The 114,461-nt window shown below is 61.2% G+C and carries 111 protein-coding genes and 5 tRNA genes (2 of these 116 running past the window's edge); 34 read left to right on the top strand and 82 right to left on the bottom strand.

The window, feature by feature from the left end; genetic code table 11:
* The 4 genes in view from zwf to SPISAL_RS03655 are tightly spaced (each overlapping or abutting the next) and all read left to right on the top strand, a layout consistent with a single transcriptional unit that may run on beyond the window.
* Positions 1-950, top strand: partial view of a glucose-6-phosphate dehydrogenase gene (gene zwf, locus SPISAL_RS03670; RefSeq protein ID WP_016353121.1) — the 3' portion only. Its footprint begins 514 nt before the window's first position; the window shows 950 of its 1,464 coding nt (coding positions 515-1,464); its start codon lies off the left edge, out of view; it ends in the stop codon at positions 948-950.
* Complete coding sequence (gene pgl / locus SPISAL_RS03665) at positions 950-1,663, top strand: 6-phosphogluconolactonase (RefSeq protein ID WP_016353120.1); 714 nt, start codon at positions 950-952, stop codon at positions 1,661-1,663. Before zwf ends, pgl begins: the two co-directional genes overlap by 1 nt.
* Complete coding sequence (gene glk / locus SPISAL_RS03660) at positions 1,644-2,612, top strand: glucokinase (protein ID WP_016353119.1); 969 nt, start codon at positions 1,644-1,646, stop codon at positions 2,610-2,612. Before pgl ends, glk begins: the two co-directional genes overlap by 20 nt.
* Positions 2,609-3,457, top strand: coding sequence for a MurR/RpiR family transcriptional regulator (locus tag SPISAL_RS03655; protein WP_016353118.1), 849 nt, complete (start codon positions 2,609-2,611; stop codon positions 3,455-3,457). The genes glk and SPISAL_RS03655 overlap by 4 nt, the downstream gene beginning before the upstream one ends.
* On the opposite strand, the gene SPISAL_RS03650 is transcribed toward SPISAL_RS03655, so the two are convergent.
* The 3 genes from SPISAL_RS03650 to SPISAL_RS03640 form a co-directional block, all read right to left on the bottom strand.
* Positions 3,441-4,184: a type 1 glutamine amidotransferase gene (locus tag SPISAL_RS03650; RefSeq protein WP_016353117.1), complete on the bottom strand. Its 744-nt coding sequence runs from the start codon at positions 4,182-4,184 to the stop codon at positions 3,441-3,443. The genes SPISAL_RS03655 and SPISAL_RS03650 overlap by 17 nt on opposite strands.
* A 5-nt stretch (positions 4,185-4,189) precedes the next feature.
* On the bottom strand, positions 4,190-4,567 hold the full coding sequence (locus SPISAL_RS03645) for a hypothetical protein (RefSeq protein ID WP_016353116.1): 378 nt from the start codon (positions 4,565-4,567) through the stop codon (positions 4,190-4,192).
* A 112-nt stretch (positions 4,568-4,679) separates the two neighbouring features.
* Positions 4,680-6,065 (bottom strand): SLC13 family permease, encoded by a 1,386-nt coding sequence (locus SPISAL_RS03640; RefSeq protein WP_016353115.1) that lies wholly within the window; start codon positions 6,063-6,065, stop codon positions 4,680-4,682.
* A 101-nt stretch (positions 6,066-6,166) separates the two neighbouring features.
* On the opposite strand from SPISAL_RS03640, the gene SPISAL_RS03635 reads away from it, so the two are divergent.
* Positions 6,167-7,111: an AEC family transporter gene (locus tag SPISAL_RS03635; protein WP_016353114.1), complete on the top strand. Its 945-nt coding sequence runs from the start codon at positions 6,167-6,169 to the stop codon at positions 7,109-7,111.
* On the opposite strand, the gene SPISAL_RS03630 is transcribed toward SPISAL_RS03635, so the two are convergent.
* From SPISAL_RS03630 to SPISAL_RS03570, 13 genes are all read right to left on the bottom strand, one after another.
* A complete protein-coding gene (locus SPISAL_RS03630) occupies positions 7,108-7,647 on the bottom strand; it encodes an acyloxyacyl hydrolase (protein WP_016353113.1) in 540 nt (179 codons plus the stop codon). The genes SPISAL_RS03635 and SPISAL_RS03630 overlap by 4 nt on opposite strands.
* A 6-nt stretch (positions 7,648-7,653) precedes the next feature.
* The gene (locus SPISAL_RS03625) at positions 7,654-8,592 is read right to left on the bottom strand and encodes a histone deacetylase family protein (protein ID WP_051111883.1); all 939 of its coding nucleotides are present in this window, start codon (positions 8,590-8,592) and stop codon (positions 7,654-7,656) included.
* A 5-nt stretch (positions 8,593-8,597) separates the two neighbouring features.
* Complete coding sequence (locus SPISAL_RS03620; protein ID WP_016353111.1) at positions 8,598-8,966, bottom strand: diacylglycerol kinase; 369 nt, start codon at positions 8,964-8,966, stop codon at positions 8,598-8,600.
* A gap of 38 nt (positions 8,967-9,004) precedes the next feature.
* Positions 9,005-9,081: transfer RNA gene (locus tag SPISAL_RS03615), tRNA-Pro, on the bottom strand.
* Between the two features lie 56 nt (positions 9,082-9,137).
* A complete protein-coding gene (locus SPISAL_RS03610; protein ID WP_016353110.1) occupies positions 9,138-9,494 on the bottom strand; it encodes a MerR family transcriptional regulator in 357 nt (118 codons plus the stop codon).
* Positions 9,475-9,774 carry an integration host factor subunit alpha gene (ihfA, locus tag SPISAL_RS03605; protein ID WP_016353109.1) on the bottom strand — a complete coding sequence of 100 codons (300 nt, stop codon included), beginning with the start codon at positions 9,772-9,774 and terminating at the stop codon, positions 9,475-9,477. Before ihfA ends, SPISAL_RS03610 begins: the two co-directional genes overlap by 20 nt.
* A gap of 7 nt (positions 9,775-9,781) precedes the next feature.
* Entirely contained in the window at positions 9,782-12,160 is a 2,379-nt protein-coding gene (gene pheT / locus SPISAL_RS03600; RefSeq protein ID WP_016353108.1) for a phenylalanine--tRNA ligase subunit beta, read from the bottom strand.
* A 9-nt stretch (positions 12,161-12,169) separates the two neighbouring features.
* Positions 12,170-13,189: a phenylalanine--tRNA ligase subunit alpha gene (gene pheS, locus SPISAL_RS03595; RefSeq protein WP_016353107.1), complete on the bottom strand. Its 1,020-nt coding sequence runs from the start codon at positions 13,187-13,189 to the stop codon at positions 12,170-12,172.
* 76 nt (positions 13,190-13,265) lie between these two features.
* Complete coding sequence (gene rplT, locus SPISAL_RS03590) at positions 13,266-13,622, bottom strand: 50S ribosomal protein L20 (protein WP_016353106.1); 357 nt, start codon at positions 13,620-13,622, stop codon at positions 13,266-13,268.
* A 26-nt stretch (positions 13,623-13,648) separates the two neighbouring features.
* Positions 13,649-13,846 (bottom strand): 50S ribosomal protein L35, encoded by a 198-nt coding sequence (gene rpmI, locus SPISAL_RS03585; RefSeq protein WP_016353105.1) that lies wholly within the window; start codon positions 13,844-13,846, stop codon positions 13,649-13,651.
* A gap of 75 nt (positions 13,847-13,921) precedes the next feature.
* On the bottom strand, positions 13,922-14,419 hold the full coding sequence (infC, locus tag SPISAL_RS03580; protein ID WP_245539911.1) for a translation initiation factor IF-3: 498 nt from the start codon (positions 14,417-14,419) through the stop codon (positions 13,922-13,924).
* A 66-nt stretch (positions 14,420-14,485) separates the two neighbouring features.
* Positions 14,486-16,411: a threonine--tRNA ligase gene (gene thrS, locus SPISAL_RS03575; RefSeq protein WP_016353103.1), complete on the bottom strand. Its 1,926-nt coding sequence runs from the start codon at positions 16,409-16,411 to the stop codon at positions 14,486-14,488.
* A 57-nt stretch (positions 16,412-16,468) separates the two neighbouring features.
* Positions 16,469-16,545, bottom strand: a tRNA-Val gene (locus SPISAL_RS03570).
* A gap of 73 nt (positions 16,546-16,618) precedes the next feature.
* On the opposite strand from SPISAL_RS03570, the gene SPISAL_RS03565 reads away from it, so the two are divergent.
* Positions 16,619-17,269: a DsbA family oxidoreductase gene (locus SPISAL_RS03565; protein WP_016353102.1), complete on the top strand. Its 651-nt coding sequence runs from the start codon at positions 16,619-16,621 to the stop codon at positions 17,267-17,269.
* A 26-nt stretch (positions 17,270-17,295) separates the two neighbouring features.
* On the opposite strand, the gene SPISAL_RS03560 is transcribed toward SPISAL_RS03565, so the two are convergent.
* Complete coding sequence (locus SPISAL_RS03560; RefSeq protein WP_016353101.1) at positions 17,296-18,288, bottom strand: patatin-like phospholipase family protein; 993 nt, start codon at positions 18,286-18,288, stop codon at positions 17,296-17,298.
* Between the two features lie 154 nt (positions 18,289-18,442).
* Between SPISAL_RS03560 and SPISAL_RS03555 the strand changes: the two genes are divergently transcribed.
* Positions 18,443-19,618: an alpha-hydroxy acid oxidase gene (locus SPISAL_RS03555; protein WP_016353100.1), complete on the top strand. Its 1,176-nt coding sequence runs from the start codon at positions 18,443-18,445 to the stop codon at positions 19,616-19,618.
* 60 nt (positions 19,619-19,678) lie between these two features.
* Here the strand turns inward: SPISAL_RS03555 and SPISAL_RS03550 are convergent, their stop codons facing one another.
* Positions 19,679-20,644 (bottom strand): ABC transporter substrate-binding protein, encoded by a 966-nt coding sequence (locus SPISAL_RS03550; protein ID WP_016353099.1) that lies wholly within the window; start codon positions 20,642-20,644, stop codon positions 19,679-19,681.
* Between the two features lie 189 nt (positions 20,645-20,833).
* Between SPISAL_RS03550 and SPISAL_RS03545 the strand changes: the two genes are divergently transcribed.
* From SPISAL_RS03545 to SPISAL_RS03535, 3 genes are all read left to right on the top strand, one after another.
* Positions 20,834-21,814, top strand: coding sequence for a sodium-dependent bicarbonate transport family permease (locus tag SPISAL_RS03545; protein WP_016353098.1), 981 nt, complete (start codon positions 20,834-20,836; stop codon positions 21,812-21,814).
* A gap of 4 nt (positions 21,815-21,818) precedes the next feature.
* Positions 21,819-22,130, top strand: a complete 312-nt coding sequence (locus tag SPISAL_RS03540) for a P-II family nitrogen regulator (protein ID WP_016353097.1) — start codon at positions 21,819-21,821, stop codon at positions 22,128-22,130.
* Positions 22,131-22,226: 96 nt separating this feature from the next.
* Entirely contained in the window at positions 22,227-22,997 is a 771-nt protein-coding gene (locus SPISAL_RS03535) for an SDR family NAD(P)-dependent oxidoreductase (RefSeq protein ID WP_016353096.1), read from the top strand.
* Positions 22,998-23,012: 15 nt separating this feature from the next.
* On the opposite strand, the gene uvrB is transcribed toward SPISAL_RS03535, so the two are convergent.
* On the bottom strand, positions 23,013-25,046 hold the full coding sequence (uvrB, locus tag SPISAL_RS03530) for an excinuclease ABC subunit UvrB (RefSeq protein ID WP_016353095.1): 2,034 nt from the start codon (positions 25,044-25,046) through the stop codon (positions 23,013-23,015).
* Positions 25,047-25,111: 65 nt separating this feature from the next.
* Between uvrB and SPISAL_RS03525 the strand changes: the two genes are divergently transcribed.
* The 3 genes from SPISAL_RS03525 (at position 25,112) to SPISAL_RS03515 (ending at position 27,359) form a co-directional block, all read left to right on the top strand.
* The gene (locus SPISAL_RS03525; RefSeq protein ID WP_016353094.1) at positions 25,112-26,302 is read left to right on the top strand and encodes a pyridoxal phosphate-dependent aminotransferase; all 1,191 of its coding nucleotides are present in this window, start codon (positions 25,112-25,114) and stop codon (positions 26,300-26,302) included.
* A 77-nt stretch (positions 26,303-26,379) separates the two neighbouring features.
* Positions 26,380-26,454: transfer RNA gene (locus tag SPISAL_RS03520), tRNA-Asn, on the top strand.
* A 92-nt stretch (positions 26,455-26,546) separates the two neighbouring features.
* The gene (locus tag SPISAL_RS03515; protein ID WP_016353093.1) at positions 26,547-27,359 is read left to right on the top strand and encodes a prepilin peptidase; all 813 of its coding nucleotides are present in this window, start codon (positions 26,547-26,549) and stop codon (positions 27,357-27,359) included.
* Here the strand turns inward: SPISAL_RS03515 and SPISAL_RS03510 are convergent.
* The 5 genes from SPISAL_RS03510 to SPISAL_RS03490 all read right to left on the bottom strand — a co-directional run bounded on the left by SPISAL_RS03510 (position 27,356) and on the right by SPISAL_RS03490 (position 31,654).
* On the bottom strand, positions 27,356-28,426 hold the full coding sequence (locus SPISAL_RS03510) for an ABC transporter substrate-binding protein (RefSeq protein ID WP_016353092.1): 1,071 nt from the start codon (positions 28,424-28,426) through the stop codon (positions 27,356-27,358). The genes SPISAL_RS03515 and SPISAL_RS03510 overlap by 4 nt on opposite strands.
* 14 nt (positions 28,427-28,440) lie before the next feature.
* Positions 28,441-29,247, bottom strand: a complete 807-nt coding sequence (locus SPISAL_RS03505) for an ABC transporter permease (RefSeq protein WP_016353091.1) — start codon at positions 29,245-29,247, stop codon at positions 28,441-28,443.
* The gene (locus tag SPISAL_RS03500) at positions 29,244-30,134 is read right to left on the bottom strand and encodes an ABC transporter permease (protein WP_016353090.1); all 891 of its coding nucleotides are present in this window, start codon (positions 30,132-30,134) and stop codon (positions 29,244-29,246) included. Before SPISAL_RS03500 ends, SPISAL_RS03505 begins: the two co-directional genes overlap by 4 nt.
* Before the next feature lie 12 nt (positions 30,135-30,146).
* Entirely contained in the window at positions 30,147-31,253 is a 1,107-nt protein-coding gene (locus tag SPISAL_RS03495; protein WP_016353089.1) for an ABC transporter ATP-binding protein, read from the bottom strand.
* A gap of 77 nt (positions 31,254-31,330) precedes the next feature.
* Positions 31,331-31,654 (bottom strand): ArsR/SmtB family transcription factor, encoded by a 324-nt coding sequence (locus SPISAL_RS03490; RefSeq protein ID WP_016353088.1) that lies wholly within the window; start codon positions 31,652-31,654, stop codon positions 31,331-31,333.
* Positions 31,655-31,737: 83 nt separating this feature from the next.
* On the opposite strand from SPISAL_RS03490, the gene SPISAL_RS03485 reads away from it, so the two are divergent.
* The 3 genes from SPISAL_RS03485 to SPISAL_RS03475 are packed head-to-tail and all read left to right on the top strand — an operon-like array spanning position 31,738 to position 36,430.
* Entirely contained in the window at positions 31,738-34,338 is a 2,601-nt protein-coding gene (locus SPISAL_RS03485) for an efflux RND transporter permease subunit (protein ID WP_016353087.1), read from the top strand.
* Complete coding sequence (locus SPISAL_RS03480; RefSeq protein WP_016353086.1) at positions 34,335-35,138, top strand: outer membrane lipoprotein-sorting protein; 804 nt, start codon at positions 34,335-34,337, stop codon at positions 35,136-35,138. The genes SPISAL_RS03485 and SPISAL_RS03480 overlap by 4 nt, the downstream gene beginning before the upstream one ends.
* A gap of 14 nt (positions 35,139-35,152) precedes the next feature.
* Positions 35,153-36,430 (top strand): hypothetical protein, encoded by a 1,278-nt coding sequence (locus SPISAL_RS03475; protein ID WP_016353085.1) that lies wholly within the window; start codon positions 35,153-35,155, stop codon positions 36,428-36,430.
* On the opposite strand, the gene galU is transcribed toward SPISAL_RS03475, so the two are convergent.
* From galU to SPISAL_RS03400, 15 genes are all read right to left on the bottom strand, one after another.
* A complete protein-coding gene (gene galU, locus SPISAL_RS03470; protein WP_016353084.1) occupies positions 36,431-37,306 on the bottom strand; it encodes a UTP--glucose-1-phosphate uridylyltransferase GalU in 876 nt (291 codons plus the stop codon).
* Positions 37,307-37,398: 92 nt separating this feature from the next.
* Positions 37,399-37,665 (bottom strand): ComEA family DNA-binding protein, encoded by a 267-nt coding sequence (locus tag SPISAL_RS03465; RefSeq protein WP_016353083.1) that lies wholly within the window; start codon positions 37,663-37,665, stop codon positions 37,399-37,401.
* 39 nt (positions 37,666-37,704) lie between these two features.
* Positions 37,705-38,424 carry an orotidine-5'-phosphate decarboxylase gene (pyrF, locus tag SPISAL_RS03460; protein WP_016353082.1) on the bottom strand — a complete coding sequence of 240 codons (720 nt, stop codon included), beginning with the start codon at positions 38,422-38,424 and terminating at the stop codon, positions 37,705-37,707.
* 2 nt (positions 38,425-38,426) lie between these two features.
* On the bottom strand, positions 38,427-39,596 hold the full coding sequence (gene lapB, locus SPISAL_RS03455) for a lipopolysaccharide assembly protein LapB (RefSeq protein ID WP_016353081.1): 1,170 nt from the start codon (positions 39,594-39,596) through the stop codon (positions 38,427-38,429).
* 2 nt (positions 39,597-39,598) lie between these two features.
* Entirely contained in the window at positions 39,599-39,892 is a 294-nt protein-coding gene (locus SPISAL_RS03450; protein WP_016353080.1) for a LapA family protein, read from the bottom strand.
* Positions 39,889-40,194 carry an integration host factor subunit beta gene (locus tag SPISAL_RS03445; protein WP_016353079.1) on the bottom strand — a complete coding sequence of 102 codons (306 nt, stop codon included), beginning with the start codon at positions 40,192-40,194 and terminating at the stop codon, positions 39,889-39,891. The genes SPISAL_RS03450 and SPISAL_RS03445 overlap by 4 nt, the downstream gene beginning before the upstream one ends.
* A gap of 87 nt (positions 40,195-40,281) precedes the next feature.
* On the bottom strand, positions 40,282-41,964 hold the full coding sequence (gene rpsA / locus SPISAL_RS03440) for a 30S ribosomal protein S1 (RefSeq protein WP_016353078.1): 1,683 nt from the start codon (positions 41,962-41,964) through the stop codon (positions 40,282-40,284).
* A 59-nt stretch (positions 41,965-42,023) separates the two neighbouring features.
* Positions 42,024-42,722: a (d)CMP kinase gene (gene cmk, locus SPISAL_RS03435; protein WP_016353077.1), complete on the bottom strand. Its 699-nt coding sequence runs from the start codon at positions 42,720-42,722 to the stop codon at positions 42,024-42,026.
* Entirely contained in the window at positions 42,719-44,047 is a 1,329-nt protein-coding gene (gene aroA, locus SPISAL_RS03430; protein ID WP_016353076.1) for a 3-phosphoshikimate 1-carboxyvinyltransferase, read from the bottom strand. The genes cmk and aroA overlap by 4 nt, the downstream gene beginning before the upstream one ends.
* 3 nt (positions 44,048-44,050) lie before the next feature.
* Positions 44,051-44,947 (bottom strand): prephenate dehydrogenase, encoded by an 897-nt coding sequence (locus tag SPISAL_RS03425; protein ID WP_016353075.1) that lies wholly within the window; start codon positions 44,945-44,947, stop codon positions 44,051-44,053.
* Positions 44,948-44,957: 10 nt separating this feature from the next.
* Positions 44,958-46,040, bottom strand: a complete 1,083-nt coding sequence (pheA, locus tag SPISAL_RS03420) for a prephenate dehydratase (protein ID WP_016353074.1) — start codon at positions 46,038-46,040, stop codon at positions 44,958-44,960.
* Positions 46,041-46,056: 16 nt separating this feature from the next.
* Positions 46,057-47,226 carry a phosphoglycerate dehydrogenase gene (locus SPISAL_RS03415; RefSeq protein WP_041389178.1) on the bottom strand — a complete coding sequence of 390 codons (1,170 nt, stop codon included), beginning with the start codon at positions 47,224-47,226 and terminating at the stop codon, positions 46,057-46,059.
* Positions 47,227-47,231: 5 nt separating this feature from the next.
* Positions 47,232-48,314 carry a 3-phosphoserine/phosphohydroxythreonine transaminase gene (serC, locus tag SPISAL_RS03410; RefSeq protein ID WP_016353072.1) on the bottom strand — a complete coding sequence of 361 codons (1,083 nt, stop codon included), beginning with the start codon at positions 48,312-48,314 and terminating at the stop codon, positions 47,232-47,234.
* 41 nt (positions 48,315-48,355) lie between these two features.
* The gene (gene gyrA, locus SPISAL_RS03405; protein WP_016353071.1) at positions 48,356-50,920 is read right to left on the bottom strand and encodes a DNA gyrase subunit A; all 2,565 of its coding nucleotides are present in this window, start codon (positions 50,918-50,920) and stop codon (positions 48,356-48,358) included.
* Between the two features lie 79 nt (positions 50,921-50,999).
* The gene (locus SPISAL_RS03400; protein ID WP_016353070.1) at positions 51,000-51,563 is read right to left on the bottom strand and encodes a peptidylprolyl isomerase; all 564 of its coding nucleotides are present in this window, start codon (positions 51,561-51,563) and stop codon (positions 51,000-51,002) included.
* A 103-nt stretch (positions 51,564-51,666) separates the two neighbouring features.
* On the opposite strand from SPISAL_RS03400, the gene SPISAL_RS03395 reads away from it, so the two are divergent.
* The 6 genes from SPISAL_RS03395 to SPISAL_RS03370 are packed head-to-tail and all read left to right on the top strand — an operon-like array spanning position 51,667 to position 56,544.
* A complete protein-coding gene (locus SPISAL_RS03395) occupies positions 51,667-52,980 on the top strand; it encodes a TRZ/ATZ family hydrolase (protein ID WP_016353069.1) in 1,314 nt (437 codons plus the stop codon).
* A complete protein-coding gene (gene ubiG / locus SPISAL_RS03390) occupies positions 52,980-53,690 on the top strand; it encodes a bifunctional 2-polyprenyl-6-hydroxyphenol methylase/3-demethylubiquinol 3-O-methyltransferase UbiG (protein ID WP_016353068.1) in 711 nt (236 codons plus the stop codon). Before SPISAL_RS03395 ends, ubiG begins: the two co-directional genes overlap by 1 nt.
* The gene (locus SPISAL_RS03385; protein WP_016353067.1) at positions 53,687-54,388 is read left to right on the top strand and encodes an HAD family hydrolase; all 702 of its coding nucleotides are present in this window, start codon (positions 53,687-53,689) and stop codon (positions 54,386-54,388) included. The genes ubiG and SPISAL_RS03385 overlap by 4 nt, the downstream gene beginning before the upstream one ends.
* 4 nt (positions 54,389-54,392) lie before the next feature.
* Positions 54,393-55,262, top strand: a complete 870-nt coding sequence (locus tag SPISAL_RS03380; protein WP_016353066.1) for a squalene/phytoene synthase family protein — start codon at positions 54,393-54,395, stop codon at positions 55,260-55,262.
* Complete coding sequence (locus tag SPISAL_RS03375; protein ID WP_016353065.1) at positions 55,259-56,020, top strand: SDR family NAD(P)-dependent oxidoreductase; 762 nt, start codon at positions 55,259-55,261, stop codon at positions 56,018-56,020. The genes SPISAL_RS03380 and SPISAL_RS03375 overlap by 4 nt, the downstream gene beginning before the upstream one ends.
* 50 nt (positions 56,021-56,070) lie before the next feature.
* Positions 56,071-56,544, top strand: a complete 474-nt coding sequence (locus SPISAL_RS03370; protein ID WP_016353064.1) for a YbhB/YbcL family Raf kinase inhibitor-like protein — start codon at positions 56,071-56,073, stop codon at positions 56,542-56,544.
* Here the strand turns inward: SPISAL_RS03370 and SPISAL_RS03365 are convergent.
* From SPISAL_RS03365 to SPISAL_RS03340, 6 genes are read right to left on the bottom strand one after another with little or no spacing between them, the layout of a single operon-like run.
* The gene (locus SPISAL_RS03365) at positions 56,532-57,197 is read right to left on the bottom strand and encodes an endonuclease III domain-containing protein (protein WP_016353063.1); all 666 of its coding nucleotides are present in this window, start codon (positions 57,195-57,197) and stop codon (positions 56,532-56,534) included. The two genes, SPISAL_RS03370 and SPISAL_RS03365, sit on opposite strands and share 13 nt — an antisense overlap.
* Before the next feature lie 6 nt (positions 57,198-57,203).
* Positions 57,204-57,992, bottom strand: a complete 789-nt coding sequence (gene rluB, locus SPISAL_RS03360; protein WP_016353062.1) for a 23S rRNA pseudouridine(2605) synthase RluB — start codon at positions 57,990-57,992, stop codon at positions 57,204-57,206.
* Positions 57,989-58,555 (bottom strand): SMC-Scp complex subunit ScpB, encoded by a 567-nt coding sequence (gene scpB / locus SPISAL_RS03355; RefSeq protein WP_016353061.1) that lies wholly within the window; start codon positions 58,553-58,555, stop codon positions 57,989-57,991. The genes rluB and scpB overlap by 4 nt, the downstream gene beginning before the upstream one ends.
* Positions 58,552-59,385, bottom strand: coding sequence for a segregation and condensation protein A (locus tag SPISAL_RS03350; protein WP_016353060.1), 834 nt, complete (start codon positions 59,383-59,385; stop codon positions 58,552-58,554). Before SPISAL_RS03350 ends, scpB begins: the two co-directional genes overlap by 4 nt.
* Positions 59,382-60,638 carry a tryptophan--tRNA ligase gene (locus SPISAL_RS03345; RefSeq protein WP_081633210.1) on the bottom strand — a complete coding sequence of 419 codons (1,257 nt, stop codon included), beginning with the start codon at positions 60,636-60,638 and terminating at the stop codon, positions 59,382-59,384. Before SPISAL_RS03345 ends, SPISAL_RS03350 begins: the two co-directional genes overlap by 4 nt.
* 13 nt (positions 60,639-60,651) lie before the next feature.
* Complete coding sequence (locus SPISAL_RS03340) at positions 60,652-61,275, bottom strand: L-threonylcarbamoyladenylate synthase (RefSeq protein ID WP_016353058.1); 624 nt, start codon at positions 61,273-61,275, stop codon at positions 60,652-60,654.
* A 79-nt stretch (positions 61,276-61,354) separates the two neighbouring features.
* Here SPISAL_RS03340 and SPISAL_RS03335 point away from each other — a divergent pair, with 79 nt between their 5' ends.
* The 3 genes from SPISAL_RS03335 to SPISAL_RS03325 are packed head-to-tail and all read left to right on the top strand — an operon-like array spanning position 61,355 to position 62,804.
* Entirely contained in the window at positions 61,355-61,654 is a 300-nt protein-coding gene (locus SPISAL_RS03335; RefSeq protein ID WP_016353057.1) for a YciI family protein, read from the top strand.
* Entirely contained in the window at positions 61,651-61,962 is a 312-nt protein-coding gene (locus tag SPISAL_RS03330; protein ID WP_016353056.1) for a BolA family protein, read from the top strand. The genes SPISAL_RS03335 and SPISAL_RS03330 overlap by 4 nt, the downstream gene beginning before the upstream one ends.
* 5 nt (positions 61,963-61,967) lie before the next feature.
* The gene (locus tag SPISAL_RS03325) at positions 61,968-62,804 is read left to right on the top strand and encodes a peptidylprolyl isomerase (RefSeq protein WP_051111882.1); all 837 of its coding nucleotides are present in this window, start codon (positions 61,968-61,970) and stop codon (positions 62,802-62,804) included.
* Positions 62,805-62,838: 34 nt separating this feature from the next.
* Here SPISAL_RS03325 and ligA read toward each other — a convergent pair whose 3' ends face one another.
* From ligA to smc, 3 genes are read right to left on the bottom strand one after another with little or no spacing between them, the layout of a single operon-like run.
* Positions 62,839-64,857 carry an NAD-dependent DNA ligase LigA gene (gene ligA / locus SPISAL_RS03320; protein ID WP_016353054.1) on the bottom strand — a complete coding sequence of 673 codons (2,019 nt, stop codon included), beginning with the start codon at positions 64,855-64,857 and terminating at the stop codon, positions 62,839-62,841.
* Between the two features lie 5 nt (positions 64,858-64,862).
* Positions 64,863-65,540 (bottom strand): cell division protein ZipA, encoded by a 678-nt coding sequence (locus tag SPISAL_RS03315; protein WP_016353053.1) that lies wholly within the window; start codon positions 65,538-65,540, stop codon positions 64,863-64,865.
* Between the two features lie 53 nt (positions 65,541-65,593).
* Positions 65,594-69,115, bottom strand: a complete 3,522-nt coding sequence (smc, locus tag SPISAL_RS03310) for a chromosome segregation protein SMC (protein WP_016353052.1) — start codon at positions 69,113-69,115, stop codon at positions 65,594-65,596.
* Between the two features lie 107 nt (positions 69,116-69,222).
* On the opposite strand from smc, the gene gluQRS reads away from it, so the two are divergent.
* From gluQRS to SPISAL_RS03275, 7 genes are all read left to right on the top strand, one after another.
* Positions 69,223-70,110 carry a tRNA glutamyl-Q(34) synthetase GluQRS gene (gluQRS, locus tag SPISAL_RS03305; protein WP_016353051.1) on the top strand — a complete coding sequence of 296 codons (888 nt, stop codon included), beginning with the start codon at positions 69,223-69,225 and terminating at the stop codon, positions 70,108-70,110.
* 61 nt (positions 70,111-70,171) lie between these two features.
* On the top strand, positions 70,172-70,366 hold the full coding sequence (locus SPISAL_RS03300) for a hypothetical protein (protein WP_016353050.1): 195 nt from the start codon (positions 70,172-70,174) through the stop codon (positions 70,364-70,366).
* On the top strand, positions 70,356-73,295 hold the full coding sequence (locus SPISAL_RS03295; RefSeq protein WP_016353049.1) for an ATP-binding protein: 2,940 nt from the start codon (positions 70,356-70,358) through the stop codon (positions 73,293-73,295). The genes SPISAL_RS03300 and SPISAL_RS03295 overlap by 11 nt, the downstream gene beginning before the upstream one ends.
* Entirely contained in the window at positions 73,288-74,622 is a 1,335-nt protein-coding gene (locus tag SPISAL_RS03290) for a sigma-54-dependent transcriptional regulator (protein WP_016353048.1), read from the top strand. Before SPISAL_RS03295 ends, SPISAL_RS03290 begins: the two co-directional genes overlap by 8 nt.
* Positions 74,623-74,674: 52 nt before the next feature.
* Entirely contained in the window at positions 74,675-76,612 is a 1,938-nt protein-coding gene (gene acs / locus SPISAL_RS03285; protein ID WP_016353047.1) for an acetate--CoA ligase, read from the top strand.
* A gap of 202 nt (positions 76,613-76,814) precedes the next feature.
* Positions 76,815-77,081 carry a DUF4212 domain-containing protein gene (locus SPISAL_RS03280; RefSeq protein WP_016353046.1) on the top strand — a complete coding sequence of 89 codons (267 nt, stop codon included), beginning with the start codon at positions 76,815-76,817 and terminating at the stop codon, positions 77,079-77,081.
* A gap of 18 nt (positions 77,082-77,099) precedes the next feature.
* On the top strand, positions 77,100-78,854 hold the full coding sequence (locus SPISAL_RS03275) for a sodium:solute symporter family protein (RefSeq protein ID WP_016353045.1): 1,755 nt from the start codon (positions 77,100-77,102) through the stop codon (positions 78,852-78,854).
* An 81-nt stretch (positions 78,855-78,935) separates the two neighbouring features.
* Here SPISAL_RS03275 and SPISAL_RS03270 read toward each other — a convergent pair whose 3' ends face one another.
* Entirely contained in the window at positions 78,936-80,840 is a 1,905-nt protein-coding gene (locus tag SPISAL_RS03270; protein ID WP_016353044.1) for a putative nucleotidyltransferase substrate binding domain-containing protein, read from the bottom strand.
* A gap of 123 nt (positions 80,841-80,963) precedes the next feature.
* Between SPISAL_RS03270 and SPISAL_RS03265 the strand changes: the two genes are divergently transcribed.
* The gene (locus SPISAL_RS03265) at positions 80,964-81,338 is read left to right on the top strand and encodes a response regulator transcription factor (protein ID WP_016353043.1); all 375 of its coding nucleotides are present in this window, start codon (positions 80,964-80,966) and stop codon (positions 81,336-81,338) included.
* Between the two features lie 2 nt (positions 81,339-81,340).
* Positions 81,341-83,434 (top strand): 3'-5' exonuclease, encoded by a 2,094-nt coding sequence (locus tag SPISAL_RS03260; RefSeq protein ID WP_051111881.1) that lies wholly within the window; start codon positions 81,341-81,343, stop codon positions 83,432-83,434.
* Here the strand turns inward: SPISAL_RS03260 and pnp are convergent.
* The 33 genes from pnp to carB all read right to left on the bottom strand — a co-directional run.
* Positions 83,431-85,545, bottom strand: a complete 2,115-nt coding sequence (pnp, locus tag SPISAL_RS03255) for a polyribonucleotide nucleotidyltransferase (protein ID WP_016353041.1) — start codon at positions 85,543-85,545, stop codon at positions 83,431-83,433. The two genes, SPISAL_RS03260 and pnp, sit on opposite strands and share 4 nt — an antisense overlap.
* A 33-nt stretch (positions 85,546-85,578) precedes the next feature.
* Positions 85,579-85,848, bottom strand: coding sequence for a 30S ribosomal protein S15 (gene rpsO / locus SPISAL_RS03250; RefSeq protein WP_016353040.1), 270 nt, complete (start codon positions 85,846-85,848; stop codon positions 85,579-85,581).
* 44 nt (positions 85,849-85,892) lie between these two features.
* Positions 85,893-86,819 carry a tRNA pseudouridine(55) synthase TruB gene (truB, locus tag SPISAL_RS03245; RefSeq protein WP_016353039.1) on the bottom strand — a complete coding sequence of 309 codons (927 nt, stop codon included), beginning with the start codon at positions 86,817-86,819 and terminating at the stop codon, positions 85,893-85,895.
* The gene (gene rbfA, locus SPISAL_RS03240) at positions 86,797-87,171 is read right to left on the bottom strand and encodes a 30S ribosome-binding factor RbfA (RefSeq protein WP_016353038.1); all 375 of its coding nucleotides are present in this window, start codon (positions 87,169-87,171) and stop codon (positions 86,797-86,799) included. Before rbfA ends, truB begins: the two co-directional genes overlap by 23 nt.
* A gap of 15 nt (positions 87,172-87,186) precedes the next feature.
* The gene (gene infB / locus SPISAL_RS03235; protein ID WP_016353037.1) at positions 87,187-89,802 is read right to left on the bottom strand and encodes a translation initiation factor IF-2; all 2,616 of its coding nucleotides are present in this window, start codon (positions 89,800-89,802) and stop codon (positions 87,187-87,189) included.
* A 31-nt stretch (positions 89,803-89,833) separates the two neighbouring features.
* Complete coding sequence (gene nusA, locus SPISAL_RS03230; RefSeq protein WP_016353036.1) at positions 89,834-91,330, bottom strand: transcription termination factor NusA; 1,497 nt, start codon at positions 91,328-91,330, stop codon at positions 89,834-89,836.
* Positions 91,331-91,364: 34 nt separating this feature from the next.
* Positions 91,365-91,823, bottom strand: coding sequence for a ribosome maturation factor RimP (rimP, locus tag SPISAL_RS03225; RefSeq protein ID WP_016353035.1), 459 nt, complete (start codon positions 91,821-91,823; stop codon positions 91,365-91,367).
* A gap of 120 nt (positions 91,824-91,943) precedes the next feature.
* Positions 91,944-92,020, bottom strand: a tRNA-Met gene (locus SPISAL_RS03220).
* 38 nt (positions 92,021-92,058) lie between these two features.
* Entirely contained in the window at positions 92,059-92,394 is a 336-nt protein-coding gene (locus SPISAL_RS03215) for a DUF2818 family protein (RefSeq protein ID WP_016353034.1), read from the bottom strand.
* Positions 92,395-92,401: 7 nt separating this feature from the next.
* Positions 92,402-93,841: an NADH-quinone oxidoreductase subunit NuoN gene (nuoN, locus tag SPISAL_RS03210; RefSeq protein ID WP_016353033.1), complete on the bottom strand. Its 1,440-nt coding sequence runs from the start codon at positions 93,839-93,841 to the stop codon at positions 92,402-92,404.
* A gap of 17 nt (positions 93,842-93,858) precedes the next feature.
* Positions 93,859-95,370: an NADH-quinone oxidoreductase subunit M gene (locus tag SPISAL_RS03205; protein WP_016353032.1), complete on the bottom strand. Its 1,512-nt coding sequence runs from the start codon at positions 95,368-95,370 to the stop codon at positions 93,859-93,861.
* A 2-nt stretch (positions 95,371-95,372) separates the two neighbouring features.
* On the bottom strand, positions 95,373-97,349 hold the full coding sequence (nuoL, locus tag SPISAL_RS03200; protein WP_016353031.1) for an NADH-quinone oxidoreductase subunit L: 1,977 nt from the start codon (positions 97,347-97,349) through the stop codon (positions 95,373-95,375).
* A gap of 2 nt (positions 97,350-97,351) precedes the next feature.
* Positions 97,352-97,657 (bottom strand): NADH-quinone oxidoreductase subunit NuoK, encoded by a 306-nt coding sequence (gene nuoK / locus SPISAL_RS03195; protein WP_016353030.1) that lies wholly within the window; start codon positions 97,655-97,657, stop codon positions 97,352-97,354.
* A gap of 14 nt (positions 97,658-97,671) precedes the next feature.
* Entirely contained in the window at positions 97,672-98,283 is a 612-nt protein-coding gene (locus tag SPISAL_RS03190) for an NADH-quinone oxidoreductase subunit J (protein ID WP_016353029.1), read from the bottom strand.
* A gap of 23 nt (positions 98,284-98,306) precedes the next feature.
* On the bottom strand, positions 98,307-98,795 hold the full coding sequence (gene nuoI, locus SPISAL_RS03185; RefSeq protein ID WP_016353028.1) for an NADH-quinone oxidoreductase subunit NuoI: 489 nt from the start codon (positions 98,793-98,795) through the stop codon (positions 98,307-98,309).
* Between the two features lie 19 nt (positions 98,796-98,814).
* The gene (nuoH, locus tag SPISAL_RS03180) at positions 98,815-99,834 is read right to left on the bottom strand and encodes an NADH-quinone oxidoreductase subunit NuoH (RefSeq protein ID WP_016353027.1); all 1,020 of its coding nucleotides are present in this window, start codon (positions 99,832-99,834) and stop codon (positions 98,815-98,817) included.
* On the bottom strand, positions 99,831-102,245 hold the full coding sequence (nuoG, locus tag SPISAL_RS03175) for an NADH-quinone oxidoreductase subunit NuoG (protein ID WP_016353026.1): 2,415 nt from the start codon (positions 102,243-102,245) through the stop codon (positions 99,831-99,833). The genes nuoH and nuoG overlap by 4 nt, the downstream gene beginning before the upstream one ends.
* Positions 102,242-103,519 carry an NADH-quinone oxidoreductase subunit NuoF gene (gene nuoF / locus SPISAL_RS03170; protein ID WP_016353025.1) on the bottom strand — a complete coding sequence of 426 codons (1,278 nt, stop codon included), beginning with the start codon at positions 103,517-103,519 and terminating at the stop codon, positions 102,242-102,244. Before nuoF ends, nuoG begins: the two co-directional genes overlap by 4 nt.
* Positions 103,520-103,521: 2 nt before the next feature.
* Positions 103,522-104,034, bottom strand: a complete 513-nt coding sequence (locus tag SPISAL_RS03165) for an NADH-quinone oxidoreductase subunit NuoE family protein (RefSeq protein ID WP_016353024.1) — start codon at positions 104,032-104,034, stop codon at positions 103,522-103,524.
* On the bottom strand, positions 104,031-105,284 hold the full coding sequence (locus SPISAL_RS03160) for an NADH-quinone oxidoreductase subunit D (protein ID WP_016353023.1): 1,254 nt from the start codon (positions 105,282-105,284) through the stop codon (positions 104,031-104,033). Before SPISAL_RS03160 ends, SPISAL_RS03165 begins: the two co-directional genes overlap by 4 nt.
* A complete protein-coding gene (locus tag SPISAL_RS03155) occupies positions 105,277-106,008 on the bottom strand; it encodes an NADH-quinone oxidoreductase subunit C (protein ID WP_016353022.1) in 732 nt (243 codons plus the stop codon). Before SPISAL_RS03155 ends, SPISAL_RS03160 begins: the two co-directional genes overlap by 8 nt.
* 9 nt (positions 106,009-106,017) lie before the next feature.
* Positions 106,018-106,494 (bottom strand): NuoB/complex I 20 kDa subunit family protein, encoded by a 477-nt coding sequence (locus SPISAL_RS03150; protein WP_016353021.1) that lies wholly within the window; start codon positions 106,492-106,494, stop codon positions 106,018-106,020.
* On the bottom strand, positions 106,485-106,841 hold the full coding sequence (locus SPISAL_RS03145) for an NADH-quinone oxidoreductase subunit A (RefSeq protein ID WP_016353020.1): 357 nt from the start codon (positions 106,839-106,841) through the stop codon (positions 106,485-106,487). Before SPISAL_RS03145 ends, SPISAL_RS03150 begins: the two co-directional genes overlap by 10 nt.
* 42 nt (positions 106,842-106,883) lie before the next feature.
* Positions 106,884-106,968, bottom strand: a tRNA-Leu gene (locus tag SPISAL_RS03140).
* Between the two features lie 108 nt (positions 106,969-107,076).
* Positions 107,077-107,445 carry a preprotein translocase subunit SecG gene (gene secG / locus SPISAL_RS03135; RefSeq protein ID WP_016353019.1) on the bottom strand — a complete coding sequence of 123 codons (369 nt, stop codon included), beginning with the start codon at positions 107,443-107,445 and terminating at the stop codon, positions 107,077-107,079.
* Between the two features lie 27 nt (positions 107,446-107,472).
* Positions 107,473-108,234 carry a triose-phosphate isomerase gene (gene tpiA, locus SPISAL_RS03130; RefSeq protein WP_016353018.1) on the bottom strand — a complete coding sequence of 254 codons (762 nt, stop codon included), beginning with the start codon at positions 108,232-108,234 and terminating at the stop codon, positions 107,473-107,475.
* Positions 108,235-108,290: 56 nt separating this feature from the next.
* Positions 108,291-109,661, bottom strand: a complete 1,371-nt coding sequence (gene glmM / locus SPISAL_RS03125) for a phosphoglucosamine mutase (RefSeq protein WP_016353017.1) — start codon at positions 109,659-109,661, stop codon at positions 108,291-108,293.
* Positions 109,662-109,667: 6 nt separating this feature from the next.
* Positions 109,668-110,510 (bottom strand): dihydropteroate synthase, encoded by an 843-nt coding sequence (folP, locus tag SPISAL_RS03120; RefSeq protein ID WP_041389171.1) that lies wholly within the window; start codon positions 110,508-110,510, stop codon positions 109,668-109,670.
* A gap of 6 nt (positions 110,511-110,516) precedes the next feature.
* Positions 110,517-112,445 carry an ATP-dependent zinc metalloprotease FtsH gene (gene ftsH / locus SPISAL_RS03115; RefSeq protein WP_041389169.1) on the bottom strand — a complete coding sequence of 643 codons (1,929 nt, stop codon included), beginning with the start codon at positions 112,443-112,445 and terminating at the stop codon, positions 110,517-110,519.
* 49 nt (positions 112,446-112,494) lie between these two features.
* Complete coding sequence (gene rlmE / locus SPISAL_RS03110; protein ID WP_016353014.1) at positions 112,495-113,115, bottom strand: 23S rRNA (uridine(2552)-2'-O)-methyltransferase RlmE; 621 nt, start codon at positions 113,113-113,115, stop codon at positions 112,495-112,497.
* 3 nt (positions 113,116-113,118) lie between these two features.
* Positions 113,119-113,358 (bottom strand): hypothetical protein, encoded by a 240-nt coding sequence (locus tag SPISAL_RS08925; protein ID WP_187287976.1) that lies wholly within the window; start codon positions 113,356-113,358, stop codon positions 113,119-113,121.
* Positions 113,330-113,806, bottom strand: a complete 477-nt coding sequence (gene greA, locus SPISAL_RS03105; RefSeq protein ID WP_016353013.1) for a transcription elongation factor GreA — start codon at positions 113,804-113,806, stop codon at positions 113,330-113,332. Before greA ends, SPISAL_RS08925 begins: the two co-directional genes overlap by 29 nt.
* Positions 113,803-114,461, bottom strand: partial view of a carbamoyl-phosphate synthase large subunit gene (gene carB / locus SPISAL_RS03100; protein ID WP_016353012.1) — the end only. Its footprint extends 2,563 nt past the window's final position; the window shows 659 of its 3,222 coding nt (coding positions 2,564-3,222); the start codon falls outside the window, past its right edge; its stop codon occupies positions 113,803-113,805. The genes greA and carB overlap by 4 nt, the downstream gene beginning before the upstream one ends.

Here is a 114,461-nt window from a genome sequence, read left to right as displayed (position 1 = left end):
ATCGAATTGATCACTACTTGGGCAAGGAGACGGTACAGAACCTTATGGCACTGCGCTTTGGCAACATGCTCTTTGAACCGCTATGGCGCCGCGACTGGGTGCGCGATGTGCAGATCAGTGTTGCCGAGCAGGTCGGCGTAAGTGGCCGGGCGGGGTTCTATGATCGCACGGGCGCGCTCCGCGACATGGTTCAGAATCATCTGCTGCAGCTGCTCTGCATCATCGCCATGGAACCGCCGACCAGCATCGAAGCCGACGCGGTGCGGGATGAAAAACTGAAAGTCCTGCGTGCCCTCACCCGCCTCGAGGGCAAGGACGCGTTGCGCAATACGGTCCGTGGCCAGTACCGGGCGGGGGCGATTAATGGCCAGCCCGTCAGCGGCTATCTTGACGAGGAAGGTGTGCCTGGCGACAGCCGCACCGAGACATTTGTTGCGCTGCGCACCGAGCTTGCGAACTGGCGCTGGGCCGGCGTGCCGTTTTATCTGCGCACGGGCAAGCGCCTGCAGGAGCGTACTGCCGAGATTGTCGTCAACTTCCGCGATGTCCCCCATTCTATCTTTCATGTGACCTATGGCGCCGGACAGCCGAACCGGCTCGTTATTCGGCTACAGCCCGACGAGGGCGTGCGCATGCACATGATGGCGAAGAGCCCGGGCGATCAGATGGAGCTCCGTCCGGTGGCCCTGAACCTCGATTTCGCTGAGGCGTTTCAAGGGCGCCAGGCCGATGCCTATGAGCGATTGCTCATGGACGTTCTGCGCGGCCGGCTCACGCTGTTCATGCGCCGTGACGAGCTTTATTCCGCCTGGGACTGGATCGAACCCATCCTGCAGGCCTGGGACACCGCCGGTGATGCGCCCAAACCCTATACCGCAGGTACCTGGGGGCCTGCCGCCTCCAGCGCCCTGTTGGGGCGCGAAGACGCGAGCTGGCACGAGGAGAGCTGATGTCTGCCACACAGACACTGGAATCCGCCCAGCGCTTCCCCAGCGCCAGCCGCGCGGCTGAGGCGCTCGCATCCCGGGTGGCGGATATTATCGGCTTTGCCGTGCGGGCCCGCGGTCGTGCCAGCCTGCTCGTCCCGGGCGGGCGCACGCCTATCCCCCTGTTTGAGGCACTGCGATCTCTCGAGCTGCCCTGGGCGTCCGTCTACGTCAGCCTCACCGACGAGCGCCGGGTCCCGCAAACAGACCCAAACAGCAATGCGCGACTGGTTCAGGAGGTCCTCCTGAAAGACAAAGCGGCCGACGCCCACTTCCAGCCACTGCATCGTGATGGCGTGGATGATCGAGCCGATGAGGCGGCTTGCGGCGCAGCACTTGGCATGCTGCCCAGACCCTTCGACGCCGTGATTCTCGGCATGGGCGATGACGCCCATTTCGCCTCACTCTTCCCAGGTGATGCGGCCAGCACGCGCGCCCTCTCACAGGACACGGAAGCCCATTGCGCGACGACTCGTGCGCCCAGCGAACCCCATGCGCGCCTGAGCCTCACACTCGCCACATTGCTGGAAAGCCGGTGGATCGCATTGCACCTCAGCGGCGCTGCCAAGTGGGATGCGATTCAAAACGCCGCGGCCGCGGATGATGCCCGTCAGCACCCCGTCCAGGCCCTATTAGCCCAACGCCGAGTGCCGGTTCATGTCTACTGGTCGCCCTGATCAACCCTGGCTGGTTGCCGACATTGGTGGGACCAATGTGCGCGTCGCTGTGGTCAAAGGCCCGCAGCAACGCCCTCAGACGCTATGCCAGCTCGCGACGGCCGACTATGGCAATCTCGCCGAGATGCTATCGGACGCATTCACCCGCGTTGACGGCCCACCGCCCCGGCAAGTGGCCTGCGCGCTGGCTAGCCCAGCAGCAGGCGATGACGTCCGCTTAACCAACGCCGGCTGGCACTTTTCGGTATTGAAGACGCAAGCGCAGCTCGGCCTGGAGCGCCTGGAAGTCATCAACGACTGGGTCGCCCAAGGCTGGGCCGTGCCCACACTCAATGACAACGACCTGCGGACCATACAGCCCGGCACACCAGACCCCGATGCCCCGCGCATCGCCCTTGGACCAGGAACTGGCCTGGGGACCACGCTTATGACGCCCCACAACGGACAATGGCAAGTTTTTGCAGCCGAAGGCGGCCATATCAGCGTCGCGCCAACCAACGCCCGGGAGGCTGAACTCATCCTCGAGCTTCACCGCCGCTTCGGTCACTGCAGCGCCGAGCGAATCGCTTCGGGGACAGGCCTTGAGTCCGTTTACTCAGCGCTATGCCACATGGATCAGTGCACGGCGCAAGCCCAGGATGCCGAGGCCATCGGCCAGGCTGCCACAGCCGGCGATGCCATCGCCTTGGAGGCCATCGATCTGCTCACCCGCATCCTTGGCAGTGCCACGGGGGATCTCATGCTCGCGACCGGTGCGAGAGGCGGTGTTTACATCGGCGGTGGACTGATTCCTGCGCTTGGCAAGCACTTTGACTGGCAGGCATTTCGCACACGTTTGCAGCAGAAAGGCCGCTTTGATGAGTATCTACGCCAGATTCCGGTATGGCTGATCACCCATGAGGCGCCCGCCCTGCTCGGCCTTGCCCATTATCTGGAAGAGACGGCATGACGGCGCACTCATCACCGCTACTCGCCCGAATCAGCACGGAGCGGGATCGCCTGCCGCCATCAGAGGGCAAAGTCGCCGATCGAATCCTCGCCCAGCCCCACACGGTCATCAATCAGCCGATCGCCCGTATCGCCGCTCAGGCCGGCGTGAGCGAGCCAAGCGTGGTGCGTTTCTGCCAACGCCTCGGTTACCGCGGCATACAGTCGTTCAAACTGGCGCTGACACGGAGCCTGGCGACGACACAACCCGCCGGCGTGATGGATGTGGCGAGCAATGAGCCGCTTGAGGGCCTCGCCGCCAAGGTGATGGACCGACAGATCGCGACGTTGATCCAAACGCGCAACAACCTGGACCATCAGGCGCTCGAGCGCGCCATTGGGTTACTTGCTAACGCCAGCCGTATCGAGCTCTATGGCCACGGCGCATCTGGGCTCGTCGCTGAAGATGCCCAGCACAAGTTCTTCCGCCTCGGGTCGCCGGTCGCTGCCTATACTGATCCCCATAATCACGCGATTTCCGCGGCCGTTATTCCTCCGGATGCGGTGATCATAGCCATCTCGCATACCGGGCGCAGCCGGGACTTGCTCGATAGCCTCGCCATCGCTCAGCAACGCGAGATCCCTATCATCGGCCTGACCCGGCCCGGCACGCCTCTGGCAAAGCTGGCAACGGTTCGCCTGCATGTCGAAGTTGACGAAGATACCGACGTCTACACCCCGATGCTCTCGCGGCTGACTCATCTTGCGCTACTGGATGTCCTCGCGGTGGGGGTTGCGCTGCGGGCAGGCGCTGCGGGCCGCGAGCGTCTGGGGCAGATCAAGACCGTGCTTAACGCGCGTCGCTAAGCGCTGCCCGCCCGCGTAGCCAGTCACGCATGAAACGGCGTATGGCGAGCGTGTCATCGTCGGGCGGTAAGGCACCGAGCGCCGCGTCAACCGCCTGATTCCCCGCCTTCTGACGTACCCGCTGCATCAGCGCGGAGAAGAACTCCCGATCGAATTCCGGATGACCCTGAATCGTGAACACCTGCTCGTGGTAACTCGCATACCAGTGACAATCGGGACTGCTGGCCAACCGCTGAAAGCCAGGTGCTGGCTCAACCACTTGATCCTGGTGAACCGCTAATAGCCGCAATGGTCCACCCGCCGGTAAGCCGGCAAAGCCGGTATGGCATTCAACCGGGTAGCTGCCAAGATGCCACCCGCGCGCCGAGCGCTCAGTACGACCACCCAATGCAGAGTGAACCAGCTGATGCCCAAAGCACACACCGACCAACGGCTGACCGGCTGCATGAATCTGTCGCACGAATGCCTGCAACGGCGCCACCCACTCTGGTGGCTCATGAACGCTCGCCCGGCTGCCAGTCACCAACCATGCGTCTGCCGCATCCGGGCCTGCTGGCCACTCCCCGGCATGAACGCGATAGCCAACGGCCGTGAGGTCATCGACTTCATCCGCCACCAGCGTTTCAAACAGCGATAGATAGGACGACCAGCGCGTCCGCAACTCCTCGTGCAGGTCGTCGCAGAGCAGGATACCGATCGTTCGTAGTGCAGACTCGCTCAATGCCATCAACGTCAGGATGCCACTGCCTGCCGGCCAGCACGAGCCTCACGGCTGGGAAGCCACCGCCGCACGAGAGCGCTCAAGACACCAGACGAGTGTTCAGGCACAGGACTGGGCGCCGCATTCGCCTCCGCCGTCATGCGCTGTAGCTGGCGGTGGAGAAAATGCGAAAACGCACCGGCTGCCCCCAGGCGCTCGATAAAGCTGAGCATGGCGCGGCAGAGGGCTTCGCGATGAAAAGACTGGCCGACCGAGAGTCCGATTTCGGAGAGTTCTGCATCCATTCGACCAGCCGCACCGTAGGCGCGCACGAACTCATCGAGGCGGTCGATCTGCGTCTCGAGATCCCAGGAAAGGGTCTCTGCGGTCTGAAGAAACTGCTCCTGCACCGAAAACTCCGCTTGTAGTGGTTAATAACTGATACTGGGGTAATTTTCGCGCCGCAGCATAACCCTGACAAGCGATCATTTGGCAACGACCCCGATCCACAGCGGCACAGATCTACCCGAGCACGCCAATCAATAAGAGCCAGAGGTAGTGAAACGGGAAAATGACCACGATGCTGAGTAGTGCAAACACAAACGTAAACCAGACCAGAGAACGCCACGGAATCCCGCCAAGCTGAGCGCCAATAAGAATTGGCGGCGCCTGATAAGGTAGCAAGTAAGTCGAGTAGGAGGCGGCAAGGACGATCATCACGGACTCGATGGACCAGCCGGTGGATTCGGCCAGCGTCTCACCCAAAGGCACACCGATGGCGGGCACACCCGGCATTGTCGTCAAAACGGCCAAGCCGACGCCACCAAGACTCACAAACGCGTAATTGAGCGCATCAGCGCCTGCTGCGAGTGGCAGGTAAGGGAGCAACTGGTTAAAAGCGGCCTCCCCCATACCGAGCTCTGCAACGACCGCCCCCAACCCGAGGACACCAGCGACGAGCACTAGCGGGCCCATATCCAATGCCGCAAGTGGCTTTGCAGGTACGAGCCGTTGCCCGGCTAGCAGGCAACCAACCGCAGCCCCAAGGGCAACCCATGCCGGGCCAACACCGTGAATAAAATCCGTTGCCCACAGGCCAAGCGCTACCACGAGCACCCAACGCAATAACCGCTGATCATCCGTCAGGGCATCAGCTGCGCTACCGGGTGCTTCATCTCGCTTGCGTAACTGATCCGGGAAAATGACGACCAGCAATGCCACGAGCAATATCGAGCGCAATAACCCAAGTACGGGAAAATGCCACCATAAATAGTCTAGATACCCGATCTCGAGGCCATGGACCGACTCCATCGCGCCGGACCACACGACATTTGGTGTATTGGAGGGCAGGATGGAAAACGAACCGGTGTGCGTCCCGAATATAGCGCCAAGCACGATCGCCACACGGCCATTGTCGGCCTCGCCAAAGCCAAGACGCTCAGCCACGGCGATTGCGATCGGCACCAGAAGCACCATCCGCCCCATCGCACCCGGCATCACAAAGGCAAGGAGCAATCCCACCAAAACCGTCCCCGCAATGACGAGTGGATACCATCCGGGCAGGCGTTGCAAAAGTGCACTGGCAAGGGCCTGACCCAGGCCGGTATGACGAATCGCCATGCCAAGGATCAAGCCGCCAAAAATGATCCAGAACGCACTGGACGCAAAGCCGGAAAACACCACGGATGCGGGCGCGATGGCGAAAAGCATTGCCGCCAGAAAAAACAGCAAGATCGTGACGGCTTCAGCCACCACCCCGGTCGCGAGCAGCGCAATCGTGACAAGGACGACACTGGTAGCCGCTCCCGTCCCCGCTGGAAGCCAAGCTGGCGGCATCCACACAACCCACAGTGCACCGAGAAGCGCACTACCCACCAACACGCTGGAGGCATCAACTCGTAATCGCATGGGGGCAAATCATACCCACCCCCGGGCTGACCTGACAGATCGCCTCGCCGGGGTCACCACAAACCGATAGACTCTCGGTTTTACGGGTTCCGGGGATTCCCATGCAGGCCGTCGTCAATCTTGCGCTGCCCTTCTTTGCGCTGATTTTTACCGGCTATTTGGCTGCGCGCGGGGGCATGCTAGGCGAGACCACAGTGGCCGGGCTCAACACGTTCGTCTTCTACTTCGCCTTGCCTGCGCTGCTGTTGATCGAAACCTTCCAGGCACCCGCGGCAACCGGCGCGGTCGCCGGCCTTCTTGCGAGTTATTATCTGCCGGGCATTGCCCTGTTCGGTCTGCTCCTATTCCTCGGGCGGCGACTGTTTCGCCTTCGGCCTGCGGATGCCGCCATTCAGTCATTAGGGGGGGTTTTCTCCAATGTCGGGTTCATTGGCCTGCCCTTGATCATTCTGCTTTACGGCAGCGAAGCCGCGCTGCCTGCGGTATTGATTGTGATGGGCGACACGATCGTCATGCTCGGACTGGCCACCGCGGTCGTCGAGGGCGATCTGGGCGGCGGCCGCCGCGGTCTGGCTTTCCTCGGGCAAATCGGCGCCGGTGTGATCCGCAATCCCATCGTCACCGCGGGTTTGGTTGGCGTGACGCTCAATCTGCTCTCCGCACCGGTGCCCGAGCCGATCCTTCGCTATGGTGGCCTTTTGGCGGGCGCGGCTGGTCCATGTGCCCTGTTTGCACTCGGCGCAACGCTAGCCGGTCGACCGATGCGAGAAGGTGCCACTGAGACCGCCTATCTCGTCAGCATGAAGCTTTTCATGCACCCGGCGCTTGTCGCGCTGATGGCCATCTGGGTATTCAAGCTGCCCGCCGTATGGGCATCGGTTGCCATACTGCAGGCCGCCTTGCCGATCGCAGCGAACGTGTATGTGCTCGCGCAGCGCTACGAGCGCCGACCGGAGCAAATCTCGACGGCAATCTTTATCTCCACCGCCGCCTCGGTTGTGACGATCTCGGTGCTCATTGGTTGGCTTTACACCGCACCCGGTTAAAAGGCGTAACCCGCCTCAAGCGATAAGGTATCGACCCCTGGGTTGGAGCTGTAAAGGCGGGCATTGGAGGTGTGCTGTACGCGAACGCCGAGCACAAGCGCACCTGGCGGTGCCCAGGCCAAACCAAGGTGACTGGTGAACTGGAAAGGACCGCCCAGATCGCGTCCTGCATCCTCATGACTGGAAATCAGCGTTGGCTGAACACCAAGACGCCAGTACCACGTCTTTGCCGCCTGAATCTCAAAAACCGGACCAATAGTGAAGAAGCCCGAGTCGTTCTCGCGTCCTTCCCAGTAGCCGAGGCTCACATCCCACTGCGCACTGACCCGCTTGGGCAACACGCCACGCAATAGGTCGTCCTCGACCCAGTCGGCAGACTGCCGCCCATACACCTCAATCATGTCGTAATGATCGCCTGTCCCGCTGCGGAGCCCCATCTCTCGCGTTTCAACAGGGGACTGCCCCCACGCACTCGACCCAACTGCCAGCAGAAGCAGCCCAATTGCCGTGCGCCATCGCCCAGTGGTGAACATCATTGCCCCCTATGCCCCCGGTTCATGGTCCTCATTATAGGGGGTTCGCTCACGCGCGCGCACCGCTTCCTCAAAAACCATGGCATGCCGGGCGACGAGCGCTGGGGTGTCACGGTCATAGCCGCCACCGATGACGGCAAGCAGCGGCAACCCAGCGCCTCGTACCGTCTCGATCACAGCAGCATCTCGCGCTCTGAGCCCTGTGTCCGTTAGCGCCAAGTGACCCAGTCGATCGGCCTTGTGAACGTCAGCACCCGCGTCATAAATCACCAAACCCGGGCGAACGGATTGTATGAGCCGAGGAATTGCCTGCTGGAGAACCGCAAGGTAGGCATCATCCGCCGTTGCGCTCTCCAGCGCGATATCTTCATCGCTACTGGCCTTTCGCGCCGGGAAATTGCGGCCAGCATGCATCGAGAACGTAAAGGCCCTCGGCTCATTAGCGAGAAGCCGGGCCGTTCCATCCCCCTGATGGACGTCAAGATCAATGATCAGCAGCCGCTCCACCTCGCCGCGTCGCAAAAGCTCCATAGCGACAACGGCCAGGTCATTAATCAAACAATACCCACTCGCAAAGTCGGCGTGCGCGTGGTGCGTCCCGCCGGCTGCGTTCAAGGCGAGCCCGTCGGTGAGCGCAAGCCGTGCGCCGAGCAGCGTCCCACCCGTTTCAAGGCGCACCCGACGTACAAGCGCCTCTGACCAGGGAAAACCGCTGCGACGCTGCGCGCGCTCATCCAACTGCCCTTTCACGAGCGCTTCGATGTAGTCCGCATCGTGCACTTGCTTAAGTGCCGCCAATGAAATCGGCGTCGGCTGATGCCATTCGAGTGAATCCCCCAAGGCGTCCAGATGTTGGCGCAGCAGGCGGAACTTCTCCATGGGAAAGGGATGCCGAGCTGGCAGAGGAAACGTGTAGTCGGGATGGTGGACTGCCGGGATGGGCTGCATTCGGTCTAGCCTGACCCGTCCGTCAGCACCAAAAGCCAGACAAGACCCGCGACAACGCTCGCCACAAACACCGCGGCGGAGCCGATATCTTTTGCTTTTCCGGATAGCAAATGCGACTCGGGACCGATCCGGTCCACCGCCGTTTCGATCGCGGTATTGAGCAGCTCGGTGATCCAGACTAGGGCCAGTGCGATGAGCAAGATCGCCAGCTCCAGCGCGTTATCAGCGACGACGATCGCAACAATGATCAGTGGGAGGCTGACCAAAACCTCGAGGCGGAAAGCGGCCTCGCTGGAAAAAGCAGACCGCAATCCTGCCATGGAGCAGCGCGCCGCCTGGACGAGGCGCTGAATCTCGGCGCCGATGCCTTTCATGATGCTCGACTCACCGCAAAAGGAAGGGAAAGAAAAACTGGTCGGGGTGAGAGGATTCGAACCTCCGACCACCTGCACCCCATGCAGGTGCGCTACCAGGCTGCGCTACACCCCGAAGGAAACCATTACCATACAATACGCACACGGACAGGCCAATCGCCCGGCCCGCAATCAGCGCTTGAGCTCGGCCAGCAGCGCCTCAAGCTCACTGCGCATTTGCCGGATCACCTGTTGGCGCTGGGTCGCGTCGTCCTTGGCGGACTCACCGGAGAGTTGCTGGCGTGCGCCACCAATCGTAAACCCCTGCTGGTAGAGCAAGCCGCGGATCTGGCGAATCAGCAGCACATCCTGTCGCTGATAGTAGCGGCGATTGCCACGGCGCTTGACCGGGTTGAGTTGTGGAAACTCCTGTTCCCAGTAGCGAAGGACATGCGGCTTGACGCCACACAGCTCGCTGACTTCACCAATGGTGAAATACCGCTTTGCCGGGATGGGCGGCAGCTCGTCGTTACTGCTCGCGTCCAGCATAAGCCTCAACCCTCGACTTCAGTTTTTGCCCTGGCCGGAAGGTCACCACTCGGCGCGCGGAGATCGGAATTTCCTCGCCGGTTTTCGGGTTTCTGCCCGGCCGTTCGTTTTTGTCTCGCAGATCGAAATTGCCGAAGCCCGAGAGCTTAACCGGCGTGCCTGCCTCGAGCGCACCCCGGATCTCTTCGAAAAACCGCTCGACCAGCTCCTTGGCCTCGCGCTTGTTCAGCCCCACTTCCTCGAACAGGCGCTCGGCCATGTCCGCTTTGGTCAATGCCATCCGATCGCTACTCCCGCAGTTCCGCGCCCAGTGTTGTTTTGAGTTGAGCCACAATGCGCTGCTGTGTTGCTTCAACTTCTTCGTCGGTAAGAGTGCGGGAATAATCCTGCAGGATCAATCCCATGGCGAGACTTTTGAACCCGTCACTCACACCCTTGCCTTGGTAAACATCAAAGATATCGAGTGAACGTAACGCTTCACCCGCAGCGGATCGAATGCAATCTTCCACCGACTGTGCGCTGACTGACTCTTTCACCACAATGGCCAGATCCCGTCGGATCGCCGGATAGCGAGAAATTGATTCAAAGGCTGGTACGGGCCTTTTAGTGAATACCGACTGTTGGATCTCCGTCACAAAAGCCGGACCACTCAGGTCATGCGCTGTCGTAACCCGCGGGTGCAACGCCCCGATCCACCCAATCGCCTCGTCATCCATCTCAATGCGGGCGCACTGTCCAGGATGGAGAGCTGGGTGCTCTGCGGCGATAAAACGGAGCTTCCGATTCGGGCCCGCAAGATCAAGAAGCGCCTCGACATCCGCCTTGAAGTCAAAGAAATCAACCGGACGCTCGCGCGCACTCCAGTCCGCCTCGTGCACTGGGCCAGCCGCAATGGCGGCGAGCACCGGCGTTTGATCGAGCGAATCCAGACTTCCCCGAAACCTTAAGCCCGTCTCGAACAATCGCACCCGAGCCATCTGGCGGTTCTGGTTGTGCACCAAGGCCCGGACAAGCCCCGGCCACAATGAAGTTCGCATCACCCCCAGATCGCTGGAGAGTGGATTGGCAAGCGCGAGCGGGGTTTCATCCGGATCCAGACTCGCTTGTAGCGCCTCATCGACAAAACTGTACGTGATGGCCTCCTGGTAACCCCGGTCCACCATCACCATCCGTTGCCGCGCGATGCTGACCTGGGCCTCGGATTCTGCCGGGATGTCAGCCGGTGCCGCCGCTCGCCGCGGTGGCAACGCGTTATAGCCATGCACACGAGCGATTTCCTCAATGAGATCAACCTCACGCGCAATATCAAAGCGCCAGCTCGGTGCCTGCACCTGCCACGTGTCTCCATTAGTCTGAGGCGGCATACCAAGGCGGGTGAGCGTATCCCGCATCTCCGCCTCTTCAATATTTGTACCCAGTAGCGCGTTCACACGGGCAGGTCGCAGCGCAACGACCCCTGGCTGAGGCATCGCCTGGTCTGCCTGAACATCGGTGACCGGGCCGGGCTGACCGCCCGCAAGTTCCAGCAACAGGGCGGTCGCGCGCTCAATGGCCTGGAGGCAGAGCATCGGATCCACGCCCCGCTCAAAACGATGGGATGCATCGGTGTGCAGACCGTACTGACGGGCCCGGCCACTCAGGGCCGCCGGCGCGAAGAATGCGGACTCAAGAAACACCTGGGTGGTGGTTTCACTGACCGCCGTCGCATCGCCCCCCATGACCCCAGCGAGCGCGACCGGCTGGATCTCATCCGCGATCACCAAGGTATCAGCACTCAGCGTGATGGGTTCGCCGCTCAGCAGTGTGAGCGTCTCACCCGCCTCGGCGCGCCGAACCCGAATACCCCCTGAGAGGCGTTCAAGGTCAAAGGCATGCATGGGTTGGCCGAGCTCCAGCATGACGTAGTTGGTCACATCAACCACGATGCCCAATGGCCGCACGCCAGCCCGCCGCAGCCGCTCCTGAAGCCACATTGGCGTGGGCGCGGCTGCGTCGACGCCCTCAATCACCCGGCCGCAGTATCGCGGGCAATCGGCTTCTGCCACCAGGTCGATCGGCAAGGCTCGGTCACTGGCTGCCGGTACAGTGGGCAACGCCGGCGAGCTGACCTTTTCACCATTGAGCACACCCACTTCACGCGCCACCCCGCTCACGCTCAGGCAGTCGCTGCGGTTGGGTGTTAGCTCGATTTCGATGACATCATCATCCAGATTAAGCCAATCGCGGAAGGCTTCGCCGACTGGCGCGTCTGCTGGCAACGGCATGAGACCTTCACTGTCTTCGGACAGGCCCAATTCCCGGGCGGCGCAGAGCATCCCGTGGGATTTCACACCCCGAAGTTTGGCCGCCTTGATCTTCAGATCGCCCGGCAACCGCGCGCCGACTTGCGCAAACGGGGCTTTCAGCCCCATCGCCGCGTTCGGCGCGCCACAGACCACGTCTTTCAGCTCGCCAGTTCCATCATCGACCTGACAGACTTTCAGCCGCTCGGCATCCGGGTGCGGTTCACACGCGACAATCTCGCCCACAACAACCGAATTGAACAGCGGCGCCGCCGGTTCGACCGAGTCGACCTCAAGCCCTGCCATGGTCAACTGCTCAGCCAGCGCCGCCGTGTCTGCGGGCACCGCCACCCATTCACTCAACCAGTGCTTGCTGATTCTCATGCCTGGCTCCTAGCGAAACTGGCGCAGAAAGCGCAGATCGTTTTCAAAGAAAATCCGCAGGTCATTCACGCCATAACGCAACATAGCGAGACGTTCGACGCCCATGCCAAAGGCGTAGCCCGTGTAGCGCTCTGCGTCGATGCCGACGGCCTCAAAGACCGCCGGGTGGACCATGCCGCAACCCAGAATCTCGAGCCAGCCGCTACCACTGCAGACGCGACAGCCATCGCCGTGGCAGAACATGCACTCAACATCGACCTCAGCCGAGGGCTCCGTGAACGGGAAATAAGAGGGCCGAAAGCGAACCGCGAGGTCGGCTTCAAAGAATTGCTTAACAAAGTCGTCCAGCAACGCCTTGAGATCGCCGAAAGTCACCCCCTCATCAACGAGCAGGCCCTCAACCTGGTGAAACATGGGCGTATGCGTCAGATCGGAGTCGCAGCGATAGACCCGGCCGGGGGCAATGACGCGCACCGGGGCCCCATCAGACTCCATCACCCGAATCTGGACCGGTGAGGTATGCGTGCGCAGCAGATGGCGGGCGTCAAAGTAGAAGGTATCGTGCATAGCCCGAGCCGGGTGGTCGGCCGGGATATTGAGCGCTTCGAAGTTATGGTGATCGTCTTCGATCTCAGGGCCTTCAGCGGTTGCAAAGCCAATACCCCGAAACATCCCCTCGATGCGCTCAAGCGTGCGCGTGATCGGGTGCAGCCCGCCGGCCGCATCACCCCGCCCGGGTAAGGTGACATCGACACGCTCGCTCTCCAGCGCCGCATCCAGCTCTGCATGCGCCAGCGCCGCTCGCCGTGCATCCAGGCGCTCGGTCACACGCTGCTTCGCGGCATTAATGGCCTGGCCCACCGCGGGGCGCTCTTCAGCCGGAAGCTGACCCAGCGCTTTGAGCTGCTCGGTTAACCGCCCCTTTTTGCCCAGGTACGCTACCCGGATCTCTTCGAGTTCGGCGACGCTCGCTGCAGTATCCACAGCGGCCTCGGCCTGCCCGGTCAAAGCCTGCAGATCCTCGCTCATCATCCATCCCGTTCAGAGACAAAAAGGGGGAAGGCCACCGCCTTCCCCCGCCTGCCCGACAGCCGTCAGCAGCTGTCTAGGCGAGGGCCGCCTTCGCCCGCTCGGCCACCGCCGCAAAGCCAGTGCTGTCGTGCACCGCCATGTCGGCAAGTACCTTGCGATCGATGTCAATCTCAGCCTGCTTGAGGCCATTGATCAACCGGCTGTAGGAAAGCCCATTCTGCCGCGCTGCGGCGTTGATCCGCTGGATCCACAGGGCGCGAAACTCGCGCTTGCGTACCCGTCGATCCCGGTAGGCGTATTGGCCGGCCTTAATGACCGCCTGGTTGGCTATCTTGAACGTCTTCCGACGCGCACCATAGTAGCCTTTCGCCTTGCCGAGGACCTTATTGTGGCGGCGACGTGAGATCACGCCACGCTTTACTCTTGCCATCGTCAGAATCCTCTAGTCAGTCGTGTTCAGACGTAGGGCAGCAGCCGCCGAATGGCCGGCGTATCCTGCTCCGATACGAGTGTAGTGGCACGCAGCCCGAGTTTCCGCTTCGCATCCTTTTTGGTGAGGATGTGATTATGGAACGCGTGCGCCCGCTTATAACGGCCACTGGCCGTCTTGCGGAAGCGCTTGGCGGCGCCACGGTTCGTCTTGATCTTGGGCATGAACCGTTTCTCCGTTGCCACAAACAAGAAATCCCGGCATCGCCGGGATATCATCCCAAGGGGATTAACCCCTGCTTACTTCCCCTTCCGGGGAGACATCGTCATCACCATCAACCGGCCTTCCATTTTTGGGCGCTGGTCCACGGTGGCGAATTCTTCCAGGTCTTTTTCGACGCGCTCGAGCAATTCCAGCCCGAGCTCCTGGTGCGCCATCTCACGACCACGAAACCGCAGTGTGATCTTAATCTTATCGCCTTCCTCGAGGAAGCGTTTGAGGTTTTTCAGCTTGACTTCATAGTCGCCGGAATCGGTACCAGGCCGAAATTTTACCTCTTTCACCTGAATTTGTTTTTGTTTTTTCTTGGCCGCCTGCTGCTTTTTCGACTGCTCGAACTTCCATTTGCCGAAATCCATCACCCGGCAAACTGGCGGGTCGGCGTTGGGATCAAGCTCTACAACATCTAAGCTAACGCCTTCAGCGCGCTGGATGGCCTCTGCGGTCGGGACAATGCCGACCTGCTCTCCGTTCTCGTCGATCAGGCGAACGTTCGGTACCTGAATGTCCTCATTGATGCGCCGGTTTTCACCGGCCCCGGGCTGCTGGCGGCGCGCCCCAGGCTTTCTGCGTATAGCGATGCTTCATTCCTCCAAAAGCGTTCGGCCCAGTCGGGCAACATCGGTTTGGAGACGTTCAATAAACGCCTCGAGCGACATCACCCCGAGATCGTCTCCCGTGCGGGTTCGCACGGCCACTTGCCCCGATTCCCGCTCCTGATCACCGACCACGACCATATAGGGCACGCGACGAATCGTATGTTCCCGAATCTTAAAGCCGATCTTCTCGTTCCTCAAGTCGCAATGCGCGCGAAACCCGCGATCCGACAGCATTTTCTGCACATCGGCGGCATAATCAGCGTGGCGGTCGGTGATGTTCATGACCTCAACTTGCCCGGGCGCGAGCCAGACGGGCCAATCACCCCCATAGTGCTCAGTGAGTACACCAATAAAGCGCTCGAACGAACCGAAAATGGCCCGATGAAGCATGACGGGCACCGCGCGATCACCACCTTCGGTCACAAACTCTGCATCCAAGCGCCCAGGCATCGAGAAGTCGACCTGCATGGTGCCGCACTGCCAGACCCGATTCAGGCAGTCGCGCATCGACAGCTCGATCTTGGGGCCATAGAAGGCGCCCTCGCCCGGGTTGACCGTCCAGTTCATGCCCTTGCCATCGAGGGCCTGCTCGAGGGCCGCCTCGGCCTTGTCCCACAGCGCATCCTCACCAACCCGCTTCGCAGGACGAGTCGACAACGCTACCTGCACATCATCGAAACCGAAATCGCGGTAGACGCTGAAGGCAAGGTCCAGGAATGCCGCCACCTCCGCCTGCAGCTGATCCTCGGTACAGAAGATGTGGGCATCGTCCTGAACAAAGTTACGCACCCGCATGAGGCCGTGGAGCGTGCCCGAAGGCTCATTGCGGTGGCAGTTCCCGAATTCCGAAAAGCGCAGCGGTAAATCGCGGTAACTCTTCAGCCCCTGGTTGTACACCTGTACGTGACACGGGCAATTCATCGGCTTGACTGCATAGTCCCGATGCTCGGAGTGCGTGGTGAACATGTCCTCGCGGAATTTCTCCCAGTGCCCCGAGCGCTCCCAGAGGCTACGGTCCACCAGCTCCGGCGTGCGGATCTCCTGGTAGCCATGGTCCTCAAGCCGTACGCGCAGATAATCCTGTAGCACGGTGTAAATCCGCCAGCCATTGGGGTGCCAAAACACCATGCCCGGCGCTTCATCCTGCAGATGGAAAAGATCCTGACTGCGCGCGATGCGGCGATGATCGCGCTTCTGCGCCTCTTCCAGGAACTTGAGATAGCCCTTGAGCGCCTTACGGTCAGCGAATGCGGTGCCATAGATGCGCTGGAGCATCTCGTTGCTGGCATCCCCGCGCCAGTAAGCGCCGGCGAGCTTGGTCAGCTTGAACGCCTTGAGAAACCGGGTGTTCGGCACATGTGGGCCAAGGCACATGTCGATGTAGTCCTGATGATAGTAGAGCGCCATCGCGTCTACATCGGTCAGGTTCTCGACGAGCTCCACCTTGTAGTTCTCGCCCCGCTCCCGAAAAATCTGCTGCACTTCGTAGCGCGGCGTGACCTGCTTGACCACGTCATATTCCTGGTCAATCAGCTCCGCCATCCGCCGCTCGATCCGCTCAAGGTCCTCGGGGTGAAAGCCCGCGTCGTAGCGAATGTCGTAGTAGAAGCCATCCTCAATCACCGGGCCAATGGCCATTTGGGCTTCCGGGTACAGCTGCTTGACCGCTTGGCCCAGCAGGTGACAGCAGGAATGCCGGATGATCTCGAGCCCTTCGGGATCTTTCGGCGTGATGATCTGGAGTTCGGCATCGGTGTCGATGACATCGGTCGCATCGACGAGCTGGCCGTTCACTCGCCCGGCGACAGTCGCCTTGGCAAGGCCCGGACCAATGTCCTGGGCGACATCAAGCACAGAGAGGGGTTCGGCATAGTCACGCTGACTGCCGTCGGGAAGGGTAATCTGGGGCATCGAAGAGGCTCCACAGTGGTGACCGCTACCAAAGGCCACATGTTCTTATACATGTCTTGGTAGGCGCGAGTGGACTCGAACCACCGACCCCCACCATGTCAAGGTGGTGCTCTAACCAGCTGAGCTACGCGCCTGTCGTCGGAGGCGAGAGTATAGCGAGGTTGGTTGACGTTGCCAAACGCCCTCCCGCGGTTAAGGACATACGCTATGCAAACCCTTCGAATCGATCTGGTTTCTGATATCGCCTGTCCATGGTGCGCGATCGGCTATCGACGCCTGGAGCAGGCATTGGAGATGCTCAACGACGAGATCGATGTCGAGCTCGTCTGGCAGCCTTTCGAGCTGAACCCAGACATGCCGCCCGAGGGCGAGCCCATACTCGATCACCTATGCCGGAAATACGGCCAAGACGCCGACAGCATCGAGCAGATGCAGGGCGAAATGATCAATCTAGCCAGTGACCTGGGCCTGAACTTCGATGGTGCGAGGGCGCGTCGCGCACACAATACGTTCGATGCCCATCGCGTGCTCGCCTGGGCCGCGGAACAGGGCCAGGAAACGGCACTGCAGCTAGCGCTGTTTGATGCCTATTTTGGAGACGCGAAGGCCCCGTCAGACCCGGTGGTTCTGCGCGAGGCGGCACAACAGGTCGGCCTCGACGGTGACGCCGCCGAGGCCGTTGCCCGCTCCGAACGCTACGCCGAGACCGTGCGAGCGGCCGAGCAGCGATTCATTCAGGCGGGTGTCAGCGCCGTGCCGGGTTTCGTGATCGACGGCCGCTATCTGATTTCCGGCGCGCAGCCAGCCACTCAGCTCGCCGATGCGATCCGCCAGATAGCGAACGATACCCATGATTAAAATCGTATGCCGGTTGTGTCATGCGCCTACTCAGCATTGAAATCACTCAGTGCCCGGGAACTGCGGCGCCCAATAGCACCTGCATGACGCGCCAACCAATCCCGTGCCGTCGCTTGGCCTGCGTCATGAAGCACGTCAAGCGACAGGCTATCCGTATTCAGCGGGCTTGCGGCTGATTGACCGGTTAATGCAGCGCCACCATCCAGGTGATGAAAACGAAGGCGAGCGACTCGTCGGCGCAGTCGCGAAGGGGACCAGCGGCCAAGCCAACCTGCGTCCGATTGCATGAGGGCAAGCCACTGCAACTCATTGAGGAGATGAGCGCTAAACCCCAGTTCCCGGCTGCGTTGCAGAATGCCTTCAACACGCCGGGGCGGCATGCCTGGGCTGTATTCCGGCAGTAACTGGACCAGCATTAAGTCGCTTGAAGGCGCTGTCTTAATCAGGGGAAGCAACGCCGGATTAGCCGCAAAGCCCCCGTCCCAGTAAAAGCGCCCATCAATCTCAATCGCCTGGAAGAGCGTGGGAATGCAGGTGGAGGCCAAAAGCGCGTCCACGCTCAATTCATGGCGCTGAAACAACCGCAGCCGGCCGGTTGCCACTTCCGTCGCGGCAATAAACACCGGCGGTTGGCCCTTTGCACGCAGCGCTTCCCAATCCAGGCACTGCCCGAGCAACTGGCGTAGGGGATTAAACCCCGCCGGATTGAACTGATAGGGCGAAACCATCTGTGTGACCGCCTTCAGCGCTTGGCCTTGGAGAGATCCATCGGAGCGCCAGGGCGGCTGCAAAGGGGCATTGATCTGGCCAATGCCCTCCCAAAGCGCCCGCAATGCGCCTCGCGCGCCCTTTTCACCGTCCGCCGCCCAGCCCGCGGCCAGGGCGACGGCGTTTAAGGCGCCAGCGCTCGTCCCGCTTAACCCGGCGGGCTGCAGACCCGCTTTCAGCAAGCAGTCAAGGACACCCCAGGTAAAAGCCCCGTGGGATCCACCGCCCTGCAGCGCGAGGGCGAGCGGCACGTCAAGTCTCAATTGCCGAGAGAACATCCGCTAATACATCACTTTCCGTATTTCAGTAGTCCCGAAAGCCTAATACTCTATAATTAATTTCGATGCGCTTATCACTCTGATGCTGAGCTCGCATCCATGCGCACCAACCGCGGAGGAAAATAACGTGGCAGTGATTACCTGCATTGATGATCTGAAGCGCATCTACAAGCGCCGTGTACCAAAGATGTTCTACGACTACTGCGAGACCGGCAGTTGGACTGAGCAGACCTTTGAAGAGAACACGAGCGACTTCCGCGATCTCTACTTCCGCCAGCGGGTGGCGATCGACATGACCAACCGCACCACGGCAACCCGCATGCTTGGCCACGACGTCAGCATGCCGGTGGCGCTGGCCCCAGTTGGTCTGACGGGCATGCAGCATGCCGATGGCGAGATCCTGGCGGCGAAGGCTGCAGAGCAGTTCGGCGTCCCCTTCACGCTGTCGACGCTCTCCATTTGCTCCATCGAGGATGTCGCCGAGGCAACAACCAAGCCATTTTGGTTTCAGGTCTACACGCTCTCTGATGACGACTTCATGAAACGCCTGATGGAGCGCGCTCGGGCCGCCAACTGTTCGGCCATCGTCATCACGCTCGATCTTCAAGTGCAGGGTCAGCGTCATAAGGATTTGAAAAACGGCCTGAGTGCGCCACCCAAGCTCACGATCAAATCCATCGCCAACCTGGCGACGAAAGTGTCCTGGGGCATCGAGATGCTGGGCGCCAAGCGCCGGACCTTCGGGAATGTTGTCGGCCACGCCCAAGGCGTCACCGATTCAAGCTCTCTGTCGTCCTGGACCGCCGAGGCCTTTGACCACTCCCTCGACTGGAATCGCGTCAAGGAACTTATGGATCTCTGGGGCGGCAAGGTCGTGCTCAAGGGCATCATGAACCGCGAGGATGCCGAGCGCGCTGCAGAGCTCGGCGCAGACGCCATCGTGGTCTCGAATCATGGTGGGCGTCAGCTCGATGGTGCGCTGAGCAGTATCCGCGTATTACCAGAGATCATCGAAGCAGTAGGTGATCGCATGGAAGTGTATTTCGACAGCGGCATCCGCACGGGACAAGACATCCTGAAGGCGTTGGCGCTGGGGGCCGATGGCGTCATGATCGGCCGGTCCTGGGTCTATGGCCTGGGCGCGATGGGCGAAGAAGGCGTCACAAAAGCCCTCGAGGTGCTGCATAAAGAGCTGGATACGACGATGGCACTCTGCGGGCATCGCGATATCAATGAGGTCGACCGCAATATCCTGCATGTGCCCGAGGACTTCTCAGGCCGCTGGGTAACCGAGTCAAGTTGATTCAATCAGGCTGCAGGCGGCTTGAAACCGCCGCCTGCAGATTGGTCTAACGTCTTCGGCTTACTCGAACATACCCTCAAGGTTGGCTCGTGCCGAGTCACTTACCCAACTCATCCACTCGTCTTCGTTGTTTTGAAGATAGTGGACAACGGCCTCATCAGCACTCGCGTCGTTGTCTGAATGCCACGCCAGCAGGCTGTTCATCTCCGCATTCTTGAAGGTGACGTTCTTCATGAGCTCGAAGACTTCCGGCTCGCGCTCAGCCAGATCGGTTGTGACAACATTAAACACGGGCGAGGCCGGGAAGCTCGTCTTGCCCACCTCGTTGCAATCGACATCCTGATTGCATTCGTGAACGTCTCGATCGACCGGACCAAGATCAACACTGACCATGTCGTATTGACCCAACGGCGCCGTCGGCCCCCAGTAATAGCCGAAATAGGGTTCGCGGCCCTCATAAGCAGAGACAAGCGCTGTCTGCAGCGTCTCACCCGAGCCATGGTTAAAGACTTCGATGCCGTGACCTTCCAGATCAAAGGCCTCTTTCAGAGAATCATTCGCGATTCGGCAACCCCATCCGTCCGGGCAGTTGTGGAAGCGCCCGCCAACGAGCTCCGGGTTATCCAGGACGCCCTCGATGGTCGCGAGCTCGGGATGTTCATCGACAAGATAGGACGGAACCAACCAGTGCTCGGTACCGCCCTCGCTGAACGCATCCGAGGCCTTGACGAGCTTGCCCTCCTCAGCCAGGTCGTAGTACGCCGGCGCACCGTTGGGCCAGAGCTCCGGCACAATATCCGGCTCATTGTTTTCGGCCAGTGAGGTGATCGCTGTGGTTGTTGCGGATGGCACAACGGTAACGTCACAACCGTAACCCTGCTCCAGCAGAAACTCGGTCACACCGGTAATGATTCGGCCCGATGTCCAGTTCATCTCCGCAACGGAAATCTCACCGCATTCGGCATGCGCGGCCATGGGCACCATGGCACCCGTCAGCGCGAGCGCGTACAGGGAACGCTTGATCATATTCATCTCCTTTTTGCTCTTTCCAGAAGGCGGACTGTCCAGAATGGCATCCACCTTTGTTTAACTGTAGATCAATAAAATTGATCCGTATAGCGCAGAACACGAGCACCCGCCTGGGGGCAGGCCTTTACCCGCGGCGGCAACCCGGTAACATGACGTCGAATAAAACAAACCGGTACCGAGGCAGGAATGGACGGCACTCTGGCGATTGCGGCCAACAATCTCACTTCACCCATCATTCTGTTTTTCATGCTCGGTGTCGCAGCGGCCTTCGCCCGCTCCGATCTCTCGATTCCCGAAGCCGTTGCCAAGGGCTTGTCGATCTATTTACTGCTGGCCATTGGGTTCAAAGGTGGGGTCAGCGTAGCCGGGCATGGTGTTGACACCACACTCGTTCTGTCACTGCTGGCTGGCGCCGCTCTCTCGTTTGCGCTGCCCGTCATCGCCTTCGCTCTGCTCCGCGGCATCACCCGTTTGTCGGTCACTGACGCGGCAGCCGTGGCCGGACATTACGGCTCCATTTCCATCGTGACGTTCGTGGCCGCCTCGTCGGTCGCCACTTCGGCGGGGCTTTCGCCTGAGGGCTACATGGTGGCGGTAGCCGCCGTGATGGAAGCGCCCGCCATCCTGTCAGCGCTCTGGATCATCGCCCGTTTTGGTACAACATCCGCGGACATGGAAGAGGGGCTGATTCGGGAAATTCTCCTCAACGGCTCAATCGTGTTGCTGGTCGGTTCATTTTTCATTGGCTGGGCGACAGGCGATGAGGGCATGCAACTGATCGCGCCGTTTATCGAAGAACCCTTCCAAGGAGTGCTGTGCCTTTTCCTTCTGGACATGGGGCTCGTTGCTGGGCGGGGCCTTCGGGAGGCACGCTCAGTGCTTACCGCAGGGCTGTTCGCATTTGGCGTCCTCATGCCGATAATCGGTGCCGGTGTCGGTGCCGGCACCGGGCTGCTCCTCGGCCTGAGCCCGGGTGGTGTCATGCTCTTCATGACCTTGGCGGCGTCGGCCTCCTACATCGCGGTCCCCGCCGCCATGCGCGTTGCCTTGCCCGAGGCCAACCCCTCGATTTATTTGACGCTGTCCCTTGGCGTCACCTTCCCATTCAACCTGACACTCGGCATCCCCATTTACCTGGCCATATCCCGGGCCCTGACCGGAGGTTGAAGTCATGCAAACGCATACCGCCAAACGGGTGGAAATCATTATCGAAGCCGTGATGGAAGAGCGACTGACCGCGGCCTTGCGAAAAGCCGGCGTAACGGGCTTTACGGTGATGCCCGTGCTGGGTGGCTCCGGCCGATCAGGCCAATGGACGCAGGAGGGCGAAATCGGTCGCGCCCGCGGCATGGTCAACGTGGCCTGCATCATCCGCCCTGATCGGTTGGATACCCTTCTGGACGCCGCTTTCGAGGTGGTCGATCGCCATATCGGCGTGGTGAGCGTGGTCGACTGCGAGGTGCTACGCGCCGAACGATTTTAGGCACACAATCCTCCAACACATAGAAAACTGGCGGAGTGGGAATAGCCCCGACCAACGGGGTACATTGCCGCCACACAACAAAAAAGGAGAGATCGAGTGACCGACCATCAGCAGACCGTTTTCATTACCGGGGCCACCTCGGGATTCGGCCGGGCCACGGCCGAGCGTTTTGCCGCCGCAGGCTGGCGAGTCGTTGCGACAGGCCGCCGCACCGAGCGCCTGGAGGCGTTGGCAACCCGTTTGCGCAACGACGGCGCCGACATCCATATCGCCACCCTGGACGTGCGCGATAGCGACGCGGTCCAAAAGGTGGTGGCCGATCTGCCCGCCGCGTTTGCCAATATCACCTGTCTGGTGAATAACGCCGGCCTCGCCCTCGCGCCAGAACCTTCGCAGAGTGTTGATCTGGCGGACTGGCACACGATGATCGACACCAACATCACGGGCCTGGTCAACGTCACCCACGCCCTGCTCCCGGCGCTGATTCGCACCGGCAAGGGCGCCAGCATCGTTAACCTGGGGTCCGTGGCCGGGCAATGGCCGTATCCCGGCGGCCATGTCTACGGCGCATCGAAGGCCTTTGTCGAGCAGTTCAGCTACAACCTGCGTTGCGACCTGCTGGGAACCGGCGTTCGCGTGACCGATGTGGCGCCCGGCCTGTCACAGACCGAGTTCACGCTGGTGCGCACCAAGGGGGATCAAAGCGCCTCAGACCGCCTTTATTCGGGCACGGATCCGTTGCAGCCGGAAGACGTTGCCGCGCAGATCTTCCATGTGGCGACACTGCCGGAACACGTCAACATCAACCGCATGGAGATTATGGCCACACGCCAAGCATGGTCCCCGTTCGCGATTGATCGCGACTGAGCTTAGCCTCTGGGGCTAGGCTGTATTCCGCGCGGGCTCGCCCAAGGCATGCCGCTGTAGGCGCTTGATCTCATCACGCAGCTTGCCTGCCTCCTCGAACTCGAGGTTGCGGGCATGCTGGTGCATTTTCTGCTCGAGTTCCTTGATCCGCTTGACCGCTTGAGCCGTGGTCAGATCGGCGTAGGCCTTTGCCTCCTCGGCGACCTCGGCATAGTGCTCGGCGGTATCTGGCGCACTCGCGCCGCCCCGCTCCATGACATCGGCAATGGCCTTGCGAATACCCTGAGGCGTGATGCCATGTTCGGTATTGTGCGCGACCTGCTTTTCCCGACGCCGCTCGGTTTCATCCATCGCCCGGCGCATGGAGTCGGTGATCACGTCGGCATAGAGGATTGCCCGGCCATTGACGTTGCGCGCCGCACGCCCGATGGTCTGGATAAGCGAGCGCTCCGCGCGCAGGAAGCCCTCCTTGTCGGCATCCAGTATCGCGACCAGTGAGACTTCGGGGATATCGAGCCCCTCGCGCAACAGGTTAATCCCCACCAGCACGTCAAATTCGCCCAGGCGCAGGTCACGAATGATCTCCGTGCGCTCGACGGTATCGATATCCGAGTGGAGGTAGCGCACCCGCACCCCATTCTCGGAAAGATACTCCGTCAAATCCTCCGACATCCGCTTGGTGAGCGTGGTGACCAGAACCCGCTCGCCGGCATCGCTGCGCTCGCGGATCTCACCGAGCACGTCATCCACCTGCGTGCCCGCCGGGCGCACCTCGACAGCGGGGTCCACGAGCCCGGTCGGCCGCACCACCTGCTCAGCGACGACAGTGGAGTGTTTCTGTTCGTAAGGCCCCGGGGTGGCGGACACGTAAATCCGCTGCGGCGCGATGTCATCAAATTCCTCGAACTTGAGCGGCCGATTGTCGAGCGCTGAGGGCAGGCGAAAGCCGTATTCGACCAGGGTCTCCTTTCGCGCGCGGTCACCGCGATACATCCCGCCCACCTGACTGACGGTGACGTGGGATTCGTCGATAAAAAGAATGGCATCCTCAGGCACGTAGTCGAACAGGCACGGTGGCGGCTCTCCCGGGCCACGCCCGGACAGATACCGCGAGTAGTTCTCGATGCCGTTGCAGTAGCCAAGCTCCTTCATCATCTCGAGATCGAACTGGGTGCGCTGCTCCAAGCGCTGTGCTTCGAGGAGTCGGCCGGCCTTCTGCAGCTCGTCGAGCCGCTCCTTGAGCTCAACCTTGATCTTCTCCACGGCCTCCAGGACCGTCTCCCGCGGGGTTACGTAATGGGATTTCGGGTAGATCGTAAGCCGTGGCACCCGCCGCAGCACCTCGCCGGTGAGCGGGTCGAACCAGGCGAGGCTCTCCACCTCGTCATCGAAGAGCTCGACGCGCACCGCCTCGTCCTCGGACTCCGCCGGGAAGATGTCGATCACATCGCCCCGGGCGCGGTAAGTGCCGCGGGAGAAGTCATGGTCGTTACGGGCGTACTGGAGTTGGGCGAGGCGGCGCAGGATGCGGCGCTGATCCACCTGCTCGCCCTGGGTAAGATGCAGGACCATCTTGAGGTAAGCGCTCGGGTCACCGAGACCGTAAATCGAGGACACCGAGGCCACGATGATGGTGTCACGGCGCTCCAGGATGGCCTTGGTGGCCGACAGGCGCATCTGCTCGATGTGCTCGTTCACCGAGGCGTCTTTTTCAATGAAGGTGTCCGAGGACGGCACATAGGCCTCGGGCTGATAGTAATCGTAATAGGAGACGAAATACTCCACGGCATTGTCCGGGAAGAACGCCTTCATCTCGCCATACAGCTGCGCGGCCAGCGTCTTGTTCGGCGCCAGAATGACGGCGGGGCGCTGCTCCTGGGCGATCAGGCTCGCCATCGTGAAAGTCTTGCCCGAGCCGGTGACACCGAGCAACGTCTGATGATCGCCGCGAGCGCGCAAACTGTCAGCCAGCGAGGCAATGGCGGTCGGCTGATCTCCAGCCGGTTCGAACTCGCTTTCGAGCCTGAAATGGCGTGTTTCGTCGGTCATGGCAATGCAGGCCTGTTCCGGTTTGGCGTATCATCTACGCAGAGATCAAGAAATGGAGGCGATCCTTGGATATTCAACTTGCCGAGCGCGTTCAGCGCGTCAAGCCCTCGCCCACCATGGCCGTCACGGCCCGGGCCGCGGAAATGCGCGCCGCCGGTCACGACATCATCGGCCTGGGCGCCGGCGAACCCGACTTCGACACCCCGGAGCATATCAGCGCCGCGGCCATTGAGGCGATTCGTGCGGGCCAGACCCGCTACACCGCCGTTGACGGCACCCCGGCCCTGAAAAAAGCCATTCAGGCCAAGTTCGAGCGGGACAACGGGCTGCACTATGAGGCGAACCAGATCCTTGTCTCCTCCGGGGCCAAGCAGAGTCTCTACAACCTGTTCATGGCCCTGCTCGATGAGGGCGATGAGGTGGTGATCCCCGCGCCGTACTGGGTGTCATATCCGGATATGGCCCTGCTCGCCGGCGCCACACCGGTGGTGGTGGAAGCGGACCAGTCCCAGCGCTTCAAGATCACGCCAGATCAGCTCGATGCAGCGATCACCGATCGCACCCGCATCGTCGTGCTGAACAGCCCCTCGAACCCGACGGGCAGCGCCTACTCCCGCGCCGAGTTCGAGGCCCTCGGCGAGGTGCTTCGACGGTACCCCGATGTTGTGATCGCCAGCGATGACATCTACGAGGAAATCCTCTGGACCGACGAGGGCTTCGCCAACATCGTCATGGCCTGTCCCGATCTCACTGAGCGCACGGTGGTGGTGAATGGCGTCTCCAAGGGCTATGCCATGACGGGCTGGCGTATCGGGTACGCGGCGGGTCCCGCGCCAGTCATCGGCGCCATGAAAAAGATCCAGTCGCAGAGCACATCCAATGCCAGCTCCATCTCGCAGGCGGCATCCGTGGCTGCCCTCGATGGCGATCAGTCGGTCATCGGGCCCATGGTCAAGGCCTTTCGTGAGCGCCACGACTATGTGGTCGAGCGTTTGAATGCCATGCAGGGCGTGAGCTGCATTGTGGGCGATGGCACGTTCTACGCCTATCCGAACGTCAGCGGTGCCATCGCCGCACTGGATGGGGTAGAGAATGACACGGCGCTTGCCGAGTACCTGATTGGTGAGGCGAACGTCGCGTTGGTGCCTGGCACCGCCTTTGGCCTGCCTGGCCACATGCGGATCTCCTATGCCACGAGCATGGAGAACCTTGAAAAGGCCATGGACCGCCTCGAGGGCGTGTTTGGCCGCGTGTAGGAGCGGTGCTTGCAGGCCGCGTCGGTTGACGGCGCGGCCCGAGGCGCTACACTACGCGCTTCGATGACAGCGTCATTTCCCCGGTAGCTCAGCGGTAGAGCGAGTGACTGTTAATCACTGGGTCGGCGGTTCGAATCCGTCCCGGGGAGCCAATCTTTCGACTGATAACGTCATCACACCACGCTCGCTCGAGATCCGATACGCTCTGCAAATCAGAGCCGGTGTCGCGAGTAAAGAACCCGCAATGACGTTAATTCTAAGCGCATGCCTTTTTGGTGCCATCGTTGGCAGTTTTCTCAACGTGGTGGCTTCCCGGATACCTGCCCGGCTCGCTTATGACTGGGCACAAGCGCCTGACACGCCGCCCGCAGATTCTGGCGTTCGGCCGCCTGGTATTGCCTGGCCCGGGTCGCGTTGTCCTGCATGCCATCACCCGATTCGCATCGCTGACAACGTCCCCATCCTCAGCTACTTGCGCCTGAAAGGGCACTGCCGCGACTGCCATGCTGCCATCAGCGCTCGCTACCCGATCACGGAGTTGCTGGGCGCTGCTGTCACCGTGGCCGTGGTGCTGCAGTTTGGGGTGACGGCAAGCGCCGCTGGCCTACTGATCTTTACGTGGTGGTTACTGGCCCTTGCCGTCATCGACTTCGAAACCCAGCTACTGCCCGACAGCCTGACGCTTTCCGGCCTGTGGCTGGGACTGCTATTGAGCCTCACACCGGCGGCACTGACCTCACCCGCACTCGCTATCCTTAGCGCAGCGGCCGGATATAGCGCCCTGTGGCTGATCAACGCGGGATATGGGCGCTTGCGCGGGCGCGATGGCATGGGTTTCGGTGATTTCAAGCTCTTTGCCATGATCGGCGCGTGGACCGGCCCCGAGGGACTGATCACCACTGCCCTCCTCGCATCACTCGCCGCCCTGCTCGTAGCACTGGTTGGTCTGATCACCCGGCGCCTCGAGGCCGGTCAGGCCATCCCCTTCGGGCCCTACTTAGCTCTTGGGGGATGGCTGACAGCGATGACCGGCGGCGTCCTGCCGGTACTCGGCTAGCGAGACTCGACCTCGCGCCAGATCTGCTGGAGAAACTGCAGCTCATCGCCCATGAGGCTTGGGGTGAACGCCAGCGTCTCCATTGTCTCATCAGTGGGTGAGATCGGCGGCGCCTGGAGCACTTCATTCAGCAGCGGTAACGCTGCCGCATTCGGGCTCGAGTAGTAGTTCCAGTTCGACAGCTGTGCCCCCACTTCCGCATCCAGGATGAAGTTGATGAAGGCGTGGGCGAGCTCAGGATTCGGGGCATCGGCCGGAATCATCATGGTGTCGACCCAGATCTCCGCCCCCTCTTCCGGGATCACGAACTCAATGTCGGCAAACCCCTCGGGATCCTCTTCCTTCAGATAAAAATAGTCGCCATTGAAGGTCATCCCGGCACTGACCGATCCACGTACAAGCTGCTGGAGCACGGGCGTGCCCTGGATAAACCCAGCGAAGTTATCCCGCGCCTTGGCATCCAGCACCAGTCGAGCTGCCTCCTCCAGTGCATCACGATCAGTGCAGTCATAACCGTGGCCCAGATACGCACAGGCCGCGCCCAGGGTGACCTGGCCATCCTCCGGCACCGCAAACGGCGCGTCAGGATTAACATCGGGATCGAACAGCACAGACCAGCTTGCTGGCTGCTCGCCAAGCGCGCTGCGGTCATAGACCAGCCCGGTGGTGCCCCATTGATAGGCAGCGGAGTAGTCATTGCCCGGGTCATACGCCGGGTCAATAAACGTTTCCATCAAGTTATCAAGGTTCGGAATCTGCGCTTTGTCCAGGCGCTGAACCAGGTCGCTCTCAATCAACCGGGGCACGTAGTAGTTCGAGGGCACAACCACGTCGTACTGACTCACCCCGCCCGCCTGCAGCTTTGAGAACATCTCCCCGTTCGAGTTGAAGTAGTTCTCTACCACTTCAACCTCATGCTCGGCTTCAAACGCCTCGATAATGGAAGGGTCCATGTACTGCGACCAATTAAACAGGTACAGCGTATCGGCGTCCTCAGCCGAGACAGAGGCCAATGGCACCAACAGGCTGAGGAGCATGAAGCAGCGGCAAGCGATACGAGCGGTCATTGCATGGATCTCCCTTACGATGGATCTGACGGATCGGGGCGCCGCTGCAACACAAGGCTGCTTAACGCCACCAGGAAAACGCCGACAATCATCAGCGTGGCAATGGCATTCACCTCGGGGGTAACGCCTTTTTTGATCGCACTCCAAATGTAAATCGGGAGTGTGGTGCTATCCGGGCCCGCGGTAAAGAAGCTGATCACAAAATCATCAATCGACAGCGTGAGCGCCAGCAGCAGGCTCGCCACGATCGCCGGCGTCAGTACGGGCAGGATGAAAAAGCGCGCCCGCTGCCAAGGACTCGCATACAGGTCGTGACAGGCCTCGAAAAGCTGTGGGTCGAGCGAGAGCAAGCGTGCATGCACCAGCAAGGCAACAAACGGTACCTGAAAGGTCACGTGTGCGATGACCATGGTGCCGAGCCCCGGGCTCAAGATGCCGAAGCGCTGATCCAGGGTGACGAAAAACGTCATCTCCGATAGCCCGAACACAATATCCGGCATGATCACCGGCAGATAAATCAACCAGATAAGCCAGGCCAGCCGGCGATGCCGATAGCGATAAAGCCCATAACCCAGTAGCAAACCGATGGCCACGCCGAGCACGGTCGATGTGGTGGCCAGGATCGCCGTGTTTGCCAGCGCTGAAAGGATCGCCTCATTGCTGAACAGCCGTTCGTACCAGCGCAGTGAAAAGCCGGCAAAGCGGGCCGAGGAATTGATCGCGTTAAATGAAAAAAACACCACGACGGCCAGTGGCGCATACAGAAACACCATCAACACAATCCAGAATGCCCGCAGGCTGCGCTCTAGCGTCGCGCTCATAGGACAACCTCCCGATCGCCGCCGAGCCGTCGACCGAGTCGCCGGAGCACCCAAAGCCCGCCGACCGTCGCCAAGATCATGAGAATGGCGCCGGCCGCGCCCAGGGGCCAGTTGGTCGCATCGGCGAACTGCCGCGCGACGAGGTTGCCGATCATCGTCGCCTTGCCGCCGCCGAGCAGCTCGGTAACCACGTACATACCGAATGCGGGAATGGCCACCAAAACGGTACCGGCCATCAATCCGGGCAGGGTCTGCGGGAACACCGCATGCCGAAACACCGCGAGCGGTGAGGCGAACAGATCACGCGCCGCCTCAACCTGGGCATGATCAAGCCGCTCAAACGCGGCATAGAGCGGCAGCACCATGAACGGCAGAAAGTTATAGACCAACCCCACGATCACCGCGAACTGAGAGGGAAACAGCCCCATCCGTGGCTCGGTCAGCCCGATCAGCACCGCAAAATCGGAGATGGGTGTTCCCGGAGCGAAGAGATTCATCCACCCAACTGAGCGGATCACCTGATTTGTCCAGGACGGCACCACGACGGCCAGCAACAGCAGCGGTCGCCAACGGGTCGGGCGGGAGGCGATGTAATAGGCCGCGGGATAAGCCAGCAGGATGACCAGCGCCGTTGCCAGAAATGTCTGCCAGACCGACCGCAACAGCGTGTAGAGGTTACCCGGACTCCAGCCAAGAAAACCGAACCCGGCAAGCTCGCGGAACGCCTGCAGACTGAACGGCAATGCGGGAAGACCCGAGGGCCCCGTGCTCGTAAAAGCCATCCCCATGAGATAGAGGCTCGGCAGCACCAGAAACACGACGATAAAAAGCGCCCCTGGCGCGACGATAGCCAGCAGATGGAGGCTGTCTCGAGCGGATTTCAGCAACGGATGTCGGCCTCAGCCCTGCAAAGTGGCGGTGCCCGCCGGGGCAACCTCCACCTGAACGGTTTCACCCACGCCGGGCCGCCGTTGACCTTCGTTACCGCAGCGCACGGCGATTTGGGCCTCTCCGCAACGCAACCGATAGTCGGTCACCGGTCCACGGTAAAGGCACTCGATGACTTGCGCCTCAAAATGCGGACGCGCTGCCTGCGGAGTCGCGTGCAGTTTCAGGGCCTCAGGCCGCAACAGGAGGTGGCTTCCCGCGGTGAAAACACCCTCAATCCGCCCTAGGGCGGTCTCGATCCCCTCATCGTCTTGGTGGGTAATCGGCAGGAGGTTTTCATGGCCCATGAAACGGGCGACAAAGAGGTCACTGGGTTGCTCATAAATCGCCTGTGGCGTTCCCACCTGGGCAATTTCGCCACCATCGAGGACGGCCATGCGATCACTCATGACCATCGCCTCTTCCTGATCGTGGGTCACGAACACGAAGGTCATACCGAGTTGATCCTGCAGGCGTTTGAGTTCGACCTGCAGGCGGCCGCGCAGCCCCGCATCCAAGGCCGATAGCGGTTCATCAAGCAGCAGGACATCAGGTTCGTTAACCAGTGCACGGGCGAGAGCCACCCGCTGACGCTGCCCCCCGGAGAGTTGATGCACACCGCGCTCGAGTAAGGATTCAATGCCGATTAAAGCGGCCATGGCCTCGACGCGACGATCGATCTCTGCAGCATCCGTGCCACGCATCTGCAGGCCAAACGCAATGTTGCGCCGAACATTCCGATGGGGGAAAAGCGCATAAGACTGGAAAACCGTGTTGACGCTGCGGCGGTGCGCCGGAACGCCGGCCATCGGCTGGTCGCCAATATAAATCGTGCCCGCATCTGGCGACTCAAGCCCGGCAAGGAGACGGAGCAGCGTGGTCTTTCCACATCCAGAAGGCCCAAGGAGCGTGAAAAACTCACCGGGATTGATCTCGAGCGTAATGTCGCTGAGCGCACTAACCGCCCCATCGAACGACTTACTCAGTCCCTCAATACGGATCGAGGAGGCCGCCCGGGCGGGCTGAGCCTCGGTTTCGGGCCGGGTCGAGGCGCCCGCGAATGGACTCTGCACGGTCATTGGCATCGTCTCCGAAGCGCGTTAGCCGGTCAGTATAACGCAACTCCGAAATCTGACGGCACTCGGGCAAGAGACGGTTAATCGATCAGCGCAAGCTGCGAGCGCTCGTGTTCGAGGCGCTCGCGAGCCCCGTCGCACACAATCTCGCAAAGCTCGAAGATAAACGGCGCGGTGATACCGAACCACGCGCGATTGCCCTCCTGGCGGCGTCCCACCAGCCCACTGGAGCGCAACAGCGCCAGGTGCTTCGAGACGTTCGACTGATTCGCGCCGGTCAACTCGGCGATTTGCCCCACCGTATGCTCCCCCGAGCGCAGGCAATGCAGTATCCGCAGCCGCTGCGCATCGCCAAGTACCCGGAAGTACTGCGCGATCAGCTCCATGGACTTGTTTTGCGCCATGACGGCAACCCTCAAACACGCTTGTCGTCTTTACTATATGAGTATGCACGCATATAGTAAATAAAAACCTGACAGGAGCACTCATGGGTCGCCGACTCGCCACGCTGGCCATGCACCACCCGCGCGTCGTGTTTCTCACCACGCTGATTCTCACGCTGATCGGGACCGCGCTGATTCCACTCATCGAGATCGATACCGATCCCGAGAATATGCTCCCGGCAGAGCAGGCGGATCGCGTACGCCACAACGTGATAAAGGATCAGTTCAACCTCCACGACATGATCGTGGTGGGGGTGGTGAATGAGTCGCATGAGCAGGGCGTCTTCAATCCTCGCTCGCTGGAGGGCGTGCATCGCCTGAGTGAGGGCATTGCCGAGATCGACGGGGTGATTCGGCAGGATCTGCTCTCGCTGGCCACGGTGGACAACATCGAGCAGGCGGGCCCAGGCACCATCCGTTTTGAATGGATGATGAACCGCCCACCGGCTGACGCACAGGCCGCACGGGATGTGCGTGACAACACCCTCGATCTGCCCTTGTACCGCGACACACTCGTTTCGGGCGATGGCGAGGCGACCGCGCTCTATGTCCCGATCGAGGCCAAGGACCAGAGTTACCGGATTGCCGGCGAAATCCGATCACTGATCGCTGATCTGGATGTTACAGACACCCACCACATCACCGGGCTGCCAGTGGCTGAGGATACCTTCGGGGTGGAGATGTTCATCCAGATGGCCATTTCCGCACCGCTTGCCGCGCTGGTGATCTTCGCATTGATGTGGTGGTTCTTCCGCTCAGTCACCCTGGTGATCGCGCCCATGCTGATGGCGTTCGCCGTCGTGCTCACCACGGTGGGGACGCTGATTGGGATGGGGTACACCGTGCACATCATGAGCTCAATGATTCCCATCTTTCTCATGCCGATCGCTGTGGTGGACTCGGTGCATATCATCTCGGAGTTTGCCGATCGCTACCGGCCGGAGCGCGGCGCGCGGGAAACCATGAAAGAGGTCATGGGCCATTTATTCACGCCCATGCTCTACACCTCGGTCACCTCAGCGATCGGATTCGCCTCCCTTGCGTTCACGCCGATACCACCGGTTCAAGTCTTTGGGCTGTTCGTCGCGGGTGGCATTCTGCTTGCCTTTGTCCTCACCATTCTATTCATTCCAGCCTATGCCGCGGTCCTCGGGCCGGCGCGACTGGCGTCACTGAGCAGCGCTGGGCGGCGACGCGCGCCGGATGACACCCGACTTGCGCGCGGACTCAGTGCGGTTGGCCGCCTCGCCATTGGCCACGCCCATGCCGTTGTGCTGATCTTCGCAGCCAGTCTTGGCCTCGCGGCCTATGGCATCAGCCAGATCACCGTCAACGACAACCCCGTGCGCTGGTTCCAGTCGGATCACCCGATTCGTGTGGCCGACCGCGTATTGAATGAGCACTTTGCCGGCACCTACAGCGCCTACCTGCGCCTGTCCTCTGATGTCGGCGATGAGGCGCCCTCGCGATTTGAGACCCGGGTCGACGAGCGCCTCGCCGAGGCCGAGGCGGCGGGTCTGGACATCACACAGACCTGGCAGCGCCTTCGCGGGGATGTCGAGTCCAAAACCGAGGACTTCGACAGGCAGCTCGAGGAAATCAGCCTGGCCGTCGAGGATGAGATGTTCGCCGCCAGTGACGCCGCCTATCCATTCTGGGAGGACATGCTGACCCTGGTCGATGATGCACGGGGTGACCTCAACTACTTCAAGCGACCGGCCGCACTGGATTACATCGCTGGCTTGCAGGATCATCTTGTCGAGAGCGAGGAAGTGGGCAAGGTCAACACGCTTGCCGACCTCGTGCGGACTGTCTATCGGGAGCTACGCAGGGGCGAGGACAGTGACTATCGCATCCCGGAGAGCCGACAGGCCGTCGCCCAGACCATTCTGAGCTTCCAGGGATCACACCGACCGCAGGATCTCTGGCGCACAGTGACGCCTGATTATCAGGCCACCAACCTCTGGTTACAGCTCAGCAGCGGTGACAACCAGGACATGGAGGCGGTGGTCGATCGCACCGAGGCGTACATCGCGGACAATCCGTTGCCAGACGGCGTTTCGATGAGCTGGGGCGGCCTGAACTACATTAACGTGGTCTGGCAGGACGCCATGGTGAAAGGCATGGCCCAGAGCCTGGCCATCGCCTGGGTGATGGTCGCTTTCATGATGCTGATTCTGTTCCGCTCGGTGATCTTTGGCCTATTGGCCATGGTGCCGCTCACCGTGAGTATTGCGCTTATTTACGGCGTAGTGGGCCTGATCGGCAAGTACTACGACATGCCCATTGCGGTGCTCTCCTCGCTCACGCTCGGGCTGTCGGTGGACTTTGCCATTCACTTTATCGAGCGCAGCCGTGAGACCTATCGGCTGACTGGGAACTTCACGGAAACGATGCGGCGCATGTTCAAAGAGCCGGCGCGCGCGATCAGTCGCAATGCGATCGTCATCGCGGTCGGCTTCTTGCCGCTGCTGGCCGCGCCGCTTGTGCCCTACAACACGGTCGGGATCTTTCTGGCGAGCATCATGGCAGCCTCTGCCCTCGCCTCGATCATCCTGTTACCTGCCCTGCTGAGGCTGATGCGCAACAGGCTCATGCCGGATACGCACCCGGCGAGCGATACCCCTTCGGAGGACACACCATGAAATCACGTACGCTATACACCGGCGCCGCCGCCCTGAGTCTCGCGCTCATCACGGTGCCGGCATTCGCCGAGACCATGACCGACCCGGTAGCGATCGTCGAGGCGGCTAACGAGGCCTCGTATTACGCGGGCGACGACGGCCGATCCGCCGCCCGAATGCTGATCGCTGATGATGACGGTAATCGCCAGCGTCGCCAGTTCACTCTACTGAGAAAGGATGTCGAAGACGGCGGCGATCAACGCTACCTCGTGGTGTTCAGCCGGCCGGCGGATATCCGCGGCACCGTCTTCCGGGTGGAAAAGCAGGTCGGCGATTCCGATGACCGTTGGCTTTATCTGCCCGGCCTCGACCTGGTTAAACGGATCTCCTCAGGTGATAAACGCACCAGTTTCGTTGGTTCACATTTCTATTATGAGGATATCTCCGGTCGAGGCACTGGCGAGGACCGCCATGAGCTCGTTGAGACAACGGAAGCCTATTACGTTATCGAGAGCACCCCGCGAGACCCTGACAACGTGGAATTTGCCCGCTATCGCAGCTGGATTGATCGGGACACCCTCTTGCCCATGCGCACGGCCTATCAGCGGGAGTCCGGTGAAATCTACCGCCGTATGGAAGTCACGGAGGTCGAGACGATCGATGGTTATCCCACCGGTACCGAAGTCCGCATGCAGGACCTCGACAGTGGTGGCGAGACCATCACCCAGTTCCGTTACTCCGAGTATGACGTTGGATTGCCGGACAATATTTTCAGCGAGCGCTCGCTGCGCAATCCGCCCCGCGAGTGGCTGCGCCGGTAGCTGGGAGGCCGACGATGAAGACACGCCACTGGTTATCGACCCTGATCATTACCCTGGCTGTTGTCGGGCCCGCACCGGCACAGACCGAGGCTGACCCGTGGGAAAATGGCGACGATTGGGGGGATGAACCATGGGCGGAGGAGCCAGAAGGCTGGCAGTGGTACGGGTTTATCGAGGGTGCGTATGCCGGACGAACCCAAAACGATCCCACGCTGGAGGAAGACGCGACCCTGAGTGAGCTGCGTGCCCAACTGGAGGGTGAGCGTCAATTCGGGCGCTTTGAAGCCGTGCTCAAAGCGGATGTCTGGGCCGATGGTATTGAAGATGGCGGCCGGGGTGATCTGCGGGAGGCAACGCTTTCCGGGACGGTGACGGATCAAATCGACGTGAAGGCGGGCCGTCAGACCCTGACCTGGGGCACGGGCGATCTCGTATTCCTCAATGATCTCTTCCCCAAAGACTACGTCTCGTTTTTTAATGGCCGTGATGACGAATACCTGAAAGCCCCAAGCGATGCCTTGCGGTTGTCCTGGTATGGGCCGGTTAACGTTGAAGTGGTGTGGATGCCGGTTGCACAGCCGAATCGGTACATCGAAGGCGAGCGGCTATCCTACTTCTCACCGCAGGCCGGCCAGCGCACCAGCACACGCGTGGACCCGGTCGACCGCGACGAACTTGTGGACGATAGCGAATTCGCGCTGCGCGTCTACCAGACAGTGAACGGCACCGAGTACGCCGGCTACGCCTATAGCGGCTATGAAAAACAGCCGAGCGGTCAGGACCCGAACAGTCAAACGCCCTACTTTCCGCGCTTGAACGCCTTTGGCGCGAGCGTGCGCCGACCGATTGGACAGGGCATCGGCAATCTGGAGACGGCATGGTATGACGCCGAGGAAGACCAGCTTCGCTTCCTCGCCGGGTTTACACATGAACCTGTTGGCAACCTGACCCTTGGCTGGCAGTACTATCTTGAGTGGACCCAGGACCACGACGCGTTGGTCGCCGCCACGCCAGATGCGCAGCGCCCCTACGCGCCGGATGAGTATCGCCACCTGATCACCAATCGCATCACCTGGCAGCTAATGCAGCAGGACCTCACGCTGTCGCTGTTCAGCTTCGTCTCGCCCTCTGACGAGGACTACTACTTGCGGCCCCGCGCTCGGTACCGCTTCAGTGACCGGCTATTTGGAACCGTGGGTGGGAATCTGTTCGGCGGTGAAGACGAGTGGACCTTTCATACCCAGCTGGAAGACAACAGCAACCTGTACACCCGGCTTCGCTACAGCTTTTGATCAGCCGCGCTGTGCAAGGTATTCGGCAAACGCGGGCCCCAGCTCTGGGTGTTTCAGGCCGTATTCAACGGTCGCCTGAAGATAACCAAGCTTGTCGCCACAGTCATAACGGGTCCCGATGAACTCGTAGGCCAGCACCGGCTCGTCCTGACGTAGGGCATCGAGGGCATCCGTCAGCTGGATTTCGCCGCCGGAGCCCGGCCGGGTCTGGCGGAGCTTGTTGAAGATGCTCGAGTTAAGGATATAGCGGCCGACCACGCCGAGATCAGAAGGTGCGTCCGCCGGATCGGGCTTTTCGACAATGCCCTTGAGCTGGCCCAGCCGCTCGGCTACGGGCTCGACATCGACCACGCCATAGCGATCCACCTGATCATGCGGTACGCGCTGCACACCGAGGATGCTGGCAACCTGCTCGTCATAGCGGGCCACCATTTGCGCGAGGCATCCATCGCCGTCGCCATCATCAATCAAATCATCGGCGAGAATGACCGCAAACGGCTCATCACCAACCGCTGGCTCGGCGCACATGACTGCATGGCCCAGCCCCAACGCTTCAGACTGCCGGATGTAGATGCAGGCGACATGCGAGGGAACGATGTTGCGCACGGCCTCGAGGCGCTCCATCTTGCCCTGTTCTTCAAGCTCGGTTTCGAGCTCATAGGCCTTGTCGAAATGATCAGGAATGCTGCGCTTGTTGCGCCCATTCACAAAGATCAGCGTCTCGATACCCGCTTTGACGGCCTCCTCGGCGGCATACTGAATCAGTGGTTTATCCACCACCGGCAGCATCTCTTTCGGATTCGCCTTGGTGGCTGGGAGAAACCGCGTGCCCAGTCCGGCGACGGGGAAGACTGCCTTGCGAATACGTTTTGCCATCAACCGCTACACTCCAAGAGACGGATCAGTGTGTTAGCGCCTGATTTTAACCGGGGCCGCCAAGCCTGTCAGGTTTGACGGCCCGACCAGCCTCACTCGAGCGTGATCTGCTCGCGAATGGCATCCAGCGTTACCACGCCGATCCCGTTGACACGCGTCAGTGCCTCTGCCGATTCGTACGGGCCATTATCCGCTCGGTCCTGAATGATGGCCGCCGCCGTCGCTGGGCCAACCCCAACCAGAGCCTGCAGACCCTCCGCGTCCGCTTCGTTGATGTTGACAGACGCGCTGCTGGCGACCGCCAGGGAAGTGACGAGCAATAATGGGAGTGCAGCGGCGGTGATCGATCGAAAAATCATCATAGTCTCCTTGGTACTCCAGTGATGGAGTCTCGAAGACTAGGGCGACGTTGGCGGTCCTTCCGTGATCTGCATCTCATTCTGGATCGCCACCAGCGCCGCCATTGGATCAGCGGCTTGTGTTATCGGACGGCCGATCACGAGATCCGTTGACCCACCCGCCATCGCTGCTTGCGGTGTCACCACCCGCCGTTGATCGTCATCGCCACGACCCGAGGGGCGAACCCCGGGCGTGACACGACGAAAGTCCTCGCCGAAGGTCTGCCGGATCGCGTCGGCCTCCCAAGCCGAACAAACAACACCATCCAGGCCCGCCTCAAAGGCCAACCGGGCCAGTCGCAGGACGGCGGCTTCCGGCGGTCCCTCTATACCGGTCTGCGCGAGCGTCTCGGCATCATGACTGGTTAATACCGTAACGGCGGTCAGTAAAGGGGAATGCGGTCGCTGGTCAATGGCCGCACGGGCCGCCTCGAGCATGGCGAGCCCACCGAGGGCATGGACATTGACCATCCAGACACCCAGGTCGGCGGCAGCCCGGCAGGCGCCGGCGACGGTGTTTGGAATATCGTGAAATTTGAGATCTAAGAAGACCTCCCACCCATCGGCGACAAACGACTCGACCAAAGCTGGGCCGCCGCGCACGAAAAGCTCCTTACCCACTTTCAGGCGGCATGCGCCCACAGGCAATTGCTCTACCAGCGCCCGAGCGCTGGCTACATCCCGATAATCCAGGGCGATGATCGGTGGGTTAGCCACCATATTTACTCCCCTTGCAGACCACGGCGCGGCTTAATGCTGGCCCACGTCCGGCATCCGGGACATTGCCAGTGCAGTTGCCGGGCCTCGAATCCGCATTCCACACACCGATATGGCAGGCTATCGCCGAGCAGCGCGTCGAACAGCTCCCGCAGGACCTGCAAATCCCGCTGACGACGGCGATCACTGTCCTCGTCATCAATATTCAGCGCCACCAATCGCTCAAGCCCACGCACGGATGGGCGCTCGCGTAACTGCTCTGCCAGGAATTCGATGGCCGCCTTGCGACCGTCGTCCTCTTCAATCAGCTCAGAGAGCTTCATCACAACAGAAACCCCTGGATACCGGCGCACCAGACGGTTCAAATCAGCGCGAAAAGCGCCACGCTGTCCGATCGCCTGATAGGCCGCTTCCAGTCGGGGCAATGCCTCCGGGATATAGTCTATGTCCTGATCTTCAACACGCTGGGCGGCCTTGATCGCCGGTCGCCAGCGGCCCTCGTTGCGTTCGAGATCGCTTTGCAGAAGCGCAGCGCGCACACAGTGCGCATCATAGCCGAGCGCCCGACGCAGAGCCTGTCGAATCGCTGCCGTCGAGCCATGGCCTCGGATGAGCGCCTCAGCCTGCTCACAGGCAAACTGCGCCATGATCGGGCCGCAGTGGGATTGCCCTTCCCGTTGCAGTTTTCGGGCGGTCTCGATGCCCTTTTCCCATTCCTTTTCCTGCTGGTAGATATCCAGCAGCGACTGCAACGCCGTCACTCGGTAATCAGCAAACTCGAGGGCCTCGAGAAAAAGCGCCTCAGCACGGTCAAGCAAACCGGCGGCGAAATAATCCCGTGCCAGCTCCACCAGGGAGGCCGCCCGCTGCTCGGGCGCAAGCGAAGGCCGCGCGATCAGGTTCTGGTGAATGCGAACGGCCCGATCCGCCTCGCCACGGCGACGAAACAGGTTACCGAGTGTGAGATGCGTCTCGACGGTGTCCTCGTCGAGTTCGACCATGCGGATGAAGACTTCAATCGCCTGGTCGGGCTGCTCATTGAGCAGATAATTGAGGCCCTGGAAGTAATCCCTCGAAAGCGCCTTTGGCTGGCGACCCTGCTTATCGGGCCTACGACCTATCCACCAGCCGGAGAGGGCTGCCAAGGGGAGCAGCAGCCACAAGAGCTGGAGCATCGTCAGGGGCTATTCCGTATGGGCAGCTTGCGAAGCTCCGAGAGTTCATCTCGGGACGAGGCCACCTCTCGACGCAAGCGGGCAAGCTGCCAGCGCTGTTTGGTAATGATTCCCACCGCGGCCACCATGCCGAGCAAGGCACCAAGGGCGAATGCAATGACTAACCACAGCGACAGCGGCAGGGCCAGCCGGCCAAAATAGAAATCCAGTTCCGTTGCGGCCGGGTTCAGCATGGCAAAGCTCAGCCCGATGGCGATCACCATCAGCGCCAGGGCCAGCCAAACCAGACGCTTCATCCTTGCGCCTCTTCCCGCTCACGCCCCTCATCGACGCGCTCACGCATCTGTTTGCCCGGCTTAAAATGGGGCACGTGTTTGCCGGGCAGGGAAACCGGCTCACCGGTTTTTGGATTGCGGCCAATTCGCGGCGGCCGATGATGAAGTGAGAAGCTACCAAAGCCCCGCACTTCAATTCGCTCGCCACCGGCCAGCGCTTCGCTCATTTGCTCGAGCAAAGTCTTTACCGCCAATTCAACATCGCGCTGAGCCAGATGCTGCTGGCTTTTGGCGATAAGTTCGATCAATTCCGACTTGGTCATCGACGGCTATCCATCACTGCACGGGCCCTGTTAAGGGCGGAGAGCGCCGACCACCGCCACGCGAAGGTCGGCGCTCGTTCGTGGATCTCACTCGTCGGCGTCGCGATCCGACATCTGCTCTTTGAGGAGATCACCCAACGTCGTCGTTCCAGCGGCACCCGTGTTGCCATAATCCTGCACGACCTCTCGCTCATCCTGCTGGTCCTTGGCACGGACAGACAAGCTAATCATGCGGTTGCGACGGTCGACTGCCATGAACTTGGCCTCGACCGAGTCCCCTTCCTTGACGACGGTGCGAGCGTCTTCGACGCGCTCCCGATCCAGGTCGGAGGCCCGCAGGTAACCCAACACCTCGTCACCCAAATCGACCACGACACCCTTGGCGTCGACTTCCGTCGCCGTGCCCGTCACGATCGTCCCCTTGGGATGGTTGGCAACCCACTGGGAGACGGGATCCTGGGCCAACTGCTTGACGCCAAGACTGATCCGCTCGCGCTCCGGGTCCACCGACAGCACGACGGCCTCCACTTCTTCGCCCTTCTGGAATTCATGGATGGACTCTTCGCCCGCATCACTCCAGGAGAGATCCGACAGGTGCACCAGACCATCGATGCCGCCTTCCAGACCAACGAAGATCCCGAAGTCCGTGATCGACTTGATGGCACCGGTGACCCGGTCGCCCTTGTTGTACTGCGCGGCGAACTCGTCCCACGGGTTCGGCTGGCACTGTTTCATACCCAGCGAGATCCGGCGGCGCTCTTCATCAATGTCGAGGATCATGACCTCGACCTCGTCGCCGATCGACACCATCTTGGCCGGGTTCACGTTCTTGTTCGTCCAGTCCATTTCGGACACATGGACGAGCCCCTCGACACCCTCTTCGATCTCCACGAAGGAGCCGTAGTCGGTGATGTTCGTAACCTTGCCGACCACGCGGCTACCCTCAGGATAGCGACGCGCGATGGCCTCCCACGGATCCTCGCCGAGCTGCTTGAGGCCCAGCGAAACGCGATTGCGCTCGCGGTCGAACTTCAGCACCTTGACGTCGATTTCCTGGCCGACATCCACAACCTCAGACGGGTGCTTCACGCGGCGCCAGGCCATGTCGGTGATGTGCAACAGACCATCGATGCCACCGAGATCGACGAAGGCACCGTAGTCGGTGAGATTTTTGACGATGCCCTTGAGTGTCTGACCTTCCTGCAGCTTCTCGAGCAGGGCCTCACGCTCAGCGCTGTACTCTTCCTCAACCACTGCCCGGCGAGAGACGACCACGTTGTTCCGACGGGCGTCGAGCTTGATCACCTTGAACTCGAGGTCCTTGCCCTCAAGATAGGTGGTATCCCGCACCGGCCGGATATCGACCAGGGAGCCTGGGAGGAACGCGCGAATATGGCCCAGATCGACGGTAAAACCGCCCTTTACCTTGCCACTGATCTGTCCATTGACGGTCTCAGCGCCTTCGTAGGCTGCTTCGAGTACACGCCAGGCACGGGCACGCTTGGCCTTCTCCCGGGACAGCTTGGTCTCGCCGGAGCCGTCTTCAACGGCGTCCAGAGCCACTTCGACGTCGTCGCCGACATTGACTTCGACGTTGCCCTGCTCGTCGGTGAATTGCCGAAGCGGAATGACCGCTTCTGACTTAAGGCCGGCATTGACGATGACGTCTTCGCCGTCGATGGCCACCACCTGCGCAGTGACAATGGAACCCGGGCGCATATCGGTCTGCACCAGGCTCTGTTCGAAGAGTTCTGCAAAGCTTTCGCTCATGGGCTGAATAAATCCGGGATCGTAAGCCGATCCAATGGTTGATGAATAAAACGTGCCGTCTAGACGGCACCCCCGTTTGGAATGCAGGCCTCAACCTGCTCCATGACTGTTCGGATCACCGCCTCCACGTCCATCGACGTGGTATCAACGCTGATCGCGTCTTCAGCAGGTGCAAGCGGTGCCACCGCTCGGTTCATGTCGCGTTGGTCGCGCGCTCGCAATTCCTGCAAAAGATCGGCGAGATTAGCACTGACACCCTGCTCCATCAACTGCTTATGGCGTCTCCGCGCCCGCTCCTCGGCGCTGGCTGTCAGAAAAATCTTCACGGCAGCGTCCGGGAAGACGACCGTGCCCATGTCACGGCCATCCGCGACCAGTCCTGGCCACTGACGGAAAGCCCTTTGACGTGCGAGTAGCGCATCGCGGACCGCCGGGATGGCGGCCAGCTCCGAGGCCCGTGCTCCGCAAGCCTCGTCACGAATGGCTGTGGTCACCACGACCCCGTTCAACAGGACCTCACCGGCTTGCGGCCCCACCGTGGGAAACTCGATCTGCAAGGCCTGGCTGCGCGCGATCAACGCTGGGAGGTCATCCACCGCGATGCCCGCCTCCAGGGAATCCAGCGCCAGCAGGCGGTAGATGGCGCCACTGTCAAGAAAGTGCCAGTCGAGTCGCGCAGCAATGGCCTGTGCGATCGTGCCCTTCCCGGCACCCCCGGGGCCATCAATGGTGACGATCGGGACGTCCTGACGTGTCATGTCGCCTGCTCCACCGCTGAAATGCGTAGACCCACCTGTGCGGCCAGTTCGACAAAGCCCGGGAAAGAGGTATCGACCTCGGCGCAACCGCTAATCTCAATGGGCCCATCGGCAACCAGGCCCGCCATCGCGAACGCCATCGCAATCCGATGGTCACCATGGGCGTGAACGCGACCGCCCTGAATAGGCCCACCGGTCATCGTTAACCCGTCCGCCCTGGTCTCAACCGCGACGCCCAGCGCGGTGAGCCCTTCCGCCATGACCGCGAGGCGATCGCTTTCTTTTACCCGCAGCTCCTCGGCTCCACTCAGCGTGGTCACGCCGTGCGCGCAGGCAGCCGCGATAAAAAGCACCGGAAATTCATCGATGGCCAATGGCACCCAATCCGTGGGTATCTCGATGCCATGCAGCGGCGCAGGCGTGACATGCAGGGTGCCGACTGGTTCACCGCCTGCGCTGGAAGCTGGTTCGATATCAATTTGGGCGCCCATGCGCCGAAGGATTTCGATCACGCCAATACGGGTGGGGTTGAGTCCGACATCGCGTAGTGTGAGTGAAGACCCGGCCGCGATGGCCGCACCCACCAGGAAAAAGGCCGCAGAAGAAATATCGGCTGGGACATCAATCGGGCCCGCCGTTAAGCGTCCACCGCCGCTGACACGGACTTCCCCGCCATGACTTTCGACCGGATAGCCAAAGGCCGTGAGCATGCGCTCTGTGTGATCGCGGGTGATCCCCGGTTCTGTCACCGTGGTTTGACCACGCGCATAAAGCCCGGCGAGCAAAACCGCCGATTTCACCTGCGCGCTGGCCATGGGCATGGCGTAATCAATGGTATGAAGACCCGCCGCCGGCTGAATCGAAAGCGGTGCGGTACCGGCCTCAGTCGCGTGAATAACCGCACCCATCCTGGCCAAAGGCTCGGTGACCCGTCGCATCGGCCGGCGCATCAACGAGGCATCGCCTACCAGTTCCGCCGTGAAGGTCTGGCCGGCAAGCAGCCCACAGAAAAGCCGCATCGATGTACCGGAATTACCGAGATCCAGTGGGCCAGCCGGTGCGGAGAGCCCGTGCAAACCCACCCCATCAATCTGCAATGCCCCTTGCTTCGGCCCGTCAATGGCAACGCCCAGAGCCCGCATCGCCGCCAGCGTGGCCATGGCGTCATCACCCTCCAGAAAGCCACGGACCTCGGTGATTCCCTCCGCGATCGCACCGAGCATGACTGCGCGGTGAGAAATGGACTTATCGCCCGGCACCCGAATGTCGCCACGAAGGCACCCGCCTGGCGTGACACGGAACTGCCGATTCGAGGCACTCGTCATCGGTCAGTCCTCATCCACTCGGTCCTCAAACCACTGCAGATAGCCATCACGGATCTGCTTGGCATTGCGAAACACGCCCTCGAGGCCTTCCCCATCGGCCGCCTCAATCAGTGCGGTCAGCTGTTCCAGATCGCCCCGATACGCGGCCAGTGCCTCGAGTAATGCGTCTCGATTTCCCAGGCAGATATCCCGCCACATGACTGGATCACTGGAAGCGATGCGGGTGAAGTCGCGAAAACCGCCGGCGGCATAGCGAAAGATTTCCTCGTGCGACGGGTCGCTGGCGAGACTGTCTACCAGGCCAAAGGCGAGCATATGGGGCAGATGGGAGGTCATGGCCAGCATGCGGTCGTGATGATCGACGGACATCGTGACCACGCGCGCACCGGCCCAGGCCCAGAGCCGCTGGACCCTCTCGAGTGCATCCTCGTCGGTCTGCGGTGTCGGGGTAAGGATGACCCGGCGGTCAACAAACAAACGCCCAAAGGCGGCCTCAACGCCACTGTGTTCCGTTCCCGCGATGGGGTGACCCGGGACAAAGCGTGGCAGGGGCCCGCCGAATTCGGCTTCAACGTCCGCGACGACACAGCCTTTGGCACTGCCCACATCGGTTATCACCGCCTGTTCCGGCAGGTGTGGTCGAATCTCGGCCATCACCGTGCGGATAGCGCCCAGCGGCACCCCAAGCACCACGATATCCACGTCCGCCAACGCGTCAGCAGCCGAGACGGTCACCCGATCCACAGCGCCGTGGGCTAAAGCCCGTTGCAATTGCTCTGGATGGCGCCCCAACCCAATCACTTCACCGATTTCTGGCCGCCCGCGCAGGGCAAGCCCCAGAGAGCCGGCTATCAGTCCCACGCCGACCAAACAAATGCGGGGCCCGGTGCTTTGCGCCATAGAATCCGGCTCAGTCCACCGACCGGGGATAGGAGCCCAGCGTCTTCAGCAGGCTTGCAAGCTGCTGCATCTCACCCAGCGCCCGTTTGAGATCGGGATCCTCGGCATGGCCCATCAGGTCGATGAAGAACACGTACTCCCACATCCCTTCCGGAGAGGGACGGGATTCAAGTCGTGTCATGTTCAGCCCATACCGAGCCAGGGGCGCCAACAAGCCTGCTAGTCCGCCAGGCCGGTTCTCCCGGGCAATTACCAGAGACGTCTTGTCCTCGCCCGTCGGTTCCGGGCTCTCATGGCCTAGCACCAGGAAGCGGGTGCTGTTGGCCGCCCCGTCCTGGATCGAGGCCTGATGAATGGGCAAGCCGTAACGCTCAGCAGCGGCATCGGAGGCAATCGCGGCCGCCTGCGAGTCCTCTGAGGCCAGACGGGCCGCCTCGGCGGTGCTCGAGACCGCGATGCGCTCTGCGGCGGGTGCGTGGGTCTCCAGCCACAGGCGGCACTGGGCCAGGCCCTGCTGATGGGAGTAGATGCGGGTAATCTCTGGTAGCGCCGTGGCGTTCGTGGCCAGGTTCTGGACGATCGGTAACTCAACCTCGCCCACGATCTGCAACGAAGATGACAGGAGCCGGTCGAGGGTATGGGTGACCATGCCCTCGGTGGAGTTCTCCACGGGCACGACACCGTACTCGGCCCCGCCCGACTCCACCTCACGAAACACGGCATCAATGCCTTGCAGCGGCTGGCTGTGGATGGCATGACCAAAATGCTTTAGCGCCGCTTCCTGGGTAAACGTTCCCTCCGGCCCCAGAAAAGCCACGCGCAGGGGTCGTTGGAGCGCCAGACATGCCGACATAACCTCACGAAACAGGCGGGTGATGTCCTCATCGGAGAGTGGCCCCTCATTGGCATCACGCAGCCGCCGCAGCACTTCCGCCTCACGCGCCGGGCGATAAAAATCCGCCTGACGGCCCTCAGCCTCTTTGGCAGCGGCGACTTCCGCTGCGGCGCCGGCACGCTCGTTCACCAGACGTAACAACGCATCATCGATTTCATCGATCCGCGCGCGGATGGCCTGGAGCGTCTCGTCAGTCACGCCAGTTCCCTCTTGCCTACTCAATCACCCGAACGGCCAGCACCCCTTCGGTACTGCGCAGCCGGGTGACCACGTCGTCCGGCAACTTGCCATCAATATCGACCACACTATAGGCCAGATCGCCCCGGGACTTGTTGTACATGTCGGCAATGTTGAGGTCGGCTTCAGCCACCGCAGAAGAGATCTGACCCAGCATGTTTGGCACGTTCGCATTGGCCACGGTGAGCCGATCACCACTGCCGTTTCGCGGCAGCATGAGCTCGGGGAAGTTGACCGCATTAACGATGTTCCCGGTCTCCAGATAATCCCGGACTTCGTCCGCGGCCATGACGGCACAGTTTTCCTGGGCCTCGTTGGTAGAGGCGCCAATGTGCGGCAGCGCAATGACATCGGTGCGTCCCTCAAAGGCAGCAGCGGGGAAGTCGCAGACATAGGTACGCAGCCGTCCCTGATCCAGCGCCTTGACCACCGCCGTTTCATCAACAATGCCCGCGCGGGCAAAGTTGAGCAGCACCTGGCCCTCCCGACTGCCGGCGAGACGGGCGCCGTTGATCAACCCACGCGTGTCATCGGTTTCGGGCACATGCAGCGTAACGACATCCGCGGCGGCGAGGACTTCGTCCACGCTGTGAGCCCGCCGGACACCGGCTTCCAGATTCCAGGCGCTGCGCACCGTGATTTGCGGGTCATATCCAATCACCCGCATGCCGAGGGCCATTGCGGCATTGGCGACGTTCACACCGATGGCACCCAGGCCAATCACACCCAGCGTCCGGCCAGGAAGCTCAAAGCCCGTGAACTGTTTCTTGCCCGCCTCAGCGGCTTGATTCATCTCGGCATTGGTGCCCGTGAGCCCCCTTGAGAACTCCCACGCCGGGCCCATGCAGCGTGCCGCCATGAATAGGCCACCGAGAACCAGCTCCTTGACCGCGTTGGCGTTCGCCCCCGGTGCGTTGAAGACGGGGATGCCGCGCTTGCTCATCGCGTCAACCGGGATATTGTTGACCCCGGCGCCCGCACGCCCCACCGCTTTAAGCGTGTCTGGAATGTCCCAGTCGTGGAGCTTCGCAGAGCGCAGCAAGACCGCGTCCGGATTGGACATTTCCGAGGCAATCTCGAATTGTTCACGCGGAAAGCGATCCAGTCCACGCGCCGAGATATTGTTCATGGTCAGTATCTTATGCATATCTATTAGCCGTGACGTCGTTCAAAATCAGCCATAAAGTCAATCAGGGCATCCACCCCGGCTTCAGGCATTGCGTTGTAGATACTCGCGCGCATCCCGCCGACGGATCGGTGACCCTTAAGCGTGTGCAAGCCTGCTTTAGCCGCTTCGTCAAGGAACTGGCCATCCAGCTGATCATCCGCGAGTACGAACGGAACGTTCATGAGCGAGCGCACCTCGGGAGCAACCGGATTGCGGTAGAAATCCGACGCATCAATGGCGGCATACAGCCGAGCCGCCTTGCGCTGGTTGCGCTCACCCATCGCGCTTAACCCACCCTCGGCTTGCAGCCACTGAAAGACCAGACCCGCGATATACCAACTATAGGTTGCGGGGGTATTCAGCATCGAGTCTGCCTCGGCCTGGCGCTGGTTATGCCAGACAGAGGGCGTCTGGTGACTGGCGCGGTCGAGCAGGTCATCGCGAACGATGACAACCGTTAGACCAGCCGGGCCAAAATTCTTTTGCGCCCCGGCATAAATCACGCCATAGCGGGAGACATCAATCGGCCGTGACAGAAATGTCGAGGACATGTCCGATACCAATGGAACATCCCCGACCTGGGGAGGCTCGTGGAGCTCAACGCCTGTAATCGTCTCATTGGCGCAGTAATGGAGATACGCAGCGTTGGGATCGAGCGCCCATTCCGCCTGCGGAGGGATGGTCATCGGATCGGTGTTGCCGCCCTCGGCCACGACGTTGACCGAGGTGTAGTTTTTCGCCTCGGCAATGGCCTTTTTCGACCAGCTTCCGCTGTTGAGATAGTCCACGCTGCTAGCATCACCCAGCAGATTTAATGGGACGGCGGCGAATTGGGCGGTAGCGCCACCCTGCAAAAACAGCACTTTGTAGTTATCGGGCACGGCCAGCAGCTCGCGCAGCGCGGCCTCCGCCTGCTCAGCGATTGAGACGAATGACTTTCCGCGATGACTCATTTCCATCACGGACATCCCCGTCCCATGCCAGTCGAGCATTTCGCTCGCGGCTTGTTCGAGAACCGGCTCCGGCAATACCGCCGGGCCTGCGCTGAAGTTGTAAACGCGTGCCATTCTGCGCTCCAGAACTGATTGCAAAAGAAAAACGGTCCGGGTCAGTCCGCGGTGTCGGGATCCATTTCCTCGACGTCATCCTCAAGGGACTCAATCCGCGCCAGACCCACCAAATGTTCGCCACGACCCAGGCTGATCAGCTTGACGCCTTGAGTATTCCGGCTTAACACCGAGATCTCAGCGGCCCGCGTGCGCACCAGTGTTCCACCGTTACTGATCAGCATGACCTCGTCGTCTTCACTGACCTGTGCAGCGCCGACAACGGCGCCGTTACGCTCGGACGTTTGAATGCCGATGACCCCCATGCCGCCGCGACCCCGCAGCGGATAGTCTGCAACCGGCGTGACCTTGCCGAAGCCGTTCTCGGTTACCGTCAGCACATGACCCTCACCCAGAATCAGGCATTCAATGACGGTCTGGCCCGGCGCCAGGCGGACGCCGCGCACACCCGCAGCCGTTCGTCCCATGGCCCGGACTTTCGATTCTTCAAACCGGATCGCCTTACCTGCGCTGGTGAGCAACATGATGTCGGAGTTGCCATCCGTCATGCCGACGTTCACCAGTCGATCACCATCGGCTAAATGCACCGCGATGATTCCGGATGACCGTGGCCGGGAGAAGTGCGACAGCGGTGTCTTTTTGACGGTTCCCTGCTGTGTGGCCATGAACACGTGATAATCACCATCGAATTCACTGACGGGCAGCACGGCGTTAATACGCTCGTCTTCTTCCAGAGGCAGCAGATTAACAATCGGCTTGCCTTTGGAACCCCGACTACCGTGCGGTAGTTCGTAGACCTTTAGCCAGTAGCACTTACCGTGGCTCGAAAAACAAAGCAGCGTGTCGTGACTGTTCGCAATCCAGAGCTTGTCGACGAAGTCCTCATCGCGCATCCGTGTCGCCGCCTTGCCCTTTCCACCGCGGCGCTGCGCCTGGTAGACATCAATGGGCTGCGATTTGGCGTAGCCGCCATGGGAGAGTGTGACCACGACGTCCTGCTCGGGAATGAGATCTTCCATGGTCAGATCAAGGCGATGCTCGAGGATTTCACTGCGGCGCTCATCGCCGTAACGCTCACGGGCTTCCAGGAGTTCGTCGCGAATCACTTCCATCAAACGCTCGCTACTCGCGAGGATGGCGAGCAGCCCCTCGATCCGCTCGAGGATCTCGCGGTACTCATCGACAATGCGGTCCTGCTCGAGCCCCGTCAGGCGGTGCAGCCGCAGGTCCAGAATGGCCTGTGCCTGAGACTCCGTCAGGCGATACGCCTGGCCAACCAGCCCGACGTCGCTGCCCAGCTCTTCCGGGCGTGATGCCTCGGCACCAGCCCGCGCGAGCATGTCGCTCACCACACCCGGCGCCCAGTCACGGGACACCAGCGCCGCTTTGGCGTCGGAGGAAGTCGGCGACGCCTTGATCAGGGCAATCACCTCATCGATGTTGGCCAGCGCGACGGCCAGCCCTTCGAGCACGTGAGCCCGCTCCCGGGCTTTTCGCAGTTCGAATACAGTCCGCCGCGTCACCACCTCGCGGCGATGAGAAATAAAGGCCTCCAGCACATCCTTTAGGTTGTGCTGTTTCGGCTGGCCCTCGTGCAGGGCAACCATATTGATGCCAAAGACCGTCTCAAGTTGCGTTTGCTGATACAGGTTATTGAGAATGACCTCGGGGACTTCACCCCGGCGCAACTCAATCACCATCCGAATCCCATCTTTATCGGACTCGTCACGCAGCTCGGTAATGCCCTCGATGCGCTTTTCCTTGACCAGCTCGGCTATCTTCTCGAGCAGACGGGCCTTGTTAACCTGATAAGGCAGCTCGTTAACGACGATGCTGGCTTTGCCGTTCGATTCATCATGTTCGAACTGGCACCGGGCCCGCATCACCAGGCGCCCACGACCCGTGCGATAGGCCTCCCGGACCCCCTCGACACCGTTGATAATGCCGCGGGTGGGAAGATCCGGGCCCGGGATAATCTCCATCAACTGTTCGATGTCGAGCGTCTCATCATCAATTAGCGCCACACAGGCATCGACAACCTCGGTGAGGTTGTGTGGAGGCACGTTGGTGGCCATACCCACCGCGATACCCGAGCCGCCATTGATAAGGAAATTCGGAACCCGCGTCGGCAGCACCTGCGGCTCGCGCTCGGAGCCGTCGTAGTTGTCGGCGAAGTCGACTGTCTCCTTGTCGATATCCGCCAGCAGCTCGTGGGCGATGCGTGCCATGCGGACTTCGGTGTAGCGCATGGCTGCGGCGTTATCGCCGTCAATCGAGCCGAAGTTGCCCTGCCCGTCTACGAGCGGGTAGCGCATAGAGAAATCCTGCGCCATTCGAACGATCGTGTCGTAGACCGCCGAGTCGCCGTGCGGGTGGTACTTACCAATCACATCACCGACTACACGGGCCGATTTCTTGTACGGCTTGTTCCAGTCATTCCCCAGCTCGCGCATGGCGTGCAAGACCCGCCGGTGCACCGGCTTGAGCCCATCGCGAACATCGGGCAGCGCGCGCCCCACAATGACGCTCATGGCGTAATCCAGATAGGACTGGCGCATCTCGTCTTCGAGATTAACCGGAAGAATTTCCTTAGCGACGCTGGACATGACTGGGGTTCTCGACTACCACTGAACGTTCAATGCGAAAGCGCGGATTATACCACGCCGGTGGGCTCAACTCAGCGGCTCAATCGCCGCTCAGACGGCGGGCCCGCTCGACACGAACCGGTTCGACCGGGACATCCGCCATGCCGTTACGCCGGGCGGTTTCACCGGCTGCGATCTCATCCACAACCGCCATTCCCTCAACAACGCGTGCGAAGACGGCATAACCGAAATCCCGCTCGCCATGATCCAGGAAGGGGTTGTCGGCAAGATTGACAAAGAACTGCGATGTCGCGCTGTCCCGCGCCTGTGTGCGTGCCATCGACAGCGTGCCGCGCTCATTCTTGAGCCCGTTGTCCGCCTCGTTAACGATCGGATCCCGCGTGTCCTGACGCGTCATCTCCTCGTCAAAGCCCCCGCCCTGAATGACGAATCCGGGAATAACCCGGTGGAATATGGTTCCGTCGTAAAACCCGTCATCCACGTACGCCAGAAAATTCTCGACACTGACCGGCGCATCATCGGCATAGAGCTCAAGCTGGATATCGCCTGCGGTGGTCTCAAAGACAACGCGGGGGTTCTCGGCATTGGCGACACCGGCACCAACCGCCGTGGCAAGGGCAAAGCCCAGTGGCAGCAACTTCATGCACACTTCTCCCTGTTAGCAAATGTGGCCGGGGGACGGGCACTGACATCACGGGGTTATTGTCGCACACTGCGCTACTCGATGAGCGACTGAGGCGGGTACAATGATCCCTGTCGAGCAGATTCTTCATCCGGATTGGGTTCTGCCCATCGAGCCGGCGGGCGAGGTCCTCACTGGTCACTCCATCGCCATCGATCAGGGGCGTATCGCCGCCATTGAACCGCGCCAGGCGCTCGAAAGCCGTCATCAAGCAGCAGCCGTCAAGGAACTGCCCGGGCAGGTCATCATGCCGGGGCTCATCAATGCCCACACCCATGCCGCGATGACCCTGCTGCGCGGGTATGCCGACGACCTGCCGCTGATGACGTGGCTGGAATCGCATATCTGGCCGGCGGAGCAGGCCCATGTTGGCGAGGCATTCGTGCGGGACGGTTCGGCACTCGCGGTGCTTGAGATGCTGCGCGGTGGCATTACGTGCTTTAACGACATGTACTTCTTTCCCGAAACGACGGCCGCTGTGGCGGCAGAGGCCGGGATGCGGGCAACCGTCGGCATGATCCTCATCGACTTCCCGACACCGTACGCGTCCGGCCCGGAGGCGTACTTCGAAAAGGGCGAAGCCCTCCATGCACAGTGGGCAAACGACCCGTTGATTGACACGACAATGGCCCCGCATGCCCCTTACACAGTGAGCGAACCGCACCTCGTGCGCGCGGCTGAGCTGGCTGAGAGGCATGGTCGCCGCCTGCACATGCACATCCACGAGACGCTTGGCGAAATTGACGCCAGTGTCGAGAAGACCGGCAGCCGGCCCCTGATGCGTCTGGATGCGCTGGGTCTGGTCGGACCGCAGTTGCTCGCCGTCCACATGACGCACCTGGATGAACGCGAACGCGATCGCATCAGCGCGACCGGTGCCCACGTGATCCACTGCCCTGAGGCCAATCTCAAACTCGCCAGTGGCATCTGTCCCATCGCCGACCTTGCGGCGCGTGGAGTTGGCCTTGCCCTCGGCACGGATGGCGCTGCCAGTAACAACAACCTCGATATCCTTGGTGAAATGCGAACCGCGGCAATGCTAGCCAAGGGAGCAAGCCTGGATGCGACCGCGCTCCCAGCTCACCAGGCCTTGGAAATAGCCACCCTCGGTGGCGCCCGAGCGATTGGCCGTGACCAGGAGATCGGCAGCCTGGTCGTTGGCAAGGCGGCCGACTTGGTCAGCCTCGATCTCAACACCCCGGAAGCAGACCCCCTCCACGACGTGGCCTCCCAAGTCGTTTATGCCTGTGGCCGCGAGGCCGTTCGGGACGTCTGGATCGCCGGCCGGCATGTGTTGAAGGCGCGCGAACCCGTCACACTCGATGTCCCGGCAATCCGCGCCCGAGCAGCCGAATGGCGTGATAAACTCCAACGCTAATGAGCCAGAACGCGGATCAGGCTGAAATCGCCAAGTTTGATGAGGATGCCAGCGCCTGGTGGGATCCTGCCGGACCCTTCGCGCCGCTGCATGCCATCAACCCACTTCGCCTTGACTACATTGAACGTCACGCCGGGCCCCTGCGCGGAAGGCGCGTGCTGGATGTGGGTTGTGGTGGGGGAATCCTTTCTGAGGCAATGGCGGAGCGCGGCGCTCAGGTCACTGGCATTGATTTGGCCGAGCACAGCCTGGAGATCGCCGGCCTGCATGCCCTCGAAACCGGGGTCGAGGTCGATTATCGTGCGATTGCTGCTGAGTCACTGGCTGACGAGGCTCCGGGCGAATGGGATGTCGTGACCTGCCTGGAGTTACTAGAGCACGTCCCGGATCCCGCATCGATCGTCTACGCCTGCGCGGCGCTCGTGCGCCCGGGCGGCCAGGTCTATTTTTCAACGATCAATCGCAACGCGCGGGCCTGGCTGTTTGCCATTGTCGGCGCTGAGCATCTCCTGCGCCTGCTTCCCCGCGGGACACACGATGCCCGGTCGTTTATTCAACCCGCAGAACTTGCACGCTGGTCGCGACGGGGCGGGCTCTCAATCGAGGACATGACGGGCTTGCAGTACAACCCACTCACTCAGACTTACGCTCTCAGCGAAGACATTTCAGTGAACTACCTGATGCAGGCAACCCGTCCGGAGGTGCGATGACCCCGTTTGCCCTGGCCCGCGGCGTACTTTTGGACCTGGATGGGACACTCTTCGATACCGCACCCGACCTGATCAACGCGATGAATACCCTGCGCGAAGAGCAATCGCTACCGCCGCTGCCGGCCGCGGAATTCGCCAACGCGGTCGGCCATGGCAGCGCACCCATGATTGCACGGGCCTTTCACCTGTCTCCTGACCAGCCGCGTTTTGAGCCGCTGCGGGTGCGCTTTCTCGAGCTTTACCATGAGAGCCTGAGTGCTGAGACCCTCCCCTACGAGGGCATGGAACCCATGCTAGAGACGCTGGAGGCCGCTGGCGTACCCTGGGGTATTGTGACCAACAAGCCTGGCTGGCTGACCCGCCCTCTGATCAACGAACTCGGCTATCACGAACGCCCGGACTGTCTGGTGACCGGCGATGACATCGCCTTGCGCAAACCGCATCCGCACCAAGTCCTCGAAGGCTGTCGGCGGCTCGGCCTGGCGCCCGCCGAATGTGTGGTCGTTGGTGATGCGGAACGGGATATTCAGGCGGGCCGCGGCGCCGGTACGATGACCCTGGCCGCCCTGTATGGCTACCTCTCCGGCGACGATCACGCCGAGCGCTGGGGGGCTGATGGCCTGATCAGTCATCCGCTCGAGACCTTGCGCTGGGTTGACCTTGGGGTTGCATCGACCGCTCAGTCTGCGACTGCCTGACCACATGGACCCACTGGATTACTGCCGGCAAAAGGTCGCGCCCGACGGGTCCAGTATTTACTACGCACTGCTGTTCGCACCCAACGAGGCGCGGGCGGGCCTTACCGCCCTTGCGGCTTACCGCGCCGAGATTCTCGAGATCCCGCGTGAGGTCAGCGAGGCCGGTGTGGGTGCGGTTAAGCTCACTTGGTGGCAGGAAGAGCTGGAGCGTCTGCGAAACGGCGCGCCACGGCACCCAGTCATGCAGGCCCTTTTACCGAGCGCCCAGTCGCATGGACTGAATCTGGAAGGGCTAGGCGAGGTCATCGAGGCGGCCCGAATGGACCTTGAATACGGTCGCTACCCGACCCTGCGGGAGCTCACGCTATACTGCCACCGCGCTGGTGGCGCCATCGCCGATCTCGCCTGGCGATTGACGGGTGCCCGCGGCGATGAGGTGGCGCCGTTCGCACATGATCTGTCCATGGGCCTGGAGCTGACGCGAATGATCCGCCATGTCCGCCGTGATGTGCGTGCGGGACGCGTGTATATCCCGGAGGATGAACTCACCCTCGCCGGACTGGATACGGAAACGCTCCTCGATGAGCACCCAAGCCAGGCCCGCCAGGAACTCATGGAGCGCCAGGGCGCGCGCGCCCGGCGCTTTCTTGACAGCGCCATTGCGCAGCTGCCCGGCGATGCTCGACGCGGTCAGACCCATGGCCTGGTCCTTGCGGTCTTGTATCGGCGTCTACTGGATACGCTCGCGCATGAGGGCTATCCGGTGGTGGCCCGGGAGCACCACCTCACCCCGTTGAGAAAATTCTGGCTGGCCTGGCGAACGGCGCGAAGGCCAGGCGCCGTCAAACCTGGGCCTGGAGAAATCCCGAAATGACCCTTGAACTGCCCTTCGTAAAAAACCCACAACCCGTCTCTGGTCGGCTGGCGGGACAACGGCTGCTCATCACAGGCGCGGCCGGCAGTCTGGGGGGCGCGCTTGCCGAGATGATCGCGGCCGAGGGCGGTGAGCTAGTGCTGCTGGACAGCGATCTCAAAGGTCTTGAAGCGCTTCACGACCGCATCGAGGCCGCTGGACATGGGCAGCCCGGGCTTTATCCGCTGGATCTCATGGGCGCGTCACCAGATGACTACACGGAATTGGCTGAACGCATTCGCTCGGCACTCGGCGGGCTCGATGTCGTCATTCAGGCCGCGGCGGCACTCGGCGAACCGGCCCCCATCGGTCTGTATGCGCCGCAACAATGGCTGGAGACCCTGCATGTCAACCTGAACGGGGCGTTCATGATGACCCAGGCCTGCCTTCCGTTACTTCGCGAGAGTGCGGGCGCCATGTTGTTTATTAGCGACGCCTGTGGTCGCAGCGGACAAGCCGCCATGGGGGCATACGCTGTGAGTAAATGGGGCCTTGAGGGCCTGATGCAAACGCTGGCAGCCGAGTCGTCGGAAGCGCACCCGGTAACCGCCTGCAGCATCGACCCTGGCCCCCTGCGTAGCGGGCTTCGGCGCCGCGCCTATGCGGGGGAGATGCCTGAAGAAGCACCGATTCCGGAGGGCGCGGCCGCGGCGATTCTCTCACTGCTCGGAACGGAGGGCTCCCCGAAGAACGGTGGTCAGTATAAGGTGACGACCTGACAGATATGGCATCCTTGCCCACACTTGATCCAACCGATTGGAGAAACTAAATGGGATTTGCGCTTTCGTCGCTGCAAGTCAGAAGCAGTGCCTTCGGAACCCACGAGCCGATCCCGGTGCGCTACACCGGTGATGGAGACGATGTTGCGCCATCAATTTATTGGCAGGGCGCACCCGAGGGCACGCAGGGCTTTGCAGTGATCTGTCACGACCCAGATGCGCCACTGATCAGCCCAGGCAGCTACGGGTTCGTGCACTGGGTCTACTACAACATCCCGGGTGAGGTGAACGGCCTCGAAGAGGGCAGCGAGGCGTACACCAACGGCGTGACCGACTTCGGCCGGCAGGCCTATGGCGGGCCAATGCCGCCGGAAGGCCACGGGCTGCACCACTACTACTTCTGGGTCCTGGCGCTCGATCAGGCCTTGAACCTCGAGCCGGGACTCACCCTCTGGCAATTCCTTGATCAGGTTGAGCCGCACGTTATCGGCATGAACCGGCTGATTGGCACCTACGAGCGCTGATTCATCTCCGCCCGCCCGTGGGCACACCGTGACAGCAAAGGACAGTCGCCACAGCGCGGCTGCCGCGGCCGGCAAAAGGATTTGCCCAGCTGCACGATCAACGCGTGATACTCATTGAACTGCTGGGCGTCGACAGGCAAATCGGCCTGAAATTGTTGCTGAAGCGTGTCGTACCCGGCACGCGGGTCGACCACGCCGATGCGCGAGAAGATGCGACGGGTATAGGCATCAATCACAAACACGGGCCGCTCAAATCCATAGAGCAGCACGTCATCCACACTCTCCGGGCCAAGCCCATGCACAGCCAGCAAGGCATTGCGCAACGCCAGAGTGGGCATAGCCGCCATCCCCTGCTCACCGCCGAGCGCTAGCCAGGCCTCGCAGGCCGCCCGCAACCGCTGGGTTTTGATGTTGTAGTAACCACTCGGACGAATGCACTCGGCGACGCGCGCCACCGGCGCGGCCAGGATGGCCTCAGGGGCAAACAGCGCGGCATCCCGCAGTCGCGTAATCGCCTGCTCTACATTCCGCCACGCTGCATTCTGCGTCAGCACCGCCCCGACCAACACCTCGAAGCGGCTTTCCGCTGGCCACCAGGCCTGCGGGCCAAGCGCCCCGTGGAGATCCTCATACAGTTCGGCGAAAGCACCCACCCGGGGTTATCGACGCCTTGGGCGCCGTGCTGGGCGGGGACGGGTGGGCTCAGGGTCTAGCCCGACCGCTTCGAGGAGCGCATTGATCCGTGGGGTATCCAGTTCATCAAACTGGCCTTCCCGCAGCCCGGCTGGCATTTCGATCGGGCCGTACTGGACACGCATCAATCGACTGACCTGAAGGCCCTGAGACTCCCAGAGACGCCGGACCAAACGATTCCGGCCCTCACGCAGCCGAACGCGATACCACTCATTGGCGGCGCGATCGGTATCCAGCGGCGCCAGCGCATCAAAGGCCGCTCGGCCATCCTCCAGGTCCACGCCCTGCGTCAGGCGCTGGCGGGTCGCCTCATCAACCCGTCCGTAGACACGAACGGCATAGTCCCGGGCAATTTCATGGCGCGGGTGCATCAAACGATTGGCCAGCTCGCCATCCGTGGTGACGAGCAATAGACCCGCGGTGTTGATATCCAGTCGGCCAATGGCGATCCAGCGTGCGCCTTTCACGCGCGGCAAACGGGTAAAGACCGTGCGGCGCCCTTCCGGGTCGGAGCGCGTGACCAACTCACCGGTTGGCTTGTGGTAGGCAATCACCCGGCGGGCCGGCGCCTCCAGACTCGCCGTATTCACCAGTCGGCCATCAACATGAATTCGCGCGCCTGGCTCGACGCGATCGCCCAGCGTGGCCTTTTGCCCATCGACCCGGACCCGGCCATCAGCGATCCAGCGCTCCAACTCGCGCCGGGAACCGACCCCTGCCCGGGCAAGAACTTTCTGAAGTTTCTCCGAGCTCAAACGGGCATCTCCAGATCCAGTTCGGGATGCTCGGGGCCGTGATCCCCCAACTCCATCAGACTCGGCAGATCACTCAAGCCTGCCAGGTTGAAGTGGTCCAGAAAATCGCGTGTCGTCGCATAGACTGCCGGGCGGCCCGGCGCATCCCGGTGCCCGGCAACGCGGACCCAGCCCCGCTCCTGAAGCGTGCGCATGATGCTGCTACTCAAACTCACCCCGCGAATCTCCTCGATTTCCCCTCGGGTAATGGGCTGTCGGTAGGCAATGATCGCCAGGGTTTCGAGAATCGCCCGGGAGTAGCGTGCGGGTTTCTCTTCCCAGAGGCGTGCGACCCAGGGCGCAAAGGTTTCAGGCACCTGGAGTCGATAGCCACTGGCGACTTGCCTGAGCACCACGCCCCGCCCGTCGAGCTGGCCCTGCAAGCGAACCAGCGCGGCCTCAATATCCCGCGGTGCGGGCTGCGCCTCCTCAGGAAAGAGCCCTCGCAGTTGCTCGACCGATAACGGTTCGCCCGCGGCCAGCAAAGCCGCTTCCAGAATGGATTCAAGTGCCGGCTCATTCATTCGCCGCCCTCCCCTTCAGCCATCAGTTCACCTCCACGCAGGTACAGGGGTGCGAACGGCTCCGCCTGCACGAGCTCGACGAGTGCGGCCTTGAGCAGTTCGAGGACCGCCAGGAAAGTCACGACCACCCCGGCGCGCCCTTCATCAGGACGGAGCAGCTCATCCAGTGACACGAAATGCTCGCGACTCAAGCGGGTCAGCGTCTCGCTCATGCGCTCCCGCACGGACAAGGCTTCGCGCCTGATTTGATGATGATTGAACATCTCGGCGCGGCTCAGTACCTCGGCAAACGCCGCAAGCAATTCTGCGAGGTCGACTTGTGGGGCCCGCGTGGCCTCCTCCATCGGTGGTGTCGCCGCCGAGGCGGGGAATACATCCCGCGCCACTCGGGGCAGATGATCCACCTGTCGACCGGCCTCCTTGAACTGCTCGTACGCCTGGAGACGACGAACCAGCTCGGCGCGGGGATCAAGCGCTTCATCATCGTCACCGGCAGGCGGCCGCGGCAGCAGCATCCGGGATTTGATTTCGGCCAGCATAGCCGCCATCACCAGATACTCCGCGGCAAGCTCGAGGCGCAGATCCTTCATGAGGTCGACGTAACCCATGTACTGCCGCGTGATCTCGGCAATCGGGATATCCAGAATCTCGAGATTCTGCCGGCGAATGAGATAAAGCAGCAGATCGAGCGGGCCCTCGAAGGCCTCCAGAAAAACCTCTAGCGCATCGGGAGGGATATAGAGATCGCGCGGCAACTCACCATAGGGCTCACCGCGAACCCGGGCGGTTACCTCGGTATCAAGCAGATCAGGGGCATCGGTCTCTGTCATCGGGCGCGATAATCCAGACCCATGGCACTACGGACTTCCTGCATGGTGGAGCGCGCCACGCCTTGCGCCCGCTCACAACCCTCACCAATCACCTGACGGACATGCTCGGGATCATCCTCGAGTGCCTCCGCCCGCTCCCGGATCGGAGCGACCTCGGCCTTCACCGACTCGATCAACGGGCCCTTGCAGTCCAAACATCCAATGCCGGCCGACCGACAACCGGTCTCTGCCCACTGGCGGACGTCCGCATCGGAGTAAACCCTGTGGAGGTCGAAGACCGGGCATTTATCCGGATCACCCGGGTCGTTACGTCGAACCCGGGCCGGATCGGTGGGCATGGTGCGGATTTTGTGTTCAATATCCGCCGCCGGCTCTCGCAAAGACAGGGTATTGCCGTATGACTTGGACATCTTGCGCCCGTCCAGTCCCGGCATTCTTGGCGCGTGGGTGAGCAGCGCCTGGGGTTCGGGTAACACCGTCCGGCCGCCGCCTTCCAGATACCCGGCAAGCCGCGCACTATCCGCCACGGTCAGGTTCTGCTGGCTCTCGAGAAGTGCCTGGGCCTCATGCAGCGCCTCGGCATCACCGTTTTCTTGGTAGCGGCGACGCAGTTCGCGATAGAGCCGCGCCTGCTTCTTGCCCATTTTGCTGACCGCGGCCTCAGCTTTGTCTTCGAAGCCCGGCTCACGGCCAAACAGGTGGTTGAAACGACGGGCGAGCTCCCGGGTCAGCTCCACATGGGAGACCTGATCCTCGCCGACTGGCACGCCAGCCGCGCCGTACACCAGAATGTCGGCACTTTGCAGCACCGGATAACCGAGAAACCCGTAGGTAGCCAGATCTTTTTCACGCAGCTGCTCAATCTGGTCCTTATAGGTCGGCACCCGTTCAAGCCAGCCAAGCGGCGCGATCATGGAAAGCAGGAGGTGCAATTCGGCGTGCTCGATTACACGGGACTGGATAAACAGGGTTGCCAGGTTGGGATTAACGCCACAGGCCAGCCAATCCACGACCATGTCCCAGACATTCTGGGAGATGATCTCTCGCTCTTCGTAGGCGGTGGTCAATGCATGCCAATCGGCAATGAAGAAAAAGCACTCATGCTCCTGCTGCAGCTCGACCCAGTTCCGGAGCACCCCGTGATAATGCCCAAGGTGTAAACGGCCAGTAGGCCGCATACCCGAGAGGATGCGATCACCACGAGAGACAGGATTGCTCAAATTGACCTCCGCTGATTCCGGTATTCCAATCATCCATGATAGCCCATCAGAGCTCGAACACGTGGGCGTCACCCGCTCCATGACGAATCACCGCGGGTGCTTCACCACTCAGATCAATGACCGTACTCGGCTCAAGGCCGCCCGCACCGGCATCCACGATCAGATCGACCTGTCCGCCAATGCGATCCCGGATGTCCACCGGATCCGTCATCGGCTCGTCCTCATCCGGCAACAGTAGAGTACTGGTGGTTAGCGGCTCACCGAGCTCCGCCAACAGGGCCTGGGCGACAGGGTGGTGCGGCACACGAATACCGATGGTTCGACGGCGGTCGTGTTGCAATCGCTTCGGAACCTCAGCCGTGGCGCGCAGCACAAAGGTGTATGGCCCTGGGGTATGCGCCTTCAATAGCCGAAAGGCCGTGTTATCAAGGCGGGTATAGCTGCCAATGTCCGAGAGATCGCGACAGGCCAGTGTAAAATGATGTCGTTCACCCAGCCGACGCAGCGCACGAATACGGTCGATCGCGGCTTTTTCACCCATCGCACAACCGAGCGCATAGGTTGTACCGCTGGGATAAACGATCACCCCGCCGCTGCGGAGGATCTCAACGGCTCGGCGGATCAGTCGCGGCTGCGGGGTATCGGGATGGATCTCGAAATACTGGCTCATGCGCCCTCCGTCGGTGCTTGTCTGTCGACGTGTATGGTAGCGTTTCGCGAGTGATTCACGAGACCTGAAAGGCACGAACATGTACTACGCCATCATCAGCGAGGATGTCGAGGACAGCCTGGGCCGTCGGACAGAGGCCCGTCCAGCCCACCTCGCCCGCCTGGAGACATTGCGCGATGAGGGCAGACTGCTGCTCGCGGGACCGCACCCGGCGATTGATGCTGAAGACCCCGGCCCGGCCGGATTTTCTGGCAGCCTTGTCATTGCCGAATTCGAGTCTCTCGAGGCGGCCCGAACCTGGGCTGATGCGGATCCGTACGTCAGCGCCGGCGTATACGCCTCAGTCAAGGTCAAGCCATTTCGACGGGTGCTGCCATGACGGCCAACCTGCGTAGTGAACGGCCTGCCATGATCCGAGAGCGCCTCGAGCAAGGGCTGAGCATTGAATCGCTGTCCGTGCGAGACGACAGTCACTTGCATACCGGCCACGCCGGGGCGCAAGCCGGAGGCGGCCACTTTCACGTACGCATCGTGAGCGATGATTTCGCCAACCACAGTCAGGTCGCCCGGCACCGCCTGGTCTATCAAGCCATGGGTGATGCCATGCGCAATGACTGCATTCACGCCCTGAGCATCGAGGCATTGACGCCGGATGAAGATGCCAGCGGTGATCTGACACCTGAGTGAGAGCCATGATGAAACAGACTGTACAACCCCGACTGACCCGCCTCCTGACAATCCTCGCCCTGCTTGCGGTGGCAGGCACACCGCTGGCCCAGGATCAGGGCGATGTCGTTGCCGAAATCAACGGCGAACCCATCAATGAACTGGAACTCAACCAGCTGGTCGGTCAGCAAACCGGTGGGGAAACCGATCTGCCGGCCGTGCAGCGGCGTCAGTTCCTTGAGGAGATCATTAACCTGGTGCTCCTCGCCCAGGCCGGGGAGGAGGCGGGGCTTGAGCTCAACCCGGAGCTCCAGGCGCAAATCACCAACAACCGCCGTCGCGCACTAGCGCAGTCGTTTGTTCGGGAGAACACCACGGGTGACCCGATTGATGAAGACACGCTGCGCGCGCGCTATGAAGACCAATATGGCGGCGAAGCCCCGCGCGAGTATCGGGCTCGGCATATCCTGGTTGGGGAGCGCGAGCAGGCCCAGGGGCTGATCGACCGGCTCAACGACGGTGAGGCCTTCGAGGCGCTTGCCGAGCAGCATTCCCAGGACGGCAGCTCAGACAACGGGGGTGACCTCGGCTGGTTTACCCCTGGCGACATGGTGGAGCCTTTCTCGGAGGCCGTCACGGGGCTCTCGGAAGGAGAGCTGACCCAGACCCCTGTCCAGACCGGATTTGGCTGGCATGTCATTCGTCTGGATGAGACTCGCGAAGGTGAGGCACCCGCCTTCGAAGACGTGGCCGATGAGCTTCGTATGGGCCTGATTAACCGCCGTATCCAGGACCGGATCAATGCGCTTCGCGAGTCCGCGGACATTGACTACGAGGCGAACTGGGCAGAGCCAACAGACTAACGTTGAGCTGTTCCGAAACCTGCGATGAGAGGGCTCAGTCGAGCAGTGCCCGAAAAGCCGTCTCATCCAGAATCGTGACACCCAGCGCCTCGGCCCGGTCTCGCTTGGAGCCCGGGTCGTCTCCGGCGACCAGGTAATCGGTTTGGCCTGATACGCTGCTGGTCACCTTGCCGCCCCGTGACTCAATGGCCGCGCGCGCCTCATCCCGGGTATAGGCGGCAAGGGCACCCGTGAGTACAAACGTCCTGCCAGCCAGGCGCTGGTCATCAGCGCCAACGGTGCTCGGCGTCTCCTCAGCCCAGGTCACACCCGCATCGAGCAGTCCCTCAATCACCTCACGATTATGGGGTTGTGTGAAAAACTGGCTGATCGACTGCGCAACCACCGGACCGACATCCGGCACAGCCAGCAGTGCGTCTTCATCCGCGGCCATCAGGTGCTCGAGCCGGCCGAAGTGTTGTGCCAGCGTGCGCGCTGTCACCTCGCCAACTTGACTGATTCCGAGTGCATAGAGGAAACGCGCTAGCGTGGTCTGCCGGGAGGCGTCGATCGCGGCCACCAGGTTATCCGCCGATTTCTGACCCATGCGCTCAAGGCCCAACAGGTCGGTCTGACGGAGGTGGTAAAGGTCGACCACCGTATGGACCCGCTCGGTGTCGACGAGCTGCTGGATCAGCTTCTCGCCAAGGCCGTCGATGTCCATGGCACGGCGGGACACAAAATGCATGAGCGCGCCCATGCGCTGCGCAGGGCAGTAGAGCCCGCCCATGCAGCGATGCGCGGCCTCATCATCAATGCGGACAACGTCAGACCCACAGATCGGGCAGTGACTGGGCATGGACCAGGATTCGGCGCCCGCGGGGCGTTTCGCCGTGACCGCATTCACGACCTCGGGGATCACGTCACCGGCCCGCCGGACCATCACGGTATCGCCTTCCCGAACATCCTTACGCTGCACTTCATCGAGATTGTGCAACGTCGCGCGGGTGACCGTTACGCCACCCACCTCAACCGGTTCCAGCGCGGCGACGGGGGTGATTACGCCGGTGCGCCCAACCGAGGGGATAATCTGTTCCACCACCGTGGTGGCTTCCCGGGCCGGCAGCTTGTGGGCCAGGGCCCAGCGCGGGGCCCGGGCCGTTGCACCGAGCGCGCGCCACGTGGCCCGGTCGTTAACCTTGTAGACGGCGCCATCGATTTCATAGTCGAGCGCATCCCGCTCTGCGATCAAACGCGCATGATAATCCAGCAAACCCGCCGCACCGGTCAGGCGCTCAACACGCTCGTTTACCCGGAAACCCCAGTCCGCCAGCTGCTCAAGCACCCCAAGATGCGTATCGGCGATCGCCTCACTACTCGCGCCGATACCAAAGACAAATAATGTCAGTGGCCGCTTCGCCGTGATTCGCGGATCAAGCTGGCGGAGGCTGCCTGCCGCCGCATTCCGAGGGTTGGCGAAGGCGCGCTCGCCCCGCTCAAGGCGCTCGGCATTCAACTGCTCAAAATCGCGCCGGCGGATGACGACCTCGCCACGAATTTCGATTCGGGACGGTGGGGCGTCCGTTAGCAGAATCAACGGGATGCTGCGAATCGTCCGCGCATTCACCGTAATGTCCTCGCCAACCTCACCATCGCCGCGTGTGGCCGCACACGCCAAATGCCCGTTTTCATAACGCAAATTGATCGAGAGCCCGTCGAGTTTGGGCTCTCCGGCAAAGGTCACTTCATCCACATTGAGGGACTGGCGAAGCCGTTGGGCGAATTCCTCGACATCAGCCGGCTCGAATGCATTCGCCAGCGAGAGCATGGGCTCATCATGAGCCGACTCACCAAACGCTGACAACGGCTCGGCACCAACGCGCTGGGTGGGGGAATAGGGGGTTTGTAACTCGGGGTGCTCGGCCTCAAGCGCCTCAAGCGTTTGCAGCAACCGATCGTATTCACTATCCGAGACCGCTGGGTCATCGAGCACGTAATAACGATGATTGTGGTATTCGATCTCGCGACGCAGTGACGCCACCCGCTGAGCCAGGTCGCTCGCTTGCTCACTCACGAAGCTCAGGCTCCCTGTCGACTGGCCAATCGGGCACGCCGGCGGTATTCCAGTAGATCCTCGCGTATGTGCTCGATGGACTGCGCCGTAAGATCACAGCGCCGACTATCGAGTACGTGACCCCCCAATTGATCAGCAATGCGCTGCGCGGTTGCGAGCATCTGTTCGAACGTCACCAGGCCATCAAATGGCCCGGGCAATTGCATGATCAGCGCCACACCGGGCGTGGAGGCTGATTCGGCAGGCTCCGCCTCGAAGGTGCCTGGCTCCAGAATATTCGCCACGGTGTAGAGCGCGACCGTACCGCTGCCGGTATCCAAACCGCGCCGATAAATATGCTGCTCAGTGCGCTTGAGACCCGCGTCTTCCAGCACACTCATCAAATCGGCGAGCGCATAAGGCGCGCGATCCTTGGCCATGACGGTTAGCACCACGACTTTCTCTTCGTCCGATTCGGGGTTGGCCTCAGGCACTGCGGGTTCGGCCTCTACCGGTTCCGCGACCAACGGGTCCTCGTCATCCAGGCCTGGCTCGACCTGATCCGCGAACGGCTCGCGTTTCTCCGAGCCTGGCCGGCTCCAGGGCATGCCCTCACGGCGCCACTCTTGCCACCGGCTGTAGCCATAGACGCCAATGACGATCACGGCCCCCAGGGCCAACAGTATCCAGCGCAGCTCATCCATGTCGGTTTCCGTTGCCCTCCATTAAGTCAGGTTGCAATGGCCGCCAGGGCAACTCAAGTGTCCGCCTCGGCCATTTCCACCGCGGCTTCAACATCCACTGCAACCAGCCGCGACACCCCTGGCTCCGCCATGGTAACGCCGGCGAGGTGGCTCGCCGACTCCATGGTCGTTTTGTTATGCGTAATGACGATGAATTGCACCCGAGAAGACATCTCTCTTAGCAAATCACAAAAACGCCCCACGTTGGCCTCATCGAGCGGCGCATCAACCTCATCCAGCATGCAGAACGGGGCAGGATTGAGCTCGAAGATGGCAAAAACAAGCGACACGGCCGCCAGCGCCTTCTCGCCCCCGGACAGCAGATGAATGTTGGTGATCCGCTTACCCGGCGGCTTGGCCATGATAGTGACACCGGTCTCGAGCAGATCATCATCCGTCATCTCGAGATAGGCCTGACCACCACCAAACAACCTTGGAAAGAGCCGCTGAAGCCCGGCATTGACCTTGTCGAAGGTCTCGCGGAAGCGCGCTCGTGTCTCCCGGTCGATTCGCTGGATTGCGGTCTGAAGGGTCTCCAGTGCCTCGGTCAGATCAGCCTGCTGCGTGTCGAGATAACCTTTACGCTCGGATAGCGTTCGATGTTCGTCAATGGCCGCCAGGTTGATCGGGCCGAGGCGCCGAATTCTGGCATCGAGCCGCTCGAGCTCCGTTTCCCATTCCGCTTCGTCCGCTGTCTCTGGTAAAGCCGCCGTGACAGCGGCGACATCAACCTCCAGGCCATCGAGCTGTTCGCGTTGGGTCTGCAAGCGCGCCTCGATCTCGTAATCGCGGTAACGCGCGCTCTCTGCCGCCTCCCGCAACTCACTCACCGCCGCCTCGGCCGCACTTCTTTGCTGATCTCGCTCACGCAGACCGGCATCGGCGTCCTCAAGACGGCGACGCGCCTCGGCAAGCTCTGTCTCCACAGCGACCCGTTGCTCAAGCAACGACTGGCGCTCTGCCTCCAGGGTTTCATCCGAGTCAGAGACCTCATCCAGCGCCGCCCCCAACTCCTGGTTGCGAGATTCAAGTTGGGCTTTCTGGCGCTCAAGCCGGGCAATGGCCTCATCCAGTGAGCCACGCGCCGTCTGCGCGCTCTCGATACGAAGCGCGATATCCTGGCGGCGACCACGCACCTCCTCTGTGTGCTCGCGCGCCGCTTCCACGGCCTCACGCGCTTCCTCGGCAGTCTCCTCCAGTGGCGCTCGCGACCGATCGACGGCTTCTGCATCGGTCAGCGCGGCCTCGAGACGGTCACGAGCGGCGCGGACCTCGTCATCTGCGGCTTCCATGGCTGACTGCAGTTCCGCTTGTTCCTGCACCAAACCCTCACGCCGGCGATGCTGTTCACGCGCTCGCTCGGCCTCGGCCTCCTGACGGGCCCGGGCACCCGCCAAATCGCGCTCTGTCGCCGCTATTGCCTCTTGTTGCTCCGTGCCTCGCGCCTCGATCATCGTGAGGGCCGACTCCGCGTCGGCAAGCGCCTTTTCGGCATCCGTAACCGCGCTGGCGAACTCAGCGATTTGGCCGGCGAGCGCCTCAATCTCGCGACCACGCGCCAGCACGCTGGCACCTTCCGCTGTTTCTTCAGACCGAACGCGTACCCAATGGGGGCCAAACCACCGGCCATCGCGCGTCACGACGGACTGCCCGGGACCCAGCGCGGAGAGATGCCGCGATGCCGTCTCCGTGTCCTCGGCGATGTGAACGCCCGCGAGCAATTCATGGATCAACGCTGGCCCGCTCACCAGGGATCCAAGCGTGCTCAGCCCTGCTGCGTCTGCCCCGGGTGCGCCAGTCAGCTCTGCGCCCGCGTCATACAGCATGACCTGGCCGCCGGCGAGCGATTCGGCCCTGGCGGCGAGTGTCTCGAGGTCTGATGCGGCAATGGCCTGCAACGCATCGCCGAGCACCGCCTCCAGTGCTCGCTCCCACCCCGGTGCCACTTCGATGCCCTCACCCAGACGCGGTGCACCACGCAGTCCGAGGCGATCAAGCCAGTCACTCACCTCGCCATCAGCACCCAGCGCAGCGGCCTGCAACGTCTCCAGGGAGGTGTGGCGAGCTCGGGCCTCGCTGAGCGCCTCACGGTGGCCATCGAGCGCAGTGCGGGTCGTGTCAATATGCTCACGTGCTTGCGTCCGCTCCGCATCGAGCTGCTCCAGCCGCTGGCCGAGCTCAGCGCGTGAGGCAGTCAACTGTGCAATCTCCGCCTCAAGGCCTGACCCGGGGCTGTTGTCTCCGCCCGGCAGCTCGTCAAGCTCCGCTGCCAACTGGGCCTGACGGCGCTGGCGCTCGGTTTGGCGGGCTTCAAGCTGCTCAATTCGGGCCCGCTCGACCTCGGCCTGACGCTCGGCATCGCCCCGCCGTTCGTTCAGCACGTCGAGCTGTTCTCGCGCCTGATCGAGGCTCAGTCGGGCTTCTCGCGCTTTCTGGTCGGCATCCTCGAGCTCGGTGTCTGTGGCGGTAAGCTCTGGCTCAAGGGTAGCCAGGCGCTCAACCAACAGGGCCTTTTTTTCGGAATCCTCAGCCAGTTCGGCCTCGGTGCGCTCCAGCGCCTCGCGATTGCGCTCAAGCTCACGGGCACTGCTGTCTCTTAATTCGCGCCGATGACTGATCCGCTGCTCAATCCGCGCGATATCTGAACCGATCTGGTAGTACCGCCCCTGTATTTCGTTGAGCGCGTCGCTGTCCTCGGCATGCCGTGCGCGCAGCGACTCCATGTCCCGCTCAACACTGCGCTGCTCAGCAATCCGTGACTCCAGCGCGTTGTTGCGCTCGGCGAGCTCCCGGGCGAGCTCAGCGCGGCTGTTCTCAAGGCCGCGAATGCGCAGCATCAGCAGCTCGGCCCGGCGTTGGCGCTCTTCGCCTTTCAGGCTGCGGTAACGCTCTGCGGTCTCCGCTTGCTTCGCGAGTTTTTCCAGCTGCCGCCCGACCTCATCACGGACGTCCTCGAGCCGCTCGAGATTCTCGCGGGTATCGCGCATGCGCCGCTCGGTCTCCCGCCGGCGCTCTTTGTAGAGGCTGATGCCCGCGGCTTCCTCAAGGTAGCCCCGCAACTCCTCGGGCTTTGCCTCAATCAGGCGCGATATCGTGCCCTGCTCGATAATGGAGTAACTGCGCGGACCCAAGCCGGTGCCCAGAAAGACGTCGGTAATGTCTCGACGCCGGCAACGCGTGCCATTGAGATAGTAGGCGGACTGCCCGTCACGGTTGACCTGTCGGCGGACCGAGATCTCACTGAAGCTGGCGTACTGCCCCCCGAGGGCGCCATCGCTGTTGTCGAAAACCAGCTCGATGCTGGCCTGACCGACGGGCTTGCGACTCCCCGATCCGCTAAAGATGACATCCGCCATGGAGCCTCCCCGCAGATGCCGCGCAGAGCTCTCCCCCATCACCCATCGAACGGCGTCGATGATGTTGGATTTACCGCAACCATTGGGTCCGACGATGGCAGTGATGCCGCCCGGAAAGGGTACCGGTGTGGCATCCACAAACGATTTAAAACCGGTCAGCCGGATCTTGCTGAGGCGCATTACAGTGGTCCATCACCCGACGGCGGAAAAAGCGTAAAAATACCGCCTTTACTCGCTTCTGGGAAATCGCTGTCGGCGGAGCGTGCAACACCGGCTAGGATGACACCATGACTCACAATCCCGTTATCGGGCGCTTCGCCCCCAGCCCAACCGGCCCGCTGCACTTCGGTTCACTCATTGCAGCCGTCGCCAGCTATGTGGACGCACGTGCTGCCGGCGGCCAGTGGCACTTACGGATTGATGATGTGGACCAGACCCGCTGTCAACCGGGCGCAGCCGCCGACATCCAGGCAACACTGGAGGCTTTTGGCCTGCACTGGGACGGCCCCGTACAGACCCAGGACGGAAACCGATCACGATATCAGGCCGTACTCGAGACACTGATCGCGGCCGGTCGGGCCTATCCCTGTGGCTGTACCCGTCGTGAGGTGGCCGCCGTCGGTCGCGAGGGGCCAGCCGGCATGATCTATCCAGGCACCTGCCGGGCCGGTCTCCCCTCCGGCCGTGAGGCCCGCAGCTGGCGCTTTCGGACCGAGCCCGGCGAATGGGTCATCGAAGACCGACACTGTCCCGCGATAACGGTCAACGTCTACCGAGACATTGGCGATTTCATCCTTCTTCGGGGTGACGGCCTCCACGCCTACCACCTGGCCATGGCGATCGATGACGCCGAGCTTGGCGTTACCGACGTGGTACGGGGGGGTGATCTGCGCGCGGCCACGGCACCTCAGGTCACGCTGCAACACGCCCTTGGGCTCTCGACGCCGCGCTATCTACACCTGCCAATTGCCCTGGATGCGCGCGGACGAAAACTCAGCAAAACCAACCAGGCCCCGGCCGTGGACCCGACTCACCCGGCACCGTCACTTCTGGCAGCACTGACCTTCCTGGGTCAGGCACCCCCCTCGTCTCTTCATCAAGCCAGCCCGCTGGAGATCCTGGACTGGGCCACCGCAAACTGGGCCACCCACCAGATCCCGGCTGTTACAGCCTAGGGCTTCCCTTCCTTCACCCAACCTGTGATACGTTCAGTAACAGGAAGGAGGAGGTGTGCCGATGCCCAGGCAAGAAGCGTCTACGGGCTCTGTCAGTCTATTGCTGCTAGGCATCGGACTGGTGCTGTTCGTCTCTCCCTTTGCGATCTGGTGGTCCGGGCTCTCGGCACCCTGGTATCTGCCCTTCGCCCTCTGGCTTGGCTATATCGGCGTGGTCGCGATGACCAACCTGCTCGGGGGCCGGCGTGACCTTTAGCCTGACCACACTTTTCATCGGCGCGACGGTCTATCTGTCGCTGCTGTTTCTCGTTGCTCATGCCAGCGAACGCGGCTGGATACCCAGTCGAATTGTCCGTCACCCAGCCGTCTACGTGCTCTCACTCGGCGTCTACGCGACAACGTGGAGCTATTACGGCAGCGTGGGTTTTGCCGGGAGCTCAGGGCTTGTCTTTATCACGATCTACGTAGGCGTCACGCTCGCCTTTGCGCTCACGCCCGTTTTGCTGATGCCGCTGCTCAGGCTCACCCGACGCCATCAGCTCACCTCCGTGGCCGACTTGTTTGCTTTCCGCTTTGACAGTCAACTCGCCGGCATCCTGGTGACACTGATGATCCTGACGGGGAGCCTGCCCTACCTTGCGCTCCAGGTGCGGGCCGTGTCCGAGTCCACCCAAATCCTCACCGGCGACTCACCACCTCAGCTAATTGCCATCGTGTTCTGTGTGATCGTGACGGTGTTCGCGATCATTTTTGGGGCCCGGCATGTCACGCCACGCGAAAAGCACAGTGGCCTCGTCGCCGCCATTGCCTTCGAATCGGTGGTCAAAATGGCCGCCCTGGTGTTCATCACGGGCCTGGCCGTGAGCATGGCCTTCGGTCATTGGAGCGGGCTTCAGGACTGGCTGAATCAGGATCCCAGGCGGTTATCGCAGTTCACGCGCGGTGTCGGTGGTGGAGAATGGACCGGGCTGATGTTTCTTGCCTTCGCAGCCGCCTTTCTGCTGCCGCGACAGTTCCACATGCTGTTCACCGAGAATCTCCAGGATGCCGGGCTGCGCACGGCGAGCTGGGCCTTTCCGCTGTTCCTGCTGGTGATTGCCGCGGCGATCCCGCCGCTGCTCTGGTCTGGCCAGGCCATCGGACTCGACACACCCACGGATTACACCGTGTTGGGCATCGCCCAATTAACTGAGTCACCCGCTGTCGCGTTGTTTGTCTATCTGGGTGGTATCTCGGCCGCCAGCGCCATGATCATTGTCTCAACGCTGGCGCTCTCGTCGATGTGCCTCAACCACTTGGTGCTGCCTTTGATCAGGCTGGCGCCCCTGGGCGATCTTTACGGCACCCTGCGCTGGGTGCGGCGGATGCTGATCGTTGCCATCATCGGTGCTGGCTACGTTTTCTACCTCACCCTGGAGCGCAGTGACGGGCTGGTGTCCTGGGGGCTGATTTCCTTTCTGGCTATGGCCCAGCTTATCCCCGGCGTTATAGCGCTGCTCTACTGGCCCGGCGCGACCCGATCCGGATTCATCGCCGGGCTGGTGGCTGGCGGCAGTCTCTGGGGCATTGCGGGTCTCTTCCCGGCACTCTCCACCGTTGGCCCGATCGAGGTGGTCGGCGTTGATCTGCTGGCTGCGCAGACGCCGGCCCACTTCGGGAGCATGGCCTTCTGGTCGGTCAGTGCAAATCTGCTGGTGTTTATCGCCGTATCCACCTTCACACGACAAGACCGCCGTGAAGTGGCCGCTGCCGGTGCCTGTCGCGATGTCAGCACGAGCATGCCAAGCGGTGCGCTACTGGCCACCTCACCGCAACAATTCGTCGAGCAACTCACTCCCGTCATGGGCGCCCCGGCCGCGGAGGCCGAAATTGCCAAAGCGCTCGATGACATGGATCTCGCCTGGTCCGAAAACCGGCCTGACCGACTGCATCAGCTGCGTGAGCAGGTGCAACGAAATCTCTCCGGGATGATGGGGCCCGTCCTGGCCCGGGATATTGTGGATCAATGTCTGCGGCTCGACGCTGACAGCCGCGGGGCCATTGCCCAGAATGTGCGCTTGATTGAAGAGCGCCTGGAGCGCTCCCAGGGTGGGCTACGGGGCATCGCCGCCGAGCTCGACACGCTGCGCCGCTATCATCGCCAGATTCTCGAAGACCTACCCCTCGGTGTCGTCGCCATTACGCCGGCGGGCCACATCGCGCGCTGGAATCCGGCCATGGACGCGATGACCGGAATTCGGGCACCCCGTGTGCTGAGCCGACACCTTCGAGAAGTGCCGGCGCCTTGGGGAGAGCTCCTGGCGTCGTTCATCAGTGAGGACAGCAACAAGGCCTACAAACGGCCACTCGCCCTGCCCGATCAGCGCCGCTGGCTCACCCTGCACAAGGCACTGATCGGTGGTCCTGCGGGAGACGAGAATGGGGATCAACTCGTCTTGCTCGAGGATGTCACCGACGTCCAGCGCCTCGAGGATGAGCTGACCCATAGCGAGCGCCTTGCCTCGATTGGGCGCTTGGCAGCAGGGGTTGCCCACGAAATCGGCAATCCGGTAACGGGCATTGCCTGTCTGGCTCAGGAACTGCATGAGGAAGACCCCGATCGAGCGCGATCGACGCAGATCCTGGAGCAGACGCAGCGCATCAACCATATCGTCCAGACCTTGGTTGGCTACGCCCACGCAGGCCGGGTGAACGAGCCCCGCACACCCGAGCCCACCGATCTCGCGGCGGTCACCGAGGAGGCCAAACGGCTGGTTAGGCTGGCCAGTCGCGCCCGGGCGCTCTCTTTTCACAACGATATCCCAGCCGGCCTCGCCGTCATGGCCGAACACCAGCGTCTGGTGCAGGTGTTCGTGAACTTTTACAGCAATGCAGTCGACGCCTGTGCGCCCGGTGACGAGATCCGCACCACGGCCAAGCGCCAGCGCGATACGGTCACGATTCGCATTACTGACTCGGGCCATGGGATCCCGGCCGGCATCCGGGACAAAGTACTGGAGCCGTTTTTCACCACCAAAGCACCGGGACAAGGCACCGGCCTTGGGCTATCACTCGCCTACAACATCGTCAGCGACTACCAGGGCAGCTTGAACCTGCAGCCTCGCCGCGGTCGCACCTCGGGTACGGAGGTGGTCATCCGGTTACCTGTCGCTGATCTGCCGGGAGAACTGCAAGCGCATGGCTGACGTGCTGATCATTGAAGACGAAACCATCATCCGCCAGGCCATCATGCGTCTGCTCGAACGCGATGGCCTGCATGTCACTGGCGCAGAGTCCGTTGAAGAGGCGCTAGCGAATGGCCCGCTCAGCCACCATGATTTAATCGTTGCGGACATTCGCCTCCCCGGGCGCAACGGGATGGACTTGATCGAGGCGGCGGGCGATGTCCCGGTCATTATCATGACCAGCTATGCCAGTGTGCGCTCTGCTGTCGACGCCATGCGGCGCGGCGCGGTCGATTATATCCCCAAGCCTTTTGACAATGACGAGCTGCGGATGACCGTGGAGCGTGCCCTGCGCGAGCATACGCTGCAGCGCCAGAATGCAGCGCTGCGGGCGCAGATCGACGCGGACTACCCGGTGACCGGCATCGTCGGTCACTGCGCGCCAATGCAGGGTGTGTTCGAGCGCATCAACCGAGTGGCCCCGACCGACACAACGGTCTTGATCCTGGGAGAATCCGGCACTGGCAAGGAGCTGGTGGCCCGTTCACTGCACGAGCAAAGCCACCGTCGCGATGGCCCGCTCATCGCCGTGAACTGCGCCTCCATACCAGAAACACTGATCGAGGCCGAGCTGTTCGGCCATGAGAAAGGGGCATTTACCGGCGCCGAGCGTGCCCGTGAGGGTCTGGTTGAGGCCGCGAATGGCGGGACGCTATTTCTCGATGAAATTGCCGAGCTCCCCACCGCTGCCCAGGGCCGGCTGCTGCGGGTTCTGCAAGAATCAGAGATTCGGCGGGTTGGCGCGTCCCAATCAAGACGCGTCGATATCCGGCTTATTGCGGCGACCCATCAGGATCTTCCAGCCCTGATCCGGGTCGGAGATTTTCGTGACGATTTGTATTTCAGAATCAATGTCATGGAGATTCGGTTGCCGCCGTTACGTGAGCGCAGCGAGGATCTGCCCGAACTGGCGCAGTTTCTCCTGGAAAAGGCCTGCCGGCGGCTTAATCGACCGACCATGGCATTCAGCAAGGACGCGCTTGTGCAAATCCAGGCCCATCACTGGCCCGGCAACGTCCGTGAACTGGAGAACGTCATCGAGCGCGCGGTCATTCTCACCGATGGCAGCGAGGTATCGGCCAGCGATCTGGCGCTCAAAGACGCCGACGGCGATCCTGCAGCAGAGAGAATGGACCTGTCGCTGGAGGAGTATTTCCGGGCCTTTGTCCGGACACACGAGGCGGCGCTGACCGAGACAGAACTGGCCAAACGGCTCGGCATCAGCCGCAAAGCCCTGTGGGAGCGACGGCAAAGACTTGGACTCCAGCGCCGACGACAAGCAGGATAGGCAGTAAACGCAGACCCAATGCGACGAATGCAAACGATGGAGGAGTAACGGCATGTCCGCAGAAAAAATCTACCCGGTCCCCGAGACCGTCGCGAACCAGGCTCTGTTGAGCCGCTCAGAATACGAAACGATGTACCGGCGCTCGCTTGAAGAGCCCGACGCATTCTGGGGGGAGCAGGCCGACCGCTTCCTGAGCTGGTTTACCCGCTGGGATAAGGTCAGTAACAACGACCTGACCACCGGTCAGATCCGTTGGTTCGAGGGCGGCAAACTTAATGTGAGCTACAACTGCGTGGATCGTCACCTGGCAACACACGGTGATCGCAACGCCATCATCTGGGAAGCCGACGAGCCGGGCAAAACCCGCCACATCACTTATCGCGAACTCCATGACGCGGTCTGTCGCCTCGCCAACGTGCTCAAAAGCCGTGGTGTCAAAAAAGGCGACCGGGTATCCATTTACATGCCCATGATTCCGGAAGCAGCCGTGGCGATGCTGGCCTGCACACGCATCGGTGCCGTGCACTCGATCGTTTTCGGGGGATTCTCGCCGCATGCCCTCCGTGATCGGATTGAAGATGCCGATTGCCGCACGATCATTACCGCGGATCAGGGCTTGCGCAGCGGTAAGCCCGTCCCGCTCAAAGAGAACGTGGAAAAGGCCATTGAGGGCCTGGATAGCGTGCATACCGTGGTCACCGTCCGGCACACCGGCAACGAGGTGACGTGGAACCCCGATCGCGATATCTGGTACCAGGAGGCAATCGCCGAGGCTTCGGCCGACTGCGAGCCAGAACCCATGGACGCCGAGGATCCGCTGTTCATCCTGTATACCTCCGGTTCAACCGGGAAACCGAAGGGCGTGCTGCACACCACGGGCGGCTATTTGCTGCAAGCTGCCATGACCTTCAAGTACATCTTTGACTACCAGGATGGCGAGATTTACTGGTGCACCGCGGATGTCGGCTGGGTAACGGGACACAGCTATATTGTCTACGGCCCGATGGCGAATGGTGCGACAACGCTGATCTTCGAAGGCGTCCCGACCTATCCGGACGCCGGGCGCTTCTGGCAGGTCATTGATGACCATCAGGTCAACATCTTCTACACCGCGCCAACCGCGATCCGCTCGCTGATGGGCCAGGGCGAAGCGCTGGTCAAGCAATACTCGCGGCAGAGCCTGCGAATCCTCGGCACGGTGGGCGAGCCCATCAACCCCGAAGCCTGGGAGTGGTACTACCGCGTGGTGGGCGACGAGCGCTGCCGGATCGTGGATACCTGGTGGCAAACCGAGACCGGCGCGATCATGATCTCGGCGCTCCCTGGGGCGGTCGATCTCAAGCCTGGCTCAGCGACATTGCCATTCTTCGGCGTTGAGCCCCAGCTCGTCGACAACGAAGGGAACGTCCTTGAGGGCGCTACCGAAGGGAATCTGTGCATCAATCAGGCGTGGCCGAGCATGATGCGCACGATTTACGGCGATCATGAGCGGTTCATGAACACTTACCTGACGACCTACAAGGGCAAGTACTTCACCGGCGACGGCGCCCGGCGTGATGCCGATGGGTATTACTGGATTACCGGCCGCGTGGATGACGTGCTTAACGTCTCGGGTCATCGCATGGGCACCGCCGAGATCGAAAGTGCCCTTGTGCTGCATGACGCGGTGGCTGAAGCCGCTGTGGTGGGTTATCCGCATGATCTGAAGGGACAGGGCATTTACTGCTACGTCACGCTGATCAACGGCGTCGACCCTACCGATGATCTGCAGGCCGAGTTGGCGGCTCTGGTACGCAAAGAGATCGGACCAATTGCCAAGCCAGACGTGATTCAGTGGGCACCGGGCCTGCCGAAAACCCGGTCCGGCAAGATCATGCGGCGCATTTTGCGCAAGGTCGCCACCAACGAACTGGACAGCCTGGGTGACACGAGCACGCTCGCTGACCCGTCGGTGGTCGATGAACTCATCAGCAACCGAGCCAACCAGTAACTGTTACGGAACGGATCACCAATCGCTACGTTTGGTAACGTTTTGTAATGACTCCGTGGGGCGGCATACAGCCAAAGCCCGTCCCACGGGGGATTCTGGTCAAAAAGGCAAAAGAACAAGCTTGCACGGTTCTTGCATAGCTAATGAGTGAGTTGGGCTTGCCCACTCGATAACAATGACGTCTGCAGGAGGAGCAAAGCCAATGGCTTCAGGCAAAGAAGAGGCCGCAAAGGCCTATTGGAAGGAGAACGTCAGACTCCTGATCACGCTGCTGGTGATCTGGTTTGTCGTTGCCTACGGACTCGGGATCATACTTGCCCCGGTTCTCAATAATATCGTGATCGCCGGCTATCCCCTGGGGTTCTGGTTTGCCCAACAGGGTTCGATCTACATTTTCATCGCGCTCATTTTCACCTACGTGTTCAAGATGAACGCGTTGGATCGAAAGTACGACGTCCACGAAGAATAACGAGAGGGGAGAGTCGACATGGGTCTTACATTAACTACCTATCTGATTGTCGGCGCGACCTTCGCGCTGTACATCGGCATCGCCATCTGGGCGAAAGCCGGAAGCACCGGCGAGTTCTACGTCGCCGGCAAGGGCGTCAACCCGATCGCCAACGGCATGGCCACGGCAGCCGACTGGATGTCGGCGGCCTCGTTCATTTCGATGGCCGGACTGATCGCCTTCCTGGGCTATGACGCCTCGGTCTATCTCATGGGATGGACGGGTGGCTATGTGCTGCTTGCCCTGCTACTTGCGCCGTACTTGCGCAAGTTCGGGAAGTTTACGGTGCCCGAGTTCATCGGTGACCGGTTCTACTCCAAGCCAGCACGCGTCATTGCGGTCGTTGCGTTGATCGTGGCTTCGGTGACATATGTCATCGGTCAGATGCGCGGCATCGGCGTGGCGTTCTCGCGCTTCCTGGAGACAAGCTACGAAATCGGGCTGCTCTCGGGTATGGCCATTGTGTTCATCTACGCGGTGTTCGGCGGTATGAAGGGTATTACCTATACCCAGATTGCGCAGTACTGCGTGATGATCTTTGCCTACACGATCCCAGCGGTGTTCATCTCGCTGGCCATCACTGGCAACCCCCTGCCCCAGCTGGGCTTGGGTGGCACGGTCGCCGACGGGACTTTCCTGCTTGAGCGTCTCGATAACATCCTCGTCGATCTTGGCTTTAGTCAGTACACGATCATGAAGGGCACCACGCTCAACATGTTCTTCCTGACCATGTCGCTGATGATCGGTACAGCGGGTCTACCCCACGTCATCATTCGGTTCTTCACCGTACCGCGTGTGCGTGATGCCCGCCTGTCAGCCGGTTGGACGCTGATCTTCATCGCCATCCTCTACACCACGGCACCCGCCGTGGGCGCCATGTCCTTCTACAACCTGATCAACACGGTACAGCCGGGCGAGATCGGCGCTGAAGAAGGCAACCTGGCCTATGAGGACGTACCAGAGTGGTTCTCCCGCTGGGAGGAGACTGGCCTACTTGGTTTTGAAGACAAAAACGACGATGGCCGGATCCAGTACTACAACGCTGACAACGAGGACTTTGCGCCGACGGCCGAGGAATATGGCTGGGAAGGCAACGAGCTCAGCGTTGACCGCGACATCATGGTGATGGCGAACCCGGAGATCGCACAGCTTCCCGCCTGGGTGATTGCCCTGACGGTGGCCGGTGGCCTGGCGGCTGCGCTGTCAACGGCAGCTGGCTTGTTGATGGCAATTTCTTCCGCCATATCGCATGACCTGATCAAGGGTGTGATCAACCCCGGCATCAGCGAAAAGGGTGAACTGCTATCGGCGCGAATCGCGATGGCGGGTGCCATCGTGGTGGCGGGTTATCTGGGCCTGAACCCACCTGGGTTCGCGGCACAGGTGGTTGCCCTCGCCTTCGGTCTGGCAGCCTCGTCACTGTTCCCGGTCCTCATGCTCGGCATCTTCAGCCGGCGCATGAACAGCGCCGGTGCGATGGCAGGCATGATCACGGGCCTGAGCTTCACCCTGATCTACGTGTTCGTCTACAAGGGCTGGTTCTTTGTACCGGGCACGAACATGCTGCCGGATACGCCGGAGTTCTGGGTCATGGGCATTGGGCCGCAGTCGATTGGTGCTGTCGGTGCCATCATCAACGTGTTCTTTGCGCTGCTGGTCTCTCGAATGACGGCACCGCCGCCGAAGGAGATTCAGGAGCTCGTCGAGAGCATTCGGGTGCCGCGGGCTTCATAACCAGCGGATCCGTTAACCGCGTCCAAACGGACGCACTAAAAAACCCCGGGGTGGCGTGGCCATCCCGGGGTTTTTTTATGACTAGAGCTGGTAGCGAACCTCGAGCTTTTTCTGCAACCGCCGGGCCTCCCGAAAGGCCTCTTTCAGAATGCGGCGGTCCATCGGGTTCAAATCTTCCGGGTCGAGACGATTGTTCATCGGCTCACCGGCTGCGGACTGACGCTGATGCTCACGCATCCGCAGCAACTGAACAAACGCAAATGAGCGCTCAAAGGCCCCGGCATCCTCGTCGCTTAAAATGCCCGCTTTTACCAGCGCCCGCAGCCGCTTTGGTGTATTGGCCTCCAGAATGCCGCTCTCGAGAGCCAGCACACGCGCCGCGTCGACAAAGGGGGTGAGGCCACGAACCTTCAGATCCAGTCGATGCGTGCCATCGGCATCCTTTTCCGTGGCGAAGTCACGGAACATGGCCAATGGCGGTTTGATGGCCATGCAGTTGCCCGCCATCGTGTGCAGGAACAAGCTGTTATGCGCGGCGATTTCGACCACGCGCCGATGCAATGCCTCGCCCGCTGCGGTATCTCCCCAGATGGTGCGAAAATCAAAATAAATCGTCGATTTGAGCAAGTTCTGTGGTGTCGCGCTCTCGACCATGCCCCGAAACAGCTGCTCCCACTCGGCAAAGCTCAGGCACAAGGCCGGATTACTGGCCATGACATTGCCCGTGCACAGCGTGAAGCCGCACTGATCGAGCACCTCATTAATGCGGCGCGCCAGCGGTAGCAGCCGTGCCCTGACCTCATCCTCAGCCTCTGCCCCAGGATCGAACAACATGGCATTGTCCTGATCCGTGACACGCGTCTGCTCACTGCGCCCCTCGCTACCAAAGGCAATCCAGGTAAATGCCACGCCGGGGTCATCTGCATCCTCAAGGCAGAGCTCAATCGCGCGGGCAACGGTGCGGTCATTTAAAAGCGTAATGATCCGGGTAATCTGCTCAACCCCCGCACCATGCGCCATCATGGTATCGATCAACGCACCGACGTCACCCCGCGCCCTAACCAGGGCGTCCACATCTCCCGCGCCCGTGATGGCGCGGGCCAGATGAACCAGGTTAATTCGCTGGAGGGCAAAGACATCGCGCTCGGAAATCACGCCAGCGACGCCTCCCGCAGGCTCCGTGATGATCATGTGCCGAATATTACGGCGCGCCATTTCAACAACGGCCTCGAAGGCATACGTATCGGTGCTGAGGGTGCAAGGTTGCGCGGTCATGACCTGTTGGATGGGTTGTTCCAGGTCTTCGGATCGGGCAATCACTGAGCGCAAGTCGTGCAGCGTGAAGATTCCGAGGGGTTGGCGCCGCTCATCGGTAATGAGCATGCTGCCGACTTTGCGGGCATGCATGATTTCCACGACTTCCCGCACCGCGGTGTCTGGCCCGCAAGACACTGGATTAATGTGCATCATCTGGCCCAGCGGCGTATCCAGTGACGAGTCACCGCCGAGATTACCCGCCGCGTGTTGCTGAATATCCCGCTGCACCTGATCGAGCAAACTGCTCACGCCCCGCAGACAAAAGTCCCGGAATGCGGCACTCTCCGCTAGTAATTGTTTGAAAGCCGATCGCGGCAGGCGCAAGCACACCACGGCGGTCCCCGCGGTGTAGACCGTGCGGGTCGCCCGCTCACCAAGCAGTGCGGCCATCGGGAAGTTATCACCGGCTTCGAGTTCGAATTGCTCGACGCCCTCCTCACCAACCCCCGGGCGCTCAGCATCGACACGACCACCGGCAATGAGGTGGAGGTAACCCACCTGGCCGAAACCAGGATCCAGAATCCGCTCACCCGCCTCGTATCGGCGCATTTCACAGTGGTCAAGGAAGTATTGCCGTAGCCGCGCCGAGAATCGATCGAACGGCGCGTGCGAACTGAGAAACTCCCGGGCGATCTGGCCGACTTCCGAATCGGGCATGGCATCTGCCATCCAGCCCTCCTGATGATCCTTTTTCGATGGAGGTCAGTAGATTACCTCGACAAACCCCCACCGGAATACCCTATACTGGGGTAGAGAGAGGAGGAGGCGTTACCCACTGGGTAGCGGAGTCATATGATCAAAAATATCTTGATCGTCGACAGCGAGGCCAACATCGCTGCGTCGTTAAGTTTCCTGCTTGGACACGCCGGCTTTTCAGTGCATAGCGCATGCGGTTATGAAGAGGCCATGGCATCGGTGAACGACTTCTGCCCAGATCTCGTACTCATGGATGCCGTGCTGTCCGACCGCAGTGGCTACGACCTCTGCCAGAGTCTGCTGGCATTGCCCGGGTTCGAAAACCTGCCAGTGCTGATGCTGACGACCCGAGGGCTCGAGGTGGAGCGCGAAAAAGCGCTGTCACTGGGTGCTGTCGATTTCATCGTCAAGCCATTTAACCCGGCCGCAGTACTGGGCAGGGTGCGGGAGCTGGTTAGCGAGGCCGCCTAAGGGTGCGGGCCTATCGGCTGCCGCGGTTAAGAAAGCGGCTCTGGGCCGTCATCGGTGTCGTCGGCGCAGGACAGAGCGTCCTGATGGCTGGCCTGGCCACCATGAACCGGGCGCAGGGTTCATCGGCAGGCGGCGCACTCATCACAGCCTGGCTCATCAGCCTGGCGGGACTGCTTGTGACGGGCATAATTATCGATCGCCGCCTGGCTCGACCACTGGTCGCTACAGCGCGCGGCGCCGATATTCTTGCAAGCTCCAACCCCCAGCATCACCTCGAGATTAGCGGCCGGCACTGGCTTGACCGCCTGCCCGATACCCTCGAGCAACTCGGGAGCGCGCTGGTCAGAAACCAGCAGGACATGGACGAAGCGGCTCAGGCAGTGGCCACCAAAGTCGAGGCCCGCCGGACCCGACTTGAGACCATTCTCCGGGAGATCCGGGACGGGGTGATGGTGTGTGACCGGGAGGGGCGGATTCAGCTGTACAACCGGACCACCCGCGATCTCCTGTCCAGCGAGCCCGCACTGGGGCTTGGCCGCAATATCAGCGAGGTGCTCAACGAGGGACCGTTGAATCACACCCTCCGTCTCCTTGTCCCCACGAACGAAAACGCCGCACCGGCGGATGCCGAACTGGTCTGCGCCACGGCGAGTGGGGAGCGGCTATTGCGCTGCCGGGTTGCACGCCTGGTCACCGATGATCCCGAGACCTCCGGTTTTGTGATGACGCTGCAAGACGTCTCGCGGCAAACACGCGAAACACTGCGCCGAGAGCAGGCACTACGCGACGCGGTGGAAAGCCTCCGCAATCCCCTCACCAGCCTCAATGCCGCCACGGAAAGCCTGCGGCTTGCACAAGAGGAGGGTCTGCATGAGCAAACAGAGCAATTCGCCCGTATCATCGCTGAAGAGAACGAAAAGTTAACCCACCGCTTCACGACACTCTCTGATGAAACCGCTTCCGTGGTGACTGACAACTGGCGTCTGGAAGACGTCCATCTGGGCAGTCTCATCGAGGGCATCAAAGTCAGCGTTGCAGCGGAGGTGATCCCGCGCTTGCAGTGCCGAGCTGATGTCTGGCTATCAGCCGAGCCCTACCTGCTTTCTCGGGTCATTGAGGCCCTGCTTGCACGGCTGAGAGAAGAGCTCGGGGTCACAGCGCTGGCCCTGAGTGGCCGGGAAGAAGGCAGCCTGGTCTACGTTGACCTGAACTGGTCAGGGGATGTCATTGCGGCAGATCAGCTGGATCACTGGCTGGACGCTGGCCTGGAGGATGTCGGTGGCACCGTGAGCCTGCGAGAAGTGCTGCAGCGACATGACACGACTGCCTGGAGCCAACCGGATCTCTCCAAAGAAGGCCGGGCGATGCTTCGGCTACCCCTGCCCGGCGCGCCCAAGAAGGCAACCGTGGTCGAGACGGTGCCGGCGCGGCCAGAGTATTACGACTTCGCAATCGAAGACGCCGACAGACCGCTCGGTGATACAGCGGATGCATCACTCGAGACCCTGGACTATGTGGTATTCGATTGTGAGACCACGGGACTGGAGCCAAGCCGAGGCGATGAAATTGTCTCGATTGGCGCGGTCCGTATTCATCGCGGCCAGGTCATGCATGGTGAGACGTTCGAACTGCTCGCCAATCCCGGGCGCCCGATCCCCGCGCTCGCGAGCAGTATCCATGGCATTTACGATGAGGATGTAATGGAAGCACCGCCGGTCGAGGAGGTGATCCGCCGGTTTCACGCATTTGCCGGCAACGCCGTGCTGGTCGGCTTTAACACGGCTTTCGACTTGCGGTTCCTCAAGCTCAAGCAACGCGTCACCGGGGTCCGGTTCGATAACCCGACGCTAGACGCCTTGCTATTGTCGATAATGCTGCACGATCACACCGGTGAGCACACCATGGAGAGCATTGCCGAGCGACTGGGGGTAGGCGTTGGTGGCCGGCATACAGCCCTCGGCGATTCTCTGACCACCGCCGAGATCTTCATGCGACTGATTGACCTGCTACCGGGCGAGTCCATTCGCACCCTGAGTGAGGCGATCACGGCTCAAGAGCGCATGATCGAATTCCGTCGGCAGCAGCGCGCCTTTTAGCTCTCGACGCCCTCTTCTTCTTCAAGCGCTTTAATACTCAGGCGAATCCGGCCCTGCCGATCCACCTCAAGCACCTTCACCTGAACGCTCTGCCCCTCGCTTAGCTCGTCGCCAACGCTTTCGACACGGCGATGGGAGATCTGCGAGATGTGAACGAGGCCATCACGCCCAGGCAGGATGTTCACAAACGCTCCGAAGTCCATGAGCTTGTTGACCTTGCCTTCGTAGACCTGGCCGACCTCGACGTCAGCGGTCAGCAGTTCGATGCGGCGCCGGGCCTCCTCACCCGCTGCCTTATCCACTGAACCAATGGTGACCGTACCGTCGTCAGTGATGTCGATCGTCGTACCCGTTTCCTCGGTGAGCTGGCGAATCGTCGCGCCGCCCTTGCCAATGACGTCACGGATCTTCTCCGGGTCGATGCGCAGGGTGATCAGGCGCGGCGCGTAGGCCGACATCTCTTCGCGATGCTCACCAATCACCTCGTTCATCCGGCCCAGGATATGCAGGCGACCGTCACGGGCCTGGCCCAGGGCCTGTTCCATGATTTCGCGGGTGATGCCGTTAATCTTGATATCCATCTGCAAAGCAGTGACGCCGTTCTCCGAGCCAGCCACTTTGAAGTCCATATCGCCGAGGTGGTCCTCGTCGCCCAGGATATCCGTTAATACGGCAAAGTCATCGCCTTCCTTGATCAGACCCATGGCGATACCCGCAACAGGCGCCTTGATCGGAATACCCGCATCCATGAGCGAGAGACTGGTGCCACACACCGAGGCCATAGAGCTTGAACCATTGGACTCGGTGATCTCCGAGACCACGCGGACGACATAAGGACAGTCCTCCGGGGCAGGCATGACCGCTTCGATACCGCGCTTGGCGAGCTTGCCATGGCCGATCTCACGGCGCTTGGGCGTCCCCATGAACCCAGTCTCACCCACACAGTACGGCGGGAAGTTGTAGTGCAGCATGAAGGGCTCGCGACGCTCGCCCTCGATGGCGTCGATGACCTGCGCGTCACGGCCGGTGCCCAGCGTGGTCACCACAATGGCCTGGGTCTCACCACGGGTAAAGATGGCCGAGCCATGCGTCCGTGGCAGCGTGCCCACTTCGATATCGATCGGTCGCACCGTGTGCTGATCACGTCCGTCGATTCGGGGCTCCCCGGCCAGAATACGACCGCGAACAATCTTTTTCTCCAGGCCCTTGAAGGCCTCACCCACCCCATCAGCCGACCAGCCTTCGCCACCCTCTTCGGTCGCGACCAGCGCTTCGTTGACTTGGGCGCGGACCTGGGCAATCGCTTCCTGACGCGCCTGCTTATCGGCCACACCGTAGGCCTCGGTCAGCGGGGCCTCAGCATGTGCGCGTACACGCTCTGCGAGTGTTTCATCGGCAGCCGGCGCAACCCAATCCCAGCGCGGCTTACCTGTCTCGGCAGCGAGTTCGTTGATCGCGGTAATCGCCGTCTGCATCTGCTCATGGCCGTAGAGAACGGCATCCAGCATGGTCTGCTCAGGCAGACGGTCTGCCTCCGACTCCACCATCAGGACGGCATCATTCGTGCCCGCAACCACCAGATCCAGCTGGGATTCTTCAAGTTGGCTTAGCGTGGGGTTCAGCAGGAAATCCCCATTGTGATAGCCCACGCGGGCCGCACCGATCGGGCCGTCAAAAGGAATACCCGAGATGGCAAGCGCAGCCGAAGTGCCGATCATGGCGGGGATATCCGGATCGACCTCCGGATTCAGCGAGATCACTGTCGCGACCACCTGCACCTCGTTGGAGAAACCGGCTGGGAAGAGCGGACGAATCGGCCGGTCAATCAACCGACAGACCAGCGTCTCTTTCTCGGAAGGCCGTCCCTCGCGCTTGAAAAAACCGCCGGGAATCTTACCGGCCGCGTAGGTGCGCTCCTGGTAGTTCACCGTCAAGGGCAGGAAGCTGCGGCCTGGCACCTCTTCGCGTTTGCCCACCACGGTGACGAGCACCACGGTATCGGCCATATTGACGAGGACAGCGCCGGTTGCCTGGCGCGCGATTTTCCCAGTTTCCAGCGTGACGGTCTGCTCACCGAACTGGAAAGATTTCTTGACGGCGGTTGGAGTCACTGCGATTTCACCCCTGGTCGTTTGTTTGTTGCTCTACTTGCGCAGGCCGAGCCGCTCAATCACGGACTGATAGCGCTCAAGGCTTTTGCGATGCAGATAATCAAGGAGCTGCCGGCGCTGGTTAACCAGCTTGAGCAGCCCACGCCGGGAGTGGTGATCCTGCTTGTGCGTACCGAAATGCTCGGTGAGATACTGGATGCGGGCGGTCAGAAGGGCGATTTGCACCTCCGGAGACCCGGTATCGCCGTCGGAGCGGCCGTAATCACGGACGATCTCCTGCTTCTGAGTGGCGGTGAGTGTCATCAATGACTCCTGGTTAACTCGCTGATTTAACAGAATGGGGCATTCTATCCCCGGGCGGTTCGCTGAACAAGCAAACGACGCGGTGCAATTGCACCATCGTCACGCCAGGCACCGATACCAAGAAACGCAGCATCGGGCCCGTAAACCGTCAAGATGGACGCCGCCTCGGTGGGACGGTCCGCGCTGACCGCCTGACCGTGACAGAACCGCTCCGCCGCCGACGCCGCTAGAGTGACCGCGGGATAATCCGCCAATGCGGTATCAGTCGGCAACAGACATGCATCCAGCGCGCCGGCTCCCTGCCCACTCAAGCGCTCCAGCGTCTCGAGTGACCACATCGACGGCCCTTTAAATGGCCCCAACCCGGTACGCCGCAGCTGCTCCACGTGGGCGCCGCATCCCAGCTGCTCGCCGATATCGGCCACAAGGCTCCGGATATACGTGCCTTTCGAGCAGGTCACTTCCAGTCGCAATGCATCGGGCGCCACGCGGGTGGCGTTCAAGTCATGGATGCAGACCTGCCGCGGTGGCCGCTCAACCTCAATCCCCTGCCGGGCCAACTCATGCAGCCGTTGACCCTCGTGTTTGAGCGCAGAAAACATCGGCGGCACTTGGGCCTGTTGCCCCCGGAAACCTGACAGCACGTCCTCAAGCGCCTCATCATCCACTGCGGGCACCTGACGGCGCTGGAGGATCTGTCCATCCGCATCCGCGCTGTCGGTGGTCATGCCCAATCGGGCAAGACACGTGTACGACTTGTCTGCATCGAGCAGCCAGCCACTGACTTTGGTGGCCTCGCCAAAGCAAAGCACCAGCAGCCCGGTTGCCAATGGATCAAGGCTGCCGGTGTGCCCGGCCTTGCGCGCGTCCAGATAACGACTGACGCGGCGCAATGCCGCATTCGAGGTCAGCCCGCTCGGCTTGTCGAGCAGCAGGATCCCGTCAACATTACGGCCCTTCTTGCGAGCCATTGTCCGGGGCCACCTCATCAATCAGCCGGTTGAGCCGTGCACCTTGATCGAACACCGGGTCATAGTAGAAGTGCAGGGCCGGGACCTTTCTCAAGCGCATTTGCCGGGCAAGCTGGCCACGCAAGAAACCGGCCGCCCCGTTGAGGGCATCAACCATTGCCCGCGAGTCCGCCTCCTCCATGCCTAGGCCCGTGACATAGACCTCGGCATGCGCGAAGTCTCGACTGACCTTCACTTCAGAGACTGTCACAGAGCCCACGCGCGGGTCGCGCACCTCATCCCGGATGAGAGTCGCCAACTCGCGCTGCACCTGGTCAGCGACTCGGCGGCTACGCGGATAGTCGTTCGCCATAACCGTCCCACCGCGCTAGAGCGAGCGCTGGATCGTGACCCGCTCGTAACACTCGATCTGGTCACCGGCGCGAACATCGTTGTAGTTACGCACGCCAATGCCACATTCGGTACCCGACTGCACTTCCTTAACGTCATCCTTGAAGCGACGCAACGATTCGAGATCACCCTCGAAGACCACCACGTTTTCGCGCAGGACACGAATCGGGTTACTACGGCGGACGACCCCATCAACCACCAGACAGCCAGCAATTTGACCAAGCTGGGAGGAGCGGTAAACCTCGCGCACTTCGGCTGTACCAATAATCTGCTCTTGGGTTTCCGGCTCGAGCATGCCGCTAATCGCGTTACGCAGCTGATCAATCGCATCATAGATGATGCTGTAGTAACGCAGCTCCACCCCTGTTTCCTGAGCCAGCCGTCGTGCCTTCGCATCCGCGCGCACGTTAAAGCCGATCAACAGCGCCTCAGAAGCCAGAGCAAGGTTGACGTCCGACTCGTTGATTGCGCCCACACCGGTCGCGATCGGCGTGATCCGCACTTCCTCATTGGAGAGGTTGGTCAGAGACTGCGTAAGCGCCTCGACTGAGCCCTGCACATCGCCTTTGACCACCAGGTTGACGGTCATGACCTCCTGGTCCCCCATTTGGGTGAACAGCTCGTCCATCTTCGCGGCTTTCTGCGCCTGCAAGCGCTTGTCACGACTCTTCTCGCGCCGGTGATCGGCCAGTTCCCGAGCCTTACGCTCGTCCTCGACGACCAGCACTTCATCACCTGCCTCCGGCAAGCCAGAGAGCCCCAGGACGACCGCCGGTGTGGATGGCCCCGCTTCCTGGACTCGGTCACCCCGCTCATCAAGGAGGGCGCGGACTCGGCCGAACTCGCTACCCGAGATAATCGTATCGCCTTGATGAAGCACGCCGTTCTGGACCAATACCGTTGCAACCGGGCCACGACCGCGGTCGAGGCTGGACTCGACGACGATGCCTGAGGCCGGGCAGTCCCGTACCGCTTTCAGCTCCAGCAACTCCGCCTGCAGCGCCACTGCTTCGAGTAGATTCTCGACGCCGTCACCCGCGAGCGCGGAGCAGTGAATGAACTGCGTATCACCGCCCCATTCTTCAGGGATGACTTCGCGGGCGGCCAGCTCGTTTTTCACACGATCCGGGTCCGCATCTTCGCGATCCATCTTGTTCACCGCGACCACGATCGGCACACCGGCAGCGCGGGCGTGTTTGACCGCTTCTTCGGTCTGCGGCATCACGCCGTCATCCGCGGCGACAACCAGGATGACAACATCTGTCACCTGGGCACCCCGCGCCCGCATGGCAGTAAACGCCTCATGGCCTGGCGTATCGAGGAAGGTCAAGTCTCCACGCTCGGTATTCACCCGATAGGCGCCGATGTGCTGCGTGATGCCGCCCGCCTCACCCGCGGCGACCTTGGCGCGGCGAATGTAGTCGAGCAGGGTGGTCTTGCCATGGTCGACATGCCCCATGATCGTCACCACGGGCGAACGTGGCTCCTCGGTGCCGCTGGGCTCAGTCGCTTGACCCAGCAGTGCTTCCTCAAGGTCATCCTCGCGGACGGTGTGCGGGCGGTGCCCCATCTCCTCGACGAGCAGCACCGCCGTGTCCTGATCGATGGCCTGGTTAATGGTGGCCATCACGCCCTGCTTCATCATCTCCTTGATGAGATCCGCAGCCTTGACGCTCATGCGCTGGGCAAGCTCACCAACGGTGATGGTCTCGGGGACTTGAACGTCACGCACCACGGGCGCAGTGGGCTTCTCAAATTCCTGCTGGATTGCCGAGCTTGCCACGCCAGCGGCACCTCGCCGCCCCTGACGCGTCGCACTGTCTGCGCGCTTCTTGGCTTTGCCCTTGCCGCGGGCCGCCTTGCGCGCCGCGCGCTCCTCGGCTTCACGCTCACGCTTAGCCTCTGCCTCCAGGCGCTTGCGCTCTTTTTCGTCTTCGATCTCTTTCTTGCGCGCCGCCTCAGAGTCGGTCTTCTGCTGCTCCGCTTCGAGGTCGGCCACCGTAGTCACCGGTTCCTCGGAGTCGGCCACGGCCTCCTGATCAGCCTCAGGCGATGTCGACTCGCCTTCCTCACGAGCGGCTACAGCGGCTGCTTCCGCTTCCCGAGCGGCTTCAGCCGCGGCTTCCGCCTCGCGCTGGCGCTCGGCCTCCGCCGCCTGAGCGGCCTCGGCCGCCTTCACATCCTGCTGCAACGCTCGCTCAAGGACCTGGGCATCCTGTTCGGCCGCCTCTGCCTCAACCACGCTGCGCTTCACGTACGTGCGCTTCTTTCGCACCTCGACGTTGACCGTACGCCCACCCGTGCCCGCGCGGGGGCCACGTGCACTTCGACGCTCGGCACCGCCGCCCGAGGGCATGCGCAACTGACTGTGACTTCGACGCTTCAGGGTAATCTGTGACGGCCCGCCCTCTTCGTCATCTTCACGCCGCCCATGCGTTTTGCGCAGATGATCGAGTAGAACCGACTTATCCGCTTCAGCAAACTCAGCGTCCGGGTCGTCATACTCAAGACCGGCATCGCGAAGCTGTGCAATCAGACGCTCCAGGGGAACCCCCGTGCGTTCGGAAAAATCTCTGACTGTGCTCTGCGACATATGCATTCCCTCCGTCCCGGGTTCTCCGGGCTTAGGCCTGGTTGCCCTCTTGCTCGGCAAACCACGGCTCACGGGCCTTCATGATCAGCGCGCCAGCGCGCTCCGCATCAAGCCCCTCGATTTCGACCAGATCATCCACCGACTGCTCGGCGAGATCTTCCATGGTGCGTATTCCCTGCTGTGCGAGCCTCGCGGCCGTCACATCATCCATGCCCTCCAGACCAAGCAAATCCTCTGCTGGCGCTTCGGCTTCAGCCGCCGCAGCCTCGCGCTCGGTCAACACATCGCGAGCCCGCTGACGCAGTGCATTCACGAGGTCCTCGCTAAAGCCTTCAATATCGAGCAGTTCGCCAGTCGGCACGTAGGCAACTTCTTCCACGCTGGAGAAGCCCTCCTCCACGAGCAGACCCGCCAGATCCTCGTCCGCATCCAGCTCACGAATGAAGAGATCGACGAGCTCGGCCGCTTCCGCCTCGCTTTTCGCCTCGGCCTCTTCCGCCGTCATGACGTTCAGCTCCCAGCCCGTCAGCTCACTGGCCAGACGGACATTCTGCCCACCCCGGCCGATCGCCTGGGAGAGCTGATCCTCGCCAACCGCGATGTCCATGCTGTCCCGATCTTCATCGACCACAATGGACTCCACTTCAGCTGGCGCCATGGCGTTAATCACAAATTGCGCCGGATTGTCGTTCCAGAGAATAATGTCGATCCGCTCGCCAGAGAGTTCGTTCGAGACAGCCTGAACGCGGGATCCTCGCATGCCCACACAGGCTCCGACTGGATCAACCCGGCTATCCAGGGCGTTCACCGAGATCTTGGCGCGCATCCCCGGATCACGCGCAGCGCCAAGGATCTCCAGCAGGTCCTGACTGACCTCGGGCACCTCGAGTTTGAAAAGCTCCACCAGGAACTCCGGCGCTGAGCGGCTGGCGAACAGCTGCGGCCCACGCACCTCCTCGCGCACCTCCCGTAACCAGGCTCGAAGCCGATCACCAGGGCGAACGGCCTCGCGCGGGATCATTTCCTCGCGCGGTATAAAGGCCTCGGCATTACTCCCCAGGTCCAAATAGACGTTGCCGCGCTCCACGCGCTTAACGATGCCGGTGATGAGCTCGCCGGCGCGGTTCCGATAGGCTTCGACCACCTTCGCCCGCTCGGCTTCCCGCACTTTCTGAACAATGACCTGCTTCGCGGCCTGGGCAGCGATCCGACCGAAGTCCACCGATTCCATTGGCGTTTCGATCACGCTACCCACCTCGAGCGACGGATCCGACTGCTTCGCTTCAGTAACCGGGATCTGCTGATCCGGTAGCTCGACCTCGTCGTCGTCAGCGATCACCGTCCATCGTCGAAAGGTCTCGTATTCCCCGGTCTTGCGGTCCACGTCCACGCGCACGTCAATCTCGCCCTCATGGCGCTTTTGCGTCGCAGATGCGAGCGCGGCCTCAATGGCCTCGAAAATGACCTCCTGTTCGACGCCTTTCTCGTTGGCGATGGCGTCGACTACCAGCAGAATTTCCTTGCTCATCGTTGTTTGCTCTCCCGATGGCATGCCCTGAGCGTCAGGGTTCCAACTCCAGATGCGCGCGATCAATTTCCGTCAGTGGGACGGTAATCTCCTCGCCCTGTTCGTCTATGCGTACCTGATCATTTTCCAGACCAAGCAAGCGACCATGAAATTTGCGCCGACCGTCCAGCCGTCCTCGTAGCCGTACACGGATCATTTCACCCGCAAACCGGTCATAGTCATCGGTTTTGAATACGGGCCGATCCAGCCCTGGTGAGGACACCTCAAGCAGATACTCCCCAGCGATCGGATTCTCCACATCGAGAACGCCGCTCACCTGGTGACTTACCCGGGCGCAGTCATCGACTTCAATGCCTTCCGGATGGTCAATATAAAGACGCAACATCCCCTGTGGCCGTCCCGGCTGGTATTCCACCCCGACCAATTCGTAGCCCAGGCCCTCTACCACGGGCTCCAACAGATTGATGACGCGTTCAGGCGCTTTCATGTCCATCCGCTTCCGGTTCCGACCGGAACAAAAAATGGGCCAAAGGCCCATTCCTGACACCCCGGCTGCTCCTCGAAGCACCGGCAAAAAAAAAGGCCGCAAACGGCCTTCTCGAAGATGCCTAATTGGTAGCGGGGGCAGGATTTGAACCTGCGACCTTCGGGTTATGAGCCCGACGAGCTACCGGACTGCTCCACCCCGCAACCGACATCGGACAGAATAGGGACACGGCCCACTATTTTCAAGGGGAAACGCGCGGATGCCGTTTGGCCAGACGCCGTCGCAGATCGTGGTGGTAAATGAACCCGGGCAGCGCAAACACGGCGAAAAGACACAAGCCGATAACCCAAAACTCCCAGCCCTGCGCCTGGAGCTGGCCTTGGGTACGCATCTCAAGACCCGCGCCGACCAGTGCGACCAGCCCAAACAGAACACTCCACTCAATCAGACGCACCCACTCGCGCTTGCGCCCACCCGGCGCCCGATAAACCAGTCCCACGCGATCCGAGACCCAAGGCAGGTTCGCTGCAACGAGCGCCACCACCAGCAGTAGGGCAATGGCCAGTCCGCTACTCATCCGACCGTCACAGCCCGAAGGCAGCTCGACAAGCGGAGATCAACAGATCCGGGAACAGGCCAAGGAGCAGGACAAGCCCACCGTTAGCGGCAATAACCACACGCTGACCTGTCGGTGCGGCCAGTGGCTCTGGCGATTCCACGCGGTCAAAGTAGACGGCCTTGAGGACGCGCAAGTAGTAAAACGCGCCAATCACGGCAAACACCACCGCGAGAATAGCGAGCCAGATGTGACCCGATGCAATCAGAGCCTGCAGAACAAGCCATTTGGCATAGAAGCCGACCGTGCCCGGGATCCCAGTCATCGAGAACATCAGCAAGAGCATCACCAGCGCAAAGCCACTATGCCGGTCATTCAGGCCACGCATGTCGTCGATCATCTCCGCCTCGAAACCCTGCCGAGACAGCAAAATAATCATGCCAAAGGCGCCGGCCGCCATAATGCCGTAGCTAATGGCATAGAACAGCGCAGCCGCAAACCCCTCATCGGTGCCGGCAATGAGGCCCAGAAAAAGAAACCCGATATGCGAGACCGTGGAGTAGGCCAGCATGCGCTTCAAGTTGGTCTGCACCAGCGCGAAAAGATTGCCGATCACCAGCGACGCCACAGCCAGGATCATGGCCATGGTTTGCCACTGGGCATGTAAATCACCGAGCCCTTCGGCGAGCAAACGCAAGAACAAAGCGAGTGCCGCCACCTTCGGAGCACTGCCCAGGAACGCAGTGACGGCCGTCGGCGCCCCCTGATAGACATCCGGAATCCACATGTGAAACGGGGCCGCACCAAACTTGAATGCGACACCAACAAAGGCGAATGTCATGCCAAAGGCCATCAGCAGCTGATTTTCTCCAGCCGCGGCGGCAGCGGCGATATCCCCGATGAGCAGGCTGCCTGCCGCGCCATAAATCATGGACATGCCATACAAGAGCATCCCGGATGCCAACGCCCCCAGGACAAAATACTTCATGGCCGCTTCCGAGCCATCCCGGCTATCCCGGTCAAAGGCCACCATGGCGTAGAGGCTGAGCGACAGCAGTTCCAGCCCAATGTAGAGCACCAGCATGCTGGATGCCGAGGCCATCACCGACATCCCGAGTGTGGCGATGAGCGTCAAAAGAAAGAACTCACCGGTCAGCAGCCCGCGTTGCCGGAGATAATCGCGACTATAGCCAACCGTGATCGCCGTCAGGCCAGCGACGGCCCCCTTGAGGATGGCCGCCAACCCATCTGAGACGTACATGCCATTGAAGGTGATCTCCGATCCACTCCCCCAGTGCGTGGCAAACGCCAGCCAAATCATCACCACCAGGGTTAATTGGGTCAGGAAGAACGCCAGCTGGCTCTCCTGGCTACGATCAAACAGATCCGCAACCAGGACCACGCAGATCATGATCCCGAGCCAGATCTCCGGAGCAGCCAGTGCAAATTGAGGCATCTCAAAGGTCATGTTTGTCCTCTGACCGTTTAAAGGGTCGGCATCACGACACGTAAAAGCGCGTCCAGCGACGGCGTCATCACATCAATCAACGGGGCCGGGTAGATACCGAAAAACAGAATGACGACGGCAAGACTGCCAAGCAGCAGTTTTTCGCGTGCGCTAATGTCTTTTAGCTCGCCAACCGCCTCGTTCCGGACTTCGCCGTACACCACCCGTTTAATCATCCACAGGCTGTAGGCCGCACCCAGAATCAGTGTGAGCCCCGCGATAGCGGCATACCAGAACCCCGCCTGGAAGCTGGCCAGGATCACCATGAACTCGCCGACAAAGCCAGAGGTACCGGGTAACCCGGCGTTGGCCATGGCAAAGAGCACAAAGAATCCGGCAAAGACGGGCATTCGGTTGGCAACACCCCCGTAATCCGCGATGCGCCGAGTGTGCATGCGGTCGTAGAGCACACCGACGCACAAGAACATCGCAGCCGAGACGAACCCGTGGGAAATCATCTGCACCATCCCGCCCTCCAGCGCGAGCAGTGCACCGTCCGGGCGATCGGTATTGGCAACGATTCGGAAGATGAGGAAAAATCCGAGGGTGACAAACCCCATATGGGCAATGGAGGAGTAGGCGATCAGCTTTTTCAGGTCTTCCTGAACCATCGCGACCAGTCCGATATACACCACCGCGATGAGCGACAGGCCAATTAGCAGCCAGTCCAGCGCCAGGCTGGCCTCTGGCGCAATGGGCAGACTGAAACGCAGGAAGCCGTACCCGCCGATTTTCAGCGTAATCGCCGCCAGAATAACCGAACCACCCGTGGGGGCTTCCACGTGAGCATCGGGTAGCCAGGTATGCACTGGAAACATCGGCACCTTAACGGCGAAGGCCGCCAGGAACGCCAGGAAAATCAGCGTTTGCGTTGCAAGCGGCAACTGCAGGCCATAGAAGTCCTCAATCGCAAAACTACCCGCTTGCGTGCGCAGGTAGATCAGCGCGATCAGCATCATGACCGACCCAAGGAAGGTATAGAGGAAGAACTTGATGGTGGCGTAGATGCGGTTTGGCCCACCCCAGATACCGATAATGAGGAACATCGGGATCAGCATCGCCTCGAAAAAGACGTAGAACAGGATGGCATCGAGGGCACTGAACACCCCGATCATGATGCCTTCCATGATTAAAAAGGCAGCCAGGTACTGGGCGGGCTTATAGCGAACAACCTCCCAGGCTGCACCGATCACAAGCAGCGTGGAGAACGCGGTTAGCACGACCAGCGGCATTGAGATGCCATCCACCCCAAGGTGGTAGTGAATATCAAATGCCCGGATCCAGGCCGCTTTTTCCACGAACTGCATGCCGGCAATGCCGCTCTCGAACCCTAACCAGAGCGCAAGCCCGATTCCCAGCGTAACAACCGCGACAGCCAGTGCCGTCCAGCGCGCGCGATCGGCGTTGTCGTTGCCCGCAGCAAGCACCCCGATACCGCCAAGAATCGGCACCCAGATCAGCAGACTCAATAATGGCCATTGCCCAACCATGCTCAGAACCACCCCCGCCAGCTACCTACGAAAACGGTCAGCAGCAGGAGCAGACCCACGATCATCACAAAGGCATAGTGATAGAGGTAACCGGATTGGAAACCGCGAACCAGCGCTCCAACACGGCCTATCGTGCGGGCCGTGCCATTGACCAATACACCATCGATTACCCCCTGGTCGCCGCCTCGCCAGAGCGCTCGGCCCATGAGCCGTCCTCCGCCAGCGAAGCCCGTGCTGTAGAGCGCATCAAACCCATATTTACGCTGTAATACATTGATGACCGGCGCAAACAGTCGGTTGATACCCGGCAGCAAATCAGGCCGGAGGATATAGAAGAACCAGGCGGTCACTGCCCCGGCAACGGCCAGCCAGAACGCGGGGTTCACGGCGGCGTGCAATCCGAAGGCAAACGGCCCGTGAAAATGCGCCGCGACGTTGGCGAGGACATCATTGCCCGCCGCGACCTGGATCGATCCAGCGAAGAAATCACCAAAGAGCATCGGTGCAATCGTGAAATAACCGATCAGCACCGAGGGAATGGCCAGAGCGATGAGTGGCCACTCCATCACGGGCAGTACGTAGCGCGGCAGATGCTGAATATGGGCCTTGGCGTGCGGATCGATGCGCTCCTCGCCCCAGAAAACCAGAAAATAGAGCCTGAAACTGTAGAGTGAGGTAATAAAGACCCCAAGCAACACGGCCAGGTAAGCGAACCCGGCGCCCGTCCGGTCCGCGTAGTGCGCGGCCTCAATAATGACGTCTTTGGAGTAATACCCTGAGAAGAATGGCGTACCCACAAGCGCCAGCGTGCCCAGCAGCATCGTGACGTGGGTAATGGGTAGATACCGACGCAGATTGCCCATCCGGCGCATATCCTGCTCGTGGTGAAGCGCCACAATCACCGCCCCCGCCCCGAGAAAGAGCAGCGCCTTGAAAAAGGCGTGGGTCATCAAGTGAAAGACGCCAGCAGCATAGGCCGAGGCGCCCAGGGCAACGAACATATAGCCGAGCTGGGAGAGCGTCGAATATGCAATGACGCGTTTGATGTCCGTCTGAACCAGCCCGACCAGCCCCATGAACAAGGCGGTGATGGCACCGAGGATCAGAACAACCGATAACGCGGCATCAGACATCTCGAAGATCGGCGACATGCGCGCGACCAGAAAAATGCCGGCCGTGACCATGGTCGCCGCATGAATCAGCGCGGAGATCGGCGTTGGGCCTTCCATGGAATCCGGCAGCCAGACGTGCAATGGGACTTGAGCCGATTTACCCATTGCGCCGATGAACAACAGGACAGCCGCGACCGTTGCGACCAGCGCCTCGGCGCCAAAGAGCTGCATGGTCAGGCCAGGTGTCTGGGCCGCGGCTTCGAATACCTCGACGTAATCAAGACTGCCGTAGTACATCAAAACGGCCGCGATACCAAGTAAGAAGCCGAAATCGCCGACCCGGTTGACCAAAAAAGCCTTCAGGTTGGCAAAGATTGCGGTTTCCTTGCGATACCAAAAGCCGATCAGGAGATACGAGACCAGGCCAACGGCCTCCCAGCCAAAGAACAGCTGCAGGAAGTTATTCGCCATCACCAGCATGAGCATGGCGAAGGTAAAGAGGTTGATATAGCTAAAGAACCGCTGATAGCCCGCATCATCGTGCATGTAGCCGATGGTGTAGACATGGACGGCGAGCGACACGGAGGTCACCACGACCATCATCAGCGCCGTGAGACGATCCACGAGAAAGCCAACTTCCAGATTGAGTCCGCCGGCAGTGGCCCAGCGGTAAATCGTCTCGTTGAAGACAGGCGCGCCACCCGTGGCGTGCTGATACAAGACCCACAACGAGAGCAACGCTGAGACGCCCACTGCTGCCACAGTCAGCGCCGCCGAGGCCTGACGCCCGAGACGTTGCCCGGCAAGGCCGGCCAGGATCGCGCCCAGCAAAGGCGCAAGGACAATCAACAGATAAACCGTCTTCATCCCTAGCCCCTCATCGTATCCAGGTCGCCCACGTTGATGCTGCCGCGATTACGGAACAGCACCACGAGGATGGCCAGCCCGATCGCGGACTCCGCCGCAGCAACGGTAAGGATGAAGAACACAAAAACCTGCCCGTGGATGTCTCCAAGGAAGCTCGAAAAAGCGATGAAGTTAAAGTTGACGGCTAGCAGGATGAGCTCAATCGACATCAATAGGACGATGGCATTCTTCCGGTTAAGGAATATGCCCGCCATGCCAATGGAAAACAGCAGCGCGCTGAGAACCAAATAATCGGAAAGCGCTAACATGGATGCCCCGAATGTTATGAGTCGTTCTTGCGTTCAGTTGGTATGCGCACCATGCGCAGCCGGTCTTCCTTGCGGGTCCGGACCTGTGCCGAAATATCCTGATGCTTCGTCCCGCCACGGCGCCGATGAGTCAGCATGATCGCGGCGATAATCGCCAGCAGCAGCACCATCGCGGCAAGCTCGAACGGATAGACATAAACGGTGTAAAGCACGCTGCCCAGCAACCGAATGTTGTTGCTCTCTGTACTCGCTGAGCTGGCCTCCGCACTGAGTGTCGCGAGATCGACCTCCGCTGATCCGAGCACAAGCAGCATCTGCAAAACCATGATGACGCCGACCAGCGCCCCCAGCGGCAGATAACGCGCAAAGCCCTCACGCAGCACCGATAGATTGATGTCGAGCATCATCACCACGAACAGGAAGAGGACCATAACGGCGCCAACATAGACGAGAATCAGCGCAATCCCCAGAAACTCGGCCTCAGCGAGAAGCCATAGCGCAGCGCTCGAGAAAAACGCCAGCACCAACGAGAGCGCAGAGTGCACCGGATTGCGCGCCGTGATCACCAGCGTGGCAGCCGCCAGCAGGATGGCAGCAAACACATAGAAAATGACTTTCTCAATCACATCCGGTCCCCGGCGTCAGTCGTCTAGCGGAAGGGCGCATCAGCTGCCCGATCTTCGGCTAGCTGCGCCTCATATTTTTCGCCCATCGCGAGCAACTCGTCCTTGTGGATTACCTGCTCGCCGCGGCGCTCGAAATGATACTCGTGAATCCGCGTCTCGACGATGGAATCCACCGGGCAGGATTCTTCACAGAAACCACAATAAATGCACTTGAACAGATCGATGTCATAGCGCGTTGTGCGGCGCGTGCCGTCATCACGCTGTTCTGACTCAATGGTGATTGCGAGCGCGGGGCAGACGGCCTCACAGAGCTTGCAGGCAATACAACGCTCCTCACCATTCGGATACCGCCGCAGCGCGTGCAGACCACGGAATCGCGGCGACTGCGGCGCCTTTTCCTCGGGGTACTCCAGTGTGTACTTGTCGTCGAACAGGTGACGTCCGGTCAGCCGCATGCCCTTGAGCAGCTCCGTCAGCATGAACGTGCCGAAGAATTCTCTTACTGCTTGCATGGTCAATCACCCAGCCTATTCAAAACCATGGACCCACCTCGCCGAGAATGAGTCCCGAGAGCACAATCAGCCAAACCACCGTGACGGGAATCAATACCTTCCAGCCGAGCCGCATGATCTGGTCGTAGCGGTAGCGCGGAAACGTCCCGCGAAACCAAATGTAGAGAAACAAAAACAGACACGTCTTGAGCGCAAACCAGACGAACCCAGGCACCCAGGCAAAGGCCGGCCCAAGCAGCGGTAGCCCGTGAAACGGCGAGTACCAACCACCCAGAAACATGATCGCGGCCAGGCCCGAGATCAGGATCATGTTGGCATACTCCGCCAGGAAGAAAATCGCGAAGGCCATGCCGGAGTACTCGACATGGAATCCGGCCACGATTTCGGACTCACCCTCGGCGACATCGAATGGCAGCCGGTTCGTCTCGGCCACGCCGGAGATCCAGTAGACAACGAACAACGGCAACAAGGGCAACCAGAACCAGTTCCAGATCGGGCCTTCCTGCGCCTGGATGATCTCCCCCATGTTGAGACTGCCGGAGGCCATCAGCACCCCGACCAGCGCAAAGCCCATGGCGATCTCGTAAGACACCACCTGGGCTCCAGCCCGCAATGCACCGAGCAGTGCATATTTCGAATTGGATGCCCATCCGGCAAGGATAATCCCGTAGACCCCCATAGAGGTCATCGCCAGCACATACAGCAGGCCCGCGTTGATATCCGCGATCACCATGCCGTCACCCAGCGGCAGCACAGCCCATGCCGCCAGCGCAGGCATGATGGAGAGCATGGGCGCGAGCACGAACAAAAACCGGTTGGCGTTTTGCGGCAGCACCACCTCTTTCATGAGCAACTTGAGCGCATCCGCGATCGGCTGGAGCAGGCCGTGCCAGCCTACGCGGTTCGGACCGCGCCGCAGCTGCATCGCACTAATCACCTTGCGCTCGGCGTAGGTCATGTACGCGACCGCCAAAAACAGCGGCACGATGAGTGCCGTGATTTTTGCAACGATCCAACTGAGCTCGATGAGTTCGCTCATGCGCGAGCCTCAACCGGTTCAAGCGTTGCCGGCCCGATCAGTGAACCCAGGCCCTGCGTCCCCTCGAGACCAGCCGCCACCCAGAAGGTGCCCACGGGCATCGCCTCCCTGATGCGCACGGGCAACGACCGAGCGACGCCACGCTGGTTCACCTGAACCGTCGCACCTGCTTCGACGCCAAGACGTGCGGCATCATCCGGGTTGATCACGACTTCGGCATCCGCTGCATGGTCAGTGGCCTGAAGCGATGGCGCGTGACGACTCAATGGGTCGACATTAAACATGGCGGGGTAACCAACACGCAGCATGTCCGCGGCTTCGCCAGGCTGTGGTGACACCACGACATCCGGCGCGGCGCTCGTGTACTGACTCGCCACTGCCTGCATTTCCGCATGAATCTCATCCACGGCCTGATACTCGTAACCGTCAAGCTCAAGCACATTCGCTAAGACGCGTAGCAACCGCCAAGCCGGCCGCGCATCACCCTGAGGCTGTGCAACGCCCGCAAAGCTCTGCCAACGCCCCTCGGCGTTGACCAGCGTGCCAGCCGTTTCACCGAGGGTGCCGATCGGCAGCAGGATATCCGCGTGCTCACGCAACATCGGGGAGTCGTAGGCGACAAGCCCAATGACCTGTTCGGCTTGCCCGAGGGCGTCTGCCGCCAACGCCGCATCATTGAGGTCGTGCTCCGGCTCAATGCCCATCAGCAGATAACCCGGGCGCGGTGCCTCGAGCATGGCCTTGGCATCGAGCCCTGGGCGGGTAGCGCCGTCTGGCCCGCGCTGGGGTAAAGCACCGCTCAGCCAACCACCCGCCGTATTGGCGCCCTCGGTGAGTTCACCGTAGTTAGCACCCGCCATCCGGGCGATCTGCGCGGCCAGATACCGAAGCTCGGCACCCGCTGGATGGGCGTCGGCCAGACCACCCAGTAGAACGGCGGCCTTGCCGTCAGCACACAATGTCGCCGCGATCGCCTGGCTCGCTGTATCCGCCGGCGTGTCACCCAGCCAGTCGGACAAGCCTTGGGGTTCGGACACGCCCTGATGCCCGGCAACAGCCCGTGCGATGGCGGCAAGGCGCCGTGGCATGGCGGCGGCTGACACCACCTGCTCATGGGTAAGCTCAATGTTCCAATCAAAACCGCATGGATTGAGCGCCATGACGTCACCGCCCCGCAAGGCGGCTTTTCTGAGCCGGTGATTGAGCAACGGTTGTTCATGCCGCGGATAAGCGCCCACGATCAGCGCTGCGTCGAGCTGCTCCAACTCGGGGATCGGCAGGCCGAGGCCAGGAAAACCGTCACCCCGCACGCCATCACGGAAGTCACCGCGACGCAGCCGCGTGTCGATGTTGTCGCTACCCAGTGCCCGAATGATCCGCGCGGCGAGCGTCATCTCCTCTAGGGTCGATGACGGCGAGATCAACGCCCCGAGTGCCTGCTCACCATGCTTTTCGACGACGGTTTTCAGGGCATTGGCCGCCGCCTCGATCGCGGTCTGCCAATCAACGCTGTGCCATTCGCCATCTTCACGGATCTGCGGCGAGAGCAAACGCTCCGCGCTGTAGATCCCTTCATAAGAGAATCGGTCACGATCGCTGATCCAGCACTCGTTAACCGCCTCGTTATCTCGGGGTACGACCCGCTTGACCGTGCCACGGACCTGGTGGAGATCAATGTTTGAGCCGATGCAGTCATGTGGCGCTATGGTCGCGTGGCTCAGCATCTCCCAGGCGCGGGCGGTATAGCGATACGGACGGCTGGTGAGCGCGCCCACCGGACAGAGGTCGATGATGTTGCCAGAGAGTTCGGAGTGCACACCGGCGCCAACCAGCGTGCTGATTTCGGTGTGTTCACCGCGGAACATCGCGCCGAGCTCTGAGGTACCCGCCACCTCATCCAGGAACCGGACACACCGCGTGCAATGAATACAACGCGTCATTTCGGTCGCAACCAGCGGACCGAGGTTTTCATCCTTGACCACACGCTTGCGCTCAACAAACCGGGAGATGCCTCGGCCATAACCCAAGGCAAGGTCCTGGAGTTCGCACTCGCCGCCCTGATCGCAGATCGGGCAGTCGAGCGGGTGGTTGATCAGCAAAAACTCCATCACGCCGCGCTGGGCCTTCAAGGCCCGCTCAGACGTGGTCCGCACCACCATGCCGTCAGCAACCGTGGTGATGCAGGCCGGTAGCGGCTTCGGCGCGGGCCGGCCACCCATTTCCACATCGACAAGGCACATCCGGCAGTTGGCAGGCGCGGACAACTTGCTGTGGTAGCAAAAACGCGGGATATCGATACCGTGCTCGTCTGCTACCGAGATAATCGAGGCGCCTTTGGGCGCGTCGATGGCGCGCCCGTCAATCTCGACCGTGACAGTCTCCGGGTTCTGGGTCTGGACCTCTGCGCTCATGCCGCCGCCTCAACGATGGATCGCTTGTGCTCAATGTAATACTCAAACTCGTGTCGCCAGTGTTTGAGTACGCTTTGCACCGGCCAGGCTGCGGCCTCGCCGAACGCACATATGGTATGTCCGGCAATCTGCCCGGCTGCTGATTCAAGCAGCTCGATGTCTTCCGGCCGACCATGGCCTTCATAAATCCGCCGGATGACGCGATACATCCAGCCCGTGCCTTCCCGGCAGGGCGTGCACTGGCCGCAGGACTCCGCGTAGTAGAAGCGGCTCACGCGCATGATGGCGCGCACCATATCCGTTGTCTCGTCCATGACGACGACGCCGCCAGAACCGAGTGCCGTTCCCGCCTGCATGAGTGAGTCGTAGTCCATATCGAGTTCGAGCATCTGCTCACCGGGCACCATCGGCATTGATGACCCACCGGGAATGACCGCCTTGAGCTGACGCCCACCCAGCACGCCACCCGCCATGTCCAGCAGGTCGCGGAAAGGCGTCCCGAGGGGAACCTCGAAGTTGCCCGGCTTCTCGACATGCCCGGAGACACAAAAGATCTTCATGCCGCCGTTATTCGGCTTGCCAAGCTCAAGGAACCAGTCCGCGCCATTGCGAATGATGGCCGGCACTGACGCCAGCGTTTCGGTGTTGTTGATCGTCGTCGGGCGACCGTATACGCCAGCCTGTGCTGGGAAGGGCGGCTTGTTGCGCGGCATGCCTTTCTTGCCCTCAATGGACTCCATCAGGGCCGACTCCTCGCCGCAAATATACGCCCCGGCACCCACGTAGTTATGCACTTCGTAATCATAGCCGGAGCCCAGGATGTTTTCGCCGAGGTACCCGGCCTCACGCGCTTCCCGCACGGCTTGTTCCATGCGCTCGGCAGGTTCTTTCATGAACTCGCCACGCATGTAGTTATAGCCAATCGTAGCGCCCATGCAGTATCCAGCGATAATCATGCCCTCGATGAGCGCATGCGGGTTGTAGCGCAGGATGTCGCGGTCCTTGCAGGTCCCAGGCTCGGACTCATCCGAGTTGCACAGCAGGTATTTGGGCCCTGGCGCACTGCGCGGCATGAAGCTCCACTTCATGCCCGCCGGGAAACCCGCGCCGCCGCGACCGCGTAGGTTTGACGCCTTGATCTCTTCGATCACGTCTTCCTGGCTCATCCCATCGCGCAGCACTTTCTCAAGCGCCTGGTAACCGCCAACGGCCCGGTAATTCTCGAGCGTCCACGGCTGGTCAAAATGCAGCGTTGTGTAGCAGACGTTGGTCATAACTACTCCAGGTCGTCGAGTATTCGGTCGATCTTCTCCGGGGTGAGATCGGTGTAAAACGCTTCGTCAACCAGCATCATCGGAGCGCCTGTGCAGGCGGCCAGGCACTCTTCCTCGCGCTTGAGCGTGATGCGCCCGTCCGCTGTCGTATCACCCAGGCTAATCCCCAGGCGCTTTTCGACGTGCTCAACGATCTCATCCGCACCCCGCAGCATGCAGGAGATATTGGTGCAAATGTTGACCTTGTGCCGCCCGACCGGCTTTACATCAAACATCCCGTAAAAGGTCGCCACTTCGTAAACACGGGCCGGCGCCATGTCGAGATAGTCGGCGACCGCATCCATTCGCTCACGCGGCAGCCAGCCGCCGCTATTGTGCTGAACGATATGCAGTGCCGGAATGACTGCGGACTGCCGCCCGGCCGGATCGTCCGGGAAGCGCTTGAGCCAGGCGTCAATCTCGGCCTGCTCCGTCGCCGTCAAACCTGAGAGAACCTGCTCTTCCGCACTGCTCACCGGTCCACCTCTCCAAATACAATATCCATCGTCCCCATCACCGTCACGACATCCGCGAGCATGTGGCCGGCCACCATCTCATCCATGGCCGCCATATGGGCGAACCCCGGCGCCCGCAATTTGAGCCGGTAGGGCTTGTTGGCGCCATCAGAGACAATGTAGGCGCCAAACTCGCCTTTGGGCGCTTCTATCGAGGCATAGACCTCGCCCGCCGGGGGGCAATAACCCTCGGTGAACAGTTTGAAGTGATGAATCAGCGACTCCATGTCGTCTTTCATCTCTTCGCGGCTCGGCGGGACGACCTTGTGATCATTCAGAATGACCGGGCCGCTGTTTTTACGCAGCCAGCCAATGCATTGCCGGATAATCTTTACTGACTCCCGCAACTCTTCCATGCGGACCAGGTAGCGGTCATAGCAGTCGCCGTTCGTGCCAACAGGAATATCGAAATCCATCCGGTCGTAGACTTCGTAAGGCTGTTTGCGGCGCAGATCCCACTCCACGCCAGAGCCGCGCAGCATTGGCCCCGTGAATCCCAGCTGCAGCGCCCGCTCCGGCGAGACCACAGCGACATCCACCAGGCGCTGCTTCCAGATTCGGTTGTCAGTGAGAAGCGTTTCAATTTCATCAACTGTGCCCACGAATCGGTCGCAGAAGGCCTCGATGAAATCGAGCATGCTGCCTTCCCGATCCGCGTTCATCCGCTTCAGGGCCTTATCGTTGCGGAACTCGGACTCGCGGTATTTCGGCATGCGCTCCGGGAGATCCCGATAGACACCGCCCGGGCGGTAATAGGTCGCGTGCATGCGTGTGCCACTGACTGCCTCATAGCAGTCCATCAGCTCCTCACGCTCTTTAAACGCGTACAGGAACACCGTCATCGCACCGACATCGAGGCCATGGGCGCCAATCCACAGCAGGTGGTTCAGAATCCGCGTGATCTCATCAAGCATCACGCGGATGTAGCGCGCCCGCTCCGGTGGGGTAATGCCAAGCAGCTTCTCGATGGCAAGCACGTAGGCGTGCTCATTACACATCATCGAGACGTAATCGAGCCGGTCCATATACCCGATGCTCTGGTTGAACGGCTTGGTCTCGGCAAGCTTTTCCGTGGCCCGATGCAGCAGCCCAATGTGGGGATCGGCACGCCGGACGGTTTCACCTTCCATCTCGAGGACGAGGCGCAGCACGCCATGGGCAGCCGGATGCTGCGGCCCGAAGTTGACAGTGTAGCTATTGATCTCAGGCATCACGCGCCTCCTCGGCCGCTGGGTCTGCGTAGCGGTTATCGTCCCGAATCACGCGGGGAACGAGCACGCGGGGCTCGATGGATACGGGCTCGTAAACAACGCGGCCGCGGGACTCGTCGTACCGAACTTCGACATTGCCAATCAACGGAAAATCCTTGCGGAATGGATGCCCGACGAACCCGTAATCGGTGAGGATACGACGCAGGTCTGGGTGGCCATTGAAGACGATGCCGAACAGGTCGAAGGCCTCACGCTCCTGCCAGTTGGCGGACGCCCAGATCGGCACAATTGAGTCGAGCATCGGCAAGTCATCATCAGCGGCGAAACAACGCACCCGCAGACGGTGGTTATGCGTCACCGAGAGCAAATGATAGACCGCGGCAAACCGCCGGCCAGTACTGGACTCCACTGATTGCACGCCGTAAATCCCGGTCAGCCCGAGCCGCCCGGTACTGAAGCCATCTACCCCGCGACTGAAGCCGGTGTTGGTGGCCTCTTCGGTAATCCACTCATCTTCGCCGTACGCCGCGTAATCAACACCGGCGATGTCGAGCAGCTGCTCAAATGCCAAAGCGGGCGTGTCCCGAAGCGTCTGCATGACGCTATAGAGGTTGCCGGGGCTGACTTCAACCTCGGCGTCACCATAATCGCACCGTGAAGCAATTACTGAGTCGCCCAGTACTGTTAGCGCCTGTTCCAGGGTTTTCTCGGCAGACCATGCCATTGCGAAACCTCAGCGTGCGATCGTGTTGGTCCGCCGGATCTTGTTCTGCAACTGGACAACGCCGTAAAGCAGCGCTTCGGCAGTTGGCGGACAGCCGGGAACATAGATATCCACGGGGACGATGCGGTCGCAGCCCCGAGTGACCGAATACGAATAATGGTAGTAGCCACCGCCATTGGCACAGGAGCCCATGGAGATTACCCACTTGGGATCAGGCATCTGATCGTAGACCCGACGCAGCGCCGGCGCCATTTTGTTGACCAGCGTGCCCGCAACAATCATGACATCCGACTGCCGTGGCGATGGCCGAAAAATGAGCCCAAGGCGATCCATGTCATATCGCGCCGCACCCGCATGCATCATCTCAACCGCGCAGCAGGCCAGCCCGAAGGTCATGGGCCAGAGCGAGCCAGTCCGCGCCCAATTAATGAGCTTGTCGGCTGACGTCGTAACAAAGCCCTTCTCGAGTGCGCCCTCTATTCCCATTCCAGCGCCCCCTTCTTCCACTCGTAAAGAAAACCGACCAGGAGAACACCAATGAACACTGCCATCGCCCCGAAACCAAAGAGCCCGATGTCATCGAGCACAATCGCCCACGGGAAGAGGAAGGCAATCTCCAGATCGAAGATGATGAACAGAATCGCGACCAGGTAATAGCGCACGTCAAATTGCATGCGCGAGTCCTCGAAAGCCTCGAACCCGCACTCATACGGGGTGAGCTTTTCGTGATCAGGCCGATGCGGCGCCAGGATAAAACCGGCGACCAGCGGCAGGATACCGATGCCCATGGCCATCACGATGAAGACTAGGACCGGAAGATAGCTCTCGATCATACGCCCAAGGGATCCTGATTGCGGAAATGAACGATTGACCAATGGTGCGGATGGCCGGACTCGAACCGGCACGGCTTGCGCCACTGCCCCCTCAAGACAGCGTGTCTACCAGTTCCACCACATCCGCGTAACGGTAGTCATATCCAGGTTGAAATCGTAACAGGCCCGGTCCTTGTGGACAACGAAAACCGCGCCTTTGAGCCCCTTGGCCGACAGTTTTCTGCGTCTGCCCTCATCAATCGGGCGCTGGTGCAGGTGCAGGCTCTGAGCCCTCTCCCGCTCCGTCGGCAGCACCTTCAGGTGCGGGAGCAACGCCTTCACTGCGCTCAGGGACTTCCTCGACCTGCTCGACCACGCTATCACCCCCACTACTGAACGTGCCCGCCATGATCGCCAGCGTCAGACTGGTGATAAAGAACCCGACGCCCAGAATACCGGTGAGCCGTCCCAAAAAAGAGGCCGAACCCCGTGCACCGAAGACTGTGCTCGAGGCACCGCTACCGAACGCGGCACCCGCATCAGCCCCCTTGCCATGCTGCATGAGCACAACGCCGATGAGGGTTAAGGCCAATACCAGATGGATGGTCAGAACGATGGTATACATGGGTCTCCCGAATGAATGTCAGGCGGCTCAACCGCCCTGCGCTGCAGCACAGATTGCTACGAAATCGTCCGCATCAAGCGACGCGCCGCCAATCAGGCCACCATCAACGTCCGGCTGCGCTAGCAGTTCACCGGCGTTGGCGGGTTTCATGCTGCCACCATAGAGTATCCGCCGCGCCGACGCATTGGCATGGCCTTCAAGCATGGCGAGCTGTTCCCGAATGAAGGCGTGCATGTGCTCTGCCTGATCCGCCGTTGCGGTCCGCCCGGTTCCAATGGCCCAGACAGGCTCGTACGCAATAACGCCATTGCCGAGGCCTGTACCCTCAAGACGCTCGGTCACGCCCCGAATCTGCCCACCGACGATCGCTTCCGTTTGATCGGCCTCGCGTTCCGCTAACGTCTCGCCAACACACAGGATTGGGATCAATCCGGCGTTTTGCGCCTCTTGATAGCGCGCCGCAATGACCTCGTCAGTCTCACCGTAGTGCGCCCGACGCTCGGAATGCCCGAGGATCACATGGGAGACGCCATAATCGAGGAGCATCTCAGCCGCAATTTCGCCAGTCCGCGCGCCTGGACCCGCATCAGCACAGTTCTGGGCGCCCAGCGCCACGTGTTCGCCGCTCAGCACCGACTGCACGGCTTGTAGATGCACAAAGGGCGGGCAAACGCAGATTTCAACGCCGCTCAATGCCGCGACTTTGACTTCGACTGCCCGCGCCAAGGCCTCAGCGTCGCCGCGCCGGCCATTCATTTTCCAGTTACCGGCAATCAAAGGTGTCCGCATGACTCATCCGGGGTGCGTGTAAAAGCTCGGAAGGTTACTCGGGCGTGCTCCGGGAATCAATTGCTTCCCGTGGTCTCTGGCGCGCCGGCACGACATGCAGCACTCACCTGTTCAGCCAGCCACGTGGCATGGGCCACGACGGCCGTTTCATCTTCACCTTCCACCATGACGCGCAGTACAGGCTCGGTCCCGGACGGGCGAAGCAGAACGCGGCCACCACTTCCAAGCTTGGCCTCTACATCCGCCACAGCCGCCGAGATCGCCGGATCCGTCACAGGCTCCATGCCCCGGGCAATGGGCACGTTAATCATATGCTGCGGCAGTTTATCCATACCGCGGACAAGCGCACTCAATGGCTCGTCGCGCTCTGTAGCCGCCCCCAGCACTTGCAGCGCTGAGACAACACCATCGCCAGTTGTAGTGCGGTCAAGGCAGACAATATGCCCGGAGGACTCACCACCAACCAGTCCGTTATGGGCCTGCAGCATCTCGAGGACGTAACGGTCGCCCACGCGCGCCCGTCGAAATTCGATATCAAGTTTGGCAAGCGCCAACTCAAGCCCCAGATTGCTCATCTGGGTGCCAATCACCGGCCCGGCCAGACAACCCGCTGCCTGTCGACTGCGCGCGATCACCCAAAGGAGCTGGTCGCCGTCCAGCACCGCGCCGGTTTCATCCACCATGATGACGCGATCCCCATCGCCATCCAGGGCGATGCCCGCATCAGCGCCTGCCTCGAGCACCGCATGGCTCAGCGCCTCGGGATGCATGGAGCCACACTCGACGTTGATATTGAGTCCATCCGGCTGGGTCCCGCGGCGAATGACGCGGGCCCCGAGCTCCTCGAAAACCGCCGGCGCAACCTGGTATCCCGCGCCATTGGCGCAGTCGACAACCAAGGTCAAGCCGTGGAGCCCGACACCGGGTGTCAGCGTGTGTTTACAGAACTCGATGTAGCGGCCCGGCGCATCCATCAGCCGGGAGGCTTTGCCCAGCGCTGCGGAAGAGACTGTCTCGAGTGGCTCATGGAGTTGCGCCTCGATCGCAAGCTCCGCCTCATCGTCAAGCTTGAAACCTTGGCTGCTAAAGAATTTGATGCCGTTGTCGTCATGACCATTGTGGGAAGCGCTGATCACGATTCCGGCATTGGCCCGCAACGTCCGCGTCAAATAGGCAATCGCTGGTGTCGGCATAGGGCCAAGCAGCTGGATATTGACCCCCGCTGCCGATAACCCAGCCTCAAGCGCCGATTCAAACATGTAATTGGATAACCGCGTGTCCTTGCCGATCAGAACCTGCCCTGAGCCCGCGCGCGCGCTTAGCACTCGTCCCGCTGCCCAGCCGAGCTTGAGGACAAAATCGGCGGTAATCGGATATTCTCCGACCCGGCCGCGTATCCCGTCGGTGCCAAAATACTGCTTTTCCATGGCCCGCTAAGCCCCTTGCGCTGCCATTACATAATTGACCAGGCGAACGGCATCCACCGTCTCTCGGACATCATGCGCCCGAATAATACGCGCCCCATGCATCGTTGCCATTGTCGCCAAGGCAACACTGCCAGCGAGGCGCTCTTCCATGGCGCGGCCCAGCACGCGGCCCACCAGGGACTTCCTGGATAGCCCAGCGAGCACCGGCAATCCATGACCCACCAGTTTAGGCAGACCCTTGAGTAGCTCAGCGTTGTGAGGATCGGTCTTGCCAAACCCGAACCCTGGATCAAGCATCAGGTTACACCGTTCGATGCCGGCAGCTTCTGCCGCCTCCACCCGCTCTAACAGAAAGGTCACCACTTCCTTGACCACGTGCTGGTAACACGGCTTGTCCTGCATGGTCTCCGGCGTGCCCTGCATGTGCATGAGGCAGACCGGGACACTCAGGTCGCGAGCTGCGGCCAGGGCGCCGTCCCGGCGCAGTGCCATGACATCGTTAATCAGCCCCGCCCCGGCATCCACGGCTGCCCGCATAACGGCCGGTTTGGACGTATCCACAGACAGCGGCACCGAGACCTCACCATGCAGTGCTTCGAGCACCGGGATGACACGGGAGAGCTCCTCGTCAACGGACACACCCCGCGACCCGGGCCGTGTGGATTCGCCGCCCACGTCAATAATGGCCGCGCCATCCGCTTCCATCTGCCGGGCATGGGCGAGCGCCTGGTCAGCGCCCACAAAAACACCCCCGTCCGAGAAGGAATCGGGGGTGACGTTGAGGATACCCATGACACAGGGGCGGCTGAGATCCAGCGTCCGCCCCCCGCAATCGAGGGTTGTCGTCATGATCGGCTAGTGTTCGCTTGCAGGTTTGCCCACATCGCCGCCCTGCTCTCCAGCCGAATCAGCGTCGTCTGCCGTATCCGACTCACCTGAGGGGGCACTAGGCCCAGCTGGCCGGCCGGCTTCCTTCGGCGGCCGCGGCGGGCGACCGTTCATGACGTCGTCGATTTGATCGCGATCGATGGTCTCGAACTTCATCAAGGCATCCGCCATGGCATGCAGGATCTCGACGTTGTTCTCGAGGATTCGTTTCGCCTCGGCGTAATTTTCCTCAACGATCCGACGGACCTCTTCATCGATCGCATGCGCGGTCTCATCCGAGATCGTCTTGTGCTGGGTGACCTGATGCCCCAGAAAGACCTCGCCTTCATCTTCACCGTAGGCCAGTGGCCCCATCTTGTCGGACAGACCCCACTTAGTGACCATGTTGCGCGCGATCTCAGTCACTCGCTGAATATCGTTCTGCGCACCCGTGGTCACCCGCTCCGTTCCAAAGATCATCTCCTCAGCGATGCGGCCACCAAACAGCCCACAGATCGAACTATTCAAGCGCAGCTTGGTGTAGCTATACCGGTCTTCCTCGGGCAAGAACATCGTGACACCCAACGCGCGGCCGCGCGGGATAATCGTCACCTTGTGCACCGGATCGTGCTCCGGAACCCGCAAGCCAACAATGGCGTGACCCGCCTCATGATAGGCGGTTAGGCGCTTTTCATCCTCGGTCATGACCATGGACTTGCGCTCGGCGCCCATCATGATCTTGTCCTTGGCGTCCTCGAAATCCTGCTGGTCGACGACGCGCTTGTTACGCCGAGCCGCGAACAAGGCCGCCTCATTTACCAGGTTCGCCAGGTCGGCACCCGAGAACCCAGGACAGCCACGGGCGATGATACGTGCATCGACGTCCTCGGCGATCGGTGTCTTGTTCATGTGCACCGAGAGAATCTGTTCCCGGCCGCGAACATCCGGCAGCGGCACCACGACCTGGCGGTCAAACCGGCCCGGACGCAGCAACGCGGGATCCAGCACGTCCGGGCGGTTAGTCGCTGCGATGACGATGATGCCCTCATTGCCCTCGAAACCGTCCATCTCGACCAGCATCTGGTTGAGTGTCTGCTCGCGCTCGTCATGACCACCGCCGAGCCCCGCGCCGCGCTGGCGCCCCACAGCGTCCAGCTCGTCAATAAAGATAATGCAGGGGGCCTGTTTCTTGGCCTGCGCGAACATGTCGCGTACGCGGGAGGCACCCACGCCCACGAACATTTCCACGAAGTCCGAGCCGGAGATGCTGAAAAACGGCACCCGCGCCTCGCCGGCGATGGCCTTGGCCAGCAGGGTCTTACCTGTACCCGGTGGGCCGACCATCAACACGCCACGAGGAATCGTGCCGCCAAGGCGCTGGAACTTGGACGGATCTCGCAAAAACTCGACCAGCTCGACAACGTCCTGCTTGGCCTCTTCCACGCCGGCAACGTCCTTGAAGGTCACCTTGACCTGCTCGTCAGACATCATTTTGGCGCGGCTTTTACCGAACGACATGGCGCCCCGACCACCGCCACCGCCCTGCATCTGGCGCATGAAATAGATCCACACACCGATCAGGAGCAGGAAGGGGAACCAGGAGATGAGAATCTGCAGCAGCATGCTGCGACCTTCGGGCTCTTCGGCACGGATACTGACCCCGTTGTCCATCAGCTGTCCGATGAGCGCGTTGTTCTCACTCTCCGGGCTGTAGGTGCTGAAGTTCGACCCATCGGAGCGGGTACCGCGGATGACCGGCCCTTTAATCGTCACCGAATCTACCCGGCCGCTATCAACCTCGCCAAGGAACTGCGAGTACGGGACTTCTTGCGCGGTTGTTCCCTGACCCTGGAAATTACTGAAGACCGACATCAACACAACAGCGATGACGACCCAGAGGATCAGATTCTTGGCCATGTCGTTCAAGACGGCTTACCTCAAATCGTGGTTTTGACTACAAACCCTACTACGCCCGAAAGCCCCGGGCCAGCAAATAGACCTCGCGACTTCGATTTCTAGAGGCCTCAGGCTTTCTGGATTGCACCTTGGCGAAGCGCTCGCGCATGGCCTTTAGCAATTCATCAAACCCTTGACCCTGAAAAACTTTGACCAGAAGGCCGCCACCCGGGTTCAACCGCTCCTGGCAGAAATCGAGCGCCAGTTCGGCAAGAAACATCGAGCGCGGCTGATCAACCGCTTTCTGTCCTGAGAGATTGGGGGCCATGTCCGACATTACAAGGTCTACGCCCGACCCAGCGAGTGCCGCATCGAGCTGCGCCAGCCCCTCATCGCGACTAAAGTCGGCCTGCACGAACGTGACATTCGGCACCGGCAGCATCTCCAGCAGGTCGATGGCGACAACCCGCCCTGAGGGTCCGACTTTGCTTGCCGCGTAGGCGCTCCACCCGCCCGGGGCGGCACCCAGATCCACCACAGACTGACCGCGGCTCAGTAGCTGATCACGCTCATCGATCTCCTCGAGCTTGAAAACCGCGCGGGATCGCAAGCCGCGCCGCTGTGCCTCTCGAACGTAGGGATCGTTGAAGTGCTCTTTTAGCCAGCGCTGACTGCCGCGACTCCGGGGCATCGCTCACGCGTCCTCATCGGTGGATCGGACTTGGCCAACCGCCCGGCGCGTCCGCAAGGCAAGCCAGCCACCCAGCCCAAAACCTGAACCCGCCAACAGCCCCAGTTCGGTCCAGTGGCCAAGATCCAGACGCCAGATCACAATGACCACACCCACCACCAGGCCCAGCACGACGGCCAACTCGAGTTTGACCGCGTCTAACGGGCCAGGCGGCTTACTCGTACCGAACCTCGACGATCTCATAGGCACGCTGCCCGCCCGGCGCCTGGACATCCACGACATCCCCTTCTTCCTTACCGATGAGTGCCCGGGCAATCGGTGACTGCACCGAAACTCGACCGGCCTTGATGTCCGCTTCGTCCTCGCCAACGATTTGGTAGGTTTTCTCCGTGCCATCGGCTTCATCCGACAGCACCACGGTGACGCCGAAGACGACTTTGCCCGTCGCAGGCAATGCCGTGACGTCGATGACCTGCGCGTTTGAGAGCTTTGATTCGATTTCGGCGATCCGCCCCTCAATAAACCCCTGTTGCTCGCGCGCCGCGTGATACTCGGCATTCTCTTTCAGATCACCATGGGCCCGGGCCTCAGCGATCGCCTTGATCACGGCCGGACGGTCGGTGCCCTTGAGTTGATTCAGCTCTTCGCGCAGCTTTTCGGCGCCGCGCACAGTCAGTGGTGTTTTGCTCATGCACTGGCCTCCGTGTGCAGATCCTGGAGTGATCGAACGGTGTTTGACTCCAGGTAATCGAGGGCCTGACAGGTCGCACGCGCACCGGCCATCGTCGTGGTGTAGCACACCTTATGATGGAGTGCTTCGCGGCGAATAGAGAAGGAGTCCGCAATCGCCTGGCGACCCTCAGTTGTGTTGATAATCAGATCAATACCACCATTTTTGATGGCATCAACAATATGCGGACGCCCCTCAGCGACCTTATTGATCCCTTCGCAATCGATCCCCGCCTGATGGAGTATCGCTGCGGTTCCCTGCGTCGCCACCAGTCGAAAGCCCTTACGCAGCAGGTCACGAGCAACCGCTGGCGCAGAGGGCTTGTCTTCATCACGGACACTGATGAATACACAACCACTCTGGGGCAACTCAACCCCGGCGGCGAGTTGGGACTTGGCATAGGCCTCACCGAAGTGGGGCCCGATCCCCATGACCTCACCGGTGGACTTCATCTCCGGGCCGAGGATCGGGTCGACTCCCGGGAACTTAATAAAGGGGAAGACCGCCTCCTTGACGGCATAGACCGCTGGCACGACCTCGCGGGTGACGCCCTGGTCTGCAAGCATTTGCCCTACCATGCACCGAGCGGCAATTTTCGCCAGCGGCAGGCCAATGG

It is taken from the genome of Spiribacter salinus M19-40 (genome assembly GCF_000319575.2).
GTDB classification, from domain to species: Bacteria; Pseudomonadota; Gammaproteobacteria; order Nitrococcales; family Nitrococcaceae; genus Spiribacter; species Spiribacter salinus.
The sequence above is the reverse complement of the archived record's forward strand: the minus strand, read 5'-3'. Positions and strand labels throughout refer to the sequence as shown.

Excerpts from the sequence above, each read along its gene's own strand:
- pgl (WP_016353120.1), top strand. The coding sequence starts at position 950 with ATGTCTGCCACACAGACACTGGAATCCGCCCAGCGCTTCCCCAGCGCC.
- glk (WP_016353119.1), top strand. The coding sequence starts at position 1,644 with ATGTCTACTGGTCGCCCTGATCAACCCTGGCTGGTTGCCGACATTGGT.
- SPISAL_RS03655 (WP_016353118.1), top strand. The coding sequence starts at position 2,609 with ATGACGGCGCACTCATCACCGCTACTCGCCCGAATCAGCACGGAGCGG.
- SPISAL_RS03650 (WP_016353117.1), bottom strand. The coding sequence starts at position 4,184 with ATGGCATTGAGCGAGTCTGCACTACGAACGATCGGTATCCTGCTCTGC.
- SPISAL_RS03640 (WP_016353115.1), bottom strand. The coding sequence starts at position 6,065 with ATGCGATTACGAGTTGATGCCTCCAGCGTGTTGGTGGGTAGTGCGCTT.
- SPISAL_RS03635 (WP_016353114.1), top strand. The coding sequence starts at position 6,167 with ATGCAGGCCGTCGTCAATCTTGCGCTGCCCTTCTTTGCGCTGATTTTT.
- SPISAL_RS03630 (WP_016353113.1), bottom strand. The coding sequence starts at position 7,647 with ATGATGTTCACCACTGGGCGATGGCGCACGGCAATTGGGCTGCTTCTG.
- SPISAL_RS03625 (WP_051111883.1), bottom strand. The coding sequence starts at position 8,592 with ATGCAGCCCATCCCGGCAGTCCACCATCCCGACTACACGTTTCCTCTG.
- SPISAL_RS03620 (WP_016353111.1), bottom strand. The coding sequence starts at position 8,966 with ATGAAAGGCATCGGCGCCGAGATTCAGCGCCTCGTCCAGGCGGCGCGC.
- SPISAL_RS03610 (WP_016353110.1), bottom strand. The coding sequence starts at position 9,494 with ATGCTGGACGCGAGCAGTAACGACGAGCTGCCGCCCATCCCGGCAAAG.
- ihfA (WP_016353109.1), bottom strand. The coding sequence starts at position 9,774 with ATGGCATTGACCAAAGCGGACATGGCCGAGCGCCTGTTCGAGGAAGTG.
- pheT (WP_016353108.1), bottom strand. The coding sequence starts at position 12,160 with ATGAGAATCAGCAAGCACTGGTTGAGTGAATGGGTGGCGGTGCCCGCA.
- pheS (WP_016353107.1), bottom strand. The coding sequence starts at position 13,189 with ATGAGCGAGGATCTGCAGGCTTTGACCGGGCAGGCCGAGGCCGCTGTG.
- rplT (WP_016353106.1), bottom strand. The coding sequence starts at position 13,622 with ATGGCAAGAGTAAAGCGTGGCGTGATCTCACGTCGCCGCCACAATAAG.
- rpmI (WP_016353105.1), bottom strand. The coding sequence starts at position 13,846 with ATGCCCAAGATCAAGACGAACCGTGGCGCCGCCAAGCGCTTCCGCAAG.
- thrS (WP_016353103.1), bottom strand. The coding sequence starts at position 16,411 with ATGCCCCAGATTACCCTTCCCGACGGCAGTCAGCGTGACTATGCCGAA.
- SPISAL_RS03565 (WP_016353102.1), top strand. The coding sequence starts at position 16,619 with ATGCAAACCCTTCGAATCGATCTGGTTTCTGATATCGCCTGTCCATGG.
- SPISAL_RS03550 (WP_016353099.1), bottom strand. The coding sequence starts at position 20,644 with ATGATCAAGCGTTCCCTGTACGCGCTCGCGCTGACGGGTGCCATGGTG.
- SPISAL_RS03545 (WP_016353098.1), top strand. The coding sequence starts at position 20,834 with ATGGACGGCACTCTGGCGATTGCGGCCAACAATCTCACTTCACCCATC.
- SPISAL_RS03540 (WP_016353097.1), top strand. The coding sequence starts at position 21,819 with ATGCAAACGCATACCGCCAAACGGGTGGAAATCATTATCGAAGCCGTG.
- uvrB (WP_016353095.1), bottom strand. The coding sequence starts at position 25,046 with ATGACCGACGAAACACGCCATTTCAGGCTCGAAAGCGAGTTCGAACCG.
- SPISAL_RS03515 (WP_016353093.1), top strand. The coding sequence starts at position 26,547 with ATGACGTTAATTCTAAGCGCATGCCTTTTTGGTGCCATCGTTGGCAGT.
- SPISAL_RS03510 (WP_016353092.1), bottom strand. The coding sequence starts at position 28,426 with ATGACCGCTCGTATCGCTTGCCGCTGCTTCATGCTCCTCAGCCTGTTG.
- SPISAL_RS03505 (WP_016353091.1), bottom strand. The coding sequence starts at position 29,247 with ATGAGCGCGACGCTAGAGCGCAGCCTGCGGGCATTCTGGATTGTGTTG.
- SPISAL_RS03495 (WP_016353089.1), bottom strand. The coding sequence starts at position 31,253 with ATGACCGTGCAGAGTCCATTCGCGGGCGCCTCGACCCGGCCCGAAACC.
- SPISAL_RS03490 (WP_016353088.1), bottom strand. The coding sequence starts at position 31,654 with ATGGCGCAAAACAAGTCCATGGAGCTGATCGCGCAGTACTTCCGGGTA.
- SPISAL_RS03485 (WP_016353087.1), top strand. The coding sequence starts at position 31,738 with ATGGGTCGCCGACTCGCCACGCTGGCCATGCACCACCCGCGCGTCGTG.
- SPISAL_RS03480 (WP_016353086.1), top strand. The coding sequence starts at position 34,335 with ATGAAATCACGTACGCTATACACCGGCGCCGCCGCCCTGAGTCTCGCG.
- SPISAL_RS03475 (WP_016353085.1), top strand. The coding sequence starts at position 35,153 with ATGAAGACACGCCACTGGTTATCGACCCTGATCATTACCCTGGCTGTT.
- galU (WP_016353084.1), bottom strand. The coding sequence starts at position 37,306 with ATGGCAAAACGTATTCGCAAGGCAGTCTTCCCCGTCGCCGGACTGGGC.
- SPISAL_RS03465 (WP_016353083.1), bottom strand. The coding sequence starts at position 37,665 with ATGATTTTTCGATCGATCACCGCCGCTGCACTCCCATTATTGCTCGTC.
- pyrF (WP_016353082.1), bottom strand. The coding sequence starts at position 38,424 with ATGGTGGCTAACCCACCGATCATCGCCCTGGATTATCGGGATGTAGCC.
- lapB (WP_016353081.1), bottom strand. The coding sequence starts at position 39,596 with ATGCTCCAGCTCTTGTGGCTGCTGCTCCCCTTGGCAGCCCTCTCCGGC.
- SPISAL_RS03450 (WP_016353080.1), bottom strand. The coding sequence starts at position 39,892 with ATGAAGCGTCTGGTTTGGCTGGCCCTGGCGCTGATGGTGATCGCCATC.
- SPISAL_RS03445 (WP_016353079.1), bottom strand. The coding sequence starts at position 40,194 with ATGACCAAGTCGGAATTGATCGAACTTATCGCCAAAAGCCAGCAGCAT.
- rpsA (WP_016353078.1), bottom strand. The coding sequence starts at position 41,964 with ATGAGCGAAAGCTTTGCAGAACTCTTCGAACAGAGCCTGGTGCAGACC.
- cmk (WP_016353077.1), bottom strand. The coding sequence starts at position 42,722 with ATGACACGTCAGGACGTCCCGATCGTCACCATTGATGGCCCCGGGGGT.
- aroA (WP_016353076.1), bottom strand. The coding sequence starts at position 44,047 with ATGACGAGTGCCTCGAATCGGCAGTTCCGTGTCACGCCAGGCGGGTGC.
- SPISAL_RS03425 (WP_016353075.1), bottom strand. The coding sequence starts at position 44,947 with ATGGCGCAAAGCACCGGGCCCCGCATTTGTTTGGTCGGCGTGGGACTG.
- SPISAL_RS03415 (WP_041389178.1), bottom strand. The coding sequence starts at position 47,226 with ATGCATAAGATACTGACCATGAACAATATCTCGGCGCGTGGACTGGAT.
- serC (WP_016353072.1), bottom strand. The coding sequence starts at position 48,314 with ATGGCACGCGTTTACAACTTCAGCGCAGGCCCGGCGGTATTGCCGGAG.
- gyrA (WP_016353071.1), bottom strand. The coding sequence starts at position 50,920 with ATGTCCAGCGTCGCTAAGGAAATTCTTCCGGTTAATCTCGAAGACGAG.
- SPISAL_RS03400 (WP_016353070.1), bottom strand. The coding sequence starts at position 51,563 with ATGAAGTTGCTGCCACTGGGCTTTGCCCTTGCCACGGCGGTTGGTGCC.
- SPISAL_RS03395 (WP_016353069.1), top strand. The coding sequence starts at position 51,667 with ATGATCCCTGTCGAGCAGATTCTTCATCCGGATTGGGTTCTGCCCATC.
- ubiG (WP_016353068.1), top strand. The coding sequence starts at position 52,980 with ATGAGCCAGAACGCGGATCAGGCTGAAATCGCCAAGTTTGATGAGGAT.
- SPISAL_RS03385 (WP_016353067.1), top strand. The coding sequence starts at position 53,687 with ATGACCCCGTTTGCCCTGGCCCGCGGCGTACTTTTGGACCTGGATGGG.
- SPISAL_RS03380 (WP_016353066.1), top strand. The coding sequence starts at position 54,393 with ATGGACCCACTGGATTACTGCCGGCAAAAGGTCGCGCCCGACGGGTCC.
- SPISAL_RS03375 (WP_016353065.1), top strand. The coding sequence starts at position 55,259 with ATGACCCTTGAACTGCCCTTCGTAAAAAACCCACAACCCGTCTCTGGT.
- SPISAL_RS03370 (WP_016353064.1), top strand. The coding sequence starts at position 56,071 with ATGGGATTTGCGCTTTCGTCGCTGCAAGTCAGAAGCAGTGCCTTCGGA.
- scpB (WP_016353061.1), bottom strand. The coding sequence starts at position 58,555 with ATGAATGAGCCGGCACTTGAATCCATTCTGGAAGCGGCTTTGCTGGCC.
- SPISAL_RS03350 (WP_016353060.1), bottom strand. The coding sequence starts at position 59,385 with ATGACAGAGACCGATGCCCCTGATCTGCTTGATACCGAGGTAACCGCC.
- SPISAL_RS03345 (WP_081633210.1), bottom strand. The coding sequence starts at position 60,638 with ATGATTGGAATACCGGAATCAGCGGAGGTCAATTTGAGCAATCCTGTC.
- SPISAL_RS03340 (WP_016353058.1), bottom strand. The coding sequence starts at position 61,275 with ATGAGCCAGTATTTCGAGATCCATCCCGATACCCCGCAGCCGCGACTG.
- SPISAL_RS03335 (WP_016353057.1), top strand. The coding sequence starts at position 61,355 with ATGTACTACGCCATCATCAGCGAGGATGTCGAGGACAGCCTGGGCCGT.
- SPISAL_RS03330 (WP_016353056.1), top strand. The coding sequence starts at position 61,651 with ATGACGGCCAACCTGCGTAGTGAACGGCCTGCCATGATCCGAGAGCGC.
- SPISAL_RS03325 (WP_051111882.1), top strand. The coding sequence starts at position 61,968 with ATGATGAAACAGACTGTACAACCCCGACTGACCCGCCTCCTGACAATC.
- SPISAL_RS03315 (WP_016353053.1), bottom strand. The coding sequence starts at position 65,540 with ATGGATGAGCTGCGCTGGATACTGTTGGCCCTGGGGGCCGTGATCGTC.
- smc (WP_016353052.1), bottom strand. The coding sequence starts at position 69,115 with ATGCGCCTCAGCAAGATCCGGCTGACCGGTTTTAAATCGTTTGTGGAT.
- gluQRS (WP_016353051.1), top strand. The coding sequence starts at position 69,223 with ATGACTCACAATCCCGTTATCGGGCGCTTCGCCCCCAGCCCAACCGGC.
- SPISAL_RS03300 (WP_016353050.1), top strand. The coding sequence starts at position 70,172 with ATGCCCAGGCAAGAAGCGTCTACGGGCTCTGTCAGTCTATTGCTGCTA.
- SPISAL_RS03290 (WP_016353048.1), top strand. The coding sequence starts at position 73,288 with ATGGCTGACGTGCTGATCATTGAAGACGAAACCATCATCCGCCAGGCC.
- acs (WP_016353047.1), top strand. The coding sequence starts at position 74,675 with ATGTCCGCAGAAAAAATCTACCCGGTCCCCGAGACCGTCGCGAACCAG.
- SPISAL_RS03280 (WP_016353046.1), top strand. The coding sequence starts at position 76,815 with ATGGCTTCAGGCAAAGAAGAGGCCGCAAAGGCCTATTGGAAGGAGAAC.
- SPISAL_RS03275 (WP_016353045.1), top strand. The coding sequence starts at position 77,100 with ATGGGTCTTACATTAACTACCTATCTGATTGTCGGCGCGACCTTCGCG.
- SPISAL_RS03270 (WP_016353044.1), bottom strand. The coding sequence starts at position 80,840 with ATGGCAGATGCCATGCCCGATTCGGAAGTCGGCCAGATCGCCCGGGAG.
- SPISAL_RS03265 (WP_016353043.1), top strand. The coding sequence starts at position 80,964 with ATGATCAAAAATATCTTGATCGTCGACAGCGAGGCCAACATCGCTGCG.
- rpsO (WP_016353040.1), bottom strand. The coding sequence starts at position 85,848 with ATGACACTCACCGCCACTCAGAAGCAGGAGATCGTCCGTGATTACGGC.
- truB (WP_016353039.1), bottom strand. The coding sequence starts at position 86,819 with ATGGCTCGCAAGAAGGGCCGTAATGTTGACGGGATCCTGCTGCTCGAC.
- rbfA (WP_016353038.1), bottom strand. The coding sequence starts at position 87,171 with ATGGCGAACGACTATCCGCGTAGCCGCCGAGTCGCTGACCAGGTGCAG.
- infB (WP_016353037.1), bottom strand. The coding sequence starts at position 89,802 with ATGTCGCAGAGCACAGTCAGAGATTTTTCCGAACGCACGGGGGTTCCC.
- nusA (WP_016353036.1), bottom strand. The coding sequence starts at position 91,330 with ATGAGCAAGGAAATTCTGCTGGTAGTCGACGCCATCGCCAACGAGAAA.
- rimP (WP_016353035.1), bottom strand. The coding sequence starts at position 91,823 with ATGGACATGAAAGCGCCTGAACGCGTCATCAATCTGTTGGAGCCCGTG.
- SPISAL_RS03215 (WP_016353034.1), bottom strand. The coding sequence starts at position 92,394 with ATGAGTAGCGGACTGGCCATTGCCCTACTGCTGGTGGTGGCGCTCGTT.
- nuoN (WP_016353033.1), bottom strand. The coding sequence starts at position 93,841 with ATGACCTTTGAGATGCCTCAATTTGCACTGGCTGCTCCGGAGATCTGG.
- SPISAL_RS03205 (WP_016353032.1), bottom strand. The coding sequence starts at position 95,370 with ATGGTTGGGCAATGGCCATTATTGAGTCTGCTGATCTGGGTGCCGATT.
- nuoL (WP_016353031.1), bottom strand. The coding sequence starts at position 97,349 with ATGAAGACGGTTTATCTGTTGATTGTCCTTGCGCCTTTGCTGGGCGCG.
- nuoK (WP_016353030.1), bottom strand. The coding sequence starts at position 97,657 with ATGTTAGCGCTTTCCGATTATTTGGTTCTCAGCGCGCTGCTGTTTTCC.
- nuoI (WP_016353028.1), bottom strand. The coding sequence starts at position 98,795 with ATGCAAGCAGTAAGAGAATTCTTCGGCACGTTCATGCTGACGGAGCTG.
- nuoH (WP_016353027.1), bottom strand. The coding sequence starts at position 99,834 with ATGAGCGAACTCATCGAGCTCAGTTGGATCGTTGCAAAAATCACGGCA.
- nuoG (WP_016353026.1), bottom strand. The coding sequence starts at position 102,245 with ATGAGCGCAGAGGTCCAGACCCAGAACCCGGAGACTGTCACGGTCGAG.
- nuoF (WP_016353025.1), bottom strand. The coding sequence starts at position 103,519 with ATGACCAACGTCTGCTACACAACGCTGCATTTTGACCAGCCGTGGACG.
- SPISAL_RS03160 (WP_016353023.1), bottom strand. The coding sequence starts at position 105,284 with ATGCCTGAGATCAATAGCTACACTGTCAACTTCGGGCCGCAGCATCCG.
- SPISAL_RS03155 (WP_016353022.1), bottom strand. The coding sequence starts at position 106,008 with ATGGCATGGTCTGCCGAGAAAACCCTGGAACAGGCGCTAACAGTACTG.
- SPISAL_RS03150 (WP_016353021.1), bottom strand. The coding sequence starts at position 106,494 with ATGGGAATAGAGGGCGCACTCGAGAAGGGCTTTGTTACGACGTCAGCC.
- SPISAL_RS03145 (WP_016353020.1), bottom strand. The coding sequence starts at position 106,841 with ATGATCGAGAGCTATCTTCCGGTCCTAGTCTTCATCGTGATGGCCATG.
- secG (WP_016353019.1), bottom strand. The coding sequence starts at position 107,445 with ATGTATACCATCGTTCTGACCATCCATCTGGTATTGGCCTTAACCCTC.
- tpiA (WP_016353018.1), bottom strand. The coding sequence starts at position 108,234 with ATGCGGACACCTTTGATTGCCGGTAACTGGAAAATGAATGGCCGGCGC.
- glmM (WP_016353017.1), bottom strand. The coding sequence starts at position 109,661 with ATGGAAAAGCAGTATTTTGGCACCGACGGGATACGCGGCCGGGTCGGA.
- folP (WP_041389171.1), bottom strand. The coding sequence starts at position 110,510 with ATGACGACAACCCTCGATTGCGGGGGGCGGACGCTGGATCTCAGCCGC.
- ftsH (WP_041389169.1), bottom strand. The coding sequence starts at position 112,445 with ATGGCCAAGAATCTGATCCTCTGGGTCGTCATCGCTGTTGTGTTGATG.
- rlmE (WP_016353014.1), bottom strand. The coding sequence starts at position 113,115 with ATGCCCCGGAGTCGCGGCAGTCAGCGCTGGCTAAAAGAGCACTTCAAC.
- SPISAL_RS08925 (WP_187287976.1), bottom strand. The coding sequence starts at position 113,358 with ATGAGATCGTCGAGGTTCGGTACGAGTAAGCCGCCTGGCCCGTTAGAC.
- greA (WP_016353013.1), bottom strand. The coding sequence starts at position 113,806 with ATGAGCAAAACACCACTGACTGTGCGCGGCGCCGAAAAGCTGCGCGAA.